The following is a 104,875-nucleotide window of genomic DNA, read 5'->3' on the forward strand; positions in this document are numbered from 1 at the left end:
TCCGCGCGGCAACCGTCACTATCTCGTCGCTTATCCTTTCGAGGGCAGGCTGGCGCACCAGACGCTCGGCATGCTGCTCACCCGCCGGCTGGACAGGGCCGGCGCCAGGCCGCTTGGCTTCGTCGCCACCGACTACGCATTGGCCATCTGGTCGCTGGGCGATATGGGCGCGATGTTCAAATCGCGGAAACCTTCGCTTGGCGCTCTGTTCGACCAGGACATGCTGGGCGACGACCTCGAGGCTTGGCTGGCCGACAGCTGGCTGCTCAAGCGCACCTTCCGCAACTGCGCGCTGATTTCAGGCCTGATCGAGAAGCGCCACCCCGGCCAGGAGAAAAGCGGCCGTCAGGTCACCGTCTCGACCGATCTGATCTATGACGTGCTGCGCAGCCATGAGCCCGACCACATCCTGCTGCAGGCGACGCGCGCCGACGCGGCGACCGGTCTGCTCGATGTCAGCAGACTTGCCGACATGCTCTCGCGTATCCAGGGTCGAATCGTGCATAAGGCACTCGAACAGATATCGCCGCTGGCCGTGCCGATCATGCTCGAAATCGGCAAGATGCCGGTGAATGGCGAGGCCGACGAAACGCTGCTGATGGATGCCGCGACTTTGGTCGAGGAAGCCATGGGTCCTGGGATGGTTGAGGAATGAATTTTTCGCTGGCGCGGGCATCGCTGATCGCCGAGGCCGACTTTGTCGGCATCGCGGGCGAGCGCGCGGTCTGTGATTCGCGCGGCGTGCTCTATTTCCCCGATCTGAGGCTGCTCGCGGTCTCTGACCTGCATCTGGAAAAAGGCTCGTCCTTCGCCAGGCGCGGCGCGCTGATCCCGCCCTATGACACCGGCGCCACTCTGCTGCGGCTGCAAGCGGTGATCGCCGACTACCAGCCGGCCATCGTCATCAGCCTGGGCGACTCCTTCCACGACGGCGGCGGTGCCGAGCGCATGCATGCGAGTTTTCGCGAGCTGCTGGAAGCGCTGATGGCCGGCCGCGACTGGTTCTGGGTCGCCGGCAACCATGACCCGGAAGCGCCGGCGGATTTGCCCGGCGAGACGGTGCGCGAACTCGCCATCGGCTCGCTGCTGTTCCGCCACGAGCCGTCGAAGGTAAGAACCGAGGGCGAAGTTGCCGGCCATCTTCACCCTTGCGCCCGCATCGTCCAGCAGGGCCGCTCGGTTCGGCGGCGCTGCTTTGCCGGCGATGGCGGCCGCATGATCATGCCGGCCTTCGGCGCCTATACCGGTTCGCTCAACGTGCTCGACCGCGCCTATGCCGGGCTGTTCCGCCGCGAGACGTTGATAGCCTATATGATGGGCGCCGCGCGCATCTTCGCCATTTCCGGTTCGATGCTGCGGCCGGGCTAAGTTTCTACGGTATAAGCACGGTTGCGCCTGTCGTCTGCCGTGCTTCGAGCCGGCGATGCGCCTCCGCCACTTCGGCAAGCGGCATGCTTGTGTGCACCGGGATTTTCACTGCGTCGCTGAGGACGACGCTGAACAGATCCTCGCTCATGGCGACAACGTCCTCACGCCTGGCGAGATGATGGAACAGCAACTGCCAGGTGGCGAACAGCGAACCCTTTTGCATCAAAAGCATGATGTCGAAGGGCGGGATCGACCCCGACGCTGTGCCGTAGCTGACGAAGGTGCCGAACGGCCGCAGGCAGTCGAGCGAGGCCGGGAAGGTCGCGTTGCCGACGCCGTCATAGACGACGTGGCAGCCTTCGCCGTTGGTGACCTCTTTCACCCGTGCGGCGAAATTCTCTTTGCAGTATTCGATGACATGGTCGCAGCCATTGGCGCGCGCAAGTTCGGCCTTTTCGGGTGAACCGACCGTGCCGATGACGGTCGCGCCGAGATGCTTTGCCCATTGCGTCAGGATGAGTCCGACGCCGCCCGCCGCGGCATGCACCAGGATGGTATGGCCCGCCTCGACGCGAAACGTGCGACGCAGCAGATATTGCGCCGTCAGCCCCTTCAGCATCATGGCCGCGCCCGTCTCGAAATCGATGGAGTCGGGCAGATGCACGACGAAATGCGCCGGCACGATGCGTTCTTCGGCATAGGCGCCGAGGGTCTCGACATAGGCCACTCGGTCGCCAGGCGCGAAGCCGCTGACGCCTTCACCGACGGCGACGATTTCGCCGGCGCCTTCATTGCCGAGAATGAATGGCAGAGCGGGCGGCGCGTATTCGCCGGTGCGAAAATAGATGTCGACGAAATTGAGACCGACCGCCCGGTTGCGCACGCGCACCTCGCCCGGTCCGGGCTGGCCGATGTCGACATCTTCGTAGGCGAGCACATCTGGCCCGCCATGGCGGTGAACACGGATCGCTTTCATGGTTTTCTCCCCTGCGCTGTTCCCTTGAGTGTGAGATAGCGCGTGGCGGGATATCATTGTAGACTGATACCGGTGACATCAGAGTTCAAACAAAATGATATCTGAACAGATCGGCCTCGACCTTCTCCGCACCTATGTCGCGGTCTGCCGGCAGGGTAGCCTGAGCAGGGTCGCCGCGCAGACCGGTAAGACCCAATCGGCGCTGAGCATGCAGATGCGCCGGCTGGAGGGCCTGCTCCAACGGCACTTGTTCCAGCGCACCGGCCGCGGTGTCGTACCGACTGCGGAGGGAGAGCTCTTTCTGGGATACGCCACCCGCATCCTGGCTCTCGGCGATGAAGCGGTGGCGCGTCTGCAGCAGACCGGCATAGGCGGCGGCGTGCGAATCGGTCTCGCCGAGGAGGTCACGACGGCAGCGCTTTCGGCCGCGCTCGGGCGGCTGCATCGCACCTATCCCGACATCAGCCTTGGCGCGATGGTCGAGCACAGCGTCTCGCTCGGACGGCTATGGAGCGAGGACGCGCTGGATGTCATGATTGCCCCGACATCCGTCGTAACAGCCGATGCCCTGAGGACATGGAATGTCGAACTGCAGTGGGTCTGTGCCCAGGACTATGTGCTGGATCATGACCGGCCGCTCGATCTCGTCGCCTTTGGCGCAACCTGCCCTTGGCGCAGGCGTATGATAGAGGCGCTGGTTGCCGCCGGCCGGCAGCACAGGATCGCCTTGTCCTGCCAGAGCGTCACCGGCCTTCAGGCGGCGATCGAGAACGGACTGGGCGTTGGACTGCTTCCGCCCGAATCGGTGCGCACCGCTTCGATGCGGGTGCTGAAGACGTCAGCCGGTCTGCCCGAGCCGCTCACGGTCCAATACGGCCTTTACGCGCACGACCGCAGGACAGCTGTTGTCGATGCCGCGATCGAAATCCTCCTTAAGGATTTGCCCGTCGCGCCAGAAGCGCGAGCCGCCTGACGGCGGGACGCTCTACCGGCCGTAATAGAGGGTGACGGTGTGCTTCGCCTCGGCGAAGAACAGCCAGCGCTCGACCAGCATGCCGGCAAACTGGACGATTGCCGCAAGCACCGACAGCGCCGCTGCGAACGGCCAGGGCAAAGCGAACAGAACAGCAAGCAGCAGGGCAGGCAAGGCGAAAGCCAGCACCTGCGTGATACGACGCAGCCTGGCGCCGTGCTTGCGCGCGATGCGAAAGCCCATTTCCTTGAGCAGGTAGTTCTCTTCGGTGTGCGGCCATTCCAGTGAGCGCACTGTACCCCCGGCGAGCCCCGTTGCCGTGTTGGCGGTGCTCGCAATCTCCAGCGCGTCATTGTATCGCCACGTCGCCAGCTTCCAGCCCCAGCCGAGCAAGGTCAGCAGCAGGGCGGCTACCGCAACGGCGGTCGGGCTGATGGCGAAAGCCTGCAGCAGCGCGTTCAACAGCACGCTGCCGGTCATCGCCGAAAAGATGACATAGCCCGGCAGCGTATACGGGCTATGCCACTGCGCGATCGGCTTCAGCGAGGCATAGATCATGCCGGTGGTGCAGACGGTGACGATTGCGCCGATAGTTGCGAGAAACCCGGCGATGGCCATCCAGCCTCCGGTGCGGCCAAAAAACACCCAGCCGATGCCGAACAGCCCGGCGGGAATGAAGGTCGCGACCGAGGCCACGCCTTCGCGCGACAGCCAGGAACTGCGCCATTGCGAGAAGGCGCGCCATGCACGTTCGGGGCGGCCGAGATGGCCGGTCGAGGACAATAGGCCGGCGGCGATCAGGCCGAGCGACAGCCCCATGCCGATAAGGCCGAGCCAGAAATGGGCCGGGATAAAACCCAGTCCGCCAAGCACGCCAAGCAGCGCCAGCAGGCCGTAGCCCGCTCCTGTGGCAGTTGTGAAGAAGACGACGGAAAAGGCTGGATGCATTGGTCAGTTCGAAAGCATGCGGTCGATCCAGCCGAGAAAACCGCCTTCGGCCGTGACTGGCTCGAGCCTTGGCGCCGGCACCGATGCGGCGCGCTGGGCGCGCGGCGGCAGATATTTGTTGGTCGGTTTGTAGCCCATCTCCGGCATCAGGTCGACGCCGCCACGCTCCGCCACCAGTTGCGAGACAGCCGACGAGGGATCGCCGAGATCGCCGAAATGCCGGGCGCTGGTCGGGCAGGCGGCAACGCAGGCCGGCACGCGGTCTTCCTCGGCCAGATTGTCATTGTAGATGCGATCGACGCAAAGCGTGCATTTCTTCATCACGCCGACATCGGTGTCGAATTCGCGCGCGCCATAGGGGCACGCCCAGCTGCACAGTTTGCAGCCGATGCATTTGCTTTCGTCGATCAGCACGATGCCGTCCGACGCCCGCTTGTAGGACGCGCCGGTCGGGCAGACAGTGACGCAGGCAGGCGTCTCGCAATGCAGGCAGGAGCGCGGAAAGTTGACCGTGCGCCCGCCCGCCTCGGTCGTGTGCTCGTAGCTGTGCACGCGGTTGAACCAGACGCCGTCGACATGGCCGCCATAGGGGTCGATGTCGGTCAGCGGCGCCATGTGGCCGCCGGTGTTCCACTCCTTGCAGGCGGTGACGCAGGCCTGGCAGCCGACGCAGGTGTCGAGGTCGATGACCAGGCCAAGCTTCTTGTCTGTATGGGCGGGAAGGCAGGTCATTCCACGGCTTCCCTATTGACGCGGAACTCGGCGCCGAAGCGAAGGATGTCGGGCGAAGGCTCGACATTTGGCGGCTGGCTGAAACGCTCGAATTGCGGTTCGGTGAAGCCGGCTTCCTCATCAGAGCATTTGAGGATGCGTACCCTGAGGTCGAACCACGCCGCCTGGCCGGTCACCGGATCGGAATTCGAATAGCGTTTGCCTTTCGCGTCAGCCGATGTCTGGTCGCCGATAATGTGGTTGAGCAGGAAGCCGCGATTGCTCTCGGCAGCGTTGTCCTTAAGCCCCCAGCTGCCGCGCCTTTTGCCGATGGCGTTCCATGTCCAGACCGTATCCGCATTGACCCCGTCGACCAGCTTGATCTGCCCCTTCACCCGGCCATTGATGCTTTCGATCCACACCCAGTCGTCGTCGAAAAGGCCGAGGCCCGCCGCGGTCTTGTGGTGCACGAACAGGCGGTTCTGGCTGGTGATTTGCCGCAGCCACGCGTTCTGCGAACCCCAGGAATGATACATGTGCATCGGCCGCTGCGTCAGCGCATGCAGCGGATATTTCTGCGGATCGACGGCGGCCTCCTCGAACGGCGTAAACCAGAACGGCAGCGGGTCCATATAGGTCTCGATGCGCTGGCGCTCGCTCTCCGGCGGTTGGACGCGACCATGACCGCGCGCGGCGAGGCGAAAGCGCTGCATCGGTTCGCAATAGAGCTGGAACACGATCGGCTCGGCCTTGGGGATGAACCCCATCTGCTCTGCGAAGTCGAGATAGGAGCGGTTCGCCATCTTGTAATAGCGCTGGTCCTCAGCAAAATCCTGGTGCCAGAAGCCGCCATTGTCGATGTAGTGCTGCAACTGGTCGGGATTGACTTCGCCCTCGCCGACAGACGTGCCGTCCTTGCCGCGCCAGCCGGCGAGCGGCCCAATGCCGGGCGTGCGTTCGTGATTGACGATGTAGTCGGCATAGTCGGCATATCTGGCCGAGCTATCGTCCTCGACGAAGCCGGGCAGGCCAAGCCGAGCGCCAAGTTCGATCAGCACCGATTGGAACGGCCTGACATCTCGGTCCGGTTCGACCACCGGATGGCGGATCGCGTCGCCCGGCCCGTCGGCATGGCTGATCGGCCGGTCGAGCAGGCTGATGCAGTCGTGACGTTCGAGATAGGTGGTGTCGGGCAGCACCAGATCGGCGAACGGCACCGTCTCGGAATAATAGGCGTCGGAATAGATGATGAAGGGGATCTTGTAGTTACCCGCTTCGTCATGGTCGGTGAGCATGGCAATGGTCTCGACGGTGTTCATCGAGGAATTCCAAGCCATGTTCGACATGTACATCATCAGCGTGTCGATCGGGTACGGGTCACCGGCCCACGCATTTCGGATGACCGTATGCATCAGCCCATGCGCGGCGAGCGGCGCATCCCAGGAATAAGCCTTGTCGATGCGCAAAGGCGTGCCGGCCTCGTCGACCAGGAGATCGTCCGGCCCGCAGACGAAGCCGAGCGGCATGCCGTCGAGCGGCGTCATCGGCCTGACCACCTTGCCGGCCGGCTTCGGTCCCGGGGGCGCCGAGCGCGGGTAGGGGGGCTTGAAACGGAAGCCGCCGGGCACGTCCACCGTGCCGAGCAGCACCTGCAGCAGGTGGATGGCGCGGCAGGAGTGAAAGCCGTTGGAGTGGGCCGAGATGCCGCGCATGGCATGCATCGACACCGGCCGTCCCTTGATCGTCTCGTGCCGGCGTCCGGCCCAGTCGGTCCACGCAACCGGCAGTTCGACCGTCTGTTCGAAGGCGACGTGGGCGAGTTCGGCAGCGATCCGGCGGATGGTGTCGGCCGGAATGCCGCATCGTGCCGCGACCGCATCGGGTGCGTAGCTGTCGTCCATGTAGCGGTCGGCGATAAGCCGGAACACCGGCACGCAGCGGCGGCCGGCGAACGTGAAGCTGCCGGTCAGCGCCGGCTTCGCATCCGCATCGGCTGCGTTGACGGTTGTCTTCGCCACTCTGTCCCACGCGAGAAGATTGTTGTCGCTGTCGCGCAGGAATAGCCCGTCATCGACCGCGCCCGGCTCCTGGACGACCAGCACATGGGCGTTGGTGTAGCGCAGCAGATAATCGAGATCGACGCGGCCTGCCTTCAGCAGTTCATGGATTAGGGCGAAGACGAAGAGGCCGTCGGTGCCGGGCCGGATCCCGATCCAGTCGTCGGCAATGGCGTTGTAGCCGGTGCGACAGGGGTTGATCGACACCACCTTGGCGCCGCGCGCCTTGAGTTTACCCAAGCCGATCTTGATCGGGTTGGAATCATGGTCCTCGGCGACGCCGAACAGCATGAAGTATTTCGTATTGTCCCAGTCCGGCTCGCCGAACTCCCAGAACGAGCCGCCGATCGTGTAGAGCCCGCCGGCCGCCATGTTGACCGAGCAGAAGCCGCCATGGGCGGCGAAGTTCGGCGTGCCGAACTGGCTCGCCCACCAGCCGGTCAGCGACTGCGACTGGTCGCGCCCGGTGAAGAAGGCGAGCTTTTTCGGATCGGCCCGGCGGATATTCGATAGCCGCCCGGTCGCAATCGAAAACGCTTCCTCCCACTCGATCTCGCGGAATTCGCCCGAGCCGCGCAGGCCGCTGCGCAACAGCGGCTTCTTCAGCCGCGCCGGGCTGTAGTGCTGCATGATGCCGGAGCTGCCCTTGCCGCAGATTACGCCGCGGTTGACCGGATGGTCCTTGTTGCCGTTGATGTAGCGCACCTTGCCGTTCTTGATATGGACGTCAATGCCGCAGCGGCAGGCGCACATATAGCAGGTGGTCTTGGCGATGCTGTCGGAGACATCGGGCGAGGTGTCGACGCCGTCGCCTTCATCCGGCGCGCGCGTGTCGGCAAGCGGCCGTTGCGACGGTGCGGAATTGGCCCCGCGCGGCGCAGCTGGGTTCATGATGCCGGCGTGCTTTTGCTACCTGCGAATTTGGCCCGCGTCTTCGGTCCGGGGCCACGCATATAGTGTTCTTCAGGATGATAGCGGTCGCCGGCCAGCCGCCGCCTGAGGCCACGGGTCCAATGCGCAAACAGGGATCTGAACCGCCCGATCATTTTGTTGGCTGCGATTTGTTGGCGAATTTTTTCTAACTTCGGCAGAAAAAGTAGAATAAAGCTATCGATCCGTCTAATCAGTTGTTCTTGTAAATTCGATCGGAATTGGTTCTTAATGCACACATGACGCTGGACCAGTTGCGCATTTTCGTTGCCGTTGCCGAACGCGGCCATATGACCAAGGCGGCGGAGCTTTTGGGCATCTCCCAGTCGGCGGCGTCGGCCGCCATCCGCGCGCTCGAAGAGCAGCATGGCGTTCATCTGTTCAACCGTGTCGGCCGCAACATCGAGCTGGCTCAGACCGGCCACCGTTTCCTGCCCGAGGCCAAGGCGGTGCTGGAACGCGCCGCCGCCGCCCGAAATGTGCTGGAGCATGTCTCGCAGACGGTCGCCGGCAGTCTGTCCATCGCCGCCAGCCTGACCATCGCCAGCTACTGGCTGCCGCGCAGGCTGGCCTCTTTCCACGAGGCCTACCCGGCGGTGCGCTTAAGCGTCAGCATCGGCAACACCAGGCAGGTCGAGGCCAATGTGCTCGACGGCACCGCCGATCTCGGTCTGGTCGAGGGGCGCACCGAGTCAGACATCCTCCGCCGCACCAAGGTCGACGTCGACAGGTTGATGCTGGTCGTCGCCGCCTCGCATCCCGAAATCGCCGAGATCGCGCCGGGCCGCCCGGATATCAGAGGGCTGCGCTGGATCATCCGTGAGGGTGGTTCCGGCACGCGCGAGGTGCTGGAGGACCTGGCCCGCCGCGAGGGGATATCGCTTGGCGACCTGCAGATATTTCTGGTGCTGCCGAGCAACGAGGCGGTTCGCCAGGCGATCGAGGCCGGCGCCGGCGCCACCATCATCTCGGACCTCGTCGTCGGACGCGCCGTCGCCGAGGGCAGTCTCCGGTCGGTGCCGCTCGAACTGCCGAAGCGCGACTTCGCCATGATCACCCATCGTGACCGCCGGGCAAGCCTGGCCCAGATGGCGCTCAAGGCGCATCTCGGCGCTGAAGCGGGGAACGGCATCCCGGCATAGCCGTCCTCAGGGCATCTGATATCGGTCTAGGGTCGGGGTGAAATGGTGCGGCCTCGTTTGGGTATTTATGGTCATTGTGGGTAGCCGCAGTTATGTGTTCAGGAGAACTTCCGCTGCGCATCCAGCGCCAGGCCGAGGCCAACCGAGCCGAACATGTCGCCCTCGATAACGGCGGCTTGCGGCACCAGCGACAGGATTTCACGCCGTGCCAGCGGGATCGCGGTCGAACCGCCGGTGAGGAATACGGCGGTGATCGCAGACGCCGTTATGCCGGCATCGGCAATCGTCTGCCGCACCGTAGCGGACACCCGCTCGATGTCGGCGGCGATGGTCTCTTCCAGGCCGGTCCGCGTGATCTCGGCGGCAAAACCCGCGCCGGGCAGTGCCACCGTCACATCAGCCGAAGCCTGATCTGTCAGCGCGATCTTGGCTCGTTCGACCAGGCCGGCCAGCGCATGGCCGTAACGGTGCTCGACAATATGGATGAAGCGGTCGACAAGGTCGGCGCGGACGGCCTCGAAGCGGATCTGCCTCAGATGCGTCATCGCCTTGGCGGTGTAAACGAGGTTGATGCGTTGCCACGTCGCGAGATCAATGAAATAGCTCGCCGGCAGGTTGCGCTTGCCGTCTTTTGTGGGCGAGAGATAGCCGAGCTTGGGCATGACATGGGCAATGCTGAGCAGCCGGTCGAAATCGGTGCCGCCGATATGGATGCCGCGGTTGGCCAGGATATCGTCCTTGCGGTCGCGTGAGCGGGCGCGTTGCGGCGAAACGCGCACGATCGAGAAGTCGGACGTGCCGCCGCCCATGTCGACGATCAACGCCAGTTCCTCGCGCTTCACGTCCTGCTCATAGTCGAGCGCTGCCGCGATCGGTTCGAACTGGAAGGCGATGTGCTTGAAGCCTTGCGCGCGCGCCGCCTTTTCAAGCTCGCTTTGCGCCTTGGCATCGGCTTCCACATCGTCGTCGACAAATTGCACCGGCCGGCCGAGCACAACGTTCTCCACCGGAGCGCCGGCATCTTCCTCAAGCCGCTTCTTCAAATGGCCGACGAACATGCCGACAATGTCGATGAAACCGATCTGCCGGGCCTTGATCCGCGTCTTCTCATGCGCCAGCGAACTGCCGAGCACGCTCTTCAGCGACCGCATCAGCCGGCCTTCGATGGCATCGGTGTAGTCGGCAATGGCGCGGCGGCCGAAATAGGTGTGACCGTCCTCGAAGTTGAAGAAAACCGCGCTTGGCAATGTCGGCTGTTCACCTTCCAGCGCCACCAGCCGTGCCTGGCCGTTGCGGATCACGCCCACCGTAGAATTGGACGTGCCGAAATCGATGCCGCCAAATGCCTGGTGCATTGCAGCCTCCTGTCATTGGGTCGTCGCTGTGGCGGGCGTCCGCAAGGCGCGCGCCGTCCAGAGGCCTGACCGTTCTGCCGAATGATTGTGCGTGTAACCCGAGGGTTGGGAGGCGGCGGTCTATCGCAAGACTGAGAAAAGGGGAACCCCCTTTCCCCGGAAATGGGTCGTGCGCGTCAATCCCTGCGGAAGATCAGCCTGCCCAGCCAGCCGGTGATCATGGCCAGCGACACGGAGAAGACGCCGTAGAGGAAGGAGTAATCATGCGCGACGCGGAAGATCGACTGTTCGAAACCCGATTTGCGGATTTCGAGCTGGGCCGAGCTTTCCTTGAGGAACAGGCCGCTCTTGAACAGGAACGCGCGGGCTTTATGCGTTCCAACCGGGACGTTGGGCGCCAGCCGCACCGTGGCGCGAAACAGGTTCTGCGACAAGAACTGCACGCCGCCGACATTCTCGCTATAGAGGCCGGTCGCCGCCTTGCGCTCGCGCAGCGCCACGGTGAATTCCTCGATCGTCGCCGGACTGTCGGTTACCTCGGCCGGCTGCATGTAAAGGTTGGAGGCGCCGAGCGACAGCTGCTTGTAGCTGTTGGGTTCGGTGATGTCCTGCAGCGGCCGCGTCGTGGCGACGGAGTAGGATACCGGCACGTTCTCGAAGGTTTCGGATTCCAGATTGACCCAGACGCCGAGCACGCGGTCCTTGCGGCGCACCACCACCGGCCGCGGCGGGCCTTCGAGCACGACGATGACGTCGTAGCGCCCCTGTCGCGCGACCAGCGGGTCGGGGTTTTCCAGCGAACCGAAAATGGTCAGGTCGGCGCCGGAAAAACCGGCGGTGATCGACACGGCGTCGGTGGAGAGACCGATCTGGATGCCTTCCGGCAAGGGGTTCGGCGATTGCGCTGCGGCCGGCAGAGCGACGGCGATAAGCAAAGCGGCGGCCGAAAAAATCCCCCACCGCGGCATCAGTTCAGGCCCGCGGCGGTCAGCGAATAGAGGTTTGGCGGCGTGACGAAGAGATCGATGGCAAGCCGGATGGCAACCGCCAGCACCAGCAGCGCCAGCAGTGCCCTGAGCTGTTCGCCGCGCAGCTTCTGTCCTGCCTTGGCGCCATATTGCGCGCCGGCAACGCCGCCCGCCATCAGCAGGAAGGCAAGCATGACGTCGACCGTCTGGTTGGTGGTGGCGTGGACAAGCGTGGTGTAGGCCGAGGTGAAAATGATCTGGAACAGCGAGGTGCCGATGACGACGTTGGTCGGCACTTTCAAGAGATAGATCAGCGCCGGCACCATGATGAAGCCGCCGCCGACACCCATGATCGACGACAGGAAGCCGATGCCGGCGCCGAGCCCCAGCACCGGAATGACGCTGACGAACAGCTTCGAGGCCCTGAAGCGCATCTTCAGCGGCAGCCGGTGGATCCAGTTGTGCTGGCCGGATTTCTTCAAGACCGGCGCCGCACCGCTGCGCGTGGCGCGCAGCGCATTGACGCTCTCGACCAGCATCAGCCCGCCGACGGTGCCGAGCAGCACGACGTAGAGCAGCGAAATGAACAAATCGAGTTGGCCGAGCCGGCGCAGGAAGGCAAAGACAAAGATACCTCCGGTCGAGCCGACGATGCCGCCGGCCAGCAGCACCCCGCCGAGCTTGAAGTCGAGCGTGCCGCGCTTCATGTGCGACAGCGCGCCGGAGAAGGAGGAGGCGATAACCTGGTTGGCGCCGGTAGCAACGGCGATTGCCGGCGGGATGTTGTAGAAGATCAAGAGCGGCGTGATCAGAAAGCCGCCACCGACCCCGAACATGCCCGACAGGAAACCCACCGCCGCGCCCATTGCCAGCAGCACGAAGACGTTGACGGAAATTTCCGCGATCGGGAGATAGATGCCCACCCGTCAGTCTCGATCAGTTTGCCTGTCGGCGATTGCAGCCATTCCAGGGCATTGTCGCACCGAAAAGCCAATTCTTTCTTGCACCGCCGGGGCAGTGGGATCAAACCCCGCCGCCCTACCGAAACAAAAAACATCTCAAGCAGTTAACAGGCAAATGTATGGCAAGGGCGTCGCGTTAGCGACGCATCTGCCGTTATTTGTGCGCCAGCAGCGCCTTCACCAGCTTTTCGTCGATTTCGCCGGTCGCCTGCATCTTGTTGTCGGTCTGGAAAGCCATGATTGCGGTCTTGGTCTTGCCGCCCATCACGCCATCGGCGCCGCCGGCATCGTAGCCGTTCTTGTTGAGGATGAGCTGGATGTTCTTGACCGCCTTCTTCATGTCGACGCTGGCGGTGGTCTGCGGCGTGCCTTCCTGCCAGGATTCAGGAATATCGGCCGAGTTGGACGCCGGGTCGAGCGGCTTCGGCTTCCACAGTTCCGTGGCGGCGCGCGCCCGCTCCAGCTGTTCGGGGCGCAGCGCAGTGGCGACCTCGTCGCGCTTTGCAGCCGCATCCTTGTCGCCGGTCTTGGCGACGAGCGCGAACCATTTGTAGGATTCCTCCAGGCTCTGCTTCATGCCGACGCCCTTTGCCGCCAGGATGCCGAGATTGAACTGGCTGTCCTTGACGCCGACATCGGCCGCCGCCTGAAACCAGTGCGCGGCCGATTCATTGTCGGTCACGCCGTCGGCGGCCATGGCAAACAGAACGGCCAGATTGTGCATGGCGCTGGCATTACCCTGCGCGGCGGCGAGCTGGTAGAAGGTCTTTGCCTTCTTGACGTCGCGCGTGACGCCGATGCCCTTCTCGTAGAAATTGCCGATGCGGTACTCCGCCGGTGCGAAGCCGAGCTCGGCCGACTTTTCGTACCATTTGGCCGCTGCCGCCATGTCTTCCTTGACGCCGCGCGATTCAGCATAGCGCGAACCGAGTTCGAACAGCGCCTTGGCGTCACCGCCGGCAGCCGCGTCGCGCAAGGCTTGCGGGCCGGCATCGGCCGGAACGTCTATCTTGGCCACGACAGGTGTTACCGCGGCATCAGCCGGCGGAACGGCGCCGGTAGTATCCGAGGCCGTCGTATCCGAGGCCGAGGGCGCCATGACGGCGGCCGCAGGCTGCGCGTCGGCAGCCGCCGGTTCCGCAGTGGCGGTCCTCGGCAGCATTGCATTTGGCGCGGGGGCCGGATCGGCCAGAGCCACCGGCGCTGGCACGGGTTCCACGGCCGGCATTTCGGGCTCGGCGATCGAGGCCGCATTCATTGGCGCATCGTTGCCAGCTGCCGGTTCCGTGGGCTCCGCCTGCCTGACGGTCCGGGCCGGCGCGTCCTGCACGGCCACCTGCGCGTCTGCCTTGGGTTGGCTGGCAGCGTTGACCGAAGCAGTCTCGACCGGCTGCGAGGCGACGATCGGCGCTGTATCGTTGCTTGCGACCTCGACCGGGTCGGCGAAGAAGGCCTTGCCCAACTGGAGGCCGGCAAGCGCCAGCATGATCGCGACCGCTCCCATCAGGATCGGCTTGCGCCGCGCCTTGAGCAGGTCGCCGATACGAAGCGCCTTGACCGGGCCCTTCATGGTGGACTGGCGTTTCAGTGCGTCGGCCTCGGCGGCCGCGGCTTGCGCCGCGCGCCTGGCAGCGGCAATGAAGTCGGATTTCGATGCATCGCCGGAGTTTTGGCGCACCGGTGGGCCACGCTCGTCGCGCACGCGCTTCATGATGGCGTTGAGGTCGGGCGCGCCGGAGCCCGGCTCCAACGGCCGGTTGGCGAGCTTCGGATCGAGCGGCTCGTCGAGATCGACGCTCGGCATGTCGACATTGGGCCCCGAGCCGGCAAGCGGCGGCATGTCAGCCGGCTTCTTGCCCCTGAAGGCGCGCGCCAATCCTCCGAACAGCGACTTCTTGGCCGTGCCTTCGCCTTTCTCGGCAATCCTGTCGGAACCGAGCGCTGCCTGGGCAGCGGCCGCGGCAGCCTCGGCTGGCGAGCGCCGCACTGGTTCGCTGCCCATGACCGGGTCGCTACGCGTACCTGGGTCGCTACGCGTACCCGAGTCGGCGCGCATATCCGGCTCGCTGCGCATGATGACGGCGGCGCGGCCGTCGAGATCGGCCATGTCTCCGGTCAGCGGCAGCGGCCGGTCGATATCCATCGATGGCGCGTCCTGCACCGAAATCTTGGAGGCGCGTGCAGCGCGGGCCCGCCGCGCCGGCTCGGCCTGGGCATCCAGAAGCTCGCTCACCGCCTCGGCCGGTTCGCTGGTCTCCAGCGAGCCCAGACGATCGACGATCTTGAGCAGCGTGTCGTGGATCGCCTCGAATGTCCGTGAATTGCGCTCGTCCGAACGGCGCGTCAGCGCTTCCAGCGTCTTCAGATCCTGGGCAAGGCCGGTAACGGCCGCGGTGTTGGCGTTGGAATCTGCCAGCGAGCGCACGGCGCTCTCGGCTGCTTCGCGTGCCGCGCCCATGATGGATTCGCGGGTTCCGGCCAGCGACTTCTCGATTTCGTTGAGGCGCGGGCTGATGTCCTCGAATTCCGGCAGCGGCGTGCCGGGCTTCGACAGATGCGCCGATAGGCTGGAGACCTGCGCCTCGAGGCTGCGGATCAGTGCCGGATCGATGCCGGCGACCTGCGCGGCCGACGATTCCAGCCGGCTTGAAATGTCTTCGAGCCGGCTTTCCAGGCCGCGGATCGCCGCCTCGTTGGCAGGATCGGGAATGCGCGTCTCCATGCGTTGGGCGAGCGCGGTGAAGCGTGCGTCGATGGCGTCCATGATGCCGGCGCTGTCAGCCTGCGGCTGGCGCTGGTCCAGCCGGTCGGCAACCTCGTCCAGCCGCCGCTCGAGATCGCGAAACAGCATGTTGCCCTGTTCGATGGCGTCGCCCTGCCGGCGTTCCATCATGCCCGACAGCACGTCGAAGCGCTGTTCCAGACCCTGGAAGATATAGTCGGCGTCGGGCATGGCCGGGGCGCGGTCGATCTTGTCGGCGATCATCGCGATCTGCTTGCCGAGGCGCTCCATCGCCTGTTCCGGCAGATTGGCGCGGCCGGCAAGCTCGTCGACCCTGTTCGACAGCGTGCTGAGACGGTCGAGAACCTCGCCGCTCGGACGAACCTGCACGACTTCCTCGATCTGCTGCGCCAGCGAGGCGATCCGCTTCTCGATGCGTTCAAAGGGTTCGGGGTCGAAGGAATTGGCCTGTGCGGCGACGGTCGAGGCGACGATGGCGCGCGAAATCTCGTCGAGCCGTTCGTCGATCAGGCCAAGCGTGTCGCCGCCGCGGTTGCTCTGCTGGCTGACGAAATGATCGACGGCGCCGGCAAGCGTGCGGACCTTTTCTTCCATCGAGCGCAGCGACAGCGATTCCGGCAGATTGTGGACCGCATTGCTGATCTGTTCGAGCCGGTCGGTCAGGGCCGAAAATCCGGGGCCGTCGGCGCGGTTGCGCTGGTCGGCGTCGACACGGTCCTCGAACGCGCTCCAGCGGCGGTCGAAATCGTCCCAGCGGCGGTCGACCTTCAGCACGCTTTCCTCGCGCGCCAATGTGTCGAGCGCCGTCTTTACCTGCTCGAGCTCGAGCCGCAGCATGTTGACGCTTCGGTCGTCGCTCTTCTCGGCCAGCGTCTGGATGGCGCCGGACAGCCGCTCGAATTCGACGCCGAGTTCGGCGCTGCCCTTGCCGGGCAAGCCGCCTGCCTGACCACCCGATTGGTTGCTCGCCTGGAAGGCCCGTTCGATGTCCTTGCGCAACGCGGCGAATTCGCGCTGCAGGCCGGCCGTCATCTGATGGCGCAGTTCCTCGCGCAGGCCACGCAATTCGCCGGCGATCTTGCCGACCACGGCGACGCTGTCTTCCTGGCCGCGCACGCGGTCGATGTCGCGCGCGATCGCCTGATAGTTCTGGTCGAAGCCGGCCGGCCCGGCGCCTTTCGGCCGCGGCGTGGGCTGAGGGTCCTCGTACCAGCGCGGCGGGGCGTAGGGCTGGGCGCTTGCGTAGCGCGGCTCTGCCGGCGGCCGGCGCGGATCGAAGCGCTCGGCGGCGTCCTCGCGCTTGCGCTCCAGCCGCTGCTCCAGCGTTTCCAGCGAGCGGTTCAATTCATCAAGTGTGGTGTTCGGCCTGCGCGGCCTGCCGGCGTTGAGTGTATCGAGATAGGACCGCTTGCTGTTCATCGATGCGTCCGTTTTTCAGAATGGCCGGCTTGCTGCCAGTTTCCCAAGTCCTTGTCGGGAACGAAGGCGGCCGCGCGGCACTGCTGCGGCGGAAGACGAGCTTCCCGGGCCAGGCCCGCTCTCCGAAAAACCGTGAAAAATTCGCTACAGGATAAACACGGGTGACCGACATCCGCACATTTCACCCATCGTGGTAAACAAGGTGTTAACCAAGCTTAAGAAGTTACGGCATTGCTGAAATACAGGCGGTGCCCGTTCGGACCCGGCGCCGGGGTGCGGCATAAGGTTTCGCAATCCCAGAACGCCCTTGCGTCATGCGGCGGCTATCGATATAGAATTGACGTAAACGTAAGAGGGGCGCCGTTCGTGCCTTTTGCGATGAATTAGTTGAAACCACGACTGGAAGCATGCCCCCGCTTCCACTCAGGCGTTGCAAGGTCCGAGACCGCGATGCCACGACAGGGGAAAGCCAGTGACTATGAAACTTGTTTCGCCCGGCGAAGCCGCGGCCAACACCAACAATATGTCTGCCGAAGCCAGTGAGGAGCTCGTGCGCATCGGCGAGATGGCCAAGAAATACGGCGTGACGCTGCGCACGCTGCGTTTCTATGAAGACAAGGGCCTGCTCAATCCAAAGCGCGATGGGGCGACGCGGCTATACACGCGTCGCGACAAGGCGCGGCTGAAGCTGATCCTGCTCGGCCGCAAGGTCGGGTTCTCGCTACGCGACGTCAAGCAGATGATGGATCTCTACGATCCGACGGGTTCCAACACTAAGCAGCTGCGGCTGGCTCTCGACAAGTCGGAGAAGCAGCTTGCCCGCCTGCAGAAGCAGCGCGCGCTGATCGACGACGCCATCAACGAGTTGAGCGGCTCGATGTCGGCCGTGCGCCAGATGCTGTCCGAGCGTTCGGCCCCGGCCAGCGCCGCCAGCTGATTTTGCTCCGCAGCTCCCGGCGAAAGCTTTGAACGGAAGAGCCGCGCGGCCGCCCGCGCGGCTCTTTTTGTTTGACCCCCCCTTGCTTTGCGCAAAGCCATGCACCGCTCGTGCGACAGGCTGGCATAAGTAAATTTTGTCGCGGCGACTAAATTGACGTTTACGCAAACGTCAATTTTTGCTATCCCGCTTTCAACATTGGCCCGCATGCCGCCCCAACCTCATGTTTCGGGGCTCGATCTCGCGGCCAAGACCCGCATGGTGGAGGAAACACATGCCGATCTACAGGGCGCCGGTCCAGGACACGCTGTTCGTGCTCAACGAGGTGCTGGGCTATCAGCGCTACTCCAACCTTCCCGGATTTGCCGACGCGACGCCCGACGTTGTCGAGGCGATCCTCGCCGAAGGCGCCAAGCTCGCCGAAAACGTTATGCATCCTCTGAACCGCGTCGGTGACATGGAAGGCTGCGTGCGCCATGAGGACGGCTCGGTGACGACGCCGAAGGGCTTCAAGGAAGCCTACGACCAGTATCGCGAAGGCGGCTGGATGGGACTGGCGGCGCCCGTCGAGTTCGGCGGCCAGGGGCTGCCCTATGCCGTGCACACCGCGGTTGCCGAATACATGGTTTCGGCCAACATGGCGCTGATGATGTATCCCGGCCTGACGCAAGGCGCGATCGCGGCGATCATCACCCACGGCACCGACGAGCAGAAGGCGACATGGCTTCCGAAGCTGGTCGAGGGGTCCTGGACCGGCACCATGAACCTGACCGAGCCGCATTGCGGCACCGATCTCGGTCTGCTGCGCACCAAGGCGGTGCCGAACGGCAACGGCACCTACAAGATATCCGGCCAGAAGATCTTCATCTCGGCCGGCGAGCACGACATGTCGGAAAACATCGTTCATCTCGTGTTGGCCCGCATCGAAGGCGCGCCGGCAGGCGTGAAGGGCATCTCGCTGTTCATCGTGCCAAAGCTGAAGCTCGATGCCTCGGGCAATCCGGGCGAGAAGAACACGCTCTCCTGCGGGTCGATCGAGGAGAAGATGGGCATCCACGGCAATTCGACTTGCGTCATGAATTATGACGAGGCCGAAGGCACGCTGCTCGGCGAGGCCAATGGCGGCCTGAAGGCGATGTTCACGATGATGAATGAAGCCCGCCTCGGCGTCGGCCTGCAGGGCCTGTCGCTGTCCGAGATCGCTTACCAGAACGCGGTCTCCTACGCCAAGGACCGGCTGCAGGGCCGCTCGCTGTCGGGCGCCAAGGCGCCGGACAGACAAGCCGACCCGATCATCGTCCATCCCGACATCCGCCGCTCGCTGATGACCATGAGGGCCTTCAACGAGGCCGGCCGCGCGCTGGCGCTGTGGACGGCGATCAAGTCCGACATCGCCCACCGCTCCGCCGACGACAAGGATCGCCAGGCGGCCGACGACTATACCGGCCTGCTGACGCCGGTGATCAAGGGCGTGCTCACCGACAAGGGTTTTGACCATGCCGTCATGGCGCAGCAGGTGTTCGGCGGCCACGGCTACATCGAAGAGCACGGCATGAGCCAGTTCGTGCGCGATGCCCGCATCGCCATGATCTATGAAGGCGCCAACGGCATCCAGGCGCTCGACCTCGTCGGCCGCAAGCTTGGCCTGAATGGCGGCCGCGCCGTGCAGGCCTTCTTCAAGGACGTCGGCGAGTTCTGCGAGGAGAACCGCGCCGACGAGAAGCTGGCGCCTTTCACGAAGGCGCTGAAGAAGGGCCTCAATGATCTGCAGGCGGCGACCATGTGGCTGGTGCAGAACGGCATGGCCAAGCCCGACAATGCCGGCGCCGCGTCGACCGATTACATGCATCTCTTCGGCCTGGTGGCGCTGGGCTACATGTGGGCGCAGATGGCCAAGGCCGCGCTCCGCAAGACCGGCGCCAATGGTTCGCAGTCGTTCTACGACAACAAGGTGGTGACGGCGCGCTTCTTCATGGAGCGGATCATGCCCGAGACGTCGGCACATCTGGCCCGCATTTCCAGTGGTGCGGACACGCTAATGGCGCTGCCTGCGGAAGCGTTCTAGAAATGGCCAGCGTCCCCCTCCCCCTTGAGGGGAGGGTGGCCCGAAGGGCCGGGAGGGGTCCTGCGTGCAGTGCGCCGGCTGGTTGGCGCTTTGGTAGGAGATGATCGCAATGCCCCAAACCCGCGTCAATTCCGAAGATAAGGTCGAGCACGTCATCGGCGACCCCACCCGACCGCTTCGCGGCCACCCTCCCCTCAAGGGGGAGGGGGACGTTGGCGCGGGAGAAACGGCATGACAAATCCATCAGAAGTGCTCTCTTTGCCGAAGCCAGCCTGGGCGGCGGACGAAGTCGGCATGCTCTACGACATGGCGCATCGCTTCATGTCGGAAGAGATCGCGCCGCGCTACGACGAGTTCGAGAAGAACGAGATGGTCGACCGCGAGAGCTGGCGCAAGGCAGGTTCCGCCGGCCTGCTCTGCGCCTCTATGCCGGAGGAATATGGCGGCTCCGGCGGCACCTTCGCGCATGAGAGCGCCATCATCGAGGCGATCGGCCACGTCGGCGTCGACGGTTTCGGCATCGGTCTCCACAACGCGATCGTTGCTCCTTACATCCTTCACTACGGCTCGGAAGAGCAGAAGAAGAAATGGCTGCCGAAACTGGCGACCGGCGAACTGATCGGCGCCATCGCCATGACCGAGCCGGGCGCCGGCTCCGACCTGCAAGGCGTCAAGACGCGCGCCGAGAAGGACGGCAACCAGTACAAGATCAACGGTTCGAAAACCTTCATCACCAATGGCCAACTGGCCAATTTCATCATCGTCGTCACCAAGACCGATCCGGCCAAAGGCGCCAAGGGCACCTCGCTGATCGTCGTCGAGGCCGACGAGGCCGAAGGCTTCGAACGCGGCCGCAACCTCGACAAGATCGGCCTGAAGGCCAACGACACGTCGGAGCTGTTCTTCAATGATATGCGCGTGCCGACCTCGAACCTGCTTGGCCACGAAGAGGGACAGGGCTTCATCCAGCTGATGCAGCAATTGCCGCAGGAGCGCCTGCAGATCGGCACCGGCGCCATCGCCATGATCGAGCGCGCCCTGGCGCTGACCATCGACTACGTCAAGGACCGCAAGGCCTTCGGCAAAGCGATCATCGAGTTCCAGAACACCCAGTTCAAGCTCGCCGAACTGAAGACCGAGGCGACCATCGGTCGGGTCTTCTACAATGATTGCGTCACCCGCCACATCAATGGCGGCCTCGATCCGGTGACGGCGTCGATGGCGAAATACTGGCTCTCGGACCTGCAGGGAAAAGTCGTCGACGAATGCCTTCAATTGCATGGCGGCTATGGCTACATGAATGAATATCCGATCGCCCGCATGTTCCGCGACGCCCGCGTCCAGCGCATCTACGGCGGCACCAACGAGATCATGAAATTGCTGATCGGCCGCTCTCTCTGAGAGCGAGGTCGGCAAAGCAAGGAGCAAGCAAATGGCTGAAGCTTATGTCTATGACGCCGTGCGCACACCGCGCGGCAAGGGCAAGAAGGATGGCTCGCTGCACGAGGTGCCGGCGGTGCGGCTTGCGGCCAGGACGCTTGAAGCGTTGCGCGACCGCAATGGCCTCGACACTGCAAACGTCGACGACATCATCTTCGGCTGCGTCGATCCGGTCGGCGAAGCCGGCTCCGTCATTCCGCGTGCCGCCGCCTTCGAGGCCGGCTACGACAACAAGGCGCCGGGCATGCAGATCTCGCGCTTCTGCGCCTCAGGCCTCGACGCCATCAATTTCGGCGCCGCCAAGATCGCTCAAGGCGCCGACGAGATCGTCATTGCAGGCGGCGTTGAATCGATGTCGCGCGTCGGCATGGGCGCCTCGGGCGGCGCCTGGTTCATGGACCCGTCCGTCGGCCTGCCCGGCTGGTTCGTGCCGCAAGGCATATCGGCCGATTTGATCGCCACCAAATATGGTTTTTCGCGCGACGACGTCGATGCCTATGCGGTCGAGAGCCAGAAGCGCGCCGGCAAGGCCTGGGCCGATGGCCGTTTCAAGAACTCCGTCATACCGATCAAGGACCAGAACGGCCTCACCATCCTCGATCATGACGAGCATATGCGGCCGTCGACCGACATGCAGTCGCTGGCCTCGCTCAACCCGTCCTTCGTCATGCCTGGTGAAATGGGCGGCTTCGACGCGGTCGCCGTGCAGAAGCACCCTGAGGTGGAAGAGGTCAATCACGTCCACCATGCCGGCAATTCGTCGGGCATCGTCGACGGTGCCGCCGCAGTGCTGCTCGGCTCCAAGAAGGCCGGCAAAACGATGGGCTTGAAGCCACGCGCGCGTATCCGCGCCTTTGCCAACATCGGCTCCGAGCCGGTGCTGATGCTTACTGGTCCGGTCGACGTCACCGAGAAGCTTCTGAAGCGCGCCAAGATGAAGCTGTCGGATATCGACCTGTTCGAGCTTAACGAGGCCTTCGCCTCGGTGGTGCTGCGCTACATGCAGGCATTCGAAATCCCGCACGACAAGATCAACGTCAATGGCGGCGCCATCGCCATGGGCCATCCGCTCGGTGCCACCGGCGCGATGATCCTGGGCACGGTGCTGGACGAGCTCGAGCGCCGCGATTTGAACACCGCTCTGGTGACGCTCTGCATCGGCGCCGGCATGGGCACCGCAACGATTATCGAACGCGTCTGATTTTCGGCCGGAAGGAGAGAGACATGACTTATACAAACTTCACGGTCGACACCGACGCAGACGGCATCGCGCTGGTCACCTGGAACATGCCGGACCGCTCGATGAACGTCTTCACCGAAGAGGTAATGAACGAGCTCGACAAGATCATCGACCAGGTGGTGGCCGACGCCGCCATCAAGGGCGCGGTGATCACCTCGGGAAAGGACAGCTTCTCCGGCGGCGCCGACCTGACCATGCTGCAGAAGATGCTGGCCGTATTTGCCAAGGAGAAGACCAAGGACCCGGAGAAGGCGGCACAGCTTCTGTTCGACAATGCCGGCCGCATGGGGGGCCTGTGGCGCAAGCTCGAAACGTCGGGCAAGCCCTGGGTCTCGGCGATCAACGGTACCTGCATGGGCGGCGCGTTCGAGCTGTCGCTGGCCTGTCATGGCCGCGTTGCCGCTGACTCCGAAAAGGTCAAGATAGCCTTGCCGGAAGTCAAGGTCGGCATCTTCCCCGGCGCCGGTGGCACCCAACGCGTGCCGCGCCTGACCGACCAGCAGCAGGCGCTGCAAATGCTGACCACCGGCCAGACGCTGTCGCCGCAGAAAGCCAAGGCGATGGGGCTGATCCACGAGGTCGCCGAACCCGGCAAGCTGATCGAGACCGCCAAAGCGATGATCAGGAACGGCCTGAAAGCCGTCCAGCCCTGGGACGAGAAGGGCTTCAAGCTGCCTGGCGGCCAAATCTATACGCCGGCCGGCTTCAATCTGTGGCCGCCGGCCATCGCCATCCTGCGCCGCGAGACCTACGGCAATTATCCGGCCGCCGCGGCGATCCTGAAATGCGTCTATGAAGGCCTGCTGGTGCCGTTCGACACCGGTCTGCGGATCGAACAGCGCTATTTCACCGAAATCATGCAGTCCAAGGAAGCAGCAGCGATGATCCGCTCGCTGTTCGTCTCGCTGCAGGAGCTCAACAAGGGCGCCCGCCGTCCGGCCGGCGTGCCGGAGACCAAGTTCAAGAAGATCGGTATTCTCGGCGCCGGCTTCATGGGTGCCGGCATCGCCTTTGTCACCGCCAAGGCCGGCATCCGGGTCTTCCTGCTCGACCGCGACATGGCGTCGGCCGAAAAGGGCAAGGCGCATTCCGACAGCCTGATCTCCGATCAGGTCAAGAAGGGCCGCGCCAAGCCCGAGGAGAAGGACAGACTTCTGTCGCTGATCACGCCGACGGCCGACTATGCCGATCTCGCCGGCTGCGATCTGGTGGTCGAGGCGGTGTTCGAGGATTCGGCCGTCAAGAAGACTGCCACCGAGCAGGCCGAAGCCGTGCTGAAATCGTCAGCGGTCTTCGCCTCCAACACCTCGACCATCCCGATCACTGCACTGGCCAAGAATTCGGCGCGGCCGAAGAATTTCGTCGGCATCCACTTCTTCTCGCCGGTCGACAAGATGATGCTGGTCGAGATCATCCTGGGCAAGAAGACCGGCGACAAGGCGCTGGCCACCGCGATCGATTTCGTGCGCGCCATCAAGAAGACGCCGATCGTCGTCAACGACACGCGCGGCTTCTACGTCAACCGCTGCGTGCTGCGCTACATGTCGGAAGCCTACAAGATGCTGATCGAAGGCGTTCCGGCGCCGATGATCGAGAACGCCGCCAAGGCCGCCGGCATGCCGGTCGGCCCGCTGGCGCTGACCGACGAGACGGCGATTGACCTTGCCCAGAAGATCATGAAGCAGACCATCAGGGACCTCGGAGACAAGTCTGTCGACCCCAGGCAGATGGCGCTGATCAACACGCTGGTCGACACCCATGGCCGCTTCGGCCGCAAGAACGGCAAGGGTTTTTACGACTATCCGGCCAAGCCTGCCAGGAAGAAGCTGTGGCCGGGCCTGAAGGATCTCTATCCGCAGCTGGAGGCCGAGGAGGTCGACTATGAGGAACTGCAGCAGCGCCTGCTGGTAACCATTGCGCTGGAAGCGGCCCGGGTGATGGAAGAGGGCATCGTCACCGATCCGCGCGAGGCCGATGTCGGCTCGATCCTCGCCTTCGGTTTCGCGCCATTCACCGGCGGCGCGCTGTCCTATATCGACGGCATCGGCGCCGGGGAGTTCGTCAGAATAGCCAAGGGCCTGCAGAAGAAATACGGCGCCGAGTTCAAGGCGCCCAAGCTGCTACTCGACCTGGCGGAGAAGGGCGAGACCTTCTACCAGCGCTTCGATCCCTATGCGAAAGGCGAGGTGAAGAAGGCCGCTTGAGCTAGCGCCCCATGTACGTCTGAGGGCGCCTTGCGCGCATGATGGCCACGGCAAGGCGCCGTGGCCTTACGCGGTCGGCAGCGAAAGCCGCCTGGCTTTTCGCTGCCGACATCGACTTCAACCTCCATCTCAACAACGCCCGCTACATGATGCTCGCCGACCTCGCGCATGACCCCGAAAATCGGAATCGATTCTCGAAAAGGATCATGCGCCAAATCAAAATGCTACAGCGTCCTTGGCGCGTCCGATAGGACGCTTGCCCGCTCCGTTCAACCGCGGCCGCCGACCGAGGCCGAGCGGGTTTGCATGACCTCCACCAAGGATTGCGCAGCCTGCCCAAGGCAGTTTGAGGCATCCATGACGACTTCGCCGCACGCAGCTTTTTGAGAGATCGGGCCGCGCGCCGGTGGACAATCGGATGACCGCGCGTTAGAAGGAAAAGGTATTTTTTCCTGTTTTGAGGAGAGCGAATTGCTCTCGCATGACCGAGTTTGGGCCGCCATCGACGCTCTCGCCGAGCGCTATTCGTTATCGGCCTCCGGCCTGGCCCGGCGAGCTGGTCTGGACTCCACCGCTTTCAACAAGTCGAAGCGGCTGTCCTCGGATGGGCGGCCGCGCTGGCCCTCGACCGAATCGCTGGCCAAGATCATCGAGGCGACAGGCGCTTCGCTCGACGAATTCACCGGGCTGGTCGAAGGCCGCGCCAAGACAGCTTCGGGCCCGTTAGCCTCGCAGCGTTCGGCGGTGCCGCTGCTCGGCTTCGCCCAGGCCGGCGCCGGCGGCTTCTTCGATGATGCCGGCTATCCCTCCGGCCAGGGCTGGGACCTTGTCGAGCTTCCGGCGCGGGCAACCGAAACCTCCTATGCGTTGAAGGTGCAGGGTGATTCCATGCTGCCGCTGTACCGCAATGGCGATGTGCTGATCGTCGAGCCGGGGGCCGCTACCCGAAAGGGCGACCGCGTCGTCGTCAAGACCAATGCCGGCGAAGTCATGGCCAAGGTGCTCGACCGCCAGACGACGAAATCGATCGTGCTGATCTCGCTCAACCCCGACCACCCGGACCGCGACATCGCGATGCGTGATGTCGAATGGGTGGCGCGGATCGTCTGGGCAAGCCAGTAGGTCTCGCGGTGCGTCTGCTTCAAATCCTCATAGCCCTCCTGGCGATCCCGGTGATGGTCGCCATTGTCGTCGCCGGCGGTCGCGCGCTGCATCGCGACGGCCCCGCCATCACTGTCGACCAGATCGACCCGGACACCGAGGTCGTGCCCGAGGAGCCGGCGACGTCGGCGATCCCCGAGATCCAGCCCGTCAAGCCTCCGGCGCACTCGCTTCCGGTGCATTCGAGGGCGATCGATCCCGAGGCCATCGCACCGCCGCCGCTGCCGGTAGAAGAACTTGAACGGGTTGAGCCACGCGCGCCGCTGAGCGACCTGGCGCTGGCCGGACCGCCCAAGCCGCGTGGGCGCAGAGCGGTCGACGACTGGGGAGGAACAAAACTGTTCCAGCCGGTCGCGGCCGCCGCCGGCCTGATCGAAGCCAATGGTTATTCCGTGACGGTCTCCGGCATCGACATCGTCAGGCGAGACGAGACCTGCACCGAGGGCGGCAAGTCCTGGGCTTGCGGTATCAGGGCGCGCACCGCGTTCCGGTCTTTCCTGCGCGGCCGGGCCGTTGCCTGCAAGGTGCCGCCGGAGGCCGACCGTGCGTTGATCGCCGCCGAATGCCGCATCGGCAAGCTGGATGTCGGCCAGTGGCTGGTCGAAAACGGCTGGGCGCGCGCCACGGCAGGCGGCCCCTATGTCGAAGCGGGCGACAAGGCGCGCGCCGCCAAGAAGGGCGTCTTCGGCGCCGCGCCCGATCTTGGCGGCCTGCCACCGGCGCCAACGCCTGTTGCGGCACCGACGGCGTCGCAACCGATCCTCGATGTCCCGGTTGCCGAGATGCCGCCGGCCGGGACGGAAATTACGCCGCCAGCTGACCAGCCAGCGCCCGCTCAATGAGCGCGCGGGTTTCGGCGATGCCGTAGAGGGCTGCGAACGAACCGAAGCGCGGGCCGCGTTCCTGGCCTATCAGCACCTGGTAGATCATCTGGAAGAAAGCGCCCGAGACACCAGGGCCGCCGTCCGGGCTCTTCTTCGAATGGTCCTGATAGCGTTCGATCTTGCGCGCCACGTTGAGCGAAGCGTTCTGGATCGCTTCGCCGTCGGCGCCGGCCGGCAGGCCAGCAAGCGCGTTGCCAAGCGCTTCCAGCGCCACGCGTTCGACATCGTCGGCCGGCCGGAAGGTCTTCGTCGGCTTCACGAAATCGTCGAAGTAGCGGATGGCGAAACCGACCAGCTGGTCGAGTTCGGGATGCGTCGCCGGCATCACGCCAGGTGCATGGCGCGAGATGAAGCCCCACAGCACATCCTTGTTTTGCGCGTTGGAGGCGCTGACCAGGTTGAGCAGCAGCGAGAACGGCACCGGCATGTCGATGGAAGGCGGCTTGCCGTCATGCATGTGCCAGACCGGATTGCCCAGCCGCTCCTTCCAGTCCTGGCGCGGATAGGCGTTGAGGAAGGTGTAGTACTCGTCGACGGCGCGTGGGATGACGTCGAAATAGAGCTTTTTCGCCTGCCTTGGCCGCTGGTACATATAGAGGCCGAGGCTTTCGGTCGGCGCGTAGCGCAGCCATTCGTCGATGGTCAGCCCGTTGCCCTTCGACTTCGAGATCTTCTGGCCGTTCTCGTCCAGGAACAGCTCGTAGACGAAATGCTCCGGCGCGCGTCCGCCGAGAATGTTGCAGATGCGGTCGTAGATCACCGCGTTCGTCTGGTGGTCCTTGCCGAACATTTCGAAATCGACGCCGAGCGCTGCCCAGCGCATGCCGAAATCCGGCTTCCACTGCAGCTTGACCTTCCCGCCGGTCACCGAAAGCGTGGTCTCGGTGCCCTCATCGTCGAAGGTGATGGTGCCGGCCTTGGCGTCGACATGCTTCATCGGCACGTAGAGCACGCGCCCGCTCTTCGGCGAGATCGGCAGGAACGGGCTGTAGGTTGCCTGCCGCTCCGGCCCCAGCGTCGGCAGCATCACCGCCATGATCTGGTCGTAGCGCTCGGCGGCGCGCACCAGCATCGCATCGAAGCGGCCGGCCTTGTAGTACTGCGTGGCGCTGGCGAATTCGTAGTCGAAGCCGAACGTGTCGAGGAAGCGGCACAGCATCGCGTTGTTGTGGTCGGCAAAGCTCGCATAGTCGCCGCCGAACGGATTGGGCACCGACGACAGCGGCATATGCAGATAGGGCTCGAGCGCTGCGCGATCCGGCACATTGTCGGGGATTTTGCGCATGCCGTCCATGTCGTCGGAGAAGCAGAGCAGCTTCGTCTTGACCTTGTTCCCGGTCAGCACGTGAAAGGCATGGCGCACCATCGAGGTGCGCGCGACCTCGCCGAACGTGCCGATGTGCGGCAGGCCCGACGGGCCGTAGCCGGTCTCGAACAGGACGATCTCCGGGAAGTCGCCGCCCTTGTAGCGCTCGATGATCTTTTTGGCTTCCTCGAACGGCCAGGCCTTGCTTTCGGCGGCTGCCGCAAGCATTTCGGGGTTGAGATCGGCGATGTTTGATCCCGTCATGTCAAAGTTCCAGTCATGGCCGGCTTTCGCGGCTGGTAAGATTTTTCAACCGGGTCTCTAGGCGCGACAGGGCGGAGCGTCAACGATATCAGGCGTTTTCGTTGCGACGGCGCCGTGGCGTCCCTACCTTCGACCCTCACTATCAAGGAGTTTTGAATGCCGTTGCCGTCCACCCATGAAGCCCTGATCTACCTGATGGTCATCACCTCGGCTTCCGATCGCGACATGACCGATATCGAACTGGCGCGCATCGGCGACGTCGTCCGCAGCTGGCCGGTGTTCGAGGATTTCAAGCAGGACAGGCTGATCGCCATTGCGCAGGACTGCCAGAAGATGCTGCATGAAAAGGATGGGTTGGAAGGCGTGCTTGAGCGTGTCGCCGAGACTTTGCCCGAACGGCTGCACGACACCGCCTATGCCGCAGCCTTCGAGGTTGCCGCCGTCGATCTAGAAATGCGCATGGAGGAATTGCGGGTGCTGCAGTTGATCCGGCGTGAGCTCGATCTCGACACGCTGACCGCCGCAGCCATCGCGCGCGGGGCGAAGGCCCGCCTGCGTACGCTGACCTGATCCAGCCCCTAGAGGAAGCTGACCGGGACCGGATCAGAAAAAGCTGACCGGGAAATAGCGCAGGTAGAATTCGGCGAAGGTGCCTTTCACCGATATCTCCTGCAGCGCGTAGTCCATGGCTGCTGCCAGCGCTGGGTCGCTGGCCCGGGTGGCAATGGTCATGCCGGACCCCAGATATTCCGGCGCGAGGTAGGGTCCACCGGCGAAGCGGCAGCAACCGGCGGCGTCCGTGCCGCCCAGCCAGAAGGAAAAGCGCATGCCGTCGCCGAAGGCGGCATCGATCTTGGCGCTCTTCAAGTCGCTGTAGAGGTCTTCCGGCCGTTGAAAGCGGATGATCTGCACGGTGCCGAAATAATCGCGCAGCATCTTTTCATGCGCCGAGCCGGCCAGCACGCCGACCCGCTTCGAGCGCAATTTGTCGAGGATCGGCTCGGCGAAGGCCTTGGTCTTCGGCATGATGAAGCGCGCCGGAAACTGTAGATAGGAGCGCGAAAAGCTGTACTTCGCCCGCGTCTCCGGCGTTGCGGCGATGCCGGCGATGATCGCCTCGCCTTCGCCCTTCTGCAACGCGTCGTCGAGTTCGGCCCAGGGCAGCGCCTGGATCTGGCATTTGTCGGCGATGTCGAGTTCGGCGCAAATCGCCCGCGCCAGGTCGATGTGGAAGCCGGACAGTCGGCCCGTGCCGTCGAGAAAATTGAAGGGCGGGAAATCGGTTGTGGTGAGGAACCTGAGCCTCGGCAGCGCCGCAAGGTCCGGCTTCGGCAGCCGCTCCTTGGCATCCCAAAGCACCGGCACCTGCGGTTCCGCTGCCCGCACAGCGCCGGCAAACGGCTGCACTCCGATCAGCATCGACAGCAAGGCGATGGTTATCCAGCGTGATGTCACAAAAAACTCCGCCCGTCTTGGCCGTTGGCTTGTGATACGAAAACGGCGCAGGCACAATTGTTTTTGATTTCAAAGGGCAAATTTCGGGTTATGCTTTGGCGAGGTTGCAAATAGCCGCACAGAGTCGGCCCGGGGTTGGCGGTCGCTGGCGTTAGAAAAGCTAAGGATGTGGCTTTGCAATCCGGGGTTGATGGCTAAGTGCGGGGCAGGCACGTAGCATCGGTCTCAAGAGCGGTAGGCAACATGGGGTAGATGTTGCGATGGGTTATTTTGACCGGACACTTGAATATATTGACCGGGTGCAGCGTGCCGACACGTCGGCTGCGGTGTGCGAGCAGCTACTTAGTGTCACCTCGAATTTCGGATTGACGGCCCTGATAGCCGCAACGGTGCCGCAGCCCGGTACACCAAGCAGCCAGACGAAGGACCATGTGCTGCTCTGCGATTGGCCTAGCGAATGGCTGGAGCGTTACTTATCGCGCAACTACGTCGACCACGATCCGGTCGTCAGCCATTTGAAGCAGTTTCGGGCGCCATTCCAATGGCGCGATGCCGTTCAAAGCATGCCCGCCGACAAGAGCAGCGCCGAGGTGATGCGCGACGCCCGCCAGTTCAAGCTGCGTGACGGCCTCGCCTTCCCGCTGATCACGCTCGAAGGCCAGATCGCGCTGGTCTCGCTGGGCGGTGAGGCGGTCGAACTGTCCGAAGCCGAATTCGCAATGGTCTCGCTGGCCTCCACCTATGCCATCGGCCGCGCCATGCAGCTTCAAACGACGGCCGGCAAATCTATCGATCACATTGAATTGACGCCGCGCGAGCGCGAATGCCTGCAATGGGCGGCGGTCGGAAAATCCGAGTGGGAAATTTCGCAGATCCTCGGCATCTCGGAGCATACCTCTGAGAAACACCTTCTCAACGCCAAGAGCAAACTAGGCGCCGCCAACCGTGTGCAGGCAGTCGCCGAAGCAGTCAGGCACGGCTATATCAGCTAGGCCGGTTCTGGCGGCCCGAAATTTATGGCCGCATTGTTGGCGTCATATCTTCAGAAAAGACCGGCCCCTGTCGTCCTCTTGAGAGGGCTAATGCTTTCTTAACGCCAAAAGCAGACTCGGCGTCGCCAACAGGGTGCACGCCATCGCGGAGGCGTTTAGACGCAGCTATATTAGCCATGTCGGCTGTGGCAGCCTGGAAATCCTTGCCAACACCTTCGCGCAATTTTTTCGGGAAAGCCCGGCCGTATCTTCCTCTTAAGCCCAGGAGACGGCTAATGCTATTTTCCCTTACCACTCAACAACTGATGGAACGTCCCGACCTATGGGAGGCCGTCCATCGCCTGCGTTACAAGGTCTTCGTCGATGAGATGCGGTGGACCGATCTCGATCGCCCGGACGGCCTCGAAATCGATCAATTCGACCATGATGAGGCCGAACACCACCTTGTCGTACGCAATGGCGAGCTTGCAGGCTATCATCGGATGCTGCCGACCACACGGCCGCATCTCCTTAGCGATGTGATGCCGGAACTCTGCGAGGGAAAGCGCCCTTCGGGACCGAATGTCTGGGAGCTAACCCGTTACGCGGTGGCGCCAGGCTTTCGCGATGGCAAGCGCGGCGTGTCTACGGTCGGCACCGAACTGATCGCCGGCTTCGTCGAATGGGGCCTTGCTCGCAATGTCGATCAGGTCATTATCGAGGTCGAGCCGGTGTGGGTGCTGCGGACGCTGCAGTTGCACTTCCTGGCGACGCCGCTCGGTTACCAGCGCACCTATGGCAACCAGCAGGTCGTCGCCACACTGCTGACCTTCAACGAGCATACGCTGGATGTCGTGCGTTCGCGCCGCAACCATCACGCCCCGGTGTTGGCCAGGGGCACCCCCCACATGCTCGGCATGCGGCAGGCGTCGTGAGACTGTCTTCACCCGACGCGCTTTAATGCATGTCGCTCAAAGTGGCCCCGGTTTTGAGAGAACGACATGCATGAAACAAAGACCTAAAGCGCGTCGCGTGAATCCGTTCAAATGCGATGCGCTTTAGACAATGGCCACAGAGCCCACCTCCGTGTGGGGGTGGGCTCTGTAATTTCAGCCTCTGCCTATCGAGGCCAGTCTCTACTTCTCGAGAAACGACGGCCCTTCGCCGACGATCTTTTTGTCTTCCTTGCCGATGGCGTCGAGATCGCGCCCATCATAGGGCAGTGACAACAGGATGCGCCGCATGACGGCCAGCCGCGAGCGTCGCTTGTCATTGGCCCGCACGATGATCCAGGGCGCGAACTGTTTGTGCGTGCGCTCGACCATCTGGTCGCGCGCCTTGGTGTAGTCGTCCCATTTGGTGATGCCGGCAATATCGATCGGCGAGAACTTCCAGTTCTTCAGCGGCGACCAGCGGCGGTCGTGAAACCGTTCGAGCTGGGTCTCGCGGCCGATGTTGAGCCAGAATTTGAAGAAATAGATGCCCTCATTGGAGATCATCCGCTCGAAATGCGGCGTCTCGTCGAGGAATTTTGCATGCTGTTCCGGTGTGCAGAAGCCCATCACCGGCTCGACGCCGCCGCGGTTGTACCAGGAGCGATCGAAGGTGACGAATTCGCTTGATGTCGGGAAATGGGCGACGTAGCGCTGGTAGTACCACTGCCCGACCTCGGTCGGGGTCGGCTTGGTCAGCGCCACGTTGCGCGCGGTTCGAGGATTGAGATACTGGCGCAGCACCGAGATGGTGCCGCCCTTGCCGGCGGCATCGCGCCCCTCGAACAGCGACATCACTCTGCTGCCGGTCGCCTGCAGCCAGGCCTGCGCCTTGACCAGTTCGATCTGCAGCCGCTCCAGCGTCTCGTCATACTCCTCGCTCTTCATTTTCTTGTCGTAGGGGTAGTCGCCTGCGGTCAGTTTGTGGTCCTCGATCCAGCTGGGAAGTTCGGGGTTTTCGATGTCGAACTCCCGCTCCTTGCCGTCCACCTTGATCTTCAGCGGCCCCTTTGCCGGCTCTGCGGCGGGACTTTCCTTGGCTTTTTTCATCGAGACGAACCTTTCCAGCTTGCGGACTCATGCTATGGGGGGCCTCAAACCCGGTCCAGCGGAAGTTTCGGCGGGACCGGCGCAGAAGCACGGAAAGCACGAATGGCTGACACCGGGGCAGAGCGGACAACCACGGGGCAGGCCGTCGCCGGCCGGCTGTGGAACAGCCGATGGCTGCTTGCCGCCGGTGCGATCGCTATCCTGGCCGTTTATGGTTTTGCCGGTATCTCCGCCTATGTCGTCCTGGCTGCGTTGACGGTGCTGCTGGCTGCCGCGCTTCTGCCAACCGGTGGCGCCAGCCGGTCTGCTGAGAAGACCATTGCCACGGTCGAGGCGAGCGGGCTGCAGCGGCTTTCCGGCGAATATCTTGCGGCTGCCGTTGCCGATCCGCTGATCATCTTCGACCGCACCGCCACCATCGTCCACGCCAATGCCGCCGCCTTTGCCGCCTTTGTCGGTATCGCGCCCGGCCTGTCGCTGTCGCTAAAATTCCGCGCGCCGGAAATGCAGGCCTTGCTCGACGGCGTGCTGTCGGGAGCCGTCGCCTCGGATGCCGTCGACTACACCGAGAAGCTGCCGGTGGAACGCGCCTACCGGGTCAGCGCATCCTCGGTCGGCCACGCCACAGATCTCTATGTGCTGGTGTTCAAGGACCAGAGCGAGACGCGCCGCATCGATCGCATGCGCGCTGACTTCATAGCCAATGCCAGCCACGAGCTGCGCACCCCGCTTGCTTCGATCTCGGGCTTCATCGAGACGTTGCGCGGCCCGGCCCGCAACGATCCGGCGGCGCGCGAGCAGTTCCTGCAGATCATGCAGAACCAGACCGGCCGCATGGCGCGCCTCATCGACGATCTCCTGTCGCTGTCGAGGCTTGAAATGAAGCCTTACCTGAGGCCGGGAACCGAGGTCGATCTGCGCCAGACCATCGACAGCGTCATCGATTCACTAGGCCCGCTCGCCAGCGAGAACGGCGTCGTCATCGACCGCGACTACGCCGAGGGGCCGCTCGACGTGCCCGGAGACCGCGACGAGCTGTTCCAGGTGTTCGAGAATCTCTTGGAAAACGCCTGCAAATACGGCCAGCCTGGCGGACGCGTCACAGTGTCGATCGCGCGGGGCGAGGCCGGCCCGGAACCGGGCATCGATGTCACCATCAGGGACTATGGCCCGGGCATCCCGGAAGAGCACATACCGCGCATTACCGAGCGCTTCTATCGCGTCGACGTGGAGAGCAGCCGCTCGCAGAAAGGCACCGGTCTTGGCCTGTCCATCGTCAAGCATATTCTGACGCGCCACAACGCCCGGCTTTCGATCAAGTCGGAGGTTGGCAAGGGCGCGGCGTTCACGGTCCATTTGCCGGCAGGCTGAGGCGGTACTATCTGCTAACTGCCTGTTTCTTCTTTCTGTCATCCGGCTAGCGTATCAGCACAGGGTCGAGGAAACGACTCAAAAGGCCAAAGATTTAAGGAAGGCATTTCGCCCATGCAGTCCGTACACATTGTCAGCGCCTATGACGAAGAGCTGAAATACCTGGCGAAGCGCATCGCTGCGATGGGCGGCCATGCCGAGCGCATGGTCGAGCAGGCGATCCAGGCGCTGGTCAATGCCGATCCCGGCCTCGCCCAGAAGGTCATTCGTGACGACATCGTGCTTGACGATGGCCAGCGCGAAATCGACGACAAAGCCATCGTCATCATCGCCAAGCGCCAGCCCATGGCGACGGATCTGCGCGAGATCGTCGGCGCCATCCGCATTTCGGCCGACCTCGAACGGGTCGGTGACCTCGCCAAGAACGTCGCCAAGCGTGTGGTCAGCGTCATTGACGGCCGCCAGCCGACCAGCCTGTTTCGCGGCCTCGAGGCGCTTGCCGAACTCGCTTTGACCCAGCTCAAGGAAGTGCTCGACGTCTATGCCTCGCGCTCGGTCGAGAAAATAGGCTTCGTTCGCGACCGCGACGACCAGATCGACGCCATGTACACCTCGCTGTTTCGCGAGCTTTTGACCTACATGATGGAAGATCCGCGCAACATCACGCCGTGCACGCATCTGCTGTTTTGCGCCAAGAACATCGAGCGCATCGGCGACCACGCCACCAACATTGCCGAGACGATCTACTACATCGTCACCGGCGAGCAGTTGCCGGCCGAGCGTCCAAAGGGCGACAAGACCGACAAGGTTGCCCTTCCGGCGCTGCCGGTGAAGTGATCGCGCGCCCCTCGAACGCTTAATCATATTGCGCTAAACTGCCCGGGTGTTAGCGTCTCGGTTCCTGGCCAAGGCCAGGCGCTCAGGAGGCTGCGATGGAATATGTCCGAGAGTTCAAGCCGGCGCCGGCATCGTCCGGCATCATCGCGTCGAGCGTCTACACCGCCGGCAAGCGCATCGCCGACATACCGATCGAGGAAGCCGGCGAATGGGCCAAGAAGTCGGGCCATGTCGTCTGGATCGGGCTGCTCGAACCCGACCGCGAGCTTCTGCTGCGCGTCAAGGCGCAATTTCATCTGCACGAACTGGCGATCGAAGACGCCGAACATCCGCACCAGCGGCCGAAGATCGAGCAATATGGCGATGCGCTGTTCATCGTTGCCCGCACTGCACAGCTGATCGACGGACGCGTCACCTTCGGCGAGACGCATCTGTTCGTCGGCTCAGGCTATATCGTCAGCGTCAGGCATGGTCCCTCGACCTCATACGCCGCCGTGCGCCAGCACTGGGAAAGCTGTCCGCACTCACTGGCCAAGGGCGAGGATTTCGTCCTCTACGCCATTCTCGACTTCATCGTCGACAACTACATGCCGGTGCTCGAGCAGATCGAGGACGAGGTCGAGGCGATCGAGGACAGGGTGCTGCTGAAGCCGATGACCGGTCCCGACATCGAGCGGCTCTACATGCTGCGCCGCGATCTGTTGCGCCTGCGCAATGCGGCGCTGCCGCTGGTCGAGGTCTGCCGCCGGCTGACCAGCGCCGACCTGCCGCAGATCCATACCGCCATGCATCCGCTGTTTCGCGATGTCACCGATCATATCCGCACCGTGCAGGAAAAGATCGACAGCCTGCGCGAGGTTCTGGCCTTCGCTTTCGAAGCCAGCCTGCTGGTCGGCCAGAGCCAGGAAACCGCGAACACCAAGAAGCTGGCCTCATGGGCCGCGATCCTGGCGGTTCCGACGGCGCTCGCCGGCATTTACGGCATGAATTTCGACGACATGCCGGAGCTGAAGATGCAATACGGCTATCCCGTCGTATTGGTCTCGATCGCGCTGATCTGCTCGTTTTTGTATTGGCGATTTCGGAAGAGTGGGTGGCTGTGATGGTAGGCAGTAGGCAGTAGGCAGTAGGCAGTAGGCAGTAGGCAGTAGGCAGTAGGCAGTAGTCAGAATAAGGTAGCGCCTCACGAGCGCTACCCCATTCCCTACTGCCCAGTCCCCAATCCCTATTCCTAACTACCGGCTTCTGCGCCGCTCTGAAGCCGGCTGGAACGCCACCCTTGCGTGGTACTTGCAGTAAGGTCCGGTTTCAGCCGCCTCGTTGCCGCAGAAGTTGAAGTCTTCCGACAGCGGGTCGCCATTCGGCCATTTGCAGGTGCGCTCGGTGAGATCGGTGAGCTGCAGATGCCGCGAGATCGGCACGACGACGTTTTCGACCGGGCGGATGTAGTGGCGCGCCACTGGCTCGGCGTCGAACTGCGCCTGCAGCGCGTTCGCCCCGATCGACGTCGTGACATGGCGCTGCGTGGTTGCGGCGCGCGGCACCGATTTCTGGATCGAAGATCCCTGCGTTGTCTTCTTCTGACGCGCCGGCGTCGCGGTCGAGCGTCCGCGGCCCGACAGCTTCAGCCGGTGCACCTTGCCGATGACCGCGTTGCGGCTGACCCCGCCGAGTTGTGCGGCGATCTGGCTTGCGCTCAAGCCCTCCGACCACAGTTTCCTGAGAAGTTCGACCCGCTCGTCAGTCCAGTTCATGAGACCGCGCTCCTGCTAAGTGTGCGGCAGCCGGAATCCGTTCCCGACCCGGCAATCTTTGCCGGGGCAGACACCACATATATTAGGTGATTAGGTCCGCCGCACGAAATCTAGTTATTTCCCGACTACAATTACCTCATGTGTTGACTCGGTGACAAGAGTCCCAGGTGCAACACGAATCGGTTTTTTAGGTTTTCCCCAACTTGCCCGGTCGCTTATGAGCCGGCGTCTCGTCGGGAGCTGGCCACGCGCCTCTGCACGACGTTTTCGTTGACTTCATGGCCGAAAAACACGATAAGCCGCAAAGGCCGCCGCTTTGGCGGCTTTTTTGATTTTTCCGGTACCGGAGACGCATATAATGAGCGGTTCGGCGCTTTACGAGACCTTTGCCCGCGCCCCTTTGGCCTTCGATCATGGCGAAGGCACCTGGCTGGTTACCGACAAGGGCGAGCGATATCTCGATTTCGCTGGCGGCATCGCGGTCAATTCGTTGGGCCACAGCCATCCGCATCTGGTCTCGGCCCTGACCGAACAGGCGGCCAAGCTCTGGCACGTCTCCAATCTCTACGAGATCCCGGGGCAGACCCGGCTCGGCGAGCGGCTGGCTGACGCCACCTTCGCCGACAAGGTGTTCTTCACCAATTCCGGCGCCGAGGCGCTCGAATGCGCGATCAAGACGGCGCGGCGCTACCAGTTCGTCAAGGGCCATCCCGAGCGCTTCCGGGTCGTCACCTTCGAAGGCGCCTTCCACGGCCGCACGCTGGCGACCATCGCCGCCGGCGGCCAGTACAAATATCTCGAAGGTTTTGGGCCCAAGGTCGAAGGCTTCGACCAGGTCGGCTTCGACGACATCGACGCCGCCGAGAAGGCGATCACACCAGAGACCGCCGCGATCCTGATCGAACCGGTGCAAGGCGAGGGCGGCATCCGCCCGGTGCCGACGCAATCCTTGAAACGGCTGCGGCAGCTCTGCGACCAGCACGGCCTGCTGCTGATCTTCGATGAGGTCCAGTGCGGTATCGGTCGCACCGGAAAGCTGTTCGCGCATGAATGGACCGGCGTGACGCCCGACATCATGGCGATTGCCAAGGGCATTGGCGGCGGCTTCCCGATGGGCGCGTGCCTCGCCACCGACGACGCTGTCGTCGGCATGACGGCAGGCGTGCATGGCACCACTTTCGGCGGCAATCCGCTGGCCATGGCGGTCGGCAACGCTGTGCTCGACGTCGTGCTGGAAGACGGCTTCCTCGAAGACGTCCAGCGCAAGGCATTGCTGATGAAGCAGGGCCTGGCGGCGGTCGCCGACGAATTTCCTGATGTCATCGAAGGCATCAGGGGCAGCGGCCTGATGCTTGGCCTGAAATGCGCCATGCCCAACACCAAGGTCAACATGGCGCTGCGCGACCAGCATCTGCTGGCGGTGCCGGCCGGCGACAACGTCATTCGTCTGCTGCCGCCGCTGACCGTCACCGACGCCGAGATCGGCGAAGCGCTCGATCGCATCCGCGCCGGCGCCAAGGGCCTGACCGACGCCATCGCCGCGGCCGCCGCGAAGTAATCCCGAGAACCATTCCCGATGAGCCTTCGCCATTTCACCGATCTTTCCGCCGTTTCCGAAGGCGATCTGCGCCTGATGCTGGACGATGCGGTGGTGCGCAAGGCGCGCCTCAAGGCCGGCGAACGGACCAAACCGCTCGAAGGCAAGGTGCTGGCCATGATCTTCGACAAGCCGTCGACGCGCACGCGCGTGTCCTTCGACGTCGGCATGCGACAGCTCGGCGGCGAGACCATCATGCTGACCGGCACCGAAATGCAGCTCGGCCGTTCCGAGACCATTGCCGACACCGCCAAGGTGCTGTCGCGCTATGTCGACGCCATCATGATCCGCACCACGTCGCATGAGCGGCTGCTCGAGCTGACCGAGAATGCCACGATTCCGGTCATCAACGGGCTGACCGACGACACCCATCCCTGTCAGCTGATGGCCGACATCATGACCTTCGAGGAGCATCGCGGTCCGGTTGCCGGCAAGACCATCGCCTGGACCGGCGACGGCAACAACGTGCTGCATTCGCTGCTCGAAGCTTCGGCGCGGTTCCGCTTCAACCTGAACGTCGCAGTGCCGGAAGGCAGCGAGCCGGCGCAAAAGCATATCGACTGGTCGAAGAGCAATGGCGGCAAGCTGCACTTCACCCGCTCGCCCGAGGAAGCCGTCGACCAAGCCGACTGCATCGTCACCGACTGCTGGGTGTCGATGGGCCAGGAACACCGCGCCCGCGGCCATAATGTCTTCTCGCCCTATCAGGTCAATGCGGCGCTGATGGCCAGGGCCAAGCCCGACGCCCTGTTCATGCACTGCCTGCCGGCGCATCGCGGCGAGGAAGTCACCGACGAGGTCATCGACGGTCCGCATTCGGTTGTCTTCGACGAAGCCGAGAACCGGCTCCACGCCCAGAAGGCGGTTTTGGCCTGGTGTCTGGGCGCTTGATCTCCAGGCGCTTGATCTCCAAGCGCTTGATCCGGGGCGGCGCGATGCCTATTTGCGCCCCATCACGCAAATCAAGCGCGTTTGGACGCATGCACCCCTCCGGGCCGCATGGCCGCGCCCTGGAGCTTTGTCATGTTGGAAACGCATCAAGTGACTGAACATCACCCCAAACTCGGCGAGTTCGGCTATGCCGGCGACGATCATGTCGTACCCTTCGAGGTCGGCCCGCTCGACGTGCGCGGCCGCACCGTGCAACTCGGGCCGATGCTCGACGCCATCCTCAACCGTCACGACTATCCCGAGCCGGTCGCCCGCCTGCTGGCGGAAGCCTGTGTGCTGACGGTGCTGCTCGGCACCTCGCTCAAATTCGAAGGCAAGTTCATCCTGCAGACCCGCACCGACGGCCCGGTCGACATGCTGGTCGCGGATTTCTCCACGCCTTCGGCATTGCGCGCCTATGCGCGTTTCGACGCCGACCGGCTGGAGGCCCTGGTGGCCGCAGGCCAGACCTCGCAGCAGACGCTGCTGGGCAGCGGCGTTTTGGCGCTGACCATCGACCAGGGCGCGCACACGCAGCGCTATCAGGGCATCGTCCAGCTCGACGGCGAGACGCTGGAGGACGCCGCGCGCACCTATTTCCGCCAGTCGGAGCAGATCCCGACCGACCTCAGGCTGTCGGTGGCCAAGCTTCTGACGCCAGGTCCCGGCGGCGCTCGTGAGCAGTGGCGCGCCGGCGGCATCCTGGCGCAGTTCCTGCCGCAGTCACCCGAGCGCATGCGCGTGCCCGACATTTCGGGCGGCGACGGCGATCCGCGTGACGTGACGCAGGAGCCGGCCGACAATTCGTGGCGCGAGCTGGTGGCGCTGCTCGGCACCATCGAGCCGACCGAGCTGATCGACCCGACCATCGGCGCCGAGCGGCTGCTCTACAGGCTGTTCCACGAACATGGCGTGCGCGTCTTCGGCGGCGTGCCGGTCGCCGACCAATGTTCCTGCTCAAGGGACAAGATACGCGGCATCCTCGAGGGGTTTTCCGCGCAGGAGATCAAGGACAGCACCGAAGATGGCGGCATCCACGTCGCCTGCGAGTTCTGCTCGAAGCAGTACGACTTCGACCCGGCGGAGTTTGCAACTCAGTAGCATCTCTTCCTTCTCCCCGTTCACGGGGAGAAGGTGCCCGAAGGGCGGATGAGGGCAGCGCGAACTTTGGTGAATGGCCGCGCATAGCCTAGGTCATGTGCGTGGAAGATAACCTCATGACTCTGGCGCTGCCCCTCATTGCCCTGCCGGGCATTTCTCCCCGTATAGTGACGGGGAGAAAACCCCTAATTTACCGTCCGTCGGGTCCCCGGCAGATCCAGCGAAAACGCGGGAATAGCGACGTCGAACGTCTCGCCCTTTTTGTTGCGCATGGTGTAGTGGCCGACCATGAAGCCGGAGGGCGTCGAGAGCGGGCAGCCTGACGTGTATTGATAGCTGTCGCCGGGATTGAGCTCAGGCTGGTCGCCGACCACGCCGGCGCCGCGCACTTCCTCGACCCGGCCGCTGCCGTCGGTGATGTGCCAGTAACGCGCCATAAGCTGCACGAAATCGTCCGACTGGTTGTCGATCGTCACCTGGTAGCCCCAGACATAACGGTTCTCCGCCGGGTCCGAGCGGTCCTCCAGGTAGAACGGTCTGACCTGCACTTCGATGTTGCGCGTGACGGCGCGGTACATGGGCTGCTCCGGTTGCGCAGCAGGGAACATTTGTCGCGCCATGCGGTTTGATACGCGCAGAGCGGCATGTCCTGCCAGCCTCAAAGCGCAGTGCCGACAAACAATGTCATTTAAGTGACACATGACAATGTTGGTGTGCGCAAACCTTGCCGGCGACTCAAGGCCCATCTGTCGACTGACAAAGCAGCCGCGAGCGGCCTTTCCGGAGTGACCAGATCTCGATGGAACCAGCTCTCACAGCCGCCTTCGCTTCCTCCGCTTTGCTTCTTTCCAATCTCGCCAGCATCCTGCTTGCTTCGTCGAAACTGCAAGCGCGTCGCCTTATCCCTCCGCCGTCCGGCGAGCAGCCACCGGTCTCGATCGTCGTGCCGTCGCGCGGCGTGGAGCCGTTCACACAAGAGACGCTGCAGCGAGCCTTCTCGCTCGACTGGCCGCGCTACGAACTGATCTTCTGCGTCGCTCACGCCGACGATCCCGTCGTCAAACTGATAAACAGGGCGATCGTCCTGTTTCCCAACGTGCCGGCCCGGCTGCTGATCGGCGACGACCGCGTCAGCAGCAACCCGAAGCTCAACAACTGCGTCAAGGGCTGGGAAGCGGCGCGCTATCATTGGGTTATTCTGGCGGATTCCAACGTGCTGATGCCAAGGGATTACGTCCAGCACCTGATGGCGGCCTGGCGGACCAATACCGGGCTTATCTGCTCGACGCCGATCGGCTCGCGGCCGGATGGCTTCTGGGCCGAGGTCGAATGCGCGTTCCTCAACACGCTGCAGGCGCGCTGGCAATATGCCGGCGAGGCGCTTGGCCTCGGCTTTGCCCAGGGCAAGAGCATGCTGTGGAACAAGCCGATGCTCGATACCAATGGCGGTATCCGCGCGCTGGCCGCCGAGATCGCCGAGGATGCTGCTGCAACCAAGCTGGTCAACGGACTGGGCCTGCACGTCAATCTCGTTGCCTCGCCTTTCGAGCAACCACTGGGGCAGCGCCGACTTGCCGACATCTGGTCGCGCCAGGCGCGCTGGGCGCGGTTGCGCCGCGTCACCTTCCCGCTGTTTTTCGCACCCGAGATCCTGACCGGCGTCGCCGTGCCGTTGGCGTTGGCGCTGGTGGCGGCCGCAAGTGCCGGCATCAGCCTGCCGGCCACGGTGTTGGCCGTGCTGACGGCGGCCTACATTCCCGAATGCGCGCTGGCCGCGGCCAAGGGCTGGCACCTGTCGCTGCGCATGGTCCCGGCGATGATGGTGCGCGACATGATGCTTCCCGCCATCTGGGCGCGCGGCTGGCTGAGCGGCGCCGTCGACTGGCGCGGCAACATCATGACCATCGGCACCAAGACGGCCGAACTGGAAGAGGTTTCGTCGGGAGCGTGACGCCTCGCGGCCTATCCGGCTGCCTTCAGCGCCTGCGCAACGTCCTCCAGCAGATCGTCCGTGTCCTCAAGGCCGACCGACAGCCTGAGCGTTCCCGGCCCGATGCCGAGCTCGGCGCGCGCTTCATCGCTGAGGTTCTTGTGCGTGGTGGTCGCCGGATGGGTGATCAGGCTCTTGGCGTCGCCGAGATTGTTGGAGATCAGCACGATGTCGAGCGCGTTCTGCAAGGCGAAGGCCGCCTGCTTGCCGCCCTTCACGTCGAGGCAGATCAGCGTCGATCCGCCCGTCATCTGCTTCTTGACGATGTCGGCCTGCGGGTGGTCGGCGCGGCCGGGATAGATGACGCGGGCGATTTCCGGCCGTCCTGCCAGGAAATCCGCGATCTTGGCCGCGCTTTCAGTCTGCTGGCGCACCCGAACCGGCAGCGTCTCCAGGCCCTTGAGCAGCGTCCAGGCGTTGAACGGCGACAGGCTCGGGCCGGTGTGGCGGAAATAGTCGTGCAAATTCTCGTCGATCCATTTCTTGTCCGACAGGATGATGCCGCCGAGACAGCGTCCCTGGCCGTCAATGTGCTTGGTCGCGGAGTAGACGACGATATGGGCGCCGAGCTGCAAGGGCTTCTGCTGCAAGGGCGTGGCAAAGACATTGTCGACGATCAGCCTGGCGCCGATCGAGGTGGCGAGCGCCGCCACCGCTGCGATGTCGACCACTTCCAGCGTCGGATTGGTCGGGCTTTCCAGGAAGAACAGTTTCGTGTTCGGCCGCACCGCCTTTTCCCAGTTGACGATGTCGGTGCCGTCGACCAGCGTTGCCTCGATGCCGTATTTCGGCGCCAGCGTCTCGACCACCCAGCGGCAGGAGCCGAACAGCGCGCGCGCCGCAACGATATGGTCGCCGGCCTTGGCGCTGCACAGCAGCGCTGCCGTCACCGCCGCCATGCCCGACGCCGTGGCGCGGGCATCTTCGGCACCCTCCAGCGCGCACATGCGCTTTTCGAACATGTCGACCGTAGGGTTGGCGTAGCGCGAATAGATGAAGCCCGGCTCCTCGCCTTTGAAACGGGCTTCCGCGGCCTGCGCCGTTTCATAGACATAGCCTTGAGTGAGATACATCGCTTCCGACGTCTCGCCGAACTGGGAACGCAGTGTTCCCCCGTGCACGAGTGCGGTCTGAGGCTTCCAGTTACGCTTCTTGGTGCTCATCGCTTTTGTTCCAGACACAAAAAAACCGGCCGCGAAAGTCGCAACCGGTCCATATGGCCTGGCGGCCCGACGGTCCTTTAGCGACTTGTTTAACGTGGCTGCAAGCCGACCGGCCAAATCACCACGGGATAACGACCCTTTAGACCTCACCTGCGCTTGCGTCAATTGCCGGCTTCATTAAGAGGTTTGTACCAGGCAGGTTCCGCAATAATATCCAGCGGTTTTGCGGCAAGAACCTGCCACAAAGAGACCGACCTTGGAGCGGAGCCAGCCTTTTGCGGCAGACAGGCATTCTTCCCGATCAGGACATTTCCGCGCTGTTTCAGTCCGGCGCGCTGAAGTCGCCGCGCGCGCTCGATGTCGACCAGGTGCAGCCGGCGAGCCTCGATCTCAGGCTCGGCGACAAGGCTTTTCGCGTGCGCGCCTCCTTCCTGCCGGGTCCCGATCATCTGGTGGCCGACAAGCTTCACCGGCTGAAATTGCACGAATTCAGTCTCGCCGAGGGCGCGGTGCTGGAAACCGGCTGCGTCTACATCGTGCCGCTGCTCGAAAGCCTGGCGCTGCCCGCAAACGTGTCGGCCTCGGCCAACCCGAAAAGCTCGACCGGCCGGCTCGACATCTTCACCCGGGTGATGACCGATCGCGGCCATGAGTTCGACAAGATCGCCCCCGGCTATCACGGGCCGCTTTATCTCGAAGTCAGTCCACGCACCTTCCCGATCGTCGTACGCGCCGGATCGAGGCTGTCGCAGATCCGCTTTCGCACTGGCAACGCGCTGTTGTCGGAGGCAGAACTGAACGAATTGCACCGCGCCGAGATGCTGGTGGCGACCGAGCCGCCCAACATTTCCGGCGGCGGCATTGCGCTGTCGATCGATCTTGACGGCGACCAGAACGGCCTGGTCGGCTATCGCGGCAAGCATCACACCGGCTTGGTCGATGTCGACAAGCGCGCCGCCCAGGATGCCGTCGATTTCTGGGAGCCGCTCTACAAGAGCGGCGCCGGCGAACTGGTGCTCGACCCGGACGAGTTCTACATCCTGGTCAGCCGCGAAGCCGTGCACGTGCCGCCGCTCTACGCCGCCGAGATGACGCCCTTCGATCCGCTGGTTGGCGAATTCCGTGTTCACTATGCCGGCTTCTTCGATCCGGGCTTCGGCCATTCGGCCTCAGGCGGCACCGGCAGCCGGGCGGTGCTCGAAGTGCGCAGCCACGAAGTGCCGTTCATCCTCGACCACGGCCAGATCGTCGGCCGGCTGGTCTACGAACACATGCTGAAGCGGCCGCAGGCGCTTTACGGCACCGATCTCGGCTCGAATTACCAGGCGCAAGGCCTCAAGCTCTCCAAGCATTTCCGCCCCGCCGGCTGAGCCTTCGATCACCGTCAGGCAAAATACTTGCCTGCGCTGCCTCACCATGCTTGGCTGCCTTTCGGTGGCCGGCAAGAGAACGGCGCGCAAGGGGAACCAAAATGCAGATTTCAAGATGGATCATATCGGCAGCGGGCGCTGCCATGCTGGTGATATCGGCCGGCTCGCTGGCTGAGGCGCAGGAGAAATTGAAGATCGGCACCGAGGGCGCCTATCCGCCCTTCAACACCATCACCGCGGACGGCAAGATCGAGGGCTTCGACATCGACATTGCCAATGCGCTATGTGCGCAGATGAAGGTCGAGTGCGAGATCGTCACCCAGGACTGGGACGGCATCATCCCGGCGCTGCAGGCGAAAAAGTTCGACGCCATCATCGCCTCGATGAGCATCACCGAGGAGCGCAAGAAACAGGTCGCCTTCACCAACAAATACTACACGACGCCGCTGGCGCTGGTGGCGCCCAAGGACAGCGACCTCACTTCCACCGAACCGGCAGCCCTTGCCGGCAAGACGGTGGGCGCGCAGGCCTCGACCACCCAGGCCGACTATGCGCAGGACGCCTATGGCAAGGCCGGCGCCGAGGCGAAACTCTACCCCACCCAGGAAGAGGCGATCACCGACTTGCAGAACGGCCGTCTCGACGCCGTCATCTCCGACAAATTCGTGCTGATGGACTGGCTGAAGAAGGCGAGCGACGGCTGCTGCAAGCTTGTCGGTGACGTCAAGGGCACCGAGACGCAAGCCGGCATCGCTGTCCGCCTGGAGGACACGGCACTTCGCGACAAGCTCAACGCGGCGATAGACGCCATTGTCGCCGACGGCACTTACAAGAAGATCCAGGCCAAGTATTTCGATTTCGATATTTATTGAGGTTGGAACTGCCAAATCTCCCCCCTTGAGGGGGAGATGGCCGGCAGGCCAGAGGGGGTCGCTGCGCGTAGAATGCCAGCGCCTCTCAGCCGCGGAAGACTTTAGCGCTCCACGCGCAACGACCCCCTCTGTCGCCTTCGGCGACATCTCCCCCTCAAGGAGGGAGATTACGCTCTCAAAGCGCCTTCACCGCCACCTTAACCGGCTGCTCAATCTCCAGCGGGTTGCGCAGCGGCAGGCCGAAATCCGCGGCCTCGATCTCGAAAACGTCGCCGGCCTGAGTCTTGATGCCGTCGGCAAAGGACAGCGTCGCCGTGCCGAACATGTGCACATGCACGTCGCCCGGCTGGCGGAAGGCCGAATATTTGAAGTGATGATGTTCGAGATTGGCGATTGTGTGCGACATGTTCGCTTCGCCCGACAGGAACGGCTTTTCCCACAGCAAATTGCTGTCGCGATAGATTCGCGATGAGCCCCTGACGTCGGCCGGCAGGTCGCCGATCAGGATTTCCGGCCCGAACGAGGCGTTGCGCAGTTTGGAATGTGCCAGGAACAGATAGTTCACCCGCTCGGTAACATGATCGGAAAACTCGTTCGACAGCGTGAAGCCGACGCGGAACGGCGCGCCGTCGTCGCCGATGACATAGATGCCGGCGATTTCCGGCTCCTCGCCGGCGTCCTGCGCAAAGGCCGGCGACATCAGTGCGGCGCCCGGCGCCACCGCCATGGTGCCGTTGCCCTTGTAGAACCATTCCGGCTGCACGCCGGTCTGGCCCTTGGCCGGCTTGCCGCCTTCGAGCCCCATGCGGAACATCTTCATGGAATCGGTAAGCTGCTCCTCGCCGCCATCGCTGAGCTTCTTGTGCATGGAATCGCGTGTCGCCGCCGAGCCGAGATGGGTCAGGCCGGTGCCGGTCAGATGCAGATGCGCAGGATCGGGATGATTGATCGGCGACTCCAGCCGGCCCTTCTTGTAGATGGCGTCGAGGTCTATCGCTTCACCGAACCCCTTGCGTTCGATCAGCGCGGCGAGGCCCGTTCCGGTGCGCGCGGCTTCCAGGGCCAGCGAATAGACGCTGCGGGCGCCGTTGATGATCCTGGTCTTGCCGCCGCCATTGCGGGCGACGACGCGGATGGTCTCGGCGTCGTCGAGGATCTGGGAGATTAGCATGATGAAATCCTCTCTCATGTGCTTGGCCTTGGATGCCTCTTGGCAAACCTTGACCTGCGCGGCTCGGACCTAGCGGCGCCACGGGTTGAACTCTTCGTCCGGATTGCGCTCGCGAGCTTGATCCCTCGGGGGACTTCTTATGCCGACAATTTGCCGGCTGCGCCGCGATCGTATGCCTCCTGCTTGCCTCGCCTGAAGCTTGTCAGGCCTTGTTCTTGTTGTAGACGTCGAAGATCACGGCGCCGAGCAGCACCAGGCCTTTGACCACCTGCTGCCAGTCGACATTGACGCCCATGATCGACATGCCGTTGTTCATCACGCCCATGATGAAGCCGCCGACGACCGCCCCGATAACCTGGCCGACGCCGCCCATCGCCGAGGCGCCGCCGATGAACACTGCGGCGATGACATCGAGCTCCGAGCCGAGACCCGCCGCCGGCACCGCCTGGCCGAGACGAGCCGCGATGATCAGGCCGCCAAGCGCCGACAGCACGCCCATATTGATGAACACCATCAGCGTCAGCCGCTCGGTGTTGATGCCCGACAGCTGCGCCGCCTTGGGATTGCCGCCCATGGCGTAGATGCGCCTCCCGATGGTCATGCGCTTGGTGACGAAGACGAACAGCGTGATCAGCACGCCCATGACCAGCAGCACCACCGGCAGGCCGCGGTAGCTGGCAAACTCATAGACCAGGAACAGCGCCAGCGCGCTGGCGACCAGCGTCTTGACCACGAAAAGGGTGAAGGGCTCGGCCTCATAACCATGGCGTTCTCGTTTGCGCCGGGTGCGGACCCCGAAATAGGCATAGGCGAGCACGGCGATCAGCCCCAGCACGACCGTCGTCATGTGCAGGGTCACGCCGCTGCCCATGATGGTCTTGCCGGCTGCGTTCACGACCGGCGGGACGAGCGTCAGTGGGCCGATCACATCCGGGATGAAGCCGGAACTGAGCATCTTGAAGTCGTCGGGAAGCGGACCCACCGACGAGCCGCCGCCAAGCAACGCCTGGCAAATGCCGCGGAAGATCAGCATTCCGGCCAGCGTGACAATGAAGCTCGGTATCCGGTGATAGGCGATCCAATACCCTTGCGCGGCGCCGATCAGGCCACCCGCGACCAGGCAGACGATCGAAACCACCAGGGGATTGCTCAGCGGTCCGAGTTGCCAGATGACCATCATGTTTGCCGCCAGCGCGCCAATGAAACCGGCGACCGATCCGACGCTGAGGTCGATATAGCCCGATACGATCACCAGCAGCATGCCCAGCGCCATCACGATGATGAAGGAGTTCTGCTGCACCAGATTGCTGAGGTTGACCGGCTTGAACAACGTCCCCGACGTGGTGAACTGGAAGAACAGCATGATGACGATCAGGGCTATGATCAGTCCGTATTCGCGTAAATTCGTCGCCAGCGCCGAGACGGCGATGCGCGGGCGCTGTTCGTCGGCGACGTTGCCCTGCGGGGCGGGGGCGCTTTCGGTGCTCATGCTGCTTTTCCTTCTCCCCGGACGATGGCGCGCATTATCTTTTCCTGGCTTGCTTCCGCCGCCGGCATTTCGCCCACCATGCGCCCTTCGTTCATGACGTAGATGCGGTCGGTAATCCCCAGCAATTCCGGCATTTCCGACGAGATGACCACGATCGCCTTACCCTCCGAGGCAAGGCGCGCGATGATCGTGTAGATTTCATACTTGGCGCCGACATCGATGCCGCGTGTCGGCTCGTCGAGGATCAGCACGTCAGGGTCGGCAAACAACCATTTCGACAGCACCACCTTCTGCTGGTTGCCGCCGGAAAGATTGCCGGTCATCTGATAGACGCTGGACGCTCGGATATTGGTCTTCTTGCGATAGTCGTTGGCGACCGCAAGTTCGCGCATGTCGTCGATCACGCTGTGGCGCGACACGCCGTCGAGATTGGCCAGCGTAATGTTATGCTTGATATGGTCGATGAGGTTGAGGCCGTAGGTCTTGCGGTCCTCGGTGACATAGGCGATGCCGTGTTGGACCGCCTTGCTTACCGACGAGACATCGACCGGCTTGCCCTTGAGCAGCACTTCGCCGGTGATGCGGCGGCCATAGGAGCGGCCGAACAGGCTCATGGCGAATTCGGTGCGGCCGGCGCCCATCAGCCCGGCGATGCCGACCACCTCGCCCTTGCGCACATTGATGTCGATGCCCTTGATCACCTGCCGCTCGGCATGGAGCGGGTGATAGACCGACCAGTTCTTCACCTCGAACACGACTTCGCCGATCTTGGGCTCGCGCGGCGGATAGCGGTCGTCTAGCGAACGGCCGACCATCGAGGTGATGATGCGGTCTTCGGAGATATCCTTCTTGGCCAGCGTCTCGATGGTGCGCCCGTCACGGATGACGGTTACCTTGTCGGCGACCCGGTTGATCTCGTTGAGCTTGTGCGAGATCAGGATCGAGGTCATGCCTTGCCGCTTGAATTCGAGCAGAAGATCGAGCAGCGCCTGGCTGTCTTTCTCGCTGAGCGACGCGGTCGGCTCATCGAGGATCAAAAGCTTGACGTCCTTGCTCAGCGCCTTGGCGATCTCGACCAGCTGCTGCTTGCCGACGCCGATATTGGTGATCAGTGTCTTGGGGTCCTCCTTGAGGCCCACCTTCTTCAACAGGGCAGCGGTGCGCGCCTCGTTGGCATCCCAGTCGATGACGCCGTATCGGGCGTTTTCGTTGCCGAGGAAGATATTTTCGGTGATCGACAGCATCGGCACCAGCGCTAGCTCCTGGTGGATGATGACGATGCCCTTGTGTTCGCTGTCATGGATACCTTTGAACTGGCATTCCTGACCCTGAAAAATGATCTGGCCGTCATATGTGCCGGCGGGATAGACGCCCGACAGAACCTTCATCAGCGTCGACTTGCCGGCGCCGTTCTCGCCAACCACGGCGTGGATCTCGCCTTCCTCGACGCTGAGGTTGACGTTCGACAGCGCCTTCACGCCGGGGAACGTCTTGGTGATGTCGCGCATCTCCAAAATCGTCGTCATCAGGGCAAGCTCCTCCTGTTGCATGTCGCTCAAAAGTGCTTGCGGTTAGAGACAACGACATGCACGCAAACTAAGTCCGGTAGAAACAATACCGGGGTCGCTTGTGAACGGAAAGGGGTCCTGCGTCGCGCAGGACCCCTGTCTTTCTAAACGGATTACTTCAGTTCGTCGGCCTTGATGTAGCCGGAGTCGACGACCAGTGCCTGGTAGTTCGACTTGTCGACCTCATGCGGCGTCAAAAGGATCGAGGGAACGACCTTGACGTCGTTATTGTAGGTCTTTTCATCCAGGCCGTCCGGCTTGCCGCCCGAGAGCACCTTGTCGACGAGTTCGACGGTGGCCTTGGCCAGTTCGCGAGTGTCCTTGAACACGGTCGAGTATTGCTCGCCCGTGATGATCAGCTTGACCGAAGCAGTCTCGGCGTCCTGGCCGGTCACGATCGGCCACGGCTGGGCGTCGGTGCCGTAACCGACGGCGCGCAGCGAAGCGGTGATGCCGCGCGACAGGCCGTCATAGGGCGACAGAACGCCATCGACGCGGCTGCCGTCCGAGTAGTTGGCCGACAGCAGGTTGTCCATGCGCGCCTGGGCGGTGGCGGCGAGCCAGCGCAGCGTGCCGACCTTGTCCATGCCGGTCTGGCCGGACTTGATCTTGATCGAGCCGTCATCGATCAGCGGCTGCAGCACCGAGATTGCGCCGTTGTAGAAGAAGAAGGCGTTGTTGTCGTCCGGCGAGCCGCCGAACAGTTCGACGTTCCACGGCTTGGTGTTCGGGAAGCGCTCCTTGAGGCCCTTGACCAGCGAGTTCGCCTGGATCACGCCGACGCCGAAATTGTCGAAGGTGGTGTAGTAATCGACATTGGCGGTCTTCTTGATCAGGCGGTCATAGGCGACGACGACGACGCCGGCGTCAGCGGCCTTCTGCAGCGCGTCCGACAGGGTCGTGCCGTCGATCGAAGCGATGATCAGCGCCTTCGGGCCCTTGGTGATTTCGTTTTCCAGCTGGCTGAGCTGGTTGGGGATGTCGTCCTGCGCGTACTGCAGGTCGACCGTGTAGCCGAGAGCTTCGAGCTGGGACTTGACGGCATCGCCGTCATTGATCCAGCGCTGCGAGGTCTTGGTCGGCATCAGCACGCCGACGAGACCCTTGTCGGCTGCGTGCGCCGAGTAGGTCATGGCAGCGATGCCAAGGGCCGCGACGGCGGCCAGTGTCTTGATGATTTTCACGTAAAACTCTCCCTGGTTGATGGACGCGACACCTCGGGGCTTCGCGGGCCGCGCAGTCGGGCGGATGCGCCAAAGCGCCGCCGCCGTCATAATCGATCTCCGGTATCCTCCCAATCGGCCCTCAGTCTTGATTTAAATCGATACGATTTTGCTCGTCATCGACCGTCAAGTCTTGAGGACGCGCGAAAGTGTGACCCTTTGCCATAACTGTCAAATGCGATCTTCGGTGGTTGCTATACCAAAACCGGTATATGACTAGACCGGGCTGGAACAGTGGCGGAAGCGGGAAAAGGCATGGCGGCTTTACGAGGTCCTCCGGGAATTTCAAGCGGTTACGATGAATTGCCGGGCGATGGCGAGACACTTCTGCGTAGCGGCTTGAGCCTGCGTCACATGCGCATGATCGCAGCACTCGACGATCACGGTCGGGTGAGCGCTGCCGCCCAGGTGATGAACATCTCGCAGCCGGCGGCCTCGCGCATGATTTCCGAGATGGAAGCGGTGCTTGAGGTCAAGCTGTGCGAAAGGCTGCCGCGCGGCATCACGCTCACCCCTTACGGCAAGGCGCTGGCCCGGCGCGCGCGCTCGATCCTGCTTGAAATGCGCGAGGCCGACCGCGAAATATCGGAGCTCAAGGCCGGCAAGGGCGGCTCGGTGTTCCTTGGCGCGGTGACGGCGCCGGCGATCGAACTGGCGGTCCCGGCGATCCGCGAGATACGCCGCCTCTATCCGCGCATCGAGATTACCATGCAGGTCGAGACGTCGAATGTGCTGGCGCGCGAACTGATCGCCACGCGCCATGATTTCATCATCGCCCGTGTCCCCGAAGACCTCAATCCGCGCCTGTTCGAATCGCGCGTCATCGGCGTCGAGAAGGCCTGCCTGATCGTGCGCCGAGGCCACCCGCTGAGCAACGGCCATCCTCTAAACAATGGGAAGGCGGTGAGGCTGGAGGACACCGCCGCCTTTGACTGGGTGTTCCAGTCGGGCGGGTCGCCGCTGCGCCAGGCGATGGAGAGCAATTTCCTGAACCGCAACATCGCCCTGCCGGACCGCATCCTCAACACCTCGTCGCTGCTGCTCACACTGGTCATGGTGGCGCAGTCCGACGCCATCGCCCCGGTGTCGATCCAGGTGGCAAAATTCATCCAGAACCCCGACGGTCTCGCCGGCGCCATCGATGTCGTCCAGACCGAGTTCGACATCGAGGTCCGCCCCTACAGCCTGATCACGGTGAAGAACCGCGTGCTGTCGCCGGCAGCCAAGATGCTGCACGATTTTATCTTGCGGGAAGTGGGATAGGAACTGGAGCGGGTAGAGGGAATCGAACCCTCGCGTTCAGCTTGGGAAGCTGACAAGCTACCATTACATCATACCCGCGTCGGCCTCTCGATATCATGATGGGCGTGCTTCGGGCAATCGCCCTTGGACAGCTGTTCGGAAACGGCTGTTGGAAACCCGACCGATTGCGCCGTCCGCCCGCCTTGATGCGGGCGCAGCAAGTGCGTATTCGTGGGTTTGTACCCCGAATCCGGGCACACCAATCTGGAGGCAGGCCCTTGTCCACAGTGACGCGCTTTCTCGGTGACTCGCCCGTCAGGGTGATCGTCAAGCTGCTGGTCGTGTCGTTCCTCGTCGGCCTGGTCATGAATGCGTTCGGCTGGACGCCGATGGACGTCTTCTACCGCATCCAGGGTTTCTTCATCGATCTGTGGAATCTTGGCTTCAACGCCGTCTATCGCTTCTTCGGCTATATCCTGCTCGGCGCCGCGATCGTCGTGCCGGTGTTCATCCTGCTCAGGGTCGCGAACTTCCGGAAGTGAAGCGGAGGCATGATCCCGAAAAGTGGCAACCGGTCGGAAAAGATTGTGCTCAAACCGAAGGCCGCTCAGGCAAAGTCCGACGCCACCTCGAACAGGACGGCGTGGCGCGCGGCCAGCGCTTCGACATCGGTCGAATAGCCGCCGCCGATGACACCGCAGACCGGGATGCCCAGCGCGCGGAAATGACCGATCACCATGGCGTCGCGGGCACGCACGCCGTCATCGCTGAGCGATAGCCGGCCGAGCCGGTCCTCGGCATGGACGTCGACGCCGGCATTGTAGAAGACGATGTCCCAGTGCGCCTTGGCCGAGAGCTCCGGCAGGAGGACACCCAGCCGCTCGAGATAGGCGCCATCGCCGGTGCCGTCCGGCAGCGCAACGTCGAGATCGGAGGCAATCTTGCGCACCGGATAATTGCGCTCGCCATGCATGGAGAAGGTGAAGGCGCGTGGTTCGTCTCTCAGTATGTCCGCCGTGCCGTCGCCCTGATGCACATCGAGATCGACGATCAGGATGTTTTGGGCGGAACCTTCGGCTAGCAGCACCAGCGAAGCGACGGCGACATCGTTGAAAGTGCAGAAGCCCGCGCCCTGCGCACGCCGCGCATGGTGGCTGCCGCCGGCACTGTTGCAGGCAATGCCGTTGACAAGCGCCAGCCGTGCTGCCAGCACCGTACCGCCGGCGGCGAGTTGCGCCCTGAGCGAAACGCGCGGAACCACGGGAAAGCCGATCTCGCGCTCGATCTTCTCAGGCACCGAACAAGCGATGACCTGGTCGACATAATCAGCCGCATGGGCAAGCTTCAGCCAGGAGGCCGGCGCCGGCTCGGGCATCGCCAGCGCCTCGGCGCGGATCAGGCCCCTGATATGCAAGGCCTGCATCAGCAGCAGATATTTGCTCATCGGAAAGCGATGATTGACCGCGAAGCCGGCATCGTAGTCGGGGTGATGGACGATCTGCAAAGGCATGGCTAAAGCAATTCCAGGAAAAGTGGGCAGCGGTTTTCCCGGGAGAAGCGCGTAGCGCCTCCCCTTGGGAATTGCTTAAAACCAGTACTCGGATCCGGCGGGCTCGCGCCAGAAGAACATTTCGGTTGGCCGTCACGGCAAGAGTGATTGCGCGGTGGCCGGAAAATGGGGCACATCGGCTGTTCGATCAAGCCGCAATCAGCAAGGCAGCAGTCCCCTGGACACGGGTGCAATCCCAGCCGACGCGAGACCCTTCGCCGTCACCAACCGTTCGGTGCTCGCCATCGCCGTGCCGATGACGCTCGCCTATCTGACGACGCCGCTGCTCGGCATCGTCGACACGGCTGTGGTCGGGCAGTTCGGCGATGCCGCCCTGCTCGGCGGCCTGGCGGCCGGGGCGCTGGTCTTCGACGTCGTCTTCAGCACCTTCAATTTCCTGCGCTCCGGCACCACCGGCCTCGTCGCCCAGGCGTTCGGGCGCGGCGACGAACTGGAGGAGCAGGCGGTGTTCTGGCGCGCCGTGCTGATCGCGGCCGCGGCCGGCATCGTGCTTGTCGCCCTTGCGCCGCTGATCGCCATCGCCGGCCAGAAATTCATCGGCGGCGAAGCGCGCGTCAGCGAGGCGATGGGCGTCTATATCCACATCAGAATGCTCGCCGCGCCCTTCACGCTGATCAACTATGCCATCCTCGGCTATGTCCTTGGACGCGGTGAGGGCGGGCTTGGGCTGATGCTGCAGGCGGTGCTCAACGGCATCAACATCGTGCTTTGCATCCTGCTCGGCCTGAAGCTTGGCTGGGGCGTCGCCGGCGTGGCCTGGGCGACCGTCACCGGCGAATGTCTGGCCATGCTGTTGGGTCTCGCCATCGTTGTCTGGCGGTTCCGGGCCGCACCCCGCCTGCCGCGGCATCGCCTGCTCGACATGCCCGCTTTCCTGCGCATGATGTCGCTCAACCGCGATATCATGATCCGCTCGTTCTCGCTGCTCGCCGCTTTCGCGCTGTTCACCCGCCAGGGCGCGCAGTTCGGCACGCTGACGCTGGCCGCCAATGCCGTGCTGATGAACTTCTTTCTCGTCGCCGGCTATTTCCTCGACGGTTTTGCCACAGCCGCCGAGCAGTTGGCGGGACGCGCGATCGGCGCACGCGCCGAGACGGCGTTCCGCCGGGCGGTGCGTCTGACCTTGTTCTGGGGGGTTCGGCCTCGCCGGAACCGCGACGCTGATCTTCTGGCTCGGCGGCGCCGGCCTGATTTCTTTGATCACCACGTCGCAGGACGTTCGTGCTGCTGCCGACATCTATCTGCCGTGGGCGGCACTGACACCGCTGAGCGGCGTGCTGGCCTTCCAGATGGACGGCGTCTTCATCGGCGCTACCTGGTCGCGCGAGATGCGCAACATGATGCTGGTGTCGTTCCTGGCCTTCAGCGCCGCATTGTTCAGCTTGGCGCCGTCTCTCGGCAATCACGGCCTGTGGGCGGCGCTGCACGTCTTCCTGCTGGTGCGCGGCTTCAGCCTGCTGGCCATCCTGCGGCTCAGGCTGCGCACGGCTTTTTAGAGCGGCTTGGCAGCCCACTGATCGAGCTTGGCACCGCGCAGCGCGCGCAATGACTTCAGCCCTTCCTTGTCGGCAAACCGCACCATGCCTGAAAGAATGCGGCCCGGCAGCGCGGGGCCGGCATAGATCATACCGGTGTAGAGCTGCACCAGATCGGCGCCAGCGCGGATTTTCTCCAGCACGTTCTCGGCCGAATCGACGCCGCCGACGCCGATAATGGCGCGCTCCGGCCCGAGCAATTTGCGCATCTTGGCCAGCACGATGGTCGAACGCTCGAACAGCGGTTTGCCGGAGAGCCCGCCGGTCTCGGTGGTGGCGCTACGCAATCCGGTTCGCACCAGCGTCGTGTTGGAGACGATGACGCCGTCAATCTGCTTCTCGCTGACTTCGGCGGCGATGTCTTCAAGCTCGGCCTCGACCAGATCGGGCGCGATCTTGAGGAAGAGGGGCGGCTGCGCCGAAGCTGCTGCACGCACCGACATGACCCGAGACAACAGTTCGCCGAGCTGTTCGCGCGCCTGCATGGTGCGCAGGCCGGGCGTGTTGGGCGACGAGATGTTGACGGTGAGATAGCTGGCGTATTTCGCAAAACGGGAAACGCCCAACTCATAGTCACGGACACGATCGGCGCTGTCCTTGTTGGCGCCGATGTTGACGCCGACAATGCCGCCGCGTCCCTGGCGCGCGGCAAGGCGTTTTTCCGCCGCCTCGTGGCCCTCATTGTTGAAGCCCAGGCGGTTGATCACCGCATCATCCTCAGTCAGCCGGAAAATGCGCGGCTTCGGATTGCCGGCCTGCGGCAGCGGCGTCACGGTGCCGACTTCGGCAAAGCCGAAGCCGAGGCCAAGCAGCGCGTCCGGTACCTCGGCGTTCTTGTCGTAGCCAGCGGCCATGCCGAGCGGGTTCGGAAAATCGAGGCCGCAGAGGCTGACCTTCAGCCTTTCGTCGCGCACCGGCCGCGCGCCGACCGGCAGGCCGCAGCGCAGCGCAGCGATCGACATACCATGCGCCGTTTCCGGATCGAAGGTGAACAGCAGTTTCTGGCCGATGCGATCGAACACGATCATTCGGCCTCCAGCGCCGGAAACTGGTGTGCGCCATCAGCGCCGAGCGGCAATGGTTTCACCCACAGCACGGCGTTCATATCGAGCACGCCATAGAGATGCGGGAACAGCGCGCCGCCCCGCGAGACCTCGTATTTCAGCGCGTCACCGAGCAGCGCCCCGTCGATGGCGATCAGCAGCAAATCCATCTGGCCGGCGAAATGCTTCGCCGCCGTCTCCCTGGCCTGATCAGCGGTGGAGAAATGGATGAAGCCGTCGGCGATGTCGATCGGAGCTCCGGTGAAGCGGCCGTTTTTCTCGGCCGCGCGCCAAAGCGCTTCGGGCGCGATCTTGTAGATAATCTGAGACATTGTTGCGCTATAAAGCAATACCAGGAAAAGTGTGAAGCGGTTTTCCGTCCGGAATTGCGTCAAAACAAGGAGATAGAGCGGAGCGCCGTGGAACGGCGACCCGCTCTGGTCCGGATGGCTCATGCAGGGAAGGGCAACTCGTCCGCATTTACGGCGCAAAGCTGTGATAGGTTGCGCACACTGGCTCGTGGAGGATGAACATGCGTCTGCAGCACATACTGATCCCCGCCGCACTGGTCTCGCTGGTTGCGGCATCGGCCTGGTCCGAAGAGACCGACCGCTACCGGGTGGAAAAATCCGCCAACGGTTATGTCCGCATGGACACCCGGACCGGCGCCATGTCGATCTGCGAGGAGCGCTCCGGCCAGCTCGTCTGCAAGATGGCCGCCGACGAACGCGCCGCCTTCCAGGACGAAGTCGACCGTTTGCAGGCCTCGATGAAAGCAATGGACGAACGCGTCGCCAAGCTCGAGAACTCGCTGTCCGCCCGCCTCGAATCGAAGCTGCCGAGCGAGGAGGATTTCGACAAGACGATGAGCTATATGGAGCGCATGCTGCGCGGCTTCATGGGCATCGTCAAGGAAATGGACAAGGATGACGGCGCCAATCTCAATTCGCAAAAGACCTGAACTGCCCGGCGGGGAATGCCCCGTCCGGCCATTGCCGCATGAAGACAAAGCGCTTCGCCGCATAATCGTCCGGTCCCCGTAAAAGCCGATAATCAATAAGGGATTTGGGGAGGAACATTTGCCGTCGGGTTACACCTTCGTCATCGCCGACGACCATCCGCTTTTCCGCGGCGCGCTGAAAGAGGCGCTTGCCGGCGTTGGTGATGTCGCAGCCATTCACGAGGCCGGCGATTTCGAAAGCGCCAAGGTCCTGGTCGTGGCCAATGAGGATGTCGACCTGGTGCTGCTCGACCTGTCGATGCCGGGCGCCAGCGGCCTGTCCGGTCTGATCGCGCTGCGCGGCATCCACCCGGCGGTGCCGCTGGTGGTGGTGTCGGCACATGACGACCCGGTGACCATCCGGCGCGCACTCGATCTCGGCGCGTCCGGCTTCATCTCCAAATCGGCCAGTATGGAAGAGATTCGCAGCGCCGTGCAGACGGTGCTGGCCGGCGACATCGCAGCACCCGTCGGCATCGACCTCGGCGTCGAGCGCGACCCCGAAATATCCGACCTGATCAAGCGGCTGCAGGCGCTGACACCGCAGCAGACGCGTGTCCTCGGCATGCTGGCCGAAGGCCTGCTCAACAAGCAGATCGCGTACGAACTCAGCGTCTCCGAAGCGACGGTCAAGGCGCATGTCTCGGCCATCCTGCAAAAGCTCGGCGTCGACAGCCGCACCCAGGCGGTGATCCAGCTGTCCAAGATCGGCAGCGATCCGTTGCAGCCAGCAGGCTAAAGCGCATCGCGCTGAACGGATTCATGCGACCCGCTTTAGCTCTTGTTCGATGCATGTCGTGGTCCCAGAACCGGGGCACACTTCTGGGCGACATGCATTGAACCCTACTCGGCCGCCGATGCCAGCGGCCTGACCCTTGCCATCATGGAACGCAGCACGGCCGGCTTCAGCGGCTTGTTGATCACCGGCACGTCCAGGGCGGCGGCAGCGGCACGGACCTCGGTGGAGCGGTCGGCGGTGACCAGCACGGCCGGCAGGTCCGAACCATGGATGTCACGCAGGCGGGCGATGATGTCGAGGCCGCTTCTGCCATCGAGATGATAGTCGGCAAGCACGATGTCGGGACGATCGGCCCTGCCAAAATCCTCCGAACCCGAAAACGTGCCGATGCTGCAGCCCCAGCCCTCGAGCAGAAGCCGCATGCCGTCGAGGATGCGGGCGTCGTTGTCGATGCACATGACGCGCAGGCCGGCCAGCGAATTCGCGGTGCGGGCAGGCGCCTTCGGCTCGACCTCGCGCCGCGGCGCCTCAACCGCCGCAACCGGCAGGATAACGGAAAAGCGCGTACCCTTGCCCGGGTTGGAAAAGATCTGGATCTCGAGCCGCAGCACCCGCGCGATGCGGTCGACGATGGACAGGCCAAGGCCGAGACCTTCGGCCTCGCGCACGCCTTCGTCCAGCCGGGTGAACTCGTTGAAGACCGTGTTCAGCTTGTCGCCGGCAATGCCGATGCCAGTGTCGATCACCTGGATTTCGGCGAGTTCGCCGCGCCGTCGCACGCCGACCAGGATGCGGCCATGGGGGGTGTATTTGATGGCGTTGGAGACCAGATTCTGGATCAGCCGGCGCAGCAGGTTGCGGTCCGTCAACACGCTGAGCGACGAGGCTATGATCGTCAGATCGAGTTTCTTTTCGGCGGCGAGCGGCTGAAAATCATTGCCGATCTGGCGCAGCAGCCCGTCCAGGCGGAAGGCGCTGTCGTCCGGCTTCATCGCGCCGGCGTCGAGGCGGGAAATGTCGAGCACGGCGCCCAGGATCGTCTCGACCGATTCGAGCGAGGATTCGATGTTGATAGCAGCCTTCCCGGCCGGGCCCTTGCCGGCCTTTTCGATCAGCGACGAGCAGTAGAGACGGGCGGCGTTCAGCGGCTGCAGGATGTCGTGGCCGGCGGCGGCGAGGAAGCGCGTCTTGCCCAGATTGGCCTCCTCGGCCAGCATCTGCGCCTGCGCCAACTCCTCATTGACCCGGGTCAACTCCTCGTTGACCCTAGTCAGTTCGATGGTACGCGTCTTGACCCGCTGCTCCAGCGATTCATTGGCCCGCTTCAGCGCCAAATCCTGTTCGACGCGTCCTGATATGTCGGCATAGGTGGCAACGATTCCGCCGTCCGGCATCGGGTTGGAGCGCAGTTCGAGGATACGGCCACTGGTCTTCAACTCCATCTGCCATGGGCTGACGAAGCTGGTCAGCCGGTTGAGCATCGCCACGCGCTGGTCGGCCGGAATATCGCCGCGCTCGGCGAGGTGGCGCAGGATGCGGTCGAGCGAGACGCCGACCTGGCCCATCTCGTCGGGCAGGTCGAACAGCGCGCGATATTGTCTGTTCCAGCAGATCAGACGAAAATCGCGGTCGAATACGGTGATGCCCTGCTCCATCTGGTCGAGCGCGATCTGCAGCAGGTCGCGATTGTGCTGCAGCGCTTCGGTGGCGTCGTCGAGCAGGCGAAAGGCGTCCTTGGACTCGCGGTCGTTGCGGCGAAACAGCAGCGACAGGATCAGCCGCGCCGAAGACGAGCCGACCGCGCTCGCCAGCAGCTGCTCGGAAAAGCGGATGACATCCATGCTGGCCTGCTCATTGCCGTGCAGCGAGACGCCATTGCTTTTCTCGAAGGATTGGAAGGAGCGCTCGGTGCGCTCGACGCCGAGGTAGCGCGAGATGGTGTCCTTCAGCACGTTGACGGTGATGGCGGTGCGGAAGCGGCGCAGGCTGGGCATCGGGCCGGATTCGCGCGGCACGAAGATCGACGCCTGGATCCGCTCCAGCGGCACTGACGCGCGCGACAGCGAGCCGAGCACGAAGAACAGCGTGTTGACCGACAGGCTCCAGAGCACGCCGTGGTTCAACGGTTCGGCGACGGTGCCGAACAGAGCCTGCGGCCGCAGCGCCTCGAAACCGAACAACCCCTGCACGACGATGTCCGCGTCGGCTGCCGAGAGCGACGGCAAAAGCAGCGTATAGCCCCAGACGAGGATGCCGGCGACCATGCCAAGGGCCGCGCCGCGGCCATTGGCGCCGCGCCAGATCAGCCCGCCGATCAGCGCCGGCGCGAACTGGGCGATTGCCGCGAACGACATCAGGCCGATCGACGACAGCCGCGCCGAGTTGGTGCTTTCGCGGTAGTAGAGGAAGGCGATGAACAACAGGATGAAGATGGCGCCGCGCCGCACGTTGAGGATCAGCGTCGACCAATCCTCATTCTCAGAGGTCGTGGTCTTGAGCAGGCGGCGCACGAACAGCGGGATGACGAGGTCGTTGGAGATCATGATCGACAGCGCCACGCTTTCGACGATCACCATGGCGGTCGCCGCCGATAGCCCACCGATGAAGGCGGCCATGGCGAGGAAGTCATGGCCGCCGAACAAGGGCAGCGCCAGCACATAGAGGTCACTGGTGGTTTTGGTGCCGACCAGCGCCAGGCCGGCGAAGGCGATCGGCAGCACGAACAGGTTTATCGCCACGAGATAGAGCGGAAACACCCAGGTCGCGGTGCGCAGTTCGGCCTCGCCGCGGTTCTCGACGATGGTGACGTAGAACTGGCGCGGCAGCATGATGATGGCAAAGCCGCTCAGGCAAGTCAGCACCAGCCAGGTGGCGAGCGAGGTGTTGTAGCCCATGGCTTGCCGCACCTGGCTGTTTTCGGCCAGCTTGTCGATCATGTCGCCCGGGCCGCCGAAGATCAGGAAGGTGACCATCAGGCCGATCGCCAGGAAGGCGGCGAGCTTGACCACGGTTTCGACCGCCACCGCCAGCACCAGCCCGTCCTGGTGCTCGGTGGCGTCGGCATGGCGGGTGCCGAACAGCACCGCAAACAGCGCCAAGAGCATGGCCACCACCAGCGAGATGTCGCTGACGAAGGGATCGAAGGAGGGCGGCGATCCCGTATAATGCTCGACCATCAGGCCGACCGAACCGGAGATCGCCTTCAATTGCAGTGCGATATAGGGCACCGCACCGATGGTGGCGATCAGCGTGGCGATCGCCGAGACGGCAAAGCTCTTGCCGTAGCGGGCGCCGAGGAAGTCGGCGATCGAGGTGATCTTCTCGCTCTTGGCCAGCCGCACGATGCGGTTGAGGAGCGGAAAGCCGAACACGAACACCAGCACCGGGCCGGTATAGATGCCGAGAAATTCGAGGCCGCGCTCGGAGGACAGCCCGACCGAGCCGAAGAAGGTCCATGAGGTGCAGTAGATGGCGAGGCTGAGCGCATAGATGAAGGGCCGGGCGCGGCCGGGTCCCAACGCCGTTGAACGCCGGTCGCCGAGGCTGGCGATGACGAACAGCAGCGTCCCATAGGCGACGGCAATGATGACGATGAACCAGCCCTGCACGGCCCGAAAGTCCTCCTCGGCCAGCTTTCACGGCCTTCCCAGAGGCAATCACAGCTCCAAGGTCAAGTCCATCGCGGCTTTCGGCGCATGGTCGCGACGCCGCCCTGTCGAACCGTGAACCAAGGTAAGGAGAAAGCGGTGTTTTCCAGCTTTTGCTTCTGTTGCAACCGCAGGTTTTTGTTATGGTGCGCACGGGCCGACGCCGGAGGGACGGCGGCAGCGCGGTCGTCATGACAAGGAGGGTCGAATGCTGAAAGAATTCCAGGAATTCATTTCCAAGGGCAATGTGATGGACTTGGCCGTCGGTGTCATCATCGGCGCCGCCTTCGGCAAGATCGTCACTTCGCTGGTCGACGACGTCATCATGCCGATCGTCGGCGCGATCTTCGGCGGACTGGATTTCAACAACTACTTCCTGGGACTTTCCTCGGCCGTCAACGCTCCGACTTTGGACGCGGCCAAGGGGCAAGGCGCGGTCCTTGCCTATGGCAGCTTCATCACCGCGACGCTAAACTTCCTCATCCTCGCCTTCATCATCTTCCTGATGGTCAAGGCGGTGAACAACCTGCGCAAGCGGCTTGAGCGCGAGAAGCCCGCCGCCCCGGCCGCTCCGCCGCCGGCTGACGTCGCACTGCTCACTGAAATTCGCGATCTCCTCGCCAGGAAATAGCCCAAGGTTCGATTTCTGGACCAAAACCCCGGTCGTTCGCGGCCGGGGTTTTCTGTTGCCGCATCTGCTAAGACCATCCGCCAATGCATGTCGCCCAGAAGTGTGCAGCGGTTCTGGGATAACGACATGCATCAAAGCAGACATCAAAACGGACCTGTCATGACCCTGATCGATAGCTTGCGCGCCGAAGCGGTGGCCGCGCCCGAAAGCGGCATTGTCGCCGTCGTCAATTACGGCCGTACGCGCGAGGGCATGATCCCGCTCTGGGCCGGTGAAGGCGATTTGCCGACGCCTGCCTTCATTTCGGAAGCCGCCGCCAAGGGGCTCGCCAATGGCGAGACCTTCTATACCTGGCAGAAAGGCATTCCGGAGCTGAGGCAAGCGCTTTCCCGCTACTATGCCAGGCATTTCGGCAAGAGCTTCGCCGAAGAGGAATTCATCGCAACCGGTTCCGGCATGCATGCCATTCAGTTGGCATTAGCCGCGGTCGCCGGCAGCGGCGACGAGGTGGTCTATCTCTCCCCGGCCTGGCCGAATTTCGCCGCCGCCGCCGGTATTTCCGGCGCTACCCCGGTTGCGGTCACGCTCGACCAGTCGGGCAATGGCTGGTCCTGCGATGTCGACAAGATTGCGGCTGCGGTGACGCCGCGCACCAAGGCGCTGTTCGTCAACACGCCATCGAACCCCACCGGCTGGACGGCCGATAAGGAAACACTGCAGGCGATCCTGAATCTCGCCCGCCAAAAGGGCCTGTGGATCATCGCCGACGAGATCTATTCGCTGTTCCACTACGGCCACGGCCGTGCGCCGTCCTTCCTCGACATTTCGACCGCGGAAGACCGCATCCTGTTCGTCAACTCCTTTTCCAAGAACTGGGCGATGACCGGCTGGCGCGTCGGCTGGATCAAGACCCATCCCGAGCTGCAGCAGGTGTTCGAGAACCTGATCCAGTATTCGACCTCAGGCGTCGCCCAGTTCATGCAGCGCGGCGCCGTCGCGGCGCTGGACCACGGTGATGCCTTCATCGTCGAGCAGGTGGAGCGCGCCAGGAAAGCGCGCGACCTGGTCTGCGATATTCTCGGCGCAACCGGCAAAGCGCGCTTCACCGTGCCGCAAGGCGCGTTCTATTTGTTCTTCACGGTAGACGGCATCACCGATCCGCGCCGGGCCGCTTTCGACATTGTCGACAAGGCCAATGTCGGCCTCGCGCCGGGCACCGCCTTCGGCCCTGGCGGAGAGGCGTTTTTGCGCCTGTGCTTCCACCGCCGCCTCGACCAGCTCGAGGAAGCGGCACACCGGCTGGCGGGATGGATGAGGACGGTTTGAGGTTAAATGGGCGGCGGCTTCAGCCGCCCGACTTCGGCACCAGCAGCGGCACAATCCGGTCGCTCTTGGTGACAGTGGGCCGCCCTGCGGAGCCATAGGGAATGCCCAGCGCATCCCATGTCTCGACCAGCGCGTCCTGCAGTCCCGCAATCAGCGCATCGGTATGGAACGGCGTCGGCGTGATGCGCAGCCGCTCGGTGCCGCGCGGCACGGTCGGATAGTTGATCGGCTGGATGTAGATGCCGTGCACGCCGAGCAGACGGTCGCTGGCCATCTTGCAGAGTTCGGGGTCACCGACCAGCACCGGCACGATGTGTGTCGGCGATTCCATCACCGGCAGGCCGGCTGCAGACAGAACCTCCTTGGTCCGCGACGCCTGGCGCTGTTGCGCATCGCGCTCGGCTTGCGACCGCTTGAGGTGGCGGATGGACGTGGTGGCGGCGGCGGCGACGGCCGGCGGCAGCGCCGTGGTGAAGATGAAGCCCGGCGCATAGGAGCGCACCGCGTCGATGATGGCGCTGTTGCCGGCGATATAGCCGCCCAGCGTGCCGAACGCCTTGGCCAACGTGCCTTCGATGATATCGATGCGGTCGGCAAGCCCCTCGCGCTCGGTGATGCCGCCGCCGCGCGGTCCGTACATGCCGACGGCATGGACCTCGTCAATATAGGTCATGGCGTTGTAGCGTTCGGCCAGTTCGACGATCTGCTTGATTGGCGCAATGTCGCCGTCCATCGAATAGACGCTCTCGAACACGATCAGCTTGGCGCGTTCGCGGCCCGCCGCCTGTAGCAGGCTTTCGAGATGCGCGACGTCGTTGTGACGGAAGATCTTCTTTTCGGCGCCCGAGCGCCGCACGCCTTCGATCATCGAGGCATGGTTGAGCTCGTCCGAAATGATCAGGCAGTTGGGCAAAAGCCGCGCAATGGTCGAGATCGACGCTTCGTTGGAGACGAAGCCGGAGGTGAAGACCAGCGCCGCTTCCTTGTCGTGCAGGTCGGCCAGTTCCAGCTCGAGCTCGACCAACGGGTTCGAGGTGCCGGAAATGTTGCGGGTGCCGCCGGCGCCCGAACCCATCTTGCCGGCCGCGTTCTGGAAAGCGGCGATGACATCGGGGTTCTGGCCCATGCCGAGATAGTCGTTGGAGCACCAGACGGTGATTTCCTCGGCGCGGCCGTTGGAACGCCAGATAGCGCGCGGAAACTTGCCGACAATGCGCTCGAGATCGGCGAAAACCCGGTAGCGCCGCTCGGCGTGGAGCTGGTCGATCGCTTCCTCGAAGAACCGCTGATAGTTCATGTCGCCTTCCCAGTTTTGCGCGGGATCATAATCGTTGGCCCATTCGTCGTCCACCGGGCCGTTTTGGTCAAAATGCCACGCCCCAAGCCTGTTCCTAACGACCCCGGATCGTGGCCTATTCCCTTGATGTGGATCAATTTTGTTTCCGTACGATGCCACAGGCCGGTGAGACTGTTACGGATCTAACATTCAGGCGTTTCTAATGGCCTTGCCGCAGGCTTTCCAGTAAGGCGGTGATTGAGACAGTTTCCGATAAATCATGAGTAAAAGAGGACACGGATGACGGTTTTGGTAACGGGCGGCGCCGGTTATATCGGCAGCCACATGGTCTGGGAACTGCTGGATGCCGGCGAGAGCGTCGTCGTTCTCGACCGCCTTTCCACGGGCTTCGAATGGGCGGTGGCGCCGGAGGCCAAGCTGGTCGTCGGCGATGTCGCCGATAGGGAATTGGTCGGCCAGATCATCCGGGATAACAAGGTCGACGCGATCATCCACTTCGCCGGTTCCATCGTGGTGCCGGAATCGGTTGCCGATCCGCTCGCCTATTACGAGAACAACACCTCCAAGACCCGCACGCTGATCGAAACCGCCGTGCGCGAGGGCGTGCCGCATTTCATCTTCTCCTCGACCGCCGCCGTCTATGGCGGCGCCGGCCTGGAGCCGGTGCGTGAGGATGCCCGCCTGGCGCCGGAATCGCCCTACGGCCTGTCCAAGCTGATGAGCGAATGGATGCTGCGCGATGCAGCGCTTGCGCATCCCTTGCGCTACACGGCGCTGCGCTACTTCAACGTCGCCGGCGCCGATCCCAGGGGCCGGACGGGGCAGTCGACGCCTGGCGCCACGCATCTGATCAAGGTCGCCTGCGAGACCGCGCTCGGCAAACGCCCCTTCATGCAGGTGTTCGGCACCGATTATCCGACGCCGGACGGCACCTGCATGCGCGATTATATCCATGTCAGCGACCTGGCTGCGGCGCACCGGCTGGCGCTGCAGCGCCTGCGCGCCGGCGGCGGCAGCCTCGTCGCCAATTGCGGCTACAGCCACGGCTATTCGGTGCTCGAGGTCATCGACAGCGTGCGGCGCGCCTTCGGCCGGGATTTCGAGGTCAAGATGGGCGACCGGCGCCCCGGCGACGCCGCCGCCGTGGTTGCCAATTCGGACCTTGCACGCGCCGAACTCGGCTGGACCCCGCAACGCGACGACCTCGACCAGATCGTCGCCGATGCACTCGCCTGGGAGCGTATCCTCACCGGCAAGAACTCCGCGCGGGGCTGAGCCGGGCACTTCCGAGGGCTCGCAAGGCGCGCGGCGAAGCGCTATTGAAGCAATGGCGGTGCGGCGTGGAGGCGCTGTGCCGCGAAGAGGGGGTGGCATGAAGATAACGGTGCTTGGAGCCGGCGTTGTCGGTACCGCGGCCGCCTATTATCTGGCCGCCGACGGCCATGAGGTCACCGTGATCGAGCGCCATCCGGCGCCGGCGCGCGGCACCAGCCAGTCCAATGCCGGTCTGGTGTCGCCGGGCGACGCCACCGCCTGGGCCTCCCCGGCGGCGCTGAAGACCTTCCTGCGCGCGCTCTGGAACCATGATCTCGGCATCAAGGTCAGGCTGCGCTTCGATCCCTATTTCCTCGCCTGGAGCCTGCGCTTCCTGCGCCAGTGCACGGTGGCGCGCCTGCGCGCCAACAGCCAGGTCAAACTGCGCCTGGCGCTCTATTCGCGCGACTGCATCAACGCGCTCTCCGACGCCACCGGCATCCACTATGACGAGCGCAAGAAGGGCATTCTTTATTTCTTCCGCTCGCAGCACAGTCTCGACACCGGCACCGACAACTACCAGTTTCTGGCGAAGCATGGCCTGCAGATCGAGATCGTCGGCCGCGACCGGCTGGTCGAACTTGAGCCCGGGCTCGCCGGAGTGAAGGAAAAGATCGCCGGCGGCGTTTATTCGCCAATCGACCAGACCGGCGATTCCAGGATATTCGTCGATGGGCTGGCCGCCTATGCCGCCGAAAAGCTCGGCGTCAGATTCCTGTTCGACACCACGGTCGAGGGGCTCGACATAGAAGGCGATCGGGTGCGTGCGGTCATGACATCGGCCGGCCCGGTGACGGGCGACGCCGTCGTCATCGCCATGGGCCCCGAGAGCGGCCTGATCGGCCGCCGCTACGGTATCGACCTGCCCGTCTATCCGGTTAAAGGCTATAGCGCGACCATCCCGCTGGAGGACGAGAGCAAGGGACCGACCATGGGCGGCGCCGACGAGGACCGGCTGGTTGGTTACTCCAGGCTCGGAAACCGCCTGCGCATGTCCTCGACAGCCGAGTTCACCGGCTTCGACCGCAGCTTCAAGCTCAGCGACTTCAAGTCCATGCTGAGCACCGGCAAAGACCTTTTCCCCGGCGCTTTCGACGAGAAGAAGGCGCTGTTGTGGGCAGGTCTGCGACCGATGATGCCCAACTCGGTGCCGGTCATCGGCAAGGCGAAATACAAGAACCTTTACCTCGACACCGGCCACGGCCATGTCGGCTGGACCATGGCCTGCGGCTCGGGCAAGTTCCTGGCCGACCTCGTCGCCGGCCGCAAGCCGGAGATCGACCCGCAAGGGCTGGTCTACGGGAACTGAGGGAGCTCTAGTCGTCGTGTTGGCATCGAGTCCATTCGTCGTGCACCCATTCGGCAAGCCATCCGCGCTCAAGCTGGCCAATCTGTGCCAAGTTTTCCTGCCTGGCGGTCAAATGGCCGAGACCGATAACTTCGAAACCTCCGCAGTCCGCGGGGTGATCATGTTCGCCGCAGGTCAGTTGCCACTCACCATCGAAATGATGAACGACCAGCGTCACCGGCCTCTCCGATCGAAAGACGTGCCCACATACAATTGCTCTGGTTTCCAACATTGAGACCGTCACTGCGCAAAGTTTGACAAATATCGTACGACGATCTGGAAGATGCATCTGACTGACAGATTCTACAAACCCTGAGTGACGAAATGTCGGGACCGCAAGTCGCTATCGACCTTGGCCGCATCGAGCGCAACGCCCGCACCATCGTCGAACGCTGCGCATTGTCTGATATCAAGGTATTCGGTGTCACCAAGGGCACATGCGGCATGCCGCAGGTGGCGCGGGCCATGCTGCGCGGCGGTGTTGCCGGCATCGCGGAATCGCGTTTTGAGAACATTCGGCGGCTGCGCGACAGCGGCATCAATGCGCCGGTCATGCTGCTGCGCAGCCCGCCCATGGCGCGCGTCGAGGAGGTCGTGCGCACCGTCGACATCAGCCTGCAGTCGGAACTGACCACCATCCGCGAGATATCGCGCATTGCCGAGCGCATGGGCCGCGTCCACGACATCATGCTGATGATCGATCTCGGCGATCTCCGCGAAGGCATCTGGCCAAGCGACCTGATCCCCACCGTCGAGCAGATCCTGGAATTCAAGGGCGTGCGCATCGCCGGCATCGGCACCAATCTCGGCTGCTTCGGCGCCATAATGCCGACCCCGGAGAACCTTGGCCAACTCGTCGCCCATGCCTACAAGACTGAGCGCCTGTCCGGCAAAAGCCTCGACTTGATTTCCGGCGGCGCCTCGTCATCGCTGACGCTGCTGCTCGAAGGCAAGCTGCCGCCCGGCATCAACAATCTGCGCGTGGGCGAGGCGATCCTGCAAGGCGGTGTCGAAACCTTTCGCGACGTGCCGTGGCCCGAACTCGAACCCGATGCCTGCCGGCTGACCAGCGACATCATCGAGGTCAAACTCAAGCCTTCGCGGCCGATCGGCACATCCGGCTACGACGCCTTCGGCAACCAGCCGGTCTTTGCCGACGAGGGCGACCGGCTGCGCGCCATCGCCAATATAGGCCGCGAGGACGTGCTGGTGGAAGGGCTGACGCCGATCGCCAAAGGGGTGAGGGTGCTCGGCGCTTCCAGCGACCATCTGCTGCTCGATGTGCAGGATGCCGATCCGCGACCCACCGTCGGCGACCGCGTCGCCTTCCGCATGAATTATGGCGCCATGCTTCTGGCGATGACCTCGGAATATGTCGAGAAGGCGCCGATGCACGACGTCGCGGATTTCTCCGGCCGCAAGATGGTGTCGATCTCGGCCGAACCGGAAGCCGGCGGGATTATCGCCCGCGAGGGAACCGGCGCGCGGCTGGAGGCAATGAATTTCGACGTGGTCGAACTCGCCGACGTCGAGCGGCCGCCCTCGGGCCTCGTCCGTCTCGCCGCCGGCGCAGATCGCCGTATCGCCCACAAGGCGCTGACCGCAACGGCGCGGGCGACGCATTCCTTTGGCCTGATCTGGATCGATTCCCTCGCCGCCCTGATGCCCGAGGACGAGGAGGCCGAAGACATGCCTGAAGTCTCGGTGCTGGCCCGCGCGCTCGGTCTCGATCACAAGCCCGGCGCGCTGCAGCCGCAGCTGTCGCCGGAAAATGTCGTCATCGTGGGCCTGCGCCATGCCGATCCGGCGGAGGCAAGGGTGCTCAAGGATTCGCGTGTCTCGGCCTTCACCATGACCGACATCGACGCCATGGGCATGCGCGACCTCATGCATGAGGCGATCCGCATCGCGACGTCGGGCACGCAGGGCTTTCACGTCAGCTATTCGCCGACGGCGACCGAATTTACCGGCTGGGCTGCGGGCTCGGGCGGGCTGACGGTGCGCGAGACGCATCAGGCAATGGAGGCGATCTCGCTGTCCGGCGGTCTGCTGTCGATGGATGTTTCCGGGCTGACCGCCGGTCTGGAGCCGCGGATCGGCGCCGACGCCGTCAACTTCGTCATGTCGGCCTTTGGGAAGCGGATTTTGTGATCAGCCTTGCGCGTCGACTGCCGCGCGCCACGCGGTGACATAGGCCGCCCAGACCGGGTCGGTCTGCGGCTCAATTCTTTCGCCCTTGCCGTGCGTCACTGGCTGATCGGATGCGAGCAGTGCCGCGCCGATGCTGGTGCCGGTGGCCGCCTCGGAGGCGATGACGATGCGCGCGGTCGCTGCCGCCAGCATGCCGACAAAGAGCCGGTTGCGAGCAAACGGTCCTTCCACGGTGGTCGGGCCGTCGGCGCCGATCAGCTCGAGGCAGGTCGCCGTCATCAGTGCCAGATAGAAGGAAATGGCGGCGAATCGCTCGCCTTTGCTGATGCCGTCGGCATCAAGCCATTCCGCGGCATGGTGCGGGAACGGTCCCGATCCCTGCTGCGTAGAAGGTAAAAGCAGCATTTTTCCGGTCAGAACGGCCAGCACCTCGCTGCCGCTGCAGTCCTGCGGCTTGTCCTTGGTCAGCTGGGAAAACTCGCGGCCACCCATGAACCGCGCCGAGGGGACGGGAGCGCCAAGCGCGCTGACATTGACCAGCGTGTCGCGCGCAGCATCGAGCGCAATCTCTCTGCCGCCGACCGCCATCGATACCACCCAGGTGCCGGTCGAGACGACCGAGAAGGGCGGCTCGTCGGACAGAAGATGCGGCAATAGGGAGGCGTTGGAATCGTGCAGGCCACAGAATACCGGGGTCTGCGGATCGAGCCCGGTGCGCGCGGCAAGCGCCGGCAGGATCGGGCCGAGCTGGTCCCTGGCCGGCCGCACCGGCGCCATCAGCCTGCGCCAATCCAGCCTGTCGACCATCGAGGAAAAGTCCGCCTCCCAAGGGCTCCACAGATCGGTGTGGCAGCCGAGCGAGGTCACCTCGTTGGCGGCAACGCCGGTCAGGCGCAGCGCCCAGTATTGCGGATACATCAGCATCGCGGCGGCCTTGGCGAATTCGGTGGGGAAACGCTTCTCAAGCCAGAAGAATTGCGCGCCGAGATTGAGACCGACCGGCAGGCGCGGTGTACCGGTTTCGGCGAAGGGCGGACGAACAGCATCATACTCCGCCGCCAACCTGTCGGGGCCATCGAACTCATAGTCTAGGACAGGCAGCACCAGCTCGCCCGAGGCGTCGACCAGCACGCCGGTCGCACCATGCGTGGTGATCGAAATCGCGTCGATACGCTGTTCGCGGTCGAGGCTGGCAAGGCTGTTGAGGATAAACGTCCACAGCGCCTCGACATCGTGATGCGGATAGGGCGCTTGTCGCAGCGGCGCGTTCGCCATGCGGCGCAACCCCACCTCGCTCAGCGTGACGAGATCGACCAGCGCCACCTTGGCGTTGGTCTTGCCGATGTCGATGACGGCGATGTGGCGCAGCGCACTCATGCCATATGGAACATTGTTTCCAGGGGGATGGCCACCGGTTGGTTGTCCGGCCTGGTCTCCATGATGTCGGCCATGTGCGCCCACCAGCGCTGCATCACCGGGTGCTTCGGCAGGTCGGCCATGCCATGGTCGTCGCGCCGCCACAGCACGCCGAACAGGATGTTGGTGTCTTCATCGAGATGGATCGAATAATCGGCGACGCCGGCCTCTCTCAGCAGCGCCACCAGCGACGGCCAGATCTCATCGTGGCGCTTTTTGTACTCGGCTTTCATGCCGGGTTTGAGCTGCATCTTGAAGGCGTATTTCTCAGGCATCAGCCGTTACAACGCAGCCGCCGCCAGACGATCGGCAGCGCGATGACGAAGATCAAGAGCAGGCCGATGAAGATCGACATGACGATGCCGGGCACGTTGAGCAGGCCGAGGCCGAAGGTCACCAGCCCCATGATAAAGGCGGCGAGCACGACGCCAACAATGCTGCCGGAGCCACCCAGAATGCTGACGCCGCCCAGCACCACCATGGTGATGACCTCAAGCTCATAGCCCTGCGCGATCGACGGCCGCGTCGAGCCGAGCCGCGAGGTGATCAGCACCGAGGCCATGCCGGCCATCAGCCCGGTCAGGCAAAACAGGATGAATTTGATGCGGCCGACACGAACGCCGGAAAACTGTGCCGCGACCGGATTGTTGCCGATGGCAAAGACACGGCGGCCGAAGCTGGTGCGATGCAGCAGGAACCAGTAGGCGACGGCCGCGATGAGGAAGAGCACCAGTTCGAACGACACCACCCACCAGACATAGCCCTGGCCGAAGAAAGCAAAACTCTCGGGATAGCCTTTGTAGGCCTGGTCACCGAGGATGATGAAGGCAATGCCGCGAAACAGGCTCATCGTGCCGATGGTAACGACGATGGACGGCAGGCCGAGCCTCGTCACCAACAGGCCGTTGAAGGCGCCGCAACCGAGCCCGACGACGATGCCGATAGCCACCAGCACCGGCGGGTCGGCGCCGGCCTGTACCGCCATGCCCATCATGGTCGAGGCGAGCGCGATGATGGCGGCGACCGACAGGTCGATCTCGCCCGAAATGATCAGCAGCGCCATGGCGAAGGCGATCAGGCCTTTCTCGGTGAAATTGAAGGTCAGGTCCGACAGCGAATAGGCATCGAGGAAATAGGGCGATGCGAAGCTGTTGATGGCGAAGATGGCGACCGCCACGACGACCAGCAGCGCTTCCCAGGAAAAGATCGCTGAAGAGAGCGGCTCGTCGAGCCGGTCGGGAATGTGGCGCGGGGCGGGGGTGTCGGTCATGCCGCCTCCGCTTTCCTCAGGATAATCCGCCCCTGCTGACGTTCGCCACGCGCGTTGAGCACGACGGCCAGGATGATGGCGCTGCCTGAAATCGCCATCTGCCAGAAGGGCGAGATGTTGATGACGGGCAGCGCGTTGGAAATGATGCCGAGGAACAGCGCCCCTAACACCGCGCCCCCGACCGAGCCGATGCCGCCGGCAATCGAAATGCCGCCGATGACGCAGGCGGCGATGATGTTGAGTTCATAGCCGTTGGCGACCTCGACCGAGGCGATGACATAACGAGAAATCCAGAGATAACCGGCGAGCCCGCCGATCATGCCGGAAATGCAGAAGACGATGAATTTGGTTCGGCCGACATCGATGCCGGCATAGACCGACGCCGTCGGGTTGACGCCGATGGCATAGATCGAACGGCCAAGCGCGGTTCGCGTCATCACCACGAAGAACAGCGCGATGACCAGTATGGCGATCCAGGACAGAACCGGAATGCCCAGGAAAGCTGCGCGCTGGAAGCCGATGAAGTCCGGGCTCATCTTGTCGGCATTGACCCAGGCGCCGCCGGAGAGGACGAAGGTGGCGCCGCGATAGATGGTGAGCGTGCCCAATGTCACCACGATCGAAGGGATGTTCAGCCGCCACACCAGCAGGCCGTTGATGGCGCCGAGCACCAGTCCGACGGCCAGCGCAATGACGATCAGCAGCGGGATCGGGATCGCCGGATGTGCGGCGTTCAGCATCGCCACCACCATGCCGGTGAAGCACAGGTTGGAGGCCATCGACAGGTCGATCGAGCGGGTCAGGATGACGACCATCTGTCCCAGCGCCAGGATCATCAGGATCGAGGTGTCGTTGAACACCTGGGCGAGATTGCCGGGGTCGGCAAAGGCCGGGAAGCGCGTCGAGATCAGAGCAATCAAAACGACGATCGCCGCTGCCAGCCAGATCTCGCGGAATTTCAGGAGAGCCTTCATGCCGCGATCCCCGCTGCCGTCCGGACCAGCGTTTCGGCGTCCAGCCCCTTACTATCGTAGACCGCCGCAACCAGCCCTTCGCGCATGACGACGACGCGGTCGGACATGCCCAGAATCTCCGGCAGTTCCGACGACACCATGATCACCGACAGGCCCTGCGCGACGAGCTCCGCCATGAAGCCGTGCACGGCGGCCTTGGAGCCGATGTCGATGCCCTTGGTCGGCTCGTCCAGGATGATCACCTTGGGCGCTGTCGCCAGCCATTTGGCGATGACGATCTTCTGCTGGTTGCCGCCCGACAGCGTGCCGACATCCTGGCTCAGCGACGAGGCGCGCAGGTCTAGCCGCTCGGTGTAGGAGCGGGCGAGCGCGAATTCGTCCGACAATCGCAGCAGGCCGGATTTGGAGGTGCGCTTGAGCGAGGGAAGCGAGACGTTTTGGAAGATCGGCAGGCCGATCACCACGCCCTGCTTGCCGCGTTCCTCCGGCACGTAGACGATGCCGGCTTCGATGGAATCCGCCGCCGATTTCGGCGTGATCGTCTTGCCTTCCAGCGTGATCGTTCCACCCGATATGCGGGTGATGCCCGATATCGCCTGCATCACCTCTGACCGCCCGGCGCCGACAAGGCCGTAGAAACCGAGGATCTCGCCCTTGTGCAGTTCGAAGCCGATGTCGTTGAATTCGGTCGGGTGCGAAAGGCCAGCGACCGACAGCACCGGCGCGCCGATCTCGGCCTTGCGTTGCGGAAAGATGTGATCGACCGAGCGGCCGACCATCATGCGCACGATCTGGCTCTGGCCGGTATCCTTGATAAGGCCCTCGCCAACCATCTCGCCGTCGCGGAACACGGTGTAGCGATCGGCGATCCGATAGATCTCGTCGAACTTGTGGCTGATGAACAGGATCGCCTTGCCTTCCTCCTTGAGGAATTCGATCAGCAGGAAAAGCTCCTCGATCTCCTTCATCGAAAGGGCTGCGGTCGGCTCATCCATGATGACGATCTGCGCATCGATCGACATCGCGCGAGCAACCGCTACCAGATGCTTGTTGGCGATGCCGAGGTCTTTCAGCCGCGCATCGGCGTTGATATGGCCGGCATGCATGGTGTCGAGCACTTCGCGCGCGTGTTTTCGCATGGTGCGCCAGTCGATGGTGCCTAGCCGCGTGCGCGGCGCATGGCCGAGAAAAATGTTTTCGGCGACGCTCAGATCGTCGAACAGCACGGTTTCCTGATGAATGGCGGTGACGCCGTGGCCGAAGGCGGCATGCGCGCTGGGCAGGGTGACGGCCTGGCCGTCAATGCTGATCGTGCCGGCGTCGGGCTGGTAGATGCCGGTCATGATCTTGACCAGCGTCGACTTGCCGGCACCGTTTTCACCGATCAGCGCCGTAACCTGGCCGGGGTAAAGCGACAGGCTGACATTGTGCAGCGCGCGCACGCCGGGAAAGCTTTTGGAGACGCCGGACAGCGTCAGGCGCGGGGCAGGACCCGTGGGCTCCTCCTTCGCAATGCCGTGCTGGGCTGTCGTGTCCATATCCGTATCAAGCCCTGAAACAAGGTCCGTTTAAAGTCGCGGCGGGATTTTGGTCCCGCCGCGCTTGGTCCGAGACGTCCGAGATCAATAGATCTTGGAGAACTTTTCGATGTTGGACTTGTCGAACTGGAAGGGCGGAGCCATCGCAGCCGAGTTGCTGTCATCGAGCGTGACCTTGCCGACGCGGCCGATCGACAGCGTTGCGCCCGGCTTTGCCTCTTCCTTCTTCACCGCCAGATCATGAGCGAGGTAGACGGCGGAGTAGCCGAGGTCGATCGGATTCCAGAGGGCAACCGCCTGGCTGGAACCGTTGTCGATGAACTTCTTGAACTCCGACGGCAGCGCGAGACCGGTGACATTGACCTTGCCGATCAGGTTCGCGTCGGTGACGACCTGGGCAGCGGCAACGACGCCGACGGTGGTCGGCGCGATGATCGCCTTGAGGTTCGGATAGGATTTCAGCAGGCCCTTGGCTTCGTCGGTGCTCTTGGCCGAATCGTCATCGCCGTAGACGGTGGCGACGAGTTTGATCTTGGGGAATTTTTCCGGCAGGATTTTCTTGGCCGCGTCGATCCAGGCGTTCTGGTTGGTCGCGGTCGACGAAGCCGACAGAATGGCGACTTCGCCGCCTTCCGGCAGATAGTCGGCGGCAAGCTTGATGATGGTCTCGCCGATCAGGCCGGTGTCGGACGGGTTGAGGTGCAGCTGGCGGCCTTCCTTGGCGACGCCCGAATCCCACGAGATGACGGTGATGCCGCGCTCCATCGCCTTCTTCAGCACCGGCACCAGCGCGTCGGCGTCATTGGCCGAAATCGCAATGGCGTTGACCTTCTGCGCGATCAGCGAATTGACCACTTCGATCTGCGCTTCGGCGGTCGCCTTGGTCGGGCCGGTGTAGATGATGTCGACATCGCCGAGTTCCTTGGCCGCCTCTTCGGCACCCTTGTTGGCGGCGTCGAAGAAGCCGTTGCCGAGCGACTTCACCACCAGCGCGATCTTGACGTTCTCGGCATAGGCGGCATTCACGAACATGGCGGCCGAGAACGCGGCCGTCACCATCAATTTCTTCAGAAAGCTCATCGTATTTCCTCCCTTGAGCGTTGCATTCCATCGTCGCTGCGGTTGGCCTCAGGCCTGCAGCGAGGATTCTTCCTTTGCCGACTTGCGGGCGACGATCAGCGTCACACCCGCGGCCTCCAGCATGTTGGCTTCGCGATCCTCGATGCCGTCATCGGTGATGACGGTGGCGATGCGCTTGAGCCCGCACAGGATCAGGCTCGAGCGCTGGCGGAATTTCGATGAGTCGACCAGCACCACCAGTTCGTCGGCCTGGTCGATCAGTTTCTGCTCCGCCTGGATCAGCAGCGGGTCGCCTTCCATCAGGCCAAGCGGCCCGAGCCCTTGAGCGCCCATGAACATGCGGCGCGCGTAGAAATTACGCGTCACGTCATTGTCGAAGGGCGAGAGGATGATGTTCTGCTCGCGGTAGATGGTGCCGCCCGACAGCATGACGGTGTTCTTCGAATGCTTGAGCAGATGCTCGGCGATGGGGAACGAATTGGTGAAGATCGGCATGCGGCGTCCGGTCAGGAAATGCACCATCTGGAAGGTGGTGGTGCCGCCATTGATGATGATCGGCTCGCCGTCCTTGCACAGCTCCACCGCTTCGCGCGCAATCGCGCGCTTCTGCGAAGCATTAAGCGTTTCGTTGACGGAAAAGGGCCGGCCGGCGAGGCCGATGAACTGCGGTGGCGAGATCGCTTCGGCGCCGCCGCGCACGCGGCGCAGGCGCTTTTGCACATGAAGAGCCGCGATATCGCGCCGGATCGTCGCCTCGGAGGAGTCCGTCAGGTCGACCATCTCCTGCACCGTCACCACAGGCTTTTCCTGGACGGCGGACAGAATGATCCTGTGGCGCTCTTTTTCGTGCATGGTTCCTCCCTGCCTGGTCATGAGGCACTAGAAAACAAGCAGTGTCAATCATTTCCGATCATATAATTTCATTGTGCAGTGCAATATGATCGATCTTGATCGTTTATGATTGACAACCGAGATGCTTGCGTAGACATTTCCGGCAAAATGGACCGCGCCTTTTGCGTCCCAGGGAGGATAATCATGCTCGACAAGCGCTCCGGCTCGCGCCTTGCCAACCTTTGGGACGATGCTAAAGCCAAGGGGCTGAGCGAGCCTGAGCTTCTGGTCTATCGCTCCAACACGCTCGGCTCCGACAAGCGTGTCACCAATTATGGCGGCGGCAACACCTCGTCCAAGATCCGGCAGAAGGACCCGCTCTCTGGCGCCGAAGTCGAAGTGCTATGGGTCAAGGGCTCGGGCGGCGACAGCGCCTCGATCAAGCTGGACGGTTTCGCCACGCTTTACATGGACAAACTGCAGGCGCTGAAAGGCCTTTATCGCGGCGTCGCGCATGAGGACGACATGGTGGGCTATCTTCCCCACTGCACCTTCAATCTCAACCCGCGCGCGGCCTCGATCGACACGCCGCTGCACGCCTATGTGCCGAAGCCGTTCGTCGATCACATGCATCCCGATGCCATTATCGCGATTGCCGCGGCCAAGGATTCCAAGGCGTTGACCAAGGAGATATTCGGTGACGCCATCGGCTGGCTGCCGTGGAAGCGGCCGGGCTTCGAACTTGGCCTCTGGCTGGAGAAATTCTGCGTCGAACACCCCGAGGCCAAGGGCGTCATCCTCGAAAGCCACGGCTTGTTCACCTGGGGCGACACACCCAAGGAGTGCTATGAGACGACGATCTCGGTCATCAACCAGGCGATCGAATGGTTCGAGCGCCGCTCCGAGGGTCTCGCCATCTTCGGCGGCGAAGTCGTCAAATCGCTAGACGCTGCTGAGCGCCGCGCCATCGCGGCGAGACTGATGCCGAGGATCCGCGGCCTGATTTCGGAGAAGAGCCACAAGCTCGGCCATTTCGACGATTCCGCCGCTGTGCTCGAATTCGTCAACTCCAGGGATTTGCGCCCGCTGGCGGCACTCGGTACCTCATGCCCGGATCATTTCCTGCGCACAAAAATCCGCCCGCTGGTTATCGAGTTCGACCCAGCGAAGCCCGACGTCGAAGCCGTGATTGCGCGCCTCGCCGACGATATTGCTGAGTACCGTGTCGGCTACCAGGCCTATTACGACAGCTGCAAGCATCCGGACTCGCCCCCGATCCGTGACCCCAACGCCGTGGTCTACCTGATGCCCGGCGTCGGCATGTTCACCTTCGCCGGCGACAAGGCCACCGCCCGCATCTCTGGCGAATTCTACGTCAACGCCATCAATGTCATGCGCGGGGCCTCGACCGTTTCGTCCTATGTCGGCCTGCTGGCGCAGGAGGCCTTCGACATCGAATACTGGCTGCTCGAGGATTTGAAGCTGCAGCGCATGCCGAAGCCGAAGTCGCTCGCCGGCCAAATCGCGCTGGTCACCGGCGGCGCCGGCGGCATCGGCCGCGCCACCGCCAATCGCCTGCTGCGCGAAGGCGCCTGCGTCGTGCTGGCCGATATCGACGAGACCGCACTTGCCAACGCCAACGACGAACTGGCGAAAGCCTATGGCAAGGACTTCGTCCGGCCGGTGCTGATCAACGTCACCGCGGAGGAGCAGGTGATTTCCGGCTTCGCCCAGACAGCCGTCGAGTTCGGCGGCATTGATATTCTCGTCTCCAACGCAGGCCTCGCCTCCTCGGCGCCGATCGAGGAGACGACGCTGGCGCTGTGGAACAAGAACATGGACATATTGTCGACCGGCTATTTCCTGGTCTCGCGCGAAGCCTTCCGGCTGTTCCGGGCCCAGAAGATCGGCGGCAATGTCGTCTTCGTCGCCTCCAAGAACGGTCTTGCCGCGTCACCCAATGCCGCCGCCTATTGCACCGCCAAGGCGGCCGAAATCCATCTCGCCCGCTGCCTGGCGCTGGAAGGCGCGGAAGCCCAGATCCGGGTCAACGTCGTCAATCCGGACGCCGTGCTGCGCGGTTCGAAGATCTGGACCGGCGAGTGGAAGGAACAGCGCGCCGCCGCCTACAAGATGTCGACCGACGATCTGGAAGAACACTACCGCTCGCGCTCGATGCTGAAGCGCTCGGTGTTTCCCGAAGACATCGCCGAAGCGATCTATTTCCTGGCGTCCGACATGTCGGCCAAATCCACCGGCAACATCATCAACGTCGACGCCGGCAACGCGCAGAGCTTTACGCGCTGAGTTAAGGGCGGAGCGCTTCTCTTCTCCCCGTCACTATACGGGGAGAAGGTGGCCCGAAGGGCCGGATGAAGGGCAGCGCTGACTGAACGCATTGGGAGGAATAGCACTTGTCCGAAACCATCATCGCCGCCGATCTCGTCTCCAGCCACAACGCCCAGCGCAAACCCGACCTCGAGCGCGACTACGCGTCGCTCGGCGAACGCCTCGACCGCCGCGGCATCGCCATCGATGCCATCCGCGACAAGGTCGAGAAATTCGCCGTCGCCATTCCGTCCTGGGGCGTCGGCACAGGCGGCACGCGGTTTGCCCGCTTTCCCGGCGCCGGCGAGCCGCGCGACATTTTCGACAAGATCGAGGACTGCGCCGTCATCAGCCAACTGACACAGGCGACGCCGACCGTCTCGCTGCATATACCGTGGGACAAGGCCGATCCGAACCGGCTGAAGCAGGCGGCCTCGCGCTTCGGCCTCGGCTTCGACGCCATGAATTCCAACACCTTCTCGGATGCCAGGGACCAAAAACTGTCCTACAAGTTCGGGTCGCTGTCGCATGCCGATGCCGGCACGCGCCGCCAGGCGGTCGAGCACAATCTGGAATGCATCGAGATCGGCAAGACGCTGGGGTCCAGGGCGCTAACAGTGTGGATCGGCGACGGCTCGAATTTCCCCGGCCAGGTCAATTTCGCCAAAGCCTTCGAGCGCTATCTCGACGCGATGAAGGAGATCTATGCCGGACTGCCCGCCGACTGGAAACTGTTCACCGAACACAAAATGTACGAGCCGGCTTTCTACTCCACGGTCGTGCAGGACTGGGGCACCAACTACCTCATATCCAAGGAGCTGGGCGACAAGGCCTACTGCCTGGTCGACCTCGGCCACCATGCGCCCAACGTCAACATCGAGATGATCGTGTCGCGGCTGATCCAGTTCAAGAAACTCGGCGGCTTCCACTTCAACGATTCCAAATATGGCGACGACGATCTCGATGCCGGCTCGATCGATCCCTATCGGCTGTTCCTGGTCTTCAACGAACTGGTCGATGCCGAGCTGTCCGGCGCCGAGGGTTTCGATCCCGCCCACATGCTCGACCAGAGCCACAACGTCACCGATCCGATCGAAAGCCTGATGCTGTCGGCGGTCGAGGTGCAGCGCGCCTATGCGCAGGCGCTGCTGGTCGACCGCAAGGCGCTCGAGGGTTTCCAAGACGGCAATGATGCGCTGATGGCGACGCAGACGCTGAAAGCTGCCTACCGCACCGATGTCGAGCCGATCCTTGCCATGGCGCGGCTGAACACAGGCGGCGCCATCGATCCAGTCGCCGCATATCGCGCGGCGGGCTACCGGGCGAAGGTCGCGGCGGAACGGCCGGCGGTTGTGGGCGGTTCAGGCGGGATTGTTTGAGATTGGCTAATCTCCACCACAGGGGGGAGATCAGCTTGCCTCTGCCGGCAGGCGAACATCAATATGTGTTCGCTCATATTGATGATGGACTCGGCCGCTCCATGTAGCTCTTCTAGGCACCGCACTTGGAGCACCGCCATGCCCTTGACCCGCCGGACGCTGATTGGCGTCACCCTTTCGCTCGCAATTGCGCTCGCGCCATCCGGCGCGCTCCATGCCGCCTCGCCACAACCGGCGAAGGGCGAGCACGGCATGGTCGTCACCGCCCAGCATCTGGCGTCGGAAGCCGGCGTCGAGGTGCTGAAGAAGGGCGGCAATGCCGTCGATGCGGCGGTCGCCGTCGGCTATGCGCTCGCCGTCGTCTACCCTAATGCCGGCAATATCGGCGGTGGCGGGTTCATGACCATCCGCTTCAAGGACGGCAAATCGACCTTCCTCGATTTCCGCGAGCGCGCGCCGCTGGCGGCAACCAAGACCATGTATCTCGACAAGGACGGCAATCCGGTGAAGGGCGCCAGCCTTGATGGCTACCTTGCGGTCGGCGTACCGGGTTCCGTGGCAGGGTTCGAGATGGCTCGTGAAAAATATGGCACGCTGCCACGCCAGGATTTGATGGCGCCGGCAATTGCCTATGCCAAGGATGGCTTCATCCTCGACCAGGGCGACGCTGCTTCATTCGCGAGCAATGCCGCACGGCTGGCGAAGGACCCTGCCGCCGCCGCCATCTTCCTGAAGCCGGACGGCAAACCCTATGGCGCCGGCGAGCGTCTCCTCCAGCCCGATCTTGCAGCCTCGCTCGCCGCCATCTCCGAAAAAGGCGCCGACGCCTTCTACAAAGGCGCCATCGCCGACGCCATCGTCAAGGCGAGCGGCGCCAAGGGCGGCATTCTGGCCAACTCAGACTTCGAGCAATATAAGGTACGCGAGCTGCAACCGGTGAGCTGCACCTATCGGGGCTATGAGATCACGTCCTCGCCGCCGCCAAGCTCCGGCGGCGTCATCATCTGCGAAATCCTCAACGTGCTGGAGGGCTACCCGCTGTCTTATCTCGGCGCCCGCTCGGCCGAGACCGTGCATGTCATGGTCGAGGCGATGCGCTACGCCTATGTGGACCGCAACTCGGCGCTCGGCGATCCCGATTTCGTCGACAATCCGGTCTCGAAACTGCTCGACAAGGGTTACGCCAAGGAGATCCGCGACAAGATCGACCCGTTCCGCGCCGGCGTCTCGCAGGATTTGATGCCGAAGGGCTTCGGCGAGTCGAAGGAAACGACGCACTATTCAATCATCGACGATGACGGCAATGCGGTCGCGGTCACCTATACGCTGAACGGTTCGTTCGGCGCCGGCGTGGTCGCCGACGGCACCGGCATCCTGCTCAACAACGAGATGGATGATTTCACCCAGAAGCCTGGCGTGCCCAACCTCTACGGTCTCGTGCAGGGAGAGGCCAATGCCATCCAGCCGAAGAAGACGCCGCTGTCATCGATGAGCCCGACCATCGTCGCCAAGGACGGCAAGCCGTTCATGGTTATCGGCAGCCCCGGCGGCTCGCGCATCATCACCATCACGCTGGAAGCCATCGTCAACGTCATCGACCACGGCATGAACATCCAGGAGGCGATCGACGCATCGCGCATCCACCATCAATGGCTGCCCGACACGATCTATGTCGAACCGTTCGGCCTGTCGCCCGACACTGAAAAACTGCTGGCCGGCATGGGCTACCACCTCGATCTCGCGGATTCTACCTGGGGTCAGGCGGCCGGCATTCTTGTCGGCGGCAAGAGCCTGGCGGAAATCGAGAAGGGCGGCGGCGCCCGCTACAACGGCGCCATCGACAGCCGCGCCGCATCCGGCGAGGCGATTGGCTACTGATCAAAACAAGAGATTGATCAGAGGACGAGCGTAAGCGTCGACCCGACGAGCATCAGCGCCGCGATCACGACGAACGCCGCGTAGATGCGGGGACGGTCGAGGAGCAGCGCATTGCCCGATATCCAGGCCGCGGTTGCGCCGCCAAGCGCAAACAGGAAGCCGTTCCGGTGACCAAAGGTCATGGAAGCGGCCATCAGCCCGCCAATGATCAGCGCGCCGAAGACGATGATCACGGCAACGGCGTATTTCTCGAAGTCGTTGCCGCCGCCCATGGCCGGGCCGATCGCGTTCAAATTCGTCAGATCGTCCGGATCGAACGGGTTGGTCGATCCATATTCATCTTGACCGACAGGTTCTCGCATCATTCATTCTCCGCTGACCGGCAACAAATCATCAACATCTGCCGAGCGCAACCGGATCGCGCCGTGCCGAAGGCCGCCGATGCGGTCTTCAACACTTTCTGATGCCGACTTGCCACGGTTTTTTTGCGCCGGTTCACAAAATCTACCCTGCTTTCGGGCCCACACGCCTGAATACCTGGAAAATGAATTACCTGGAAAAATCGCTGCGCACGATGCGGTGCCGCTGCAGCTTGTCGTAGAAGGTCTTGCGCGGAATGCCGAGCGCTTCAATCGTGCGCCGGACATCGCCGTCATTGCGGCCAAGCGCCTCGCGGATGACATTGGCTTCATAGCGTTCCAGCCGTTCCGGCAGTGAGCTGGCGTCATCCGGCTCCGCCGGGGCGGAAGGTGGCGCTTGCGCCGCTTCCTCGAGTCCCAGCACGAAACGCTCGGCGAAATGCGCGAGTTCACGCACATTGCCCGGCCAGTCGTGCTGGCTCAGATGGCGGTGCACTGAGGCAGGCACGGCTGGCATTTGCCGGCGGAAGCGGCCGGCTGCACGCTCGGCGAAGTAGAAGAACAGCAGGGCGACGTCGTCGCGGCGTTCGCGCAGCGGCGGGATCGAGATCGTCACCACATTGAGCCGGTAGTAGAGATCCTCGCGGAAGGCGCCGCGCCGGCTGGCGTCGCCGAGATCGACCTTGGCGGCGGCGACGACGCGCAGGTCGACCGGCCGGATTTCATTGGTGCCGAGCGGCGTCACCTCGCGCATTTCCAGCACCCGCAGCATCTGCACCTGGGTCGAGGCCGGCATGCTTTCGATCTCGTCGAGGAACAGCGTGCCGCCGCTCGAATGCTCGATCCGGCCGATGCGCTTCTTCTGTGCGCCGGTGAAGGCGCCGGCCTCATGGCCGAACAGCTCGCTTTCGATGACCGTGTCCGGCAGCGCGCCGCAATTCAGCGCCACGAAATTGCCCCTGGCGCGGCGGCTCCAGCGATGCAGCAGGCTCGCCACCACCTCCTTGCCGGAGCCGGTCTCGCCGGTCACCAGAACGTCGACATCGGTATCGGCGATTTGCCGCAGCGTCCGGCGCAATCGCTCCATCGCCAGCGTCTGCCCGATCAGCGGCAGGCCGTCCTGCGCCTGTTCGGCGCTTTCGCGCAAGGCGCGGTTCTCCATCACCAGCCGGCGCTTTTCCGCCGCCCGTGCCACACTTTGCGCCAGCCGGTCGGCGGCGAAAGGCTTGGTGATGAAGTCGTAGGCGCCATCCTTGATCGCCTTGACCGCAACCGCGATGTCGCCATGCCCGGTGACCAGGATTACCGGAATGTCGGCATCAAGCTGCAAGACGCGGTCGAAGAGCTGCAGGCCGTCAATGCCGGGCATGCGGATGTCGGACACCACCACGCCGGGAAAATTGGCGTCGAGCCCGGCCAGCGCCTCGTTCGCCACCGCAAAGGCCGAGACGGAAAAACCAGCGAGTTCCAGCGTCTGCCGCGTGGCCCTCCGCAATTCGCTATCGTCGTCGATCAATACGACCGGTGCGGTGTCCATCATGCTGCCCTGGCGAGGTGAATGGTAAAGCGCGTGCCGGCCTGGTCGCTCGCCACCTCGATGCGTCCGCCATAGTCGGCGACGATGTCCTGCGAGATGACGAGGCCGAGCCCGAGGCCTTTTTCCTTCGAGGTGTTGAACGGCGTGAACAATGACTTGAGGATGGCAGGCGAAATGCCCGGCCCATTGTCGGCGACGGCAAGCGCCACGCCGTCGGCCGTCTCCTGGGCCGACACCTGCACCCTGGCGCCGTCGCGCCCGTCCAGCGCTTCCAGCGCATTCTGGAACAGGTTGATCAGCACCTGTTCGAGCCGCAGCCGGTTGCCCATCACCTTGAGCGTTACCGGCGGAAGCGTGATATCGAGTGCGTCCAGCCGACCGGCAAAGCGGCTTCTGAGCAGCACCACGGCGCCCTCGATGACGCCGCGCAATTCGACCGGTTCGGCTGCCGTGCGCCCCTTGCGGGCAAAGACCTTCAACTCTTCGGTGATGCCTCCGATGCGCTCGGTCAGCGCGGCAATCGCGCCAAGGTTCTCCTCGGCCGAGGCGGTCTGCTTGCGCTCCAGGAACACACGCGCATTGTCGGCATAGGCGCGGATCGTCGCCACCGGCTGGTTGATCTCATGCGCGACCCCGGCGGCAACCTGGCCGAGGGTAGCAAGACGGTTGGCCTGCACCAATTCCTGCTGCATGACCTGCAGCTTGGCTTCGGTGCTGCGGTGATCGGTGATCTCGGCCTGCAGCCGGTCGCGCGCCAGGCTGAGGTCATGCGTACGCTCGACGACGCGGCGCTCAAGCTCGATGCGCGCTGCCTGTTCGGCAGCGATGCGCATCTGCGCCGACTGACGGCGCCACAGGAGATAGCCGGCCAGCGCCAGCAACGGCACCACGACGCCCAGCGCCAGCAGCCGCATCTCACGCACCGCAGCCGCGATCGGCGCTTCGACCGGCACGAGATAATCGAGCCGCCATGGCGTCGATTGGACCAGTGTCGAAAGCCTGAGATATTCGGCATCGCTGCCGCCCGGTGTTATCGCATGCACCATCGACACGTCAGGGCTCAATGCCTCGGGGCGTGTGATCGGCAAGGGGATCAGCGGCGCGTTGCCGAATTGCTGGCTGCTCCGGATGGCGGCAGCCACCGGGCCGGTCAGCGGCGCGGTGGTCATGAAGCGCCAGGACGGCACGCTGGTGATCAGCACGACGCCGTGGTCGTCGCTGACATAGGCCGGCCGGTTGGCCTCATGCCAGTCGGCTTCAAGCTGGTCGAATTCCATCTTAACGACGACGACGCCGAGCGGTGCCGCCGCATTGCCGACGCGACGCGAAATATAGAGGCCCGGGCGCTTGCTGATGTTGCCCAGCGCAAAATATTCGGCCGTTCTCGATTGCATGGCGCCGGAGAAATAGGCGCGGAAACCATAGTCGTTGCCGACGAAGCTGGTTGTTTCGCGCCAGTTGCTGGAGGCGATCGCAAACCCGTCGACGCCGGTGACGTAAAGCACCGAAGCCTTGGTGCCGGAGACCAGCCCTTCGAGCTTGCGGTTGAGCACGTCGATCGTGACAGCGCCCTTGTTCTGCAGGGCGTCATGCACCTGCTGGTCCTCGGACAAGAGCAGCGGCAGCGCCCGCGGGCTTTCCAGCACGGCGCGCAGCAACGCAACCTTCAGATTGGCATCGGTGCGGCCTTGCGCCGCCAGTGCCGCGACCTCGGCGCGGCGCGCGTAGAGGCCGGCGCCGGTGAGCGCCGTGGCAACGATCACCAGCGCGATCGCCGCAAACAGCAGCCAGGCGCGACGCGCGCGTTTGCCGAGTTGCTCGGGCGTCGGCGACAGGACCGCGGCAGGGCGTTGCAGCATTCCCTATTTGTGCATGATTTCGCACAAAGCACAATTCAGTCATGCGGATGTCCGCACTTGCGTTGAGCGGCAGCAGCCTCAATCGGACGAATACCCAACAAAATCAATGGCTGCGGTATGCCGCACAGTCTGGCACGGCAGTTGCAGTGACCAATACAGCAGTCGCAAGGCTGCGGAAAACAACTGCCCCGGGAGGTCGAGCTTTCGATCGGGGCGCCATGGAGGACGTCATGCAGCCAGCATTCGCTGCCGCCGAACCGCGCGGCAAGCTACCCTTTTACCGTCATCTCTACGTGCAGGTCCTGACGGCGATCGCCGCCGGCGTGCTGCTCGGTCATTTCTATCCCGAACTCGGTGCTTCGCTGAAGCCGCTCGGCGATGCCTTCATCAAGCTGGTCAAGATGGTGATCGCGCCGGTCATCTTCCTGACGGTGACCACCGGCATTGCCGGCGTCTCCGACCTGAAAAAGGTTGGCCGCGTCGCCGGCAAGGCGATGATCTATTTCCTGGTCTTTTCGACCCTGGCGCTGGTCGTCGGCATGGTCGTCTCCAACGTCGTCCAACCGGGCGCCGGCATGCACATCAATGCGGCGACGCTCGACCCCTCGAAGGTCGCCACCTTCACCGAGAAGGCGCATGACACGACCATCGTCGGCTTCCTGCTCAACATCATCCCCGACACCATCACCGGCGCCTTCGCGCAAGGCGACATTCTGCAAGTGCTGTTCTTCTCGGTGCTGTTCGGCATCTCTCTCGCTCTGGTCGGCGAGCGCGGCCGCCCGGTCGTCGATTTCCTGCAGGCGCTGACCTCGCCTATCTTCCGCCTGGTCGCCATCCTGATGAAGGCCGCCCCTATCGGCGCCTTCGGCGCCATGGCCTTCACCGTCGGCAAATACGGCATCGGCGCGATTGCCAACCTCGCCTTTCTGATCGGCACCTTCTACCTGACGTCGCTGCTCTTCGTGCTGGTCGTGCTCGGCGCTGTCGCTTGGTACAACGGCTTCTCGATCCTCGCCTTGATCCGCTACATCAAGGAAGAGCTGCTGCTGGTGCTCGGCACCTCGTCCTCGGAAGCCGCTCTTCCCGGCCTGATGGCCAAGATGGAGCGCGCCGGCTGCAACCGCTCGGTGGTCGGCCTGGTCATCCCGACCGGCTATTCCTTCAACCTCGACGGCACCAACATCTACATGACGCTGGCGGCGCTGTTCATCGCCCAGGCGACCGATACGCCGCTCACCTATGGCGACCAGATCCTGCTGCTGCTCGTCGCCATGCTGAGCTCCAAGGGTGCCGCCGGCATCACCGGCGCCGGCTTTATCACGCTGGCCGCCACGCTCTCGGTGGTGCCTACGGTGCCGGTCGCCGGCATGGCACTGATCCTCGGCGTCGACCGCTTCATGTCGGAATGCCGGGCGCTGACCAATTTCGTCGGCAATGCGGTGGCCACCATCGTCGTGGCGCGCTGGGAAGGCGAACTCGACCAGACCAAGTTCGCCGCCGCCATGGCCGGCTCATTGTCCGAGGAAGCCGACCTGGCGCTGTCGGGCGATCTGCAGCCCGCCTGATTACTGAACGCAGACGTTCGCCACAAGGCCGCAGCCGGTTCGCCCGTTGCGGCCTTTTGTTTTGGCGCGCATGGCGGCTGGTGTTGGCCAAAGCTTCCCGGCTAGGATGTCGGCGGTTTTCAACCGAAAGGCCGGCGAATGAGCAGTGCATACCCCGAGATCTATCTGGTCCGTCACGGCGAGACGGAGTGGAGCGCTTCGGGAAAACACACCGGCCGCACCGACATACCGTTGACGGCAAAGGGCGAGGCGGCGGCTCGCGGCGTGGCGGACCGGCTCAAGGATCTGTCCTTCCAGGCGGTGTGGTCGAGCCCGTCGCAGCGCGCCTTCAGCACCTGCACGCTTGCCGGCTTCGGCGCTGCTGCCGTCAAGAAGGACGACCTGCAGGAATGGGACTATGGCGCCTATGAGGGCGTTAAGAATAAGGAGATTCTTGTGCAGCGTCCCGGCTGGCAATTGTTCCGTGACGGCTGTCCCGACGGCGAGTCGGTAGCGGATGTTGGTGCCAGGGCCGACAGGATCATCGCCGGGCTGCAGGCAATCGAGGGCAATGTGCTGGTGTTTTCAAGCTCGCATTTCCTGCGCGTGCTGGCCGCGCGCTGGCTCGGTCTGCCACCCGAAGGCGGTGCGCACTTCGTACTTGATACCGCGAGCCTCAGCATCCTCGGCTATGAGCACGATCTGAGCGAGCCGGTGATACGCACGTGGAACCAGAAGTAGAGTTTCGCGGCAAGCCTGCCTCTTAACGCGCGAGCACCGCCAATTCCTCCGATGTCAGATGCCGCGCCTTGCCCTTGGCGAGTTCGCCGAGCTGCAAACCGCCGATCGCCACCCGAACCAGCCTCAGCACCTCGATGTCGAATGCCCCGAGCAGGCGGCGGATCTGGCGGTTGCGGCCCTCGTCGAGCACGATTTCCAGCCAGGCAGTGCGGCCGCCGCTGCGCAGCAGTTCGATCGAACTTGCGGTCAGCAGTTCGCCGTCGACGATCGCTCCGTCGCGAAAGCGCGCCAGCATCGCTTCGTCGGGCGCGGTGCCGATCTGCACGTGATAGGTCTTGGCGACATGCGAGGCCGGATCGAGCAGGCCGTTGGCCCAGCGCGTGTCGTTGGTCATCAGCAACAGGCCTTCGCTGGCCTTGTCGAGGCGGCCGACCGGCGACACGAAAGGCAACTCCAGATCCGCCAGGCAGTCATAGACGGTGCCACGATCCTGCGGGTCATCGCGCGTGGTGACCTGTCCGCGCGGCTTATTGATCATCAGGTAGACTTTTGCCTCGCCGACGATCTGCTCGCCGTCGACAGCGATGCGGTCGCGGCCGAGATCGACACGCAGCGACGGATCGCGCACCACCTTGCCGCCAACCCGCACGCGCCCTTCGGCTATCAGCAGCTCGGCCTGCTTGCGCGAACACAGGCCGAGTTTGGAAAGCGCCCGGTTCAGGCTAACGCCTGCCTTGGCGGCCTGGTGTCGGGCGATGTCTGGTGGCCGTGCCATGTCCTGCTTGCCATCCCAATGATCGGCATCGACAAATGCCACGCCCCGCATTGGCTTCGCAACCTGCCTCGGCATCAACATCACGGGTCGCGGGAGCGGGGCTGTTCTCAAATACGATGTGTCAGGGGGTCGGGCTCAACAGCCCGCCATGGAACGCTGCCCCGCGACGGACGTTGTTGCCGACGAGCGATTTGTCGCGAAAGGCACCGCCATGAAGAAAATCTACCAAAAGCCGACGCTCGTGAAGCGAGGCAGGCTCACCAGCCTGACGGCTCAGATCGTCGCTTCTGGGGTCATTCTGGGGGAATGATCCCCCAGATAACGGAAGGGATAAATCGATGAGCGAGCGCGGCGTTGATTTCCTGCAGGGCTGGATCCACGAGCACCTGCCGGGCGAACTGCCTGCCGACAAGGCAACGGCTCGAACCCTAACCACGCGAGCTGCCCTGGATGCTCGGCATTTAGGCCTTGAGGTCAGCGAGATCGAAGAGGATCTCGGTCCGCTGGAACGGGTGATTTTCGAGGCGCTGGATCAGCCCGATATCTGAGCCCCCGATATGAGCCCATTGCAGGCGATATTGGCCCATCGCCATCCTGGCGGGGGCTTTTCCGTGATGGCATCCGTGGGTGCGCAGCCCTAGGCAGCCCGCGCAGCTGACGCTCCCCGTGCCGGCGGCAATTCGAACACAGTGGCGCCGTTCTCTCGGCCGCGTTCGACATAACCGATGACACGGAACCATTTGCCGACGTCGGCCCGCTGCAGCCAGCTGCGCGAGTGGATGGGAAGGTTGCCGGCCAGCGCCTGAATGTGGCGGATGTGGCGCCTGCAGAAGCGGACCGTCGCGGCGCTGAAGAAACCCTCCTGCGCGGCAAACAGCGTGTCGGCGGCGTCGCTGTTCTCGTGCCAGGCGACGATCGCCACCGTCTTGTCGCCCTCGACCAGCGCGTGCGCTCGGCCTTCCTTCAAATTCATCATCAGATTGTCGTAGGCGACCTTGCTGTCCTTGCCGGCGGCCACATACTCGTCCGACATCCGCGTGGACAGATCACGGAAGACACTTTCGAGATCGCCGATCGTAGCTGCGCGTGCTCGCATTTCTCCTCCTGCAGCCCCGGCAGGCAGTTTGCCCTAGGTGGAGGGGATCACCAAGCAAAGCGAATCCGCCATTTGGCCGATGGGCGCAAAGTGATTTCATTGGGCGGCAAATGTTGGACGCCGCCATCTCCTATCGCGGCAAGCCTGTCATTCGCGTTGCGCCGGTTTTCGTATTTGCTTGACATTGGGCTGATGGAGGCGCGGGTTGCGCCGGGCGTTTGGGCCTTGGGGCATATTTCAATGAAAGAAGTATACGAAAAGCCGGTCCTGCACCGGAAGGGCAAACTTGCGGCGCATGTTGCTTCGCCTACGTCAGGTGGCGGCGGAACCATTGACGTTCCGCCATCCACTGACGAGACTTGATATAGACCTCCACTGAGCGCGAGACTTGCTGATCAACAGAAAGCCCGCTGGCTCAGGCTGGCGGGCTTCTTTCGTTTCTGGAACCATTTCAGTGCATGCCGAATTGACTCGCGATCGCGTTCGGGAGGGGAAGCATGCAAGACCAGCATGTCGATGAGCCGGTTCGCGTGGCGCTCGGCAGGTCCGGAAACACCATCTACAAGGTGGAGCGCGTGGCGCAGGCCGCCGACATCCTGATGAACCGCTGGCCCGCGAAGACGGGCCGCTATCACGTCGCCGCCCGCAAGGCCTGCCTCGGCGTTCTCGAAGGCCTGAAAGAGGCGCACTATGCCCGCGCTGCCTTCGTCAATGCGGCGATCGAGGCCGATATCCTCGTTGAACGCGACGCCTAGGCTTGAGCGGCCACCGCTCAAGTCAGTTCAAATCGTGCTGTGGGGCACAGGCCGTGGCTTCCCGGCCTACTCAATGATCGAGAGGCCACGCTGCCTGAAGTGCCGCAACGGTCCCCCCGTAGACATTTAGGTCCATGTCAGGGTCGGTCCCCGGTACTCGGTATGGGCAGGAAGCAGCAGAGCAGTTTATCTCGCTGGAGAATTGCCAGAGCGTGTAGCCGTGCCAAGGCCCTTCGGGGAAGTCGGTTACGTGCCGCTTGAAGCGTGCATACCAGAGCGGGACGCCGCCGAACTCGGTCGAGCCGTGCCAGTGGCGGGAGAGCTCTTTGGCGACGGAATGGTTCACATAGAGCAGCGGAAACCGTCCAGTCTCCGACTTCATCCTGCGAAGCGCGCTCTCGATCTGCACGAAAGTGACCTTGAACGTTCCATCCTGGCAGTCTGAGGACGTGGAAAGGCATTCCACATCAACGGCATGGGTCTCTGTCGTATCGTTTCCGACCACCTGGAGGTAGTTGCTGATCTGCCGGTCAACGTCGCTTTTTGTCAGGAGGTGGTATGAGCCCCATTTGAGACCGAGCGCCTTTGCCTCGCCTTTGCGGGTGGCATATGCGGAATCTCTGCCGAGCCCCTGCGTCGCCTTGTGAATAACCGCGGCGACGCGCCGGTCCGTCTTTACTTTGTCCCAGACGATGCCGTTGCCCTTGAACGGATCGAGCACGATTGCGTTCTGCGAATTTTCCCAAGGCGCTGAAAAAGGATCAGAAGTATCGGAAGGCGCCTCTTGCCGTGCAGCCTCCTCGCCATTGCCGGCCACGCAGGTACCCTTGGCGATGGCCCCGTCCGTCACCTCCACGAACTTACCGTCCGCTCCGGCGTAAAAAATTGTGAGGGCCGGCGTCTCGGTGGTGATTTCGCCCCCTTGCATCAAACCTTTCACATGAACGAGAGCGGCGAGGGCGCCGTCCAGTTCAACGAATGTGGCGTCAGAGGAAGTGCTGCCCTCTGCCTCAAGATCTTCGGGGTTTGATGCGACCATCTGGTAAGAATAGTTCGAATGCTCTGTGTTGATTTCGATAAGCCGGCTGCCATCGACGCCAGCCTGCCCCTCATAGGTACATTCGAGCGATTTCGCGGCACTCGGCGAATTCATGGCGATCGGGAAAAGCACCGACATTCCAAAAATCCACACGCGCACAATGCCTGACATGCCAGTGCCTCCATAAATACCAGAATTTGCCCAGCACAGTGCTACTGCGCCGCACGAAAATAGACAACGATCATTCAAAAGTGAGAAGCCGACAGGAGAAGGTTACTTTGATCTATTGTAAAAATCCAGTGGCTATTTCAGCGTCTTCGAAAATACCTGAATGCCATGGAAGGAATTGAGCGTGTATCGAGACAAAGACTTGAAGTGCGTCGCAGGATCCCGTTTAAATACGACGCGCTTCGGAAGAAGCTGTTCAAAACGGACAAAGCAAGTCAATCGTCTGCTCCACCCGTTCCCGACGGCTGTGCCGCATCGCGCGTTTGGCATGTTCTTGACGGGCCGGCGGATGGATTGAGCGCCATGACATGGTCGATTGACTCTCGCAAACTAAGCGCCTCGCTTGTGGCTGCGTGCCTGGCGGTTGGCTGGAGCGGAGCGGCGCTTGCGCAGGCTCCGCAACCTTGGACGATCCAGGGCAAGCTGACAGGCAAGCCGATCTCGAGGGATCGGAGAGCAAGAATTCCAAGGATGTGAGCGGCATTGCCTGCGCGACGGAAAGTGGCTTCCCGCGGCTTTGCCTCATTGCCGATGACGAGACGCAAGGGGCACAGATCATCATCCTGCAGGACGGTAAGCTGATCGCCGGGGATTTCGTGCGGCTGATCGACGACAGTTTCGTCGGCAAGCCTCTCGAACTGGACGCCGAGGGCGTGGCCTTCGCCGGCGGAGCCTTCTATGTCATAGGTTCACATGGCCGGCCGCGCCATGAATCCGGCGTCGACGCCGCCGCCGAGGTCGAGGCGAGGGTCATGGCGAGCAGTGAGATTTTCCGCATTCGCTTTGCGCCCGATTCGATCGATATGACGACCGGCAAGCTCATGGCCGAGCCGGAAAAGAGGCGATCGACGGAACTGCCGGCAATCGTGCGCGCCCAGCCCGAGCTCGCGCCCTTCGCCCAAAGCCCGCTTGAGGAAAACGGCCTCACCATAGAGGGCGTGGCGGTGCGCGACGGCGCCCTTTTGGCGGGGCTGCGCGGGCCGGTTCTGGAGGGCAACCGGGCCGTCATCCTGTCGGTGCCGCTCGGCATGCTGTTCGATCACGGGCCGGGCGGCGCGACCCTGCTGAAGCTGGAACTCGGAGTCGACGGCGAGGGACATGCGCGCGGCGTGCGCGATCTTCTCGCCTATCAGGGAAAGCTGCTCGTGCTCGCCGGTCCCGTCAACGACCCGCCCGAAGGCCAGCCCATCAAGCTCGGCGACTACTCAGTGTTCTCCGATGGCGATCAGGCCGATAAGCTTCTCGATCTCGAAGGCTATGGCGCCGAGATCAAGCCGGAAGCGCTGCTGCCGCTCGGCGAGGCCGATGGCAGGCTGCGCGCGCTTCTGCTGTTCGATGGGCCGGCCGGCGGTCAGCCGACGCCGGTCGAGTTCGGACTGAAATAACCGGCGCTAATCGGCGCGGCGTTTCGGATGGCTGCAGGCGGAGTTCAACTCACTGGCGGCGCTGACACCGCGATGTGCAGCGCGGAGGCATTGCTCAGCTATGTGTCCGGAATGGACCCTAGGGTGATGGTGCCCAGAGGCGGAATTCAAGTGAAGAAAATCCCGTTTTGCTTTCAGATACTTAGGGGAATGTTAGCCGCATCTGATACCAACATAAATACCAACAAAATATTCCTGTGGATTGGTTCGGTTCCTGCTATTTCTCTCAATGCCTTGCACCTGCACCTTGTCTCTTCCGGTTTAGTCTACATCCTTCTTGGTCATACCTCATCATGCGGGGTCGAGTGAAGACCACGGCTGGCCAAGACGACTTAATCAGAACGGATGGCCATTGCGCTCAATATCGGGATCGCTTTAGGCGGTTTCTGAAAGCCGACATCGTGCGAAGAACAGGTGGCTATTTACGGGTCCTGAGACCTTGGCCCATACACCGCTTTGTAGGGTGGACGCGGCGCAACGAAAAGCGCGGCCAGCCGTTCCTCATGTTGCTTGACCAGTGAGGCAGCAATAACAGGTAACTCTGCGGCGGACCGGTGTAGTCGTCGAGGTCGATCGGATTAGACTTCATAGGTGGTCCGTCGACGCGTAGTAGACGGTCTCGTCCTACCAGCAGCCCAGCTTGGCCCAGTGCATTCTGGCTTTGCAGGCGCATGGCGGCAGAAATGATCTCGCCAGTGCCTGATACCGCCCTTGGCGATTTGGCCCTTGGTGAAGGCGAACTCCAATTCAACGCAGCCGAGAGACAGGATGTCGATTTGATGTCGGTCAATTGCGTAGCAGGCCATGGCATCGACCAACGCTGTCATATAACTGGCATAGTAGGATCGGTGCCTCGGAGGTGCCGGGCCACATCCCACCCGCTTGGGCCGTCCCCAAGTCTGATATCTGTCAGGAGAGCCACAACTCGCTCCGGCTCACGATCGAAAGTCGCAATCGCTTGAAGGCCCTTTTAAGCCGGCGACCACCTCGAACCCGGCCTCCCGGAGAGAGTTCTCGACGTCTCCACGATCAGCACGGAACCCGATGACATTGAAAGCCTGCTTCGTGCGCCCCAACAGTTGAACGGCTGCGAACTCTTAAGGTTCCTGGCGCGCAATAGCACTCGTTAATCCGGTGGAAAGCAGGTTGTGATCCAGCCGTTTCGAACAGGTTGCGGCAGGCGAAAAGGATTGAGGACAGCTGAACTTTGCGCGCATCATCGACGCACTGACCATTGGCCTTCGTCTCCTCTAGGCAGCGGGAACATTAGCGCCAACTAAAAGTTGGGAGCAAACACGAACAGGTTCTTGATGGCACATGATCATTCTTTCAAAATGTTGATCCGCAAGCTCCAAGCCATCTCGGAACTCGCAGAATCAGACATTGCGACCTTGGGGAACATCTCGATTCAGGAGAAGAGATATCAGGCCAACGAAGACATTCTGCGCGAGGGCGATAAGCCGAGCCTTTCGTTCGTCGTTCTTGAAGGCTTAATAGGGTCGATCAAACTAACCGGGGAGGGGAAGCGTCAAATCTCCTCCTTTTTTGTTCCGGGCGACATTCCCGACCTGCATGGTTTGCATTTGTCGGTCATGGATTGCACTTTCACCCCTCTCATGCCCGCTAGGGTGGGCTTCATGCGGCACGACGAACTTCGCGCCATTTGCGAACAGCACTCTTCGATAACGAGAGTGTTTTGGCGCTCCACTGTGATCGACGCGGCGATCTATCGAGAGTGGGTCACCAACGTCGGAAGGCGCGACGCCTACTCTCGTATGGCTCACATTCTTTGCGAACTTATTGTCCGCCTTCGCTCGGTAGGTCGCATTGAAGATCATGTGGCCTATCTCCCCATAACGCAGGCTGCACTTGGCGACGCAGTTGGCCTCTCCACCGTGCACGTGAACCGAGTGCTCCAGGACCTTCGACGCGACGGTCTGATATCTACCCTTGGCTCGCGTTTTCATGCGCCCGACTGGGCAGGGCTCGTTCGGGCCGCAGATTTTGACTCTACCTATCTGCATCATAGGGCTGCGCAGACGGGTGCCGGTTTCTGAGAATGCTGGGTCGCTCATGATGCATTGAGCCAACCCCTCGCGATCCTCAAAACCGAATCTCCTGTAGAACCCGCACTCCAACAGGAATGTCGATCACCGCTTGAGAACTGGACCGCAGACTTACCTAGCGACGGCATGGCTTCTCAAAGATACGACCTCAGGAGGGACTCGACGAAACCTGAGCGGTGTTTGACGCGTTCACTGGCCAACCAGCCGAGGCGTGGGGCGCTCCGGCTAAATATCTGGACGGGGAATATTCCCGCGATTTTGTAAGCCTTCTGACCGCGTCGACCTGAAGCGAAGTTTCGCCGGGGGGTAATCTCTAAAGTGAGACTGCCATGGAACACGTGCCGAGCGCCGGAGAGTGTCCAATTCAACGGTCTGTGCATCCCGGGCACAAGCTCAGCCATAGTGGAGACGCGGCTTTGGCAACGTTCCTATAAATTGAACCCCAATTCGGTCGTTCCTGCGCCACCGCAGGACTGCCTGGTAGGCAACGCCGTCGGTCGGCACGTAAACCACGAACCGCTCAGGGACACGCGATTCCACCGGGACTTTGAGCTCAGCTCTGCCACTGTTTTGGTTCCGAATGGTGCAACTGATCTCGGAGTTTGTGATTCCGCTGATGATTGAGGCGCCTTTCAGCACCCGCTGCCTCCGTTCGCGGCGATGCTCTTCATCAACCATGTGACCTCCATCGGTCACCCGCGGCCCTATATGGTACGCGCACCGGCGAATAAGCTGTCCATCTAGGTCGTCGCTCGTTAGTGTCTCACTTTAAAGTTTGACGACGGAGACGGACAGCATAAATGCCCGTTGCGCCGGTGAATTCGCAACGCGAACAGACCCGAATGGGCTCGTCGTATAGCGTTGTTAATCCGGCAGCAGCATCTCCTCTTCATCGGCCGCGGCTTCGAACAGCAGCCGGAAGTCATTACCCGGCATTTTGCCATCCATCGCAGATAGGCAAGCCTCGGCCGCCAGCCGCCACTTGGGGCCACGATTGGACCACTTTAGGAGCTCCTCGGCGGCGGCATCAACCCGGTTGACACCAAGGCGAAGCCCCGGGCGCTCAGTCTTCACATAAACCGGAGGGTTGAACCAACGGTGGGGCATCACGCCTCTCGAACGTCAAAGGCGATGAACAGTCCCCAAACGGAGGCTGATTTGACGATCATTTCGACTAACTGGCAGTCAGTTTCGAGAAGATCGCCGCCGCGCTCACGGACCGCTACAATGGTCGCTTTGACGGAAATAATGTCGCCGGGTTGAGAGCCCAACAGGACCTCGCGGACCAGCTCCTTGGCCGTTTGCTGCGTAGGCCGAACAGGTGCTTGAATGTCCATCCCATCCTCCCAGAGAGATAGAACCTCAATCAGCTATTCTGTGGGTCACTTTCCGAAAAAGGCAAGAGTCGGAAACGTACAAAGTAGGTTCCCGCAAACACCGCCCTACGATGGCTAAATCCCGCGACAGGCGCTGATTTGCACCTCACCGTGTCAGCTGCCGACGCGACCATAAGGAGCGAGGGCCCGCCTCTCTCCCAAGTTCTCACGGACGAACGCGAACAACGGTCTTGCCCGCGCGTCGGTCCGTTGAGTTGAAGGTGCCGATGGCATCATCCAAGCTCGAAACCTTGCCGATGTTCGTCCGCAGTCGTCCATCGCGGATCCGCTGCACTATCTCAGAAAGCTGGGCTCGATCAGCCTCGACGACGAAGTCAACCGCCAGGCCGTCTGCAGGTCGAATATCCGTTGGTCCGACGACTGTGACAAGGATACCTCCGGCCCGGACGAGCGTTGCGGATCGCTTCTGGACATCGCCGCCGACGACATCGAACACCAGATCGACGCCGCCGACATCTTCAAGGGTGTCTTTTGCGAGGTCGAGGAATTCATTTGCACCGAAGTCGAGCGCTTTCTGGCGGTCGGCGGCCCGCCCGGTGCCGATCACATAGGCTCCGGCCTCCCTGGCAAGCTGCGCCACCATCGAACCGACGGCACCGGCAGCGCCATGCGCGAGAACGCTCTGCCCGGCCTTGATGCGGCCATGCTGAAACAGCCCCTGCCATGCGGTTAGGCCGGAGATCGGCAGGCTAGCGCCCACCGTAAAGTCGACATCGCCGGGCAGCGGCGCGAGGTTACGGGCCTCCATGGCAACATACTCGGCGAGGGTGCCGTCGCGATGCCAGTCAGCGAGGCCGAACACCCGCTGACCGATAGAAAGCCCCGTAGTGCCGTAGCCGAGCGCAGTGACCACACCAGCCAGTTCGTGGCCGAGGATCGAAGAGGTCCGGTCACGGAAGGCTCGGTCGGCCCACGTCGAGGGCCACTCCACTCGGTGTTGACGAATCCTGCCGCATGAACCTGTACGACCACGTCGTTAATTGCCGCCCGAGGCTCGGGCAACTCCACCAACTTCATCCCGGCCGTTCCTGCAGTCTGGTCCGTCGCTACGATTGCTTTCATGGGGCGTCTCCTCACCGTTGGGGTAAATTGCGGGCGCGGAGGATCTTTCGATGTCTCGCGCAGAGTTGGCGTTGAGTTCATCGTTGGCGACCGCGAGCGGAAGCTAAGCAATCTCGTCGGATTCTTCCAGCACGGGTAAACTTGCGTTCGTGAACACCCCTGCCATCGCAATCTCAGACACTTCAAGCATGTGGAACAAAAGCAGATCAAATACGTTGTGCCGTTCCCAACATGGAGAGCGTCATGCAAACTACACCCCGAGCCAAAGGCGAAGCTATCAGCAAGGATCCTGACGAATGGACGACGGGAGACGAGCCAATGACTCCGTCGCAAGCTTCCTACTTGAAAACATTATGTGAGCAGGCGGGCGACGACAGAAGCTACGCCGAAGATCTAAGCAAAGCCGAGGCCTCGAAGCGAATCGACGCGCTAAGGACTGAGCTCAAGCTCTAAAGGCGCTGGGAGACCTACGACAGGTTGGTCAGTTTTGCGGTATTTGGCCTCTGATCTGGACGGTCGTATTAGTGAAGGTGGTAGAGTTTGCTAAGGATCTTCAATTCTCCTGCGATCTTGAGCAGAAGATAGTCGGTGAACCTTGTGGTTCCAAATTCGTCCTCGACCTTCGCAGTGGCTGCATCGCCCGTAATGTCGAGCGATGCGACTGCCCAGTTGGGGCTGGTGTTCGGCGGCAAGGCCGCACTCATCACCTCGCCGACATAGGCATCGACACTCAGCCATGGAGCTCGAAGAGATCGCGGCTATCTACCCGCTCTATCAGCAAACCGGGTATGGGCGGAAAGTGGGCGTAGGCCGACCATGTGGTTGTCGACGCCGAGATGCGCAGTGCTGGTATCGGCGCCAAACTGATGGGGCGGATCGAGAAGGAAGCAGCGCGTTTCGGCTGCGACATCACCCGCATCTCGATACGAGCGCACACACAAATTCTACAGCCTAAACGGTTAGGCCGATGATGCGCTCGTTCTGGTCAGCCACTGAGTGCGTGGGCCGAGGCAGAGTTCCCACAATATGCTGCGCACAAAGTAGCGACAGAGCGGGCCTAGAAGCGACATAGCGCCGGGTGTGAACGCGAACGCAGCCGGCGCCCGAATGCGTTCAGCGAGCGCCGTCGCGTCCACCTTGCCTTTCTTTGACGGCCCTGTGTTCAGCTTCCCACGGCAACGCGTGGAAGTCGGGCTGGTGCCCCGCTTCACGGTAGCCAGCCTGAGTGAGTAACTTGCTTTGTCCCGCTCCACAACGCAAACAAACGGCGGATTCCCCAAGCACCTATAAACGCCTACAGCTTTTTCCATGCGACAGGTGTGCTGCGGGTGCTCGAAGATGTCGTCCTTCATTGCGATGACAGAACAGGGAGCGAGGACAACTCTTTTTTTGATTGCAGAGAGAGTCTGAGCGGGCTTACTAGTGAGGGGTTTGCCATCGCTTTGAGGAGGCTGCGATGGTTGCAACGCCCATAGATATCGCTCAAGCGGCCACTACGGCCACCTTGCTGATGCGCCTTCGTCAACGTCATCGCGATGACGTGGCGCGAGGCTGGGAAGATGCCGACCCTTCTACTGTTGCCGTCTCCCGTACGCCTGAGTGTCAATGGCGCGATTTAGCCAAGGCCCTGGTGCACGATTGGTTCGAGCTGATCGAAACTGGCTTGGTGGATTGGATCGTCAGCAAGTAGCCGCTGCCCGCCAGCGGCCCAGCAGCCGTCTGCGGGACTTTGCAGCGGGCGCGCTGGGCCTGACCGGTGGGGCGGTGTGGTATCCGCCGGCTGGCGAACATATGCGCCTCCTCCCAACGCCAGCGAAACATCCAAACGAACGAGGCGATCTAACAGCGATCTCACCGTCCAGCCAACACATAGGCCTATAGCAAAGGCTTATAATCGCTGAGAGAACGAAAATGGCCGACGCCATGGTTGGGGAACCCGGGTGGGTAGGCGCCGGCCACAAGCGGAACAGGCCCGCCGCGCCACACACATGGCTGATTTGTCATCACGTGGTTATGGTGTGATCGCGTAGGGCTAGACCAGCGGAACTTAGTAAACGCCGCTTATTAAGCGATCCTCGACGCGATCGTTCATCGCCACGACGACCTGGGAAACTTGACGGTTGCAGCCCTCTGCCATGTCGAGCTCAAGTCATGAACATCGGCCCTCCGATCATGAGCAGGCATGCGCCCATCCTACCATATCGCGCTGCCGGTATCGCAAGGCACCGGCAGCAAGGGGGAGGCGACCAGAGCCGATGTGAAGGGACTAGGCAGCTAATATTCGCTTGCGCTAATTTAAATGTGCCGTAACGTCAGCCTCAGCCTTTTTGGGGAGGCACAACGTGGGGAGTATGATGAGAGTTGCTGTGTTTTGTGCGGCGATCGTGATCGCTGGGACTGGTGTCGCTGTTGCCAAGGAGAAGAAGGTGGTGGTGAGTGACGCCACGGACCTTTGCTCTACGAAGCACTCGGCCAAGAAGCAGGTGCTCGAGCTGGACTGCAGGCCGACCGGAACCGCCAAATTGCCGGCCGGTGGAACGCCGGAAAAGCCGGGCCTCGGATACGACACCGATCCGTGGCTGGTTAAAGGCCTTTAGACACTAGGCGACGGCAACACAGCGCGGCTAAGGGGATGTGCGCTGGCGGTGAAGCCTTCTTTGTTCTCTCATCGGTGGAACATTGTCGCCTGAAAACGCTTCGGACGGTGCACTGCCCCATCAGTGCAACGTTCCCTTCCTTGTTTGCACTGGCCGGCTGCCGAAAGGTGGCCGGCTTTTTTGTATATAAGCGCGACCTGATGTTTGGGGCTTGTTGATTGGACAGCAGCGAGTGGCCGCTGCTGGCTTAGCGTCCAGGACTGGAATCTGTAAAGGCGAGATCACCAAGGCAGGGATGACCAGACTAAATAACGGTTTCGTCTGTTAGCCGCCACGCCGACGATAATTGAATTCAGAAGGGAGTCGGCCCGGCTGCCCAACATCAGGGTGCAAAAGACAGCCGGGCCAAGGCTGGAAAGAGTTCCGCTCCAGCCCAGCCGTGCCCGGCACGATACGCATCGCACCTGGGCGCAAGCGGTACCAATGGCTCGCCTATTCCGCCGCGCCTTTTCGGCAGGAAACCCTCGGCCTCATCACAATGGAGGGCGACATTCGCAGCGCCCTATGGAACCATCCAGAGTGACATAGGCTGTTTCATGGAACTTCCTGATGACATCAGGAGGCCTGTTAAGCATGCCAGTTGTTCGCGCTCATAGCTCAGATGCAGGTTGGAGCCCTTCCTAGTGCACCAGTATGAGAAGCGAGAACTAGGAACCGGGAGTGCTGCGAATAGATTGCCGCAGTCCAGCTTTCATCAGAGCATGGCAAGGGCTGCCTTTCTCTCCACGTTGGCAGTCGTCCTGCTGCTCGCGCTATTGCCAGACCACCTGCTGCACGCCCTCGGATTGGCCTTTACGTCTCATCACGACAAGCTCAACCACGCCGCCGCGTTCGCCACCTTGTCAGCTTTGGGTAGCCTCGGCTGGCCCCAACAGGTGGTCCGGCTGGCGGTTCTACTTGCTTTAACGGGCGCAGCGATTGAAATCCTTCAATGCGTCACAGGGCGTGACATGAGTGTCTTCGACTGGTTTGCCGACTGCGCCGGAATGGCATACGGGCTGAGAACTATGAGCTGGGTGAAGGAGATTCTAGGCGAATCGGTTATTTGATCGCCACAGGCTCCGCTTTACCGCCGCCGTCTTGGCCCCACTTGCCAGCCTCACGCCCGGGGCCGCCTTCGATCACCCTCGCTATTGCCGTTCAATTTCCGACGCAAAGGCCGATAGCAAGGGAAATAGGTTTCTGGGCCGCTCACCATTTAGACTTAGGTCCGATTCTCTCGCGCAAATGGCCGAAGCCGGAAACATTTCTCCTTCTACTTTGTTGCAGTGGCCGTGCCGCTGAGGAGAACATGCACAGTGCCTCTATCAAATGAACTGCGCGACGTACCGATAGAATTCCAATGCCCCTCCTGTTCGTGCCCAATGGTGAGAAGGGGATCCTGGCTGAAAACGATTGCCGGTTTCAGCTGCGATAGCTGCAGGTCCAGAGTGCGGATCGGCTACGAAGCGAAGCTGGCCATATTCGACCGGCACCTTAAGCGACGCGCGCCGGATCTGGGCCGACGACCAATGGAGTGCGATCCCGGCAACGGTTCCTGAGAGTGTGTCGGCAATTCAAGCTCCAACTGCTTGCGGTCTGCCGCAAGTCCAAGCTTTCATCTGGTCGCAGGGTCAGGCGGCTCTTCGTCCGTACGGAACCGATGATGGCGAGAGGTTTCGATGCGCTCGGAGCACCGAGCAGGTCGACACGTTTTTCGTAGCGACCACCAATCTCTAGCTGGCGGCTCCGATGCTCTGACGAGGTGCGAGCAACTTGATCTTCAATAGTCTTTTTCGAGCCAGCATGCGCGCCGCCTCCGCGATGCGGTCTCCGTAAGCATCGGCGACGAATGATAGCGTCGACAGGTCGATAATGAGGTCGTCGATCGCGCCCGCCAAGACACTGGACCCGCGCCCAAATTGATGCACCAGCGCCAGCACTTCCTTGAGTGCCGTCGAGGCTTCACCCGCATCCAGCAGCGCCTCGATGTCATCGAAAACCTGCATCCCGACCCTCCCGCTTTAAAACGGTGGCAATTTCGCGCGAAAAGAAAGCGCCTGCCAAAGTGCTCGCGCACGAAGGCGGCTATTCAAACAACAAGAAAGACCCTGGTGGCCCAACGATGAAGGGCGTCCATGGAGGGCGTTCAGCGAGACGCAACTGAGATTCGGCGCGACATTAAAGGACGGCGATGCTTCAGCCGCGCTCTCTTACGAGCAATCCGAGCAGCGCCCAGCCGCCAGCCAATCGAAGATGTACGCCAAGACCGATAAGCTGGCGGAGCGTTTTGCCGAGACTGAAGACGCGGTGAATCGCTCAGCGAAGACATGACCGAGGTGGAGGCGGTCTCTGCCGAGGTGACCCGGTGGAAGTTGATGGGCCTCGGCGCATTGGGCGTCACTGGCTGGCAGCGGCGGCGCTCGCCTCGCTTAGTTACGCCCTGTTGGTCTATCTGGCGCGTGCTGCGCGGCGGATGACGAGCAGGCGGCATAGTCGACAGGCTCTCAAGATGGCTGGTGATGTGTGATGATCGCGTCGACGGGAACAGCTTTGCGATTACGCACGAGTTCTTATCAGTTATGCTCGGTGTCAGGCGGCCCGGCGTCACCATAGCGCTGCAAACCTTGGAGGGCCAAGGTCTGATACGCTCAATGCGAGGAGAGGTAGTCATTCTTGATCGCGCGCGTCTAATTGCGCTGGCTGATGGGTCATATGGCAGGGCTGAAGCCGAATACGCTCGGCTAGTCGGCAAACTGCATTGACGGCAGACGCCGCCCCCGTGCACAGTGCCCCTGCAACAGAGCCCGCCGGCTGAGCCACGGGTGTTTTTGCGTCAGGCGGGAACATTCCCGCTCTGAGGCTGTTTGGCTACAACCGGCTCGTTCTTCAGCGGTCCGTGCCGGTGACCAAGATGCGTCCCTCACTCGTCATGGGATGGCCCACGCAGCCTCGGAAGCAGGCGCGGGCCATCCCATCAAGCCCTAGCCCCACGGCAGGGGCTTTTTGCTGTTCGGATCTGATGCGGTCCTGGCGGGAGTAAACACTGTCACTCCGTGCCGAGGCGAGTTCCTCCCGGAAATGGTGCATGAGCGCTCGCTCTTCCGCCAGACATGATCGGAGCGACCGTGCCATTTCGATACAAACGGATGATTCTATTGCGTAATCTTTGCTCATCGTCGCATTCAAACTCGCGCTGAGTCTGATTGTTCCATGAGCAAGAGCGCCCGGCTATTGAAAACCGAGCGACTTCTTTCGTTTGCCGACTTAGCTATTGCGCAAGAGCAACACCCAAACGTGAGGTATAGCTCCCTCAGCGCCTCTGGTTGACAATCGTTTCGGCCTGAGATTCCGACGACCTCGGTGCGCCGCTTGATCTCGCCGTTGAGACGTTCGATCGGATTCGTCGAGTGGAGCTTGGCGCGATGTTCCTTGGGGAAGGTCATGTAGGCCAGCACGTCGGGCTCGGCGTCGTCCATGATTGTCGCCAGCTTCGGCACCTTCGGCCGGATCTGGTCGGCGACGGCGCGCCATTGTACGGACGCGGCCTCGGGCGTTTCCTGGGCGAAAGCGGTGGCGATGAAGGCTGAGACGACCCTGCGGCCGCTCTTGCCGGCATGGGCCAGCACGTTCCTCATGAAGTGGACGCGGCACCTCTGCCATGTCGCGCACAGCACCTTGGTGACGGCCCCCTTGAGGCCTTCGTGAGCATCGGAGACGACGAGCTTGACGCCGCGCAGGCCGCGACGTGTCAGCTTGCGCAGGAACACTGTCCAGACGGCTCGGCCTCCGAGGTGCCAATCTCCATGCCCAGTACCTCGCGCCGGCCGTCCGCGTTGACACCGACGGCGATGATAACGGCG

General features: G+C 62.8%; 92 protein-coding genes, 1 tRNA gene, 5 pseudogenes and 1 riboswitch (1 of these 99 running past the window's edge). Of the genes and pseudogenes, 53 read left to right on the forward strand and 45 right to left on the reverse strand.

Annotated elements, in window-relative coordinates; translation table 11 throughout:
- Positions 1–655, forward strand: the final stretch of a protein-coding gene (locus NKI46_RS12865) for a ligase-associated DNA damage response DEXH box helicase (protein WP_352746548.1). The gene continues 1,835 nt to the left of window position 1, outside the view; only the last 655 of its 2,490 coding nucleotides appear in the window; its start codon lies off the left edge, out of view; the stop codon is at positions 653–655.
- Positions 652–1,368, forward strand: a complete 717-nt coding sequence (pdeM, locus tag NKI46_RS12870) for a ligase-associated DNA damage response endonuclease PdeM (RefSeq protein ID WP_023681974.1) — start codon at positions 652–654, stop codon at positions 1,366–1,368. The genes NKI46_RS12865 and pdeM overlap by 4 nt, the downstream gene beginning before the upstream one ends.
- Positions 1,369–1,372: 4 nt before the next feature.
- On the opposite strand, the gene NKI46_RS12875 is transcribed toward pdeM, so the two are convergent.
- Positions 1,373–2,344 carry a quinone oxidoreductase family protein gene (locus tag NKI46_RS12875; protein ID WP_023681973.1) on the reverse strand — a complete coding sequence of 324 codons (972 nt, stop codon included), beginning with the start codon at positions 2,342–2,344 and terminating at the stop codon, positions 1,373–1,375.
- Positions 2,345–2,438: 94 nt separating this feature from the next.
- Between NKI46_RS12875 and NKI46_RS12880 the strand changes: the two genes are divergently transcribed.
- Positions 2,439–3,317 carry a LysR substrate-binding domain-containing protein gene (locus NKI46_RS12880; protein WP_023681972.1) on the forward strand — a complete coding sequence of 293 codons (879 nt, stop codon included), beginning with the start codon at positions 2,439–2,441 and terminating at the stop codon, positions 3,315–3,317.
- 12 nt (positions 3,318–3,329) lie between these two features.
- Here NKI46_RS12880 and NKI46_RS12885 read toward each other — a convergent pair whose 3' ends face one another.
- The 4 genes from NKI46_RS12885 to NKI46_RS12900 are packed head-to-tail and all read right to left on the reverse strand — an operon-like array spanning position 3,330 to position 8,253.
- Positions 3,330–4,265 (reverse strand): dimethyl sulfoxide reductase anchor subunit family protein, encoded by a 936-nt coding sequence (locus NKI46_RS12885; protein ID WP_023738198.1) that lies wholly within the window; start codon positions 4,263–4,265, stop codon positions 3,330–3,332.
- 3 nt (positions 4,266–4,268) lie between these two features.
- Positions 4,269–4,997: a 4Fe-4S dicluster domain-containing protein gene (locus NKI46_RS12890; protein WP_023738199.1), complete on the reverse strand. Its 729-nt coding sequence runs from the start codon at positions 4,995–4,997 to the stop codon at positions 4,269–4,271.
- Positions 4,994–7,924 carry a molybdopterin oxidoreductase family protein gene (locus NKI46_RS12895; protein WP_023738200.1) on the reverse strand — a complete coding sequence of 977 codons (2,931 nt, stop codon included), beginning with the start codon at positions 7,922–7,924 and terminating at the stop codon, positions 4,994–4,996. The genes NKI46_RS12890 and NKI46_RS12895 overlap by 4 nt, the downstream gene beginning before the upstream one ends.
- Positions 7,921–8,253 (reverse strand): hypothetical protein, encoded by a 333-nt coding sequence (locus NKI46_RS12900; protein ID WP_198031477.1) that lies wholly within the window; start codon positions 8,251–8,253, stop codon positions 7,921–7,923. Before NKI46_RS12900 ends, NKI46_RS12895 begins: the two co-directional genes overlap by 4 nt.
- Between NKI46_RS12900 and NKI46_RS12905 the strand changes: the two genes are divergently transcribed.
- Entirely contained in the window at positions 8,203–9,105 is a 903-nt protein-coding gene (locus NKI46_RS12905) for a LysR substrate-binding domain-containing protein (RefSeq protein WP_023738201.1), read from the forward strand. The genes NKI46_RS12900 and NKI46_RS12905 overlap by 51 nt on opposite strands.
- Before the next feature lie 98 nt (positions 9,106–9,203).
- Here NKI46_RS12905 and NKI46_RS12910 read toward each other — a convergent pair whose 3' ends face one another.
- From NKI46_RS12910 to NKI46_RS12925, 4 genes are all read right to left on the reverse strand, one after another.
- A complete protein-coding gene (locus NKI46_RS12910; RefSeq protein ID WP_023738202.1) occupies positions 9,204–10,460 on the reverse strand; it encodes an Hsp70 family protein in 1,257 nt (418 codons plus the stop codon).
- 176 nt (positions 10,461–10,636) lie between these two features.
- Positions 10,637–11,428 carry a TIGR02186 family protein gene (locus tag NKI46_RS12915; protein WP_023696705.1) on the reverse strand — a complete coding sequence of 264 codons (792 nt, stop codon included), beginning with the start codon at positions 11,426–11,428 and terminating at the stop codon, positions 10,637–10,639.
- A complete protein-coding gene (locus NKI46_RS12920) occupies positions 11,428–12,351 on the reverse strand; it encodes a sulfite exporter TauE/SafE family protein (RefSeq protein ID WP_023669608.1) in 924 nt (307 codons plus the stop codon). The genes NKI46_RS12915 and NKI46_RS12920 overlap by 1 nt, the downstream gene beginning before the upstream one ends.
- Positions 12,352–12,544: 193 nt before the next feature.
- A complete protein-coding gene (locus NKI46_RS12925; RefSeq protein WP_023738203.1) occupies positions 12,545–16,552 on the reverse strand; it encodes an SEL1-like repeat protein in 4,008 nt (1,335 codons plus the stop codon).
- 478 nt (positions 16,553–17,030) lie between these two features.
- On the opposite strand from NKI46_RS12925, the gene NKI46_RS12930 reads away from it, so the two are divergent.
- From NKI46_RS12930 to NKI46_RS12960, 8 genes and pseudogenes are all read left to right on the forward strand, one after another.
- Positions 17,031–17,489, forward strand: coding sequence for a MerR family transcriptional regulator (locus tag NKI46_RS12930; RefSeq protein ID WP_023669610.1), 459 nt, complete (start codon positions 17,031–17,033; stop codon positions 17,487–17,489).
- 274 nt (positions 17,490–17,763) lie between these two features.
- Positions 17,764–19,554 (forward strand): acyl-CoA dehydrogenase, encoded by a 1,791-nt coding sequence (locus NKI46_RS12935; protein ID WP_023738204.1) that lies wholly within the window; start codon positions 17,764–17,766, stop codon positions 19,552–19,554.
- Between the two features lie 231 nt (positions 19,555–19,785).
- Positions 19,786–20,955 carry an acyl-CoA dehydrogenase family protein gene (locus NKI46_RS12940; protein WP_352746477.1) on the forward strand — a complete coding sequence of 390 codons (1,170 nt, stop codon included), beginning with the start codon at positions 19,786–19,788 and terminating at the stop codon, positions 20,953–20,955.
- 31 nt (positions 20,956–20,986) lie between these two features.
- The gene (locus tag NKI46_RS12945) at positions 20,987–22,195 is read left to right on the forward strand and encodes an acetyl-CoA C-acetyltransferase (RefSeq protein ID WP_023669613.1); all 1,209 of its coding nucleotides are present in this window, start codon (positions 20,987–20,989) and stop codon (positions 22,193–22,195) included.
- Positions 22,196–22,218: 23 nt separating this feature from the next.
- Positions 22,219–24,438 (forward strand): 3-hydroxyacyl-CoA dehydrogenase NAD-binding domain-containing protein, encoded by a 2,220-nt coding sequence (locus tag NKI46_RS12950; RefSeq protein WP_352746480.1) that lies wholly within the window; start codon positions 22,219–22,221, stop codon positions 24,436–24,438.
- 38 nt (positions 24,439–24,476) lie between these two features.
- Positions 24,477–24,602, forward strand: a pseudogene (locus NKI46_RS30945) (thioesterase family protein); the annotation flags it as partial.
- 307 nt (positions 24,603–24,909) lie between these two features.
- Complete coding sequence (locus NKI46_RS12955) at positions 24,910–25,560, forward strand: S24 family peptidase (RefSeq protein WP_352746483.1); 651 nt, start codon at positions 24,910–24,912, stop codon at positions 25,558–25,560.
- Positions 25,561–25,568: 8 nt separating this feature from the next.
- Positions 25,569–26,441 (forward strand): thermonuclease family protein, encoded by an 873-nt coding sequence (locus tag NKI46_RS12960; protein ID WP_352746486.1) that lies wholly within the window; start codon positions 25,569–25,571, stop codon positions 26,439–26,441.
- Here NKI46_RS12960 and NKI46_RS12965 read toward each other — a convergent pair.
- Positions 26,404–28,053, reverse strand: a complete 1,650-nt coding sequence (locus tag NKI46_RS12965; RefSeq protein ID WP_352746489.1) for a lysine--tRNA ligase — start codon at positions 28,051–28,053, stop codon at positions 26,404–26,406. The two genes, NKI46_RS12960 and NKI46_RS12965, sit on opposite strands and share 38 nt — an antisense overlap.
- Before the next feature lie 156 nt (positions 28,054–28,209).
- Between NKI46_RS12965 and NKI46_RS12970 the strand changes: the two genes are divergently transcribed.
- The gene (locus NKI46_RS12970; protein WP_023688697.1) at positions 28,210–28,623 is read left to right on the forward strand and encodes a tellurite resistance TerB family protein; all 414 of its coding nucleotides are present in this window, start codon (positions 28,210–28,212) and stop codon (positions 28,621–28,623) included.
- A gap of 33 nt (positions 28,624–28,656) precedes the next feature.
- On the opposite strand, the gene NKI46_RS12975 is transcribed toward NKI46_RS12970, so the two are convergent.
- Positions 28,657–29,472, reverse strand: a complete 816-nt coding sequence (locus NKI46_RS12975) for an ABC transporter substrate-binding protein (RefSeq protein WP_050586840.1) — start codon at positions 29,470–29,472, stop codon at positions 28,657–28,659.
- Between the two features lie 296 nt (positions 29,473–29,768).
- On the opposite strand from NKI46_RS12975, the gene NKI46_RS12980 reads away from it, so the two are divergent.
- Both NKI46_RS12980 and NKI46_RS12985 read left to right on the forward strand, forming a co-directional pair.
- Complete coding sequence (locus NKI46_RS12980) at positions 29,769–30,500, forward strand: helix-turn-helix transcriptional regulator (RefSeq protein WP_023669621.1); 732 nt, start codon at positions 29,769–29,771, stop codon at positions 30,498–30,500.
- A 275-nt stretch (positions 30,501–30,775) separates the two neighbouring features.
- Complete coding sequence (locus NKI46_RS12985; RefSeq protein WP_352545744.1) at positions 30,776–31,414, forward strand: acyl-homoserine-lactone synthase; 639 nt, start codon at positions 30,776–30,778, stop codon at positions 31,412–31,414.
- Between the two features lie 201 nt (positions 31,415–31,615).
- On the opposite strand, the gene ppk2 is transcribed toward NKI46_RS12985, so the two are convergent.
- Positions 31,616–32,521, reverse strand: a complete 906-nt coding sequence (gene ppk2 / locus NKI46_RS12990; RefSeq protein ID WP_023703442.1) for a polyphosphate kinase 2 — start codon at positions 32,519–32,521, stop codon at positions 31,616–31,618.
- 102 nt (positions 32,522–32,623) lie between these two features.
- Here ppk2 and NKI46_RS12995 point away from each other — a divergent pair, with 102 nt between their 5' ends.
- The 3 genes from NKI46_RS12995 (at position 32,624) to NKI46_RS13005 (ending at position 35,832) form a co-directional block, all read left to right on the forward strand.
- A complete protein-coding gene (locus NKI46_RS12995; protein WP_352746493.1) occupies positions 32,624–33,892 on the forward strand; it encodes an ATP-binding protein in 1,269 nt (422 codons plus the stop codon).
- 114 nt (positions 33,893–34,006) lie between these two features.
- Positions 34,007–34,729 carry a phosphate signaling complex protein PhoU gene (phoU, locus tag NKI46_RS13000; protein ID WP_023692535.1) on the forward strand — a complete coding sequence of 241 codons (723 nt, stop codon included), beginning with the start codon at positions 34,007–34,009 and terminating at the stop codon, positions 34,727–34,729.
- A 95-nt stretch (positions 34,730–34,824) separates the two neighbouring features.
- A complete protein-coding gene (locus NKI46_RS13005; protein ID WP_023669626.1) occupies positions 34,825–35,832 on the forward strand; it encodes a magnesium and cobalt transport protein CorA in 1,008 nt (335 codons plus the stop codon).
- Positions 35,833–35,964: 132 nt separating this feature from the next.
- Here the strand turns inward: NKI46_RS13005 and NKI46_RS13010 are convergent, their stop codons facing one another.
- Positions 35,965–36,483: a GcrA family cell cycle regulator gene (locus NKI46_RS13010; protein WP_023669627.1), complete on the reverse strand. Its 519-nt coding sequence runs from the start codon at positions 36,481–36,483 to the stop codon at positions 35,965–35,967.
- 358 nt (positions 36,484–36,841) lie between these two features.
- Here NKI46_RS13010 and NKI46_RS13015 point away from each other — a divergent pair, with 358 nt between their 5' ends.
- The 3 genes from NKI46_RS13015 (at position 36,842) to NKI46_RS13025 (ending at position 40,111) form a co-directional block, all read left to right on the forward strand.
- Positions 36,842–38,041 (forward strand): aspartate aminotransferase family protein, encoded by a 1,200-nt coding sequence (locus NKI46_RS13015; RefSeq protein ID WP_023669628.1) that lies wholly within the window; start codon positions 36,842–36,844, stop codon positions 38,039–38,041.
- Positions 38,042–38,059: 18 nt separating this feature from the next.
- Positions 38,060–38,971: an ornithine carbamoyltransferase gene (argF, locus tag NKI46_RS13020; RefSeq protein ID WP_023669629.1), complete on the forward strand. Its 912-nt coding sequence runs from the start codon at positions 38,060–38,062 to the stop codon at positions 38,969–38,971.
- Positions 38,972–39,079: 108 nt separating this feature from the next.
- Positions 39,080–40,111 carry an Hsp33 family molecular chaperone gene (locus tag NKI46_RS13025; protein WP_031195623.1) on the forward strand — a complete coding sequence of 344 codons (1,032 nt, stop codon included), beginning with the start codon at positions 39,080–39,082 and terminating at the stop codon, positions 40,109–40,111.
- 185 nt (positions 40,112–40,296) lie between these two features.
- On the opposite strand, the gene apaG is transcribed toward NKI46_RS13025, so the two are convergent.
- Complete coding sequence (apaG, locus tag NKI46_RS13030; RefSeq protein ID WP_023669631.1) at positions 40,297–40,689, reverse strand: Co2+/Mg2+ efflux facilitator ApaG/CorD; 393 nt, start codon at positions 40,687–40,689, stop codon at positions 40,297–40,299.
- A 221-nt stretch (positions 40,690–40,910) separates the two neighbouring features.
- On the opposite strand from apaG, the gene NKI46_RS13035 reads away from it, so the two are divergent.
- Positions 40,911–42,062 (forward strand): ceramide glucosyltransferase, encoded by a 1,152-nt coding sequence (locus NKI46_RS13035; protein ID WP_023711406.1) that lies wholly within the window; start codon positions 40,911–40,913, stop codon positions 42,060–42,062.
- Between the two features lie 11 nt (positions 42,063–42,073).
- On the opposite strand, the gene NKI46_RS13040 is transcribed toward NKI46_RS13035, so the two are convergent.
- Positions 42,074–43,264, reverse strand: coding sequence for an O-succinylhomoserine sulfhydrylase (locus NKI46_RS13040; RefSeq protein WP_023711405.1), 1,191 nt, complete (start codon positions 43,262–43,264; stop codon positions 42,074–42,076).
- A gap of 57 nt (positions 43,265–43,321) precedes the next feature.
- A riboswitch (SAM riboswitch) is annotated at positions 43,322–43,399 on the reverse strand.
- A 140-nt stretch (positions 43,400–43,539) separates the two neighbouring features.
- Here NKI46_RS13040 and NKI46_RS13045 point away from each other — a divergent pair.
- Together NKI46_RS13045 and NKI46_RS13050 are read left to right on the forward strand one after the other, a co-directional pair.
- On the forward strand, positions 43,540–44,634 hold the full coding sequence (locus NKI46_RS13045) for a 2'-deoxycytidine 5'-triphosphate deaminase (protein ID WP_023699517.1): 1,095 nt from the start codon (positions 43,540–43,542) through the stop codon (positions 44,632–44,634).
- Between the two features lie 101 nt (positions 44,635–44,735).
- On the forward strand, positions 44,736–45,506 hold the full coding sequence (locus NKI46_RS13050) for an ABC transporter substrate-binding protein (RefSeq protein ID WP_023688688.1): 771 nt from the start codon (positions 44,736–44,738) through the stop codon (positions 45,504–45,506).
- Between the two features lie 175 nt (positions 45,507–45,681).
- On the opposite strand, the gene araD1 is transcribed toward NKI46_RS13050, so the two are convergent.
- The 4 genes from araD1 to chvE all read right to left on the reverse strand — a co-directional run bounded on the left by araD1 (position 45,682) and on the right by chvE (position 50,918).
- Complete coding sequence (gene araD1 / locus NKI46_RS13055; RefSeq protein ID WP_023699520.1) at positions 45,682–46,677, reverse strand: AraD1 family protein; 996 nt, start codon at positions 46,675–46,677, stop codon at positions 45,682–45,684.
- A 202-nt stretch (positions 46,678–46,879) separates the two neighbouring features.
- Positions 46,880–48,166, reverse strand: coding sequence for a multiple monosaccharide ABC transporter permease (gene mmsB, locus NKI46_RS13060; protein WP_023669637.1), 1,287 nt, complete (start codon positions 48,164–48,166; stop codon positions 46,880–46,882).
- A complete protein-coding gene (gene mmsA, locus NKI46_RS13065) occupies positions 48,163–49,695 on the reverse strand; it encodes a multiple monosaccharide ABC transporter ATP-binding protein (RefSeq protein ID WP_027049369.1) in 1,533 nt (510 codons plus the stop codon). Before mmsA ends, mmsB begins: the two co-directional genes overlap by 4 nt.
- Positions 49,696–49,847: 152 nt before the next feature.
- Positions 49,848–50,918, reverse strand: coding sequence for a multiple monosaccharide ABC transporter substrate-binding protein (chvE, locus tag NKI46_RS13070; protein WP_023681943.1), 1,071 nt, complete (start codon positions 50,916–50,918; stop codon positions 49,848–49,850).
- Between the two features lie 294 nt (positions 50,919–51,212).
- Between chvE and NKI46_RS13075 the strand changes: the two genes are divergently transcribed.
- Positions 51,213–52,220: a LysR family transcriptional regulator gene (locus NKI46_RS13075; RefSeq protein WP_352746496.1), complete on the forward strand. Its 1,008-nt coding sequence runs from the start codon at positions 51,213–51,215 to the stop codon at positions 52,218–52,220.
- Positions 52,221–52,224: 4 nt separating this feature from the next.
- Here NKI46_RS13075 and NKI46_RS13080 read toward each other — a convergent pair.
- Positions 52,225–52,298: transfer RNA gene (locus tag NKI46_RS13080), tRNA-Gly, on the reverse strand.
- Between the two features lie 179 nt (positions 52,299–52,477).
- Between NKI46_RS13080 and NKI46_RS13085 the strand changes: the two genes are divergently transcribed.
- Positions 52,478–52,741 carry a DUF6460 domain-containing protein gene (locus tag NKI46_RS13085; protein WP_352746499.1) on the forward strand — a complete coding sequence of 88 codons (264 nt, stop codon included), beginning with the start codon at positions 52,478–52,480 and terminating at the stop codon, positions 52,739–52,741.
- 65 nt (positions 52,742–52,806) lie between these two features.
- On the opposite strand, the gene NKI46_RS13090 is transcribed toward NKI46_RS13085, so the two are convergent.
- On the reverse strand, positions 52,807–53,709 hold the full coding sequence (locus NKI46_RS13090) for a histone deacetylase family protein (protein WP_352746501.1): 903 nt from the start codon (positions 53,707–53,709) through the stop codon (positions 52,807–52,809).
- 217 nt (positions 53,710–53,926) lie between these two features.
- On the opposite strand from NKI46_RS13090, the pseudogene NKI46_RS13095 reads away from it, so the two are divergent.
- A pseudogene (locus NKI46_RS13095) lies at positions 53,927–55,265 on the forward strand (MATE family efflux transporter).
- Here the strand turns inward: NKI46_RS13095 and NKI46_RS13100 are convergent.
- Both NKI46_RS13100 and NKI46_RS13105 read right to left on the reverse strand, forming a co-directional pair.
- Positions 55,262–56,332, reverse strand: a complete 1,071-nt coding sequence (locus NKI46_RS13100; protein ID WP_352746504.1) for a quinone-dependent dihydroorotate dehydrogenase — start codon at positions 56,330–56,332, stop codon at positions 55,262–55,264. The pseudogene NKI46_RS13095 and the gene NKI46_RS13100 sit on opposite strands and share 4 nt — an antisense overlap.
- Complete coding sequence (locus tag NKI46_RS13105; RefSeq protein ID WP_352746507.1) at positions 56,329–56,679, reverse strand: DUF952 domain-containing protein; 351 nt, start codon at positions 56,677–56,679, stop codon at positions 56,329–56,331. The genes NKI46_RS13100 and NKI46_RS13105 overlap by 4 nt, the downstream gene beginning before the upstream one ends.
- Positions 56,680–56,879: 200 nt before the next feature.
- Between NKI46_RS13105 and NKI46_RS13110 the strand changes: the two genes are divergently transcribed.
- Together NKI46_RS13110 and NKI46_RS13115 are read left to right on the forward strand one after the other, a co-directional pair.
- Positions 56,880–57,308 (forward strand): hypothetical protein, encoded by a 429-nt coding sequence (locus tag NKI46_RS13110; protein ID WP_352746510.1) that lies wholly within the window; start codon positions 56,880–56,882, stop codon positions 57,306–57,308.
- Between the two features lie 118 nt (positions 57,309–57,426).
- The gene (locus NKI46_RS13115; protein WP_023669647.1) at positions 57,427–58,086 is read left to right on the forward strand and encodes a response regulator; all 660 of its coding nucleotides are present in this window, start codon (positions 57,427–57,429) and stop codon (positions 58,084–58,086) included.
- 104 nt (positions 58,087–58,190) lie between these two features.
- On the opposite strand, the gene NKI46_RS13120 is transcribed toward NKI46_RS13115, so the two are convergent.
- On the reverse strand, positions 58,191–61,694 hold the full coding sequence (locus NKI46_RS13120; protein WP_352746513.1) for a PAS domain-containing hybrid sensor histidine kinase/response regulator: 3,504 nt from the start codon (positions 61,692–61,694) through the stop codon (positions 58,191–58,193).
- 247 nt (positions 61,695–61,941) lie between these two features.
- On the opposite strand from NKI46_RS13120, the gene mscL reads away from it, so the two are divergent.
- Positions 61,942–62,364: a large conductance mechanosensitive channel protein MscL gene (mscL, locus tag NKI46_RS13125; RefSeq protein ID WP_023669649.1), complete on the forward strand. Its 423-nt coding sequence runs from the start codon at positions 61,942–61,944 to the stop codon at positions 62,362–62,364.
- Positions 62,365–62,523: 159 nt separating this feature from the next.
- Positions 62,524–63,690, forward strand: a complete 1,167-nt coding sequence (locus NKI46_RS13130; RefSeq protein WP_023669650.1) for a pyridoxal phosphate-dependent aminotransferase — start codon at positions 62,524–62,526, stop codon at positions 63,688–63,690.
- Between the two features lie 19 nt (positions 63,691–63,709).
- On the opposite strand, the gene hemA is transcribed toward NKI46_RS13130, so the two are convergent.
- Positions 63,710–64,987: a 5-aminolevulinate synthase gene (gene hemA, locus NKI46_RS13135; RefSeq protein WP_023669651.1), complete on the reverse strand. Its 1,278-nt coding sequence runs from the start codon at positions 64,985–64,987 to the stop codon at positions 63,710–63,712.
- 279 nt (positions 64,988–65,266) lie between these two features.
- On the opposite strand from hemA, the gene galE reads away from it, so the two are divergent.
- Complete coding sequence (gene galE / locus NKI46_RS13140) at positions 65,267–66,262, forward strand: UDP-glucose 4-epimerase GalE (RefSeq protein WP_023669652.1); 996 nt, start codon at positions 65,267–65,269, stop codon at positions 66,260–66,262.
- Positions 66,263–66,359: 97 nt separating this feature from the next.
- Entirely contained in the window at positions 66,360–67,610 is a 1,251-nt protein-coding gene (locus tag NKI46_RS13145) for a D-amino acid dehydrogenase (RefSeq protein WP_023688671.1), read from the forward strand.
- A gap of 7 nt (positions 67,611–67,617) precedes the next feature.
- Here the strand turns inward: NKI46_RS13145 and NKI46_RS13150 are convergent, their stop codons facing one another.
- Positions 67,618–67,827 (reverse strand): hypothetical protein, encoded by a 210-nt coding sequence (locus NKI46_RS13150; protein WP_023688670.1) that lies wholly within the window; start codon positions 67,825–67,827, stop codon positions 67,618–67,620.
- A 146-nt stretch (positions 67,828–67,973) separates the two neighbouring features.
- Here NKI46_RS13150 and NKI46_RS13155 point away from each other — a divergent pair, with 146 nt between their 5' ends.
- On the forward strand, positions 67,974–69,800 hold the full coding sequence (locus NKI46_RS13155; RefSeq protein ID WP_352746517.1) for an alanine racemase: 1,827 nt from the start codon (positions 67,974–67,976) through the stop codon (positions 69,798–69,800).
- On the opposite strand, the gene NKI46_RS13160 is transcribed toward NKI46_RS13155, so the two are convergent.
- The 7 genes from NKI46_RS13160 to NKI46_RS13190 all read right to left on the reverse strand — a co-directional run bounded on the left by NKI46_RS13160 (position 69,801) and on the right by NKI46_RS13190 (position 76,930).
- The gene (locus tag NKI46_RS13160; RefSeq protein WP_023711395.1) at positions 69,801–71,177 is read right to left on the reverse strand and encodes an FGGY-family carbohydrate kinase; all 1,377 of its coding nucleotides are present in this window, start codon (positions 71,175–71,177) and stop codon (positions 69,801–69,803) included.
- Positions 71,174–71,491 (reverse strand): L-rhamnose mutarotase, encoded by a 318-nt coding sequence (rhaM, locus tag NKI46_RS13165; protein WP_023681927.1) that lies wholly within the window; start codon positions 71,489–71,491, stop codon positions 71,174–71,176. The genes NKI46_RS13160 and rhaM overlap by 4 nt, the downstream gene beginning before the upstream one ends.
- Positions 71,491–72,486 carry an ABC transporter permease gene (locus NKI46_RS13170; protein WP_352459167.1) on the reverse strand — a complete coding sequence of 332 codons (996 nt, stop codon included), beginning with the start codon at positions 72,484–72,486 and terminating at the stop codon, positions 71,491–71,493. Before NKI46_RS13170 ends, rhaM begins: the two co-directional genes overlap by 1 nt.
- Entirely contained in the window at positions 72,483–73,460 is a 978-nt protein-coding gene (locus tag NKI46_RS13175) for an ABC transporter permease (RefSeq protein WP_023681925.1), read from the reverse strand. Before NKI46_RS13175 ends, NKI46_RS13170 begins: the two co-directional genes overlap by 4 nt.
- Entirely contained in the window at positions 73,457–74,998 is a 1,542-nt protein-coding gene (locus NKI46_RS13180) for a sugar ABC transporter ATP-binding protein (RefSeq protein WP_023711392.1), read from the reverse strand. Before NKI46_RS13180 ends, NKI46_RS13175 begins: the two co-directional genes overlap by 4 nt.
- An 84-nt stretch (positions 74,999–75,082) precedes the next feature.
- Complete coding sequence (rhaS, locus tag NKI46_RS13185) at positions 75,083–76,078, reverse strand: rhamnose ABC transporter substrate-binding protein (protein ID WP_023669661.1); 996 nt, start codon at positions 76,076–76,078, stop codon at positions 75,083–75,085.
- Positions 76,079–76,126: 48 nt separating this feature from the next.
- Entirely contained in the window at positions 76,127–76,930 is an 804-nt protein-coding gene (locus NKI46_RS13190; RefSeq protein ID WP_023669662.1) for a DeoR/GlpR family DNA-binding transcription regulator, read from the reverse strand.
- A gap of 183 nt (positions 76,931–77,113) precedes the next feature.
- Between NKI46_RS13190 and NKI46_RS13195 the strand changes: the two genes are divergently transcribed.
- The 3 genes from NKI46_RS13195 (at position 77,114) to ggt (ending at position 82,494) form a co-directional block, all read left to right on the forward strand.
- Entirely contained in the window at positions 77,114–79,216 is a 2,103-nt protein-coding gene (locus NKI46_RS13195) for a bifunctional rhamnulose-1-phosphate aldolase/short-chain dehydrogenase (RefSeq protein WP_023736114.1), read from the forward strand.
- A gap of 107 nt (positions 79,217–79,323) precedes the next feature.
- Entirely contained in the window at positions 79,324–80,616 is a 1,293-nt protein-coding gene (rhaI, locus tag NKI46_RS13200; RefSeq protein WP_023669664.1) for an L-rhamnose catabolism isomerase, read from the forward strand.
- 138 nt (positions 80,617–80,754) lie between these two features.
- A complete protein-coding gene (gene ggt, locus NKI46_RS13205; protein ID WP_023669665.1) occupies positions 80,755–82,494 on the forward strand; it encodes a gamma-glutamyltransferase in 1,740 nt (579 codons plus the stop codon).
- Between the two features lie 17 nt (positions 82,495–82,511).
- On the opposite strand, the gene NKI46_RS13210 is transcribed toward ggt, so the two are convergent.
- The 3 genes from NKI46_RS13210 to NKI46_RS13220 all read right to left on the reverse strand — a co-directional run bounded on the left by NKI46_RS13210 (position 82,512) and on the right by NKI46_RS13220 (position 86,249).
- The gene (locus tag NKI46_RS13210) at positions 82,512–82,859 is read right to left on the reverse strand and encodes a hypothetical protein (protein WP_032885862.1); all 348 of its coding nucleotides are present in this window, start codon (positions 82,857–82,859) and stop codon (positions 82,512–82,514) included.
- A gap of 184 nt (positions 82,860–83,043) precedes the next feature.
- The gene (locus tag NKI46_RS13215) at positions 83,044–84,393 is read right to left on the reverse strand and encodes a sigma-54-dependent transcriptional regulator (protein ID WP_023669667.1); all 1,350 of its coding nucleotides are present in this window, start codon (positions 84,391–84,393) and stop codon (positions 83,044–83,046) included.
- On the reverse strand, positions 84,390–86,249 hold the full coding sequence (locus NKI46_RS13220) for a sensor histidine kinase (RefSeq protein WP_023692505.1): 1,860 nt from the start codon (positions 86,247–86,249) through the stop codon (positions 84,390–84,392). The genes NKI46_RS13215 and NKI46_RS13220 overlap by 4 nt, the downstream gene beginning before the upstream one ends.
- A gap of 230 nt (positions 86,250–86,479) precedes the next feature.
- On the opposite strand from NKI46_RS13220, the gene NKI46_RS13225 reads away from it, so the two are divergent.
- Positions 86,480–87,814, forward strand: a complete 1,335-nt coding sequence (locus tag NKI46_RS13225) for a dicarboxylate/amino acid:cation symporter (RefSeq protein ID WP_502896812.1) — start codon at positions 86,480–86,482, stop codon at positions 87,812–87,814.
- 138 nt (positions 87,815–87,952) lie between these two features.
- Positions 87,953–88,534, forward strand: a complete 582-nt coding sequence (locus tag NKI46_RS13230; RefSeq protein ID WP_352746528.1) for a histidine phosphatase family protein — start codon at positions 87,953–87,955, stop codon at positions 88,532–88,534.
- A gap of 22 nt (positions 88,535–88,556) precedes the next feature.
- On the opposite strand, the gene NKI46_RS13235 is transcribed toward NKI46_RS13230, so the two are convergent.
- A complete protein-coding gene (locus NKI46_RS13235; protein WP_352746551.1) occupies positions 88,557–89,309 on the reverse strand; it encodes a pseudouridine synthase in 753 nt (250 codons plus the stop codon).
- 148 nt (positions 89,310–89,457) lie between these two features.
- Here NKI46_RS13235 and NKI46_RS13240 point away from each other — a divergent pair, with 148 nt between their 5' ends.
- Complete coding sequence (locus NKI46_RS13240; RefSeq protein ID WP_023669672.1) at positions 89,458–89,619, forward strand: hypothetical protein; 162 nt, start codon at positions 89,458–89,460, stop codon at positions 89,617–89,619.
- Between the two features lie 28 nt (positions 89,620–89,647).
- The gene (locus NKI46_RS13245) at positions 89,648–89,857 is read left to right on the forward strand and encodes a DUF768 domain-containing protein (RefSeq protein ID WP_023669673.1); all 210 of its coding nucleotides are present in this window, start codon (positions 89,648–89,650) and stop codon (positions 89,855–89,857) included.
- A gap of 89 nt (positions 89,858–89,946) precedes the next feature.
- On the opposite strand, the gene NKI46_RS13250 is transcribed toward NKI46_RS13245, so the two are convergent.
- Positions 89,947–90,405 carry a hypothetical protein gene (locus NKI46_RS13250; protein ID WP_023669674.1) on the reverse strand — a complete coding sequence of 153 codons (459 nt, stop codon included), beginning with the start codon at positions 90,403–90,405 and terminating at the stop codon, positions 89,947–89,949.
- 497 nt (positions 90,406–90,902) lie between these two features.
- Here NKI46_RS13250 and NKI46_RS13255 point away from each other — a divergent pair, with 497 nt between their 5' ends.
- Positions 90,903–91,160 carry a DUF982 domain-containing protein gene (locus NKI46_RS13255; protein WP_023703408.1) on the forward strand — a complete coding sequence of 86 codons (258 nt, stop codon included), beginning with the start codon at positions 90,903–90,905 and terminating at the stop codon, positions 91,158–91,160.
- Between the two features lie 70 nt (positions 91,161–91,230).
- On the opposite strand, the gene NKI46_RS13260 is transcribed toward NKI46_RS13255, so the two are convergent.
- Positions 91,231–92,370, reverse strand: coding sequence for a glycoside hydrolase family 25 protein (locus tag NKI46_RS13260; RefSeq protein ID WP_023687388.1), 1,140 nt, complete (start codon positions 92,368–92,370; stop codon positions 91,231–91,233).
- Positions 92,371–92,831: 461 nt separating this feature from the next.
- Between NKI46_RS13260 and NKI46_RS13265 the strand changes: the two genes are divergently transcribed.
- The 3 genes from NKI46_RS13265 (at position 92,832) to NKI46_RS13275 (ending at position 95,908) form a co-directional block, all read left to right on the forward strand.
- Positions 92,832–93,812 (forward strand): DUF3616 domain-containing protein, encoded by a 981-nt coding sequence (locus NKI46_RS13265; RefSeq protein ID WP_352746531.1) that lies wholly within the window; start codon positions 92,832–92,834, stop codon positions 93,810–93,812.
- A 27-nt stretch (positions 93,813–93,839) separates the two neighbouring features.
- Entirely contained in the window at positions 93,840–94,160 is a 321-nt protein-coding gene (locus NKI46_RS13270) for a hypothetical protein (RefSeq protein WP_352746534.1), read from the forward strand.
- Positions 94,161–95,161: 1,001 nt separating this feature from the next.
- Entirely contained in the window at positions 95,162–95,908 is a 747-nt protein-coding gene (locus tag NKI46_RS13275; RefSeq protein WP_023829785.1) for a Crp/Fnr family transcriptional regulator, read from the forward strand.
- A gap of 873 nt (positions 95,909–96,781) precedes the next feature.
- Here the strand turns inward: NKI46_RS13275 and NKI46_RS13285 are convergent.
- The 3 genes and pseudogenes from NKI46_RS13285 to NKI46_RS13295 form a co-directional block, all read right to left on the reverse strand.
- Positions 96,782–97,024: a DUF982 domain-containing protein gene (locus tag NKI46_RS13285; RefSeq protein WP_023669677.1), complete on the reverse strand. Its 243-nt coding sequence runs from the start codon at positions 97,022–97,024 to the stop codon at positions 96,782–96,784.
- A complete protein-coding gene (locus NKI46_RS13290; protein WP_023669678.1) occupies positions 97,024–97,254 on the reverse strand; it encodes a hypothetical protein in 231 nt (76 codons plus the stop codon). The genes NKI46_RS13285 and NKI46_RS13290 overlap by 1 nt, the downstream gene beginning before the upstream one ends.
- A 205-nt stretch (positions 97,255–97,459) precedes the next feature.
- A pseudogene (locus NKI46_RS13295) lies at positions 97,460–98,376 on the reverse strand (NADP-dependent oxidoreductase).
- Between the two features lie 243 nt (positions 98,377–98,619).
- Between NKI46_RS13295 and NKI46_RS13300 the strand changes: the two are divergent.
- A complete protein-coding gene (locus NKI46_RS13300; RefSeq protein WP_031193277.1) occupies positions 98,620–98,829 on the forward strand; it encodes a DUF3072 domain-containing protein in 210 nt (69 codons plus the stop codon).
- A 68-nt stretch (positions 98,830–98,897) separates the two neighbouring features.
- Here NKI46_RS13300 and NKI46_RS13305 read toward each other — a convergent pair whose 3' ends face one another.
- On the reverse strand, positions 98,898–99,080 hold the full coding sequence (locus NKI46_RS13305; RefSeq protein ID WP_023698908.1) for a nuclear transport factor 2 family protein: 183 nt from the start codon (positions 99,078–99,080) through the stop codon (positions 98,898–98,900).
- 114 nt (positions 99,081–99,194) lie between these two features.
- Between NKI46_RS13305 and NKI46_RS13310 the strand changes: the two genes are divergently transcribed.
- The 4 genes from NKI46_RS13310 to NKI46_RS13325 all read left to right on the forward strand — a co-directional run bounded on the left by NKI46_RS13310 (position 99,195) and on the right by NKI46_RS13325 (position 102,082).
- The gene (locus NKI46_RS13310; protein ID WP_352496840.1) at positions 99,195–99,347 is read left to right on the forward strand and encodes a GNAT family N-acetyltransferase; all 153 of its coding nucleotides are present in this window, start codon (positions 99,195–99,197) and stop codon (positions 99,345–99,347) included.
- A gap of 485 nt (positions 99,348–99,832) precedes the next feature.
- Entirely contained in the window at positions 99,833–100,066 is a 234-nt protein-coding gene (locus NKI46_RS13315) for a hypothetical protein (RefSeq protein ID WP_050591009.1), read from the forward strand.
- Between the two features lie 661 nt (positions 100,067–100,727).
- Complete coding sequence (locus NKI46_RS13320; RefSeq protein ID WP_023698909.1) at positions 100,728–100,973, forward strand: hypothetical protein; 246 nt, start codon at positions 100,728–100,730, stop codon at positions 100,971–100,973.
- Between the two features lie 734 nt (positions 100,974–101,707).
- Positions 101,708–102,082, forward strand: coding sequence for a VanZ family protein (locus NKI46_RS13325; protein WP_286487859.1), 375 nt, complete (start codon positions 101,708–101,710; stop codon positions 102,080–102,082).
- A 666-nt stretch (positions 102,083–102,748) separates the two neighbouring features.
- Here the strand turns inward: NKI46_RS13325 and NKI46_RS13330 are convergent.
- On the reverse strand, positions 102,749–103,021 hold the full coding sequence (locus NKI46_RS13330; protein WP_023698300.1) for a hypothetical protein: 273 nt from the start codon (positions 103,019–103,021) through the stop codon (positions 102,749–102,751).
- Between the two features lie 59 nt (positions 103,022–103,080).
- On the opposite strand from NKI46_RS13330, the gene NKI46_RS13335 reads away from it, so the two are divergent.
- The 3 genes and pseudogenes from NKI46_RS13335 to NKI46_RS13345 all read left to right on the forward strand — a co-directional run.
- Entirely contained in the window at positions 103,081–103,179 is a 99-nt protein-coding gene (locus tag NKI46_RS13335) for a glycosyl hydrolase 108 family protein (RefSeq protein WP_084567771.1), read from the forward strand.
- A 163-nt stretch (positions 103,180–103,342) separates the two neighbouring features.
- A complete protein-coding gene (locus NKI46_RS13340) occupies positions 103,343–103,492 on the forward strand; it encodes a DUF1515 family protein (protein ID WP_245265671.1) in 150 nt (49 codons plus the stop codon).
- An 18-nt stretch (positions 103,493–103,510) separates the two neighbouring features.
- Positions 103,511–103,777 (forward strand): annotated as a pseudogene (locus tag NKI46_RS13345) (Crp/Fnr family transcriptional regulator); the annotation flags it as partial.
- A 582-nt stretch (positions 103,778–104,359) separates the two neighbouring features.
- Here the strand turns inward: NKI46_RS13345 and NKI46_RS13350 are convergent.
- Positions 104,360–104,875, reverse strand: a pseudogene (locus NKI46_RS13350) (IS256 family transposase); the annotation flags it as partial.

This window comes from Mesorhizobium sp. M0615 (genome assembly GCF_040320805.1).
Classification (GTDB): domain Bacteria; phylum Pseudomonadota; class Alphaproteobacteria; order Rhizobiales; family Rhizobiaceae; genus Mesorhizobium.

Bases quoted from the DNA above. Each gene is read 5' to 3' on its own strand.
- pdeM (WP_023681974.1), top strand. From the start codon at position 652: ATGAATTTTTCGCTGGCGCGGGCATCGCTGATCGCCGAGGCCGACTTT.
- NKI46_RS12875 (WP_023681973.1), bottom strand. From the start codon at position 2,344: ATGAAAGCGATCCGTGTTCACCGCCATGGCGGGCCAGATGTGCTCGCC.
- NKI46_RS12880 (WP_023681972.1), top strand. From the start codon at position 2,439: ATGATATCTGAACAGATCGGCCTCGACCTTCTCCGCACCTATGTCGCG.
- NKI46_RS12885 (WP_023738198.1), bottom strand. From the start codon at position 4,265: ATGCATCCAGCCTTTTCCGTCGTCTTCTTCACAACTGCCACAGGAGCG.
- NKI46_RS12890 (WP_023738199.1), bottom strand. From the start codon at position 4,997: ATGACCTGCCTTCCCGCCCATACAGACAAGAAGCTTGGCCTGGTCATC.
- NKI46_RS12895 (WP_023738200.1), bottom strand. From the start codon at position 7,924: ATGAACCCAGCTGCGCCGCGCGGGGCCAATTCCGCACCGTCGCAACGG.
- NKI46_RS12905 (WP_023738201.1), top strand. From the start codon at position 8,203: ATGACGCTGGACCAGTTGCGCATTTTCGTTGCCGTTGCCGAACGCGGC.
- NKI46_RS12900 (WP_198031477.1), bottom strand. From the start codon at position 8,253: ATGGCCGCGTTCGGCAACGGCAACGAAAATGCGCAACTGGTCCAGCGT.
- NKI46_RS12910 (WP_023738202.1), bottom strand. From the start codon at position 10,460: ATGCACCAGGCATTTGGCGGCATCGATTTCGGCACGTCCAATTCTACG.
- NKI46_RS12915 (WP_023696705.1), bottom strand. From the start codon at position 11,428: ATGCCGCGGTGGGGGATTTTTTCGGCCGCCGCTTTGCTTATCGCCGTC.
- NKI46_RS12925 (WP_023738203.1), bottom strand. From the start codon at position 16,552: ATGAACAGCAAGCGGTCCTATCTCGATACACTCAACGCCGGCAGGCCG.
- NKI46_RS12930 (WP_023669610.1), top strand. From the start codon at position 17,031: ATGAAACTTGTTTCGCCCGGCGAAGCCGCGGCCAACACCAACAATATG.
- NKI46_RS12935 (WP_023738204.1), top strand. From the start codon at position 17,764: ATGCCGATCTACAGGGCGCCGGTCCAGGACACGCTGTTCGTGCTCAAC.
- NKI46_RS12940 (WP_352746477.1), top strand. From the start codon at position 19,786: ATGACAAATCCATCAGAAGTGCTCTCTTTGCCGAAGCCAGCCTGGGCG.
- NKI46_RS12945 (WP_023669613.1), top strand. From the start codon at position 20,987: ATGGCTGAAGCTTATGTCTATGACGCCGTGCGCACACCGCGCGGCAAG.
- NKI46_RS12950 (WP_352746480.1), top strand. From the start codon at position 22,219: ATGACTTATACAAACTTCACGGTCGACACCGACGCAGACGGCATCGCG.
- NKI46_RS12965 (WP_352746489.1), bottom strand. From the start codon at position 28,053: ATGACGGGATCAAACATCGCCGATCTCAACCCCGAAATGCTTGCGGCA.
- NKI46_RS12970 (WP_023688697.1), top strand. From the start codon at position 28,210: ATGCCGTTGCCGTCCACCCATGAAGCCCTGATCTACCTGATGGTCATC.
- NKI46_RS12975 (WP_050586840.1), bottom strand. From the start codon at position 29,472: ATGCTGATCGGAGTGCAGCCGTTTGCCGGCGCTGTGCGGGCAGCGGAA.
- NKI46_RS12980 (WP_023669621.1), top strand. From the start codon at position 29,769: ATGGGTTATTTTGACCGGACACTTGAATATATTGACCGGGTGCAGCGT.
- NKI46_RS12985 (WP_352545744.1), top strand. From the start codon at position 30,776: ATGCTATTTTCCCTTACCACTCAACAACTGATGGAACGTCCCGACCTA.
- ppk2 (WP_023703442.1), bottom strand. From the start codon at position 32,521: ATGAAAAAAGCCAAGGAAAGTCCCGCCGCAGAGCCGGCAAAGGGGCCG.
- NKI46_RS12995 (WP_352746493.1), top strand. From the start codon at position 32,624: ATGGCTGACACCGGGGCAGAGCGGACAACCACGGGGCAGGCCGTCGCC.
- phoU (WP_023692535.1), top strand. From the start codon at position 34,007: ATGCAGTCCGTACACATTGTCAGCGCCTATGACGAAGAGCTGAAATAC.
- NKI46_RS13005 (WP_023669626.1), top strand. From the start codon at position 34,825: ATGGAATATGTCCGAGAGTTCAAGCCGGCGCCGGCATCGTCCGGCATC.
- NKI46_RS13010 (WP_023669627.1), bottom strand. From the start codon at position 36,483: ATGAACTGGACTGACGAGCGGGTCGAACTTCTCAGGAAACTGTGGTCG.
- NKI46_RS13015 (WP_023669628.1), top strand. From the start codon at position 36,842: ATGAGCGGTTCGGCGCTTTACGAGACCTTTGCCCGCGCCCCTTTGGCC.
- argF (WP_023669629.1), top strand. From the start codon at position 38,060: ATGAGCCTTCGCCATTTCACCGATCTTTCCGCCGTTTCCGAAGGCGAT.
- NKI46_RS13025 (WP_031195623.1), top strand. From the start codon at position 39,080: ATGGCCGCGCCCTGGAGCTTTGTCATGTTGGAAACGCATCAAGTGACT.
- apaG (WP_023669631.1), bottom strand. From the start codon at position 40,689: ATGTACCGCGCCGTCACGCGCAACATCGAAGTGCAGGTCAGACCGTTC.
- NKI46_RS13035 (WP_023711406.1), top strand. From the start codon at position 40,911: ATGGAACCAGCTCTCACAGCCGCCTTCGCTTCCTCCGCTTTGCTTCTT.
- NKI46_RS13040 (WP_023711405.1), bottom strand. From the start codon at position 43,264: ATGAGCACCAAGAAGCGTAACTGGAAGCCTCAGACCGCACTCGTGCAC.
- NKI46_RS13050 (WP_023688688.1), top strand. From the start codon at position 44,736: ATGCAGATTTCAAGATGGATCATATCGGCAGCGGGCGCTGCCATGCTG.
- araD1 (WP_023699520.1), bottom strand. From the start codon at position 46,677: ATGCTAATCTCCCAGATCCTCGACGACGCCGAGACCATCCGCGTCGTC.
- mmsB (WP_023669637.1), bottom strand. From the start codon at position 48,166: ATGAGCACCGAAAGCGCCCCCGCCCCGCAGGGCAACGTCGCCGACGAA.
- NKI46_RS13075 (WP_352746496.1), top strand. From the start codon at position 51,213: ATGGCGGCTTTACGAGGTCCTCCGGGAATTTCAAGCGGTTACGATGAA.
- NKI46_RS13090 (WP_352746501.1), bottom strand. From the start codon at position 53,709: ATGCCTTTGCAGATCGTCCATCACCCCGACTACGATGCCGGCTTCGCG.
- NKI46_RS13100 (WP_352746504.1), bottom strand. From the start codon at position 56,332: ATGATCGTGTTCGATCGCATCGGCCAGAAACTGCTGTTCACCTTCGAT.
- NKI46_RS13105 (WP_352746507.1), bottom strand. From the start codon at position 56,679: ATGTCTCAGATTATCTACAAGATCGCGCCCGAAGCGCTTTGGCGCGCG.
- NKI46_RS13110 (WP_352746510.1), top strand. From the start codon at position 56,880: ATGCGTCTGCAGCACATACTGATCCCCGCCGCACTGGTCTCGCTGGTT.
- mscL (WP_023669649.1), top strand. From the start codon at position 61,942: ATGCTGAAAGAATTCCAGGAATTCATTTCCAAGGGCAATGTGATGGAC.
- NKI46_RS13130 (WP_023669650.1), top strand. From the start codon at position 62,524: ATGACCCTGATCGATAGCTTGCGCGCCGAAGCGGTGGCCGCGCCCGAA.
- hemA (WP_023669651.1), bottom strand. From the start codon at position 64,987: ATGAACTATCAGCGGTTCTTCGAGGAAGCGATCGACCAGCTCCACGCC.
- galE (WP_023669652.1), top strand. From the start codon at position 65,267: ATGACGGTTTTGGTAACGGGCGGCGCCGGTTATATCGGCAGCCACATG.
- NKI46_RS13145 (WP_023688671.1), top strand. From the start codon at position 66,360: ATGAAGATAACGGTGCTTGGAGCCGGCGTTGTCGGTACCGCGGCCGCC.
- NKI46_RS13155 (WP_352746517.1), top strand. From the start codon at position 67,974: ATGTCGGGACCGCAAGTCGCTATCGACCTTGGCCGCATCGAGCGCAAC.
- NKI46_RS13160 (WP_023711395.1), bottom strand. From the start codon at position 71,177: ATGAGTGCGCTGCGCCACATCGCCGTCATCGACATCGGCAAGACCAAC.
- rhaM (WP_023681927.1), bottom strand. From the start codon at position 71,491: ATGCCTGAGAAATACGCCTTCAAGATGCAGCTCAAACCCGGCATGAAA.
- NKI46_RS13170 (WP_352459167.1), bottom strand. From the start codon at position 72,486: ATGACCGACACCCCCGCCCCGCGCCACATTCCCGACCGGCTCGACGAG.
- NKI46_RS13175 (WP_023681925.1), bottom strand. From the start codon at position 73,460: ATGAAGGCTCTCCTGAAATTCCGCGAGATCTGGCTGGCAGCGGCGATC.
- NKI46_RS13180 (WP_023711392.1), bottom strand. From the start codon at position 74,998: ATGGACACGACAGCCCAGCACGGCATTGCGAAGGAGGAGCCCACGGGT.
- rhaS (WP_023669661.1), bottom strand. From the start codon at position 76,078: ATGAGCTTTCTGAAGAAATTGATGGTGACGGCCGCGTTCTCGGCCGCC.
- NKI46_RS13190 (WP_023669662.1), bottom strand. From the start codon at position 76,930: ATGCACGAAAAAGAGCGCCACAGGATCATTCTGTCCGCCGTCCAGGAA.
- NKI46_RS13195 (WP_023736114.1), top strand. From the start codon at position 77,114: ATGCTCGACAAGCGCTCCGGCTCGCGCCTTGCCAACCTTTGGGACGAT.
- ggt (WP_023669665.1), top strand. From the start codon at position 80,755: ATGCCCTTGACCCGCCGGACGCTGATTGGCGTCACCCTTTCGCTCGCA.
- NKI46_RS13210 (WP_032885862.1), bottom strand. From the start codon at position 82,859: ATGATGCGAGAACCTGTCGGTCAAGATGAATATGGATCGACCAACCCG.
- NKI46_RS13215 (WP_023669667.1), bottom strand. From the start codon at position 84,393: ATGATGGACACCGCACCGGTCGTATTGATCGACGACGATAGCGAATTG.
- NKI46_RS13220 (WP_023692505.1), bottom strand. From the start codon at position 86,249: ATGCTGCAACGCCCTGCCGCGGTCCTGTCGCCGACGCCCGAGCAACTC.
- NKI46_RS13225 (WP_502896812.1), top strand. From the start codon at position 86,480: ATGCAGCCAGCATTCGCTGCCGCCGAACCGCGCGGCAAGCTACCCTTT.
- NKI46_RS13230 (WP_352746528.1), top strand. From the start codon at position 87,953: ATGAGCAGTGCATACCCCGAGATCTATCTGGTCCGTCACGGCGAGACG.
- NKI46_RS13235 (WP_352746551.1), bottom strand. From the start codon at position 89,309: ATGGCACGGCCACCAGACATCGCCCGACACCAGGCCGCCAAGGCAGGC.
- NKI46_RS13240 (WP_023669672.1), top strand. From the start codon at position 89,458: ATGGAACGCTGCCCCGCGACGGACGTTGTTGCCGACGAGCGATTTGTC.
- NKI46_RS13245 (WP_023669673.1), top strand. From the start codon at position 89,648: ATGAGCGAGCGCGGCGTTGATTTCCTGCAGGGCTGGATCCACGAGCAC.
- NKI46_RS13250 (WP_023669674.1), bottom strand. From the start codon at position 90,405: ATGCGAGCACGCGCAGCTACGATCGGCGATCTCGAAAGTGTCTTCCGT.
- NKI46_RS13255 (WP_023703408.1), top strand. From the start codon at position 90,903: ATGCAAGACCAGCATGTCGATGAGCCGGTTCGCGTGGCGCTCGGCAGG.
- NKI46_RS13260 (WP_023687388.1), bottom strand. From the start codon at position 92,370: ATGTCAGGCATTGTGCGCGTGTGGATTTTTGGAATGTCGGTGCTTTTC.
- NKI46_RS13270 (WP_352746534.1), top strand. From the start codon at position 93,840: ATGGCTGCAGGCGGAGTTCAACTCACTGGCGGCGCTGACACCGCGATG.
- NKI46_RS13275 (WP_023829785.1), top strand. From the start codon at position 95,162: ATGGCACATGATCATTCTTTCAAAATGTTGATCCGCAAGCTCCAAGCC.
- NKI46_RS13285 (WP_023669677.1), bottom strand. From the start codon at position 97,024: ATGCCCCACCGTTGGTTCAACCCTCCGGTTTATGTGAAGACTGAGCGC.
- NKI46_RS13290 (WP_023669678.1), bottom strand. From the start codon at position 97,254: ATGGACATTCAAGCACCTGTTCGGCCTACGCAGCAAACGGCCAAGGAG.
- NKI46_RS13300 (WP_031193277.1), top strand. From the start codon at position 98,620: ATGCAAACTACACCCCGAGCCAAAGGCGAAGCTATCAGCAAGGATCCT.
- NKI46_RS13305 (WP_023698908.1), bottom strand. From the start codon at position 99,080: ATGAGTGCGGCCTTGCCGCCGAACACCAGCCCCAACTGGGCAGTCGCA.
- NKI46_RS13315 (WP_050591009.1), top strand. From the start codon at position 99,833: ATGGTTGCAACGCCCATAGATATCGCTCAAGCGGCCACTACGGCCACC.
- NKI46_RS13320 (WP_023698909.1), top strand. From the start codon at position 100,728: ATGATGAGAGTTGCTGTGTTTTGTGCGGCGATCGTGATCGCTGGGACT.
- NKI46_RS13330 (WP_023698300.1), bottom strand. From the start codon at position 103,021: ATGCAGGTTTTCGATGACATCGAGGCGCTGCTGGATGCGGGTGAAGCC.
- NKI46_RS13340 (WP_245265671.1), top strand. From the start codon at position 103,343: ATGACCGAGGTGGAGGCGGTCTCTGCCGAGGTGACCCGGTGGAAGTTG.